General features: G+C 36.5%; 80 protein-coding genes, 3 pseudogenes and 2 riboswitches. Of the genes and pseudogenes, 16 read left to right on the forward strand and 67 right to left on the reverse strand.

Going from position 1 to position 108562, the window contains the following annotated elements; all coding sequences use genetic code 11:
• Positions 1 to 502 precede the first annotated feature (502 nt).
• The 3 genes from A5844_RS01750 to A5844_RS01765 all read right to left on the reverse strand — a co-directional run bounded on the left by A5844_RS01750 (position 503) and on the right by A5844_RS01765 (position 2527).
• The gene (locus A5844_RS01750; protein ID WP_179190514.1) at positions 503 to 649 is read right to left on the reverse strand and encodes an LPXTG cell wall anchor domain-containing protein; all 147 of its coding nucleotides are present in this window, start codon (positions 647 to 649) and stop codon (positions 503 to 505) included.
• An 832-nt stretch (positions 650 to 1481) separates the two neighbouring features.
• Entirely contained in the window at positions 1482 to 1832 is a 351-nt protein-coding gene (locus A5844_RS01760) for a hypothetical protein (RefSeq protein ID WP_086283371.1), read from the reverse strand.
• A gap of 68 nt (positions 1833 to 1900) precedes the next feature.
• Positions 1901 to 2527: a helix-turn-helix domain-containing protein gene (locus A5844_RS01765; protein ID WP_086283373.1), complete on the reverse strand. Its 627-nt coding sequence runs from the start codon at positions 2525 to 2527 to the stop codon at positions 1901 to 1903.
• Positions 2528 to 2734: 207 nt separating this feature from the next.
• On the opposite strand from A5844_RS01765, the gene A5844_RS01770 reads away from it, so the two are divergent.
• Positions 2735 to 3202 carry a hypothetical protein gene (locus A5844_RS01770; RefSeq protein ID WP_086283375.1) on the forward strand — a complete coding sequence of 156 codons (468 nt, stop codon included), beginning with the start codon at positions 2735 to 2737 and terminating at the stop codon, positions 3200 to 3202.
• Between the two features lie 97 nt (positions 3203 to 3299).
• Positions 3300 to 3698, forward strand: a complete 399-nt coding sequence (locus A5844_RS01775) for a VOC family protein (RefSeq protein ID WP_086283377.1) — start codon at positions 3300 to 3302, stop codon at positions 3696 to 3698.
• A gap of 221 nt (positions 3699 to 3919) precedes the next feature.
• Here the strand turns inward: A5844_RS01775 and lepB are convergent, their stop codons facing one another.
• The 24 genes from lepB to A5844_RS01895 form a co-directional block, all read right to left on the reverse strand.
• Positions 3920 to 4471 (reverse strand): signal peptidase I, encoded by a 552-nt coding sequence (gene lepB / locus A5844_RS01780; RefSeq protein ID WP_086283379.1) that lies wholly within the window; start codon positions 4469 to 4471, stop codon positions 3920 to 3922.
• Positions 4472 to 4697: 226 nt separating this feature from the next.
• The gene (locus A5844_RS01785) at positions 4698 to 4913 is read right to left on the reverse strand and encodes a YozE family protein (RefSeq protein ID WP_086283381.1); all 216 of its coding nucleotides are present in this window, start codon (positions 4911 to 4913) and stop codon (positions 4698 to 4700) included.
• Positions 4913 to 5428: a peptide-methionine (S)-S-oxide reductase MsrA gene (gene msrA / locus A5844_RS01790; protein ID WP_086283384.1), complete on the reverse strand. Its 516-nt coding sequence runs from the start codon at positions 5426 to 5428 to the stop codon at positions 4913 to 4915. The genes A5844_RS01785 and msrA overlap by 1 nt, the downstream gene beginning before the upstream one ends.
• Positions 5429 to 5462: 34 nt before the next feature.
• On the reverse strand, positions 5463 to 6131 hold the full coding sequence (locus A5844_RS01795; RefSeq protein ID WP_086283386.1) for a YpmS family protein: 669 nt from the start codon (positions 6129 to 6131) through the stop codon (positions 5463 to 5465).
• Positions 6132 to 6133: 2 nt separating this feature from the next.
• Complete coding sequence (locus tag A5844_RS01800; protein WP_086284061.1) at positions 6134 to 7021, reverse strand: SGNH/GDSL hydrolase family protein; 888 nt, start codon at positions 7019 to 7021, stop codon at positions 6134 to 6136.
• A 236-nt stretch (positions 7022 to 7257) separates the two neighbouring features.
• Positions 7258 to 8100: a DegV family protein gene (locus tag A5844_RS01805; protein WP_086283388.1), complete on the reverse strand. Its 843-nt coding sequence runs from the start codon at positions 8098 to 8100 to the stop codon at positions 7258 to 7260.
• A gap of 724 nt (positions 8101 to 8824) precedes the next feature.
• Positions 8825 to 9331 carry a dihydrofolate reductase gene (locus A5844_RS01810; RefSeq protein WP_086283390.1) on the reverse strand — a complete coding sequence of 169 codons (507 nt, stop codon included), beginning with the start codon at positions 9329 to 9331 and terminating at the stop codon, positions 8825 to 8827.
• Positions 9332 to 9347: 16 nt separating this feature from the next.
• A complete protein-coding gene (locus tag A5844_RS01815) occupies positions 9348 to 10295 on the reverse strand; it encodes a thymidylate synthase (RefSeq protein ID WP_086283392.1) in 948 nt (315 codons plus the stop codon).
• Between the two features lie 10 nt (positions 10296 to 10305).
• Positions 10306 to 12192, reverse strand: a complete 1887-nt coding sequence (locus tag A5844_RS01820) for an ABC-F family ATP-binding cassette domain-containing protein (protein WP_086283394.1) — start codon at positions 12190 to 12192, stop codon at positions 10306 to 10308.
• Positions 12193 to 12475: 283 nt separating this feature from the next.
• Positions 12476 to 14551, reverse strand: coding sequence for a cation:proton antiporter (locus A5844_RS01825; protein WP_086283396.1), 2076 nt, complete (start codon positions 14549 to 14551; stop codon positions 12476 to 12478).
• A 12-nt stretch (positions 14552 to 14563) separates the two neighbouring features.
• Complete coding sequence (locus tag A5844_RS01830; protein WP_086283398.1) at positions 14564 to 14839, reverse strand: hypothetical protein; 276 nt, start codon at positions 14837 to 14839, stop codon at positions 14564 to 14566.
• A gap of 405 nt (positions 14840 to 15244) precedes the next feature.
• Positions 15245 to 15700 carry a hypothetical protein gene (locus tag A5844_RS01835; RefSeq protein WP_086283400.1) on the reverse strand — a complete coding sequence of 152 codons (456 nt, stop codon included), beginning with the start codon at positions 15698 to 15700 and terminating at the stop codon, positions 15245 to 15247.
• A 158-nt stretch (positions 15701 to 15858) separates the two neighbouring features.
• Entirely contained in the window at positions 15859 to 17064 is a 1206-nt protein-coding gene (locus A5844_RS01840; RefSeq protein WP_086283402.1) for a CCA tRNA nucleotidyltransferase, read from the reverse strand.
• Positions 17051 to 17419: a nucleotide pyrophosphohydrolase gene (locus A5844_RS01845; protein ID WP_086283404.1), complete on the reverse strand. Its 369-nt coding sequence runs from the start codon at positions 17417 to 17419 to the stop codon at positions 17051 to 17053. Before A5844_RS01845 ends, A5844_RS01840 begins: the two co-directional genes overlap by 14 nt.
• 435 nt (positions 17420 to 17854) lie before the next feature.
• Positions 17855 to 18418: a ReoY family proteolytic degradation factor gene (locus A5844_RS01850; RefSeq protein ID WP_086284062.1), complete on the reverse strand. Its 564-nt coding sequence runs from the start codon at positions 18416 to 18418 to the stop codon at positions 17855 to 17857.
• 5 nt (positions 18419 to 18423) lie between these two features.
• On the reverse strand, positions 18424 to 19683 hold the full coding sequence (locus tag A5844_RS01855; RefSeq protein WP_086283406.1) for a tetratricopeptide repeat protein: 1260 nt from the start codon (positions 19681 to 19683) through the stop codon (positions 18424 to 18426).
• Positions 19684 to 20730 (reverse strand): hypothetical protein, encoded by a 1047-nt coding sequence (locus A5844_RS01860; protein WP_086283408.1) that lies wholly within the window; start codon positions 20728 to 20730, stop codon positions 19684 to 19686. It abuts the gene before it with no gap.
• Between the two features lie 108 nt (positions 20731 to 20838).
• Positions 20839 to 21114, reverse strand: coding sequence for a non-specific DNA-binding protein Hbs (gene hbs / locus A5844_RS01865; RefSeq protein ID WP_002290178.1), 276 nt, complete (start codon positions 21112 to 21114; stop codon positions 20839 to 20841).
• A gap of 244 nt (positions 21115 to 21358) precedes the next feature.
• A complete protein-coding gene (gene der, locus A5844_RS01870) occupies positions 21359 to 22669 on the reverse strand; it encodes a ribosome biogenesis GTPase Der (protein WP_086283410.1) in 1311 nt (436 codons plus the stop codon).
• A 404-nt stretch (positions 22670 to 23073) separates the two neighbouring features.
• Positions 23074 to 24306, reverse strand: coding sequence for a 30S ribosomal protein S1 (rpsA, locus tag A5844_RS01875; protein ID WP_086283412.1), 1233 nt, complete (start codon positions 24304 to 24306; stop codon positions 23074 to 23076).
• Between the two features lie 136 nt (positions 24307 to 24442).
• Positions 24443 to 25120, reverse strand: a complete 678-nt coding sequence (cmk, locus tag A5844_RS01880) for a (d)CMP kinase (protein WP_086283414.1) — start codon at positions 25118 to 25120, stop codon at positions 24443 to 24445.
• 343 nt (positions 25121 to 25463) lie between these two features.
• Positions 25464 to 26099, reverse strand: coding sequence for an SAG1386/EF1546 family surface-associated protein (locus tag A5844_RS01885; RefSeq protein ID WP_086283416.1), 636 nt, complete (start codon positions 26097 to 26099; stop codon positions 25464 to 25466).
• Positions 26100 to 26183: 84 nt separating this feature from the next.
• Positions 26184 to 27578 (reverse strand): RecQ family ATP-dependent DNA helicase, encoded by a 1395-nt coding sequence (locus A5844_RS01890; RefSeq protein WP_086283417.1) that lies wholly within the window; start codon positions 27576 to 27578, stop codon positions 26184 to 26186.
• Positions 27565 to 28590: a helix-turn-helix domain-containing protein gene (locus A5844_RS01895; protein WP_086283418.1), complete on the reverse strand. Its 1026-nt coding sequence runs from the start codon at positions 28588 to 28590 to the stop codon at positions 27565 to 27567. The genes A5844_RS01890 and A5844_RS01895 overlap by 14 nt, the downstream gene beginning before the upstream one ends.
• A gap of 29 nt (positions 28591 to 28619) precedes the next feature.
• Here A5844_RS01895 and A5844_RS01900 point away from each other — a divergent pair, with 29 nt between their 5' ends.
• On the forward strand, positions 28620 to 28841 hold the full coding sequence (locus tag A5844_RS01900; protein WP_086283420.1) for a ferredoxin: 222 nt from the start codon (positions 28620 to 28622) through the stop codon (positions 28839 to 28841).
• Positions 28842 to 28955: 114 nt separating this feature from the next.
• Here A5844_RS01900 and A5844_RS01905 read toward each other — a convergent pair whose 3' ends face one another.
• The 17 genes from A5844_RS01905 to A5844_RS01985 all read right to left on the reverse strand — a co-directional run bounded on the left by A5844_RS01905 (position 28956) and on the right by A5844_RS01985 (position 49749).
• Complete coding sequence (locus tag A5844_RS01905; protein ID WP_179190515.1) at positions 28956 to 29690, reverse strand: alpha/beta family hydrolase; 735 nt, start codon at positions 29688 to 29690, stop codon at positions 28956 to 28958.
• 396 nt (positions 29691 to 30086) lie between these two features.
• Positions 30087 to 31427 carry a M20 family metallopeptidase gene (locus A5844_RS01910; RefSeq protein ID WP_086283423.1) on the reverse strand — a complete coding sequence of 447 codons (1341 nt, stop codon included), beginning with the start codon at positions 31425 to 31427 and terminating at the stop codon, positions 30087 to 30089.
• Positions 31428 to 31884: 457 nt separating this feature from the next.
• Positions 31885 to 33408 (reverse strand): YfcC family protein, encoded by a 1524-nt coding sequence (locus A5844_RS01915; protein ID WP_086283425.1) that lies wholly within the window; start codon positions 33406 to 33408, stop codon positions 31885 to 31887.
• Positions 33409 to 33872: 464 nt separating this feature from the next.
• A complete protein-coding gene (locus tag A5844_RS01920) occupies positions 33873 to 34487 on the reverse strand; it encodes an ECF transporter S component (protein WP_086283428.1) in 615 nt (204 codons plus the stop codon).
• A 122-nt stretch (positions 34488 to 34609) separates the two neighbouring features.
• A riboswitch (FMN riboswitch) is annotated at positions 34610 to 34732 on the reverse strand.
• Between the two features lie 78 nt (positions 34733 to 34810).
• Positions 34811 to 35530, reverse strand: a complete 720-nt coding sequence (locus A5844_RS01925; RefSeq protein WP_086283430.1) for a pseudouridine synthase — start codon at positions 35528 to 35530, stop codon at positions 34811 to 34813.
• Complete coding sequence (gene scpB, locus A5844_RS01930) at positions 35530 to 36105, reverse strand: SMC-Scp complex subunit ScpB (RefSeq protein WP_086283432.1); 576 nt, start codon at positions 36103 to 36105, stop codon at positions 35530 to 35532. Before scpB ends, A5844_RS01925 begins: the two co-directional genes overlap by 1 nt.
• Positions 36089 to 36850 (reverse strand): segregation/condensation protein A, encoded by a 762-nt coding sequence (locus A5844_RS01935; protein WP_086283434.1) that lies wholly within the window; start codon positions 36848 to 36850, stop codon positions 36089 to 36091. The genes scpB and A5844_RS01935 overlap by 17 nt, the downstream gene beginning before the upstream one ends.
• Before the next feature lie 5 nt (positions 36851 to 36855).
• Positions 36856 to 37224 (reverse strand): GNAT family N-acetyltransferase, encoded by a 369-nt coding sequence (locus A5844_RS01940; protein WP_086283436.1) that lies wholly within the window; start codon positions 37222 to 37224, stop codon positions 36856 to 36858.
• Positions 37225 to 37242: 18 nt separating this feature from the next.
• On the reverse strand, positions 37243 to 38130 hold the full coding sequence (gene xerD, locus A5844_RS01945; RefSeq protein ID WP_086283438.1) for a site-specific tyrosine recombinase XerD: 888 nt from the start codon (positions 38128 to 38130) through the stop codon (positions 37243 to 37245).
• A 94-nt stretch (positions 38131 to 38224) separates the two neighbouring features.
• Entirely contained in the window at positions 38225 to 38698 is a 474-nt protein-coding gene (fur, locus tag A5844_RS01950) for a ferric iron uptake transcriptional regulator (RefSeq protein ID WP_086283440.1), read from the reverse strand.
• A gap of 104 nt (positions 38699 to 38802) precedes the next feature.
• On the reverse strand, positions 38803 to 39666 hold the full coding sequence (locus A5844_RS01955) for a CvfB family protein (RefSeq protein WP_086283442.1): 864 nt from the start codon (positions 39664 to 39666) through the stop codon (positions 38803 to 38805).
• Positions 39667 to 39962: 296 nt separating this feature from the next.
• Positions 39963 to 41996 (reverse strand): cell division site-positioning protein MapZ family protein, encoded by a 2034-nt coding sequence (locus A5844_RS01960; protein WP_086284063.1) that lies wholly within the window; start codon positions 41994 to 41996, stop codon positions 39963 to 39965.
• Positions 41997 to 42385: 389 nt separating this feature from the next.
• Positions 42386 to 43495: an RNA polymerase sigma factor RpoD gene (gene rpoD / locus A5844_RS01965; RefSeq protein WP_086283444.1), complete on the reverse strand. Its 1110-nt coding sequence runs from the start codon at positions 43493 to 43495 to the stop codon at positions 42386 to 42388.
• A 23-nt stretch (positions 43496 to 43518) separates the two neighbouring features.
• A complete protein-coding gene (gene dnaG / locus A5844_RS01970; RefSeq protein ID WP_086283446.1) occupies positions 43519 to 45360 on the reverse strand; it encodes a DNA primase in 1842 nt (613 codons plus the stop codon).
• Between the two features lie 175 nt (positions 45361 to 45535).
• Positions 45536 to 47893 carry a cation-translocating P-type ATPase gene (locus A5844_RS01975; protein WP_086283447.1) on the reverse strand — a complete coding sequence of 786 codons (2358 nt, stop codon included), beginning with the start codon at positions 47891 to 47893 and terminating at the stop codon, positions 45536 to 45538.
• Positions 47894 to 48201: 308 nt separating this feature from the next.
• On the reverse strand, positions 48202 to 48984 hold the full coding sequence (locus A5844_RS01980) for a DUF368 domain-containing protein (RefSeq protein WP_244610774.1): 783 nt from the start codon (positions 48982 to 48984) through the stop codon (positions 48202 to 48204).
• 138 nt (positions 48985 to 49122) lie between these two features.
• Entirely contained in the window at positions 49123 to 49749 is a 627-nt protein-coding gene (locus A5844_RS01985) for a lysozyme family protein (RefSeq protein ID WP_086283452.1), read from the reverse strand.
• A gap of 210 nt (positions 49750 to 49959) precedes the next feature.
• Here A5844_RS01985 and A5844_RS01990 point away from each other — a divergent pair, with 210 nt between their 5' ends.
• Positions 49960 to 50676 carry an alpha/beta fold hydrolase gene (locus A5844_RS01990; protein WP_086283454.1) on the forward strand — a complete coding sequence of 239 codons (717 nt, stop codon included), beginning with the start codon at positions 49960 to 49962 and terminating at the stop codon, positions 50674 to 50676.
• Positions 50677 to 50695: 19 nt separating this feature from the next.
• Positions 50696 to 53281: a bifunctional lysylphosphatidylglycerol flippase/synthetase MprF gene (gene mprF, locus A5844_RS01995; protein ID WP_086284064.1), complete on the forward strand. Its 2586-nt coding sequence runs from the start codon at positions 50696 to 50698 to the stop codon at positions 53279 to 53281.
• A gap of 135 nt (positions 53282 to 53416) precedes the next feature.
• On the opposite strand, the gene tuf is transcribed toward mprF, so the two are convergent.
• From tuf to A5844_RS02010, 3 genes are all read right to left on the reverse strand, one after another.
• Entirely contained in the window at positions 53417 to 54604 is a 1188-nt protein-coding gene (gene tuf, locus A5844_RS02000; protein ID WP_086283455.1) for an elongation factor Tu, read from the reverse strand.
• 219 nt (positions 54605 to 54823) lie between these two features.
• Complete coding sequence (locus A5844_RS02005) at positions 54824 to 55774, reverse strand: tocopherol cyclase family protein (protein WP_086284065.1); 951 nt, start codon at positions 55772 to 55774, stop codon at positions 54824 to 54826.
• Between the two features lie 942 nt (positions 55775 to 56716).
• Positions 56717 to 64918, reverse strand: coding sequence for a QWxxN domain (locus tag A5844_RS02010; protein WP_086283457.1), 8202 nt, complete (start codon positions 64916 to 64918; stop codon positions 56717 to 56719).
• A 545-nt stretch (positions 64919 to 65463) separates the two neighbouring features.
• On the opposite strand from A5844_RS02010, the gene A5844_RS02015 reads away from it, so the two are divergent.
• Positions 65464 to 65820, forward strand: coding sequence for a YxeA family protein (locus A5844_RS02015; RefSeq protein ID WP_086283460.1), 357 nt, complete (start codon positions 65464 to 65466; stop codon positions 65818 to 65820).
• A gap of 198 nt (positions 65821 to 66018) precedes the next feature.
• Here A5844_RS02015 and A5844_RS02020 read toward each other — a convergent pair whose 3' ends face one another.
• Positions 66019 to 67023, reverse strand: a complete 1005-nt coding sequence (locus A5844_RS02020; RefSeq protein ID WP_086283462.1) for a nucleoid-associated protein — start codon at positions 67021 to 67023, stop codon at positions 66019 to 66021.
• A 159-nt stretch (positions 67024 to 67182) separates the two neighbouring features.
• Between A5844_RS02020 and A5844_RS02025 the strand changes: the two genes are divergently transcribed.
• The 4 genes and pseudogenes from A5844_RS02025 to A5844_RS14745 all read left to right on the forward strand — a co-directional run.
• Positions 67183 to 68034, forward strand: coding sequence for an aldo/keto reductase (locus tag A5844_RS02025; protein ID WP_086283464.1), 852 nt, complete (start codon positions 67183 to 67185; stop codon positions 68032 to 68034).
• A gap of 20 nt (positions 68035 to 68054) precedes the next feature.
• The gene (locus tag A5844_RS02030; RefSeq protein ID WP_086283466.1) at positions 68055 to 68300 is read left to right on the forward strand and encodes a hypothetical protein; all 246 of its coding nucleotides are present in this window, start codon (positions 68055 to 68057) and stop codon (positions 68298 to 68300) included.
• 370 nt (positions 68301 to 68670) lie between these two features.
• Positions 68671 to 69045: pseudogene (locus A5844_RS14740) on the forward strand (hypothetical protein); the annotation flags it as partial.
• Positions 69046 to 69150: 105 nt separating this feature from the next.
• Positions 69151 to 69387, forward strand: a pseudogene (locus A5844_RS14745) (hypothetical protein); the annotation flags it as partial.
• Between the two features lie 139 nt (positions 69388 to 69526).
• Here the strand turns inward: A5844_RS14745 and A5844_RS02040 are convergent.
• The 4 genes from A5844_RS02040 to A5844_RS02055 all read right to left on the reverse strand — a co-directional run bounded on the left by A5844_RS02040 (position 69527) and on the right by A5844_RS02055 (position 76828).
• Positions 69527 to 71128, reverse strand: coding sequence for a phosphatase PAP2/LCP family protein (locus A5844_RS02040; protein ID WP_086284066.1), 1602 nt, complete (start codon positions 71126 to 71128; stop codon positions 69527 to 69529).
• A gap of 24 nt (positions 71129 to 71152) precedes the next feature.
• Complete coding sequence (locus tag A5844_RS02045; RefSeq protein ID WP_086283470.1) at positions 71153 to 72289, reverse strand: FtsW/RodA/SpoVE family cell cycle protein; 1137 nt, start codon at positions 72287 to 72289, stop codon at positions 71153 to 71155.
• Positions 72279 to 73424, reverse strand: a complete 1146-nt coding sequence (locus tag A5844_RS02050) for an FtsW/RodA/SpoVE family cell cycle protein (protein WP_086283472.1) — start codon at positions 73422 to 73424, stop codon at positions 72279 to 72281. Before A5844_RS02050 ends, A5844_RS02045 begins: the two co-directional genes overlap by 11 nt.
• Before the next feature lie 85 nt (positions 73425 to 73509).
• A riboswitch (M-box (ykoK) riboswitch) is annotated at positions 73510 to 73677 on the reverse strand.
• A gap of 709 nt (positions 73678 to 74386) precedes the next feature.
• The gene (locus A5844_RS02055) at positions 74387 to 76828 is read right to left on the reverse strand and encodes a hydroxymethylglutaryl-CoA reductase, degradative (protein WP_086283474.1); all 2442 of its coding nucleotides are present in this window, start codon (positions 76826 to 76828) and stop codon (positions 74387 to 74389) included.
• A 207-nt stretch (positions 76829 to 77035) separates the two neighbouring features.
• On the opposite strand from A5844_RS02055, the gene A5844_RS02060 reads away from it, so the two are divergent.
• On the forward strand, positions 77036 to 78193 hold the full coding sequence (locus A5844_RS02060; RefSeq protein ID WP_086283476.1) for a hydroxymethylglutaryl-CoA synthase: 1158 nt from the start codon (positions 77036 to 77038) through the stop codon (positions 78191 to 78193).
• 74 nt (positions 78194 to 78267) lie between these two features.
• On the opposite strand, the gene A5844_RS02065 is transcribed toward A5844_RS02060, so the two are convergent.
• Both A5844_RS02065 and A5844_RS02070 read right to left on the reverse strand, forming a co-directional pair.
• On the reverse strand, positions 78268 to 78990 hold the full coding sequence (locus A5844_RS02065) for a class I SAM-dependent methyltransferase (RefSeq protein ID WP_086283478.1): 723 nt from the start codon (positions 78988 to 78990) through the stop codon (positions 78268 to 78270).
• A 375-nt stretch (positions 78991 to 79365) separates the two neighbouring features.
• Entirely contained in the window at positions 79366 to 82032 is a 2667-nt protein-coding gene (locus A5844_RS02070) for a cation-translocating P-type ATPase (protein ID WP_086283480.1), read from the reverse strand.
• A gap of 341 nt (positions 82033 to 82373) precedes the next feature.
• On the opposite strand from A5844_RS02070, the gene cls reads away from it, so the two are divergent.
• Positions 82374 to 83825 carry a cardiolipin synthase gene (gene cls / locus A5844_RS02075; RefSeq protein WP_086283482.1) on the forward strand — a complete coding sequence of 484 codons (1452 nt, stop codon included), beginning with the start codon at positions 82374 to 82376 and terminating at the stop codon, positions 83823 to 83825.
• A 444-nt stretch (positions 83826 to 84269) separates the two neighbouring features.
• Here cls and A5844_RS02080 read toward each other — a convergent pair whose 3' ends face one another.
• From A5844_RS02080 to gmuD, 5 genes are all read right to left on the reverse strand, one after another.
• On the reverse strand, positions 84270 to 85715 hold the full coding sequence (locus tag A5844_RS02080; protein WP_086283484.1) for an AcpB/EbpR/MafR family transcriptional regulator: 1446 nt from the start codon (positions 85713 to 85715) through the stop codon (positions 84270 to 84272).
• Between the two features lie 143 nt (positions 85716 to 85858).
• On the reverse strand, positions 85859 to 90994 hold the full coding sequence (locus A5844_RS02085; RefSeq protein WP_086283486.1) for an LPXTG cell wall anchor domain-containing protein: 5136 nt from the start codon (positions 90992 to 90994) through the stop codon (positions 85859 to 85861).
• A 661-nt stretch (positions 90995 to 91655) separates the two neighbouring features.
• Positions 91656 to 92474 carry a bifunctional hydroxymethylpyrimidine kinase/phosphomethylpyrimidine kinase gene (thiD, locus tag A5844_RS02090; protein ID WP_086283488.1) on the reverse strand — a complete coding sequence of 273 codons (819 nt, stop codon included), beginning with the start codon at positions 92472 to 92474 and terminating at the stop codon, positions 91656 to 91658.
• Positions 92475 to 92712: 238 nt separating this feature from the next.
• Entirely contained in the window at positions 92713 to 93153 is a 441-nt protein-coding gene (locus A5844_RS02095; RefSeq protein WP_086283490.1) for a universal stress protein, read from the reverse strand.
• 219 nt (positions 93154 to 93372) lie between these two features.
• Complete coding sequence (gmuD, locus tag A5844_RS02100) at positions 93373 to 94770, reverse strand: 6-phospho-beta-glucosidase GmuD (RefSeq protein ID WP_086283492.1); 1398 nt, start codon at positions 94768 to 94770, stop codon at positions 93373 to 93375.
• Between the two features lie 152 nt (positions 94771 to 94922).
• On the opposite strand from gmuD, the gene celB reads away from it, so the two are divergent.
• Positions 94923 to 96194 (forward strand): PTS cellobiose transporter subunit IIC, encoded by a 1272-nt coding sequence (gene celB / locus A5844_RS02105; protein ID WP_086283494.1) that lies wholly within the window; start codon positions 94923 to 94925, stop codon positions 96192 to 96194.
• Between the two features lie 398 nt (positions 96195 to 96592).
• Positions 96593 to 97312 (forward strand): GntR family transcriptional regulator, encoded by a 720-nt coding sequence (locus A5844_RS02110; protein WP_136382888.1) that lies wholly within the window; start codon positions 96593 to 96595, stop codon positions 97310 to 97312.
• A gap of 486 nt (positions 97313 to 97798) precedes the next feature.
• Here the strand turns inward: A5844_RS02110 and A5844_RS02115 are convergent, their stop codons facing one another.
• From A5844_RS02115 to A5844_RS02145, 7 genes are all read right to left on the reverse strand, one after another.
• Positions 97799 to 98485 (reverse strand): DUF624 domain-containing protein, encoded by a 687-nt coding sequence (locus tag A5844_RS02115; RefSeq protein WP_086283499.1) that lies wholly within the window; start codon positions 98483 to 98485, stop codon positions 97799 to 97801.
• Between the two features lie 6 nt (positions 98486 to 98491).
• Positions 98492 to 99232 (reverse strand): carbohydrate ABC transporter permease, encoded by a 741-nt coding sequence (locus tag A5844_RS02120; protein ID WP_373419205.1) that lies wholly within the window; start codon positions 99230 to 99232, stop codon positions 98492 to 98494.
• A gap of 120 nt (positions 99233 to 99352) precedes the next feature.
• Entirely contained in the window at positions 99353 to 100249 is an 897-nt protein-coding gene (locus A5844_RS02125; protein ID WP_086283503.1) for a carbohydrate ABC transporter permease, read from the reverse strand.
• A 105-nt stretch (positions 100250 to 100354) separates the two neighbouring features.
• Entirely contained in the window at positions 100355 to 101620 is a 1266-nt protein-coding gene (locus A5844_RS02130; protein WP_086283505.1) for an ABC transporter substrate-binding protein, read from the reverse strand.
• A 37-nt stretch (positions 101621 to 101657) separates the two neighbouring features.
• Entirely contained in the window at positions 101658 to 102791 is a 1134-nt protein-coding gene (locus A5844_RS02135; RefSeq protein ID WP_086283507.1) for a glycoside hydrolase family 88 protein, read from the reverse strand.
• Positions 102792 to 102793: 2 nt separating this feature from the next.
• Entirely contained in the window at positions 102794 to 104590 is a 1797-nt protein-coding gene (locus A5844_RS02140) for a DUF2264 domain-containing protein (protein WP_086283509.1), read from the reverse strand.
• Positions 104571 to 104963, reverse strand: coding sequence for a hypothetical protein (locus A5844_RS02145; protein WP_086283511.1), 393 nt, complete (start codon positions 104961 to 104963; stop codon positions 104571 to 104573). The genes A5844_RS02140 and A5844_RS02145 overlap by 20 nt, the downstream gene beginning before the upstream one ends.
• Positions 104964 to 105145: 182 nt before the next feature.
• Here A5844_RS02145 and A5844_RS02150 point away from each other — a divergent pair, with 182 nt between their 5' ends.
• Complete coding sequence (locus A5844_RS02150; RefSeq protein ID WP_086283513.1) at positions 105146 to 106192, forward strand: LacI family DNA-binding transcriptional regulator; 1047 nt, start codon at positions 105146 to 105148, stop codon at positions 106190 to 106192.
• Positions 106193 to 106702: 510 nt separating this feature from the next.
• Here the strand turns inward: A5844_RS02150 and A5844_RS02155 are convergent.
• Positions 106703 to 107545 (reverse strand): hypothetical protein, encoded by an 843-nt coding sequence (locus tag A5844_RS02155; protein WP_086283515.1) that lies wholly within the window; start codon positions 107543 to 107545, stop codon positions 106703 to 106705.
• Positions 107546 to 108072: 527 nt separating this feature from the next.
• On the opposite strand from A5844_RS02155, the pseudogene A5844_RS02160 reads away from it, so the two are divergent.
• A pseudogene (locus A5844_RS02160) lies at positions 108073 to 108562 on the forward strand (transposase family protein); the annotation flags it as partial.

Below are 108562 nucleotides of genomic sequence, written 5' to 3' on the forward strand. Positions count from 1 at the left end.
GTATTTTATTTGTGTGACAGTATTTCACTTACTTTCTTATTTATACCTTTTTCTCACATATATTTCCCTCCAAATAGGACTTTCGGTAATCATATTTTCCGTTTTCGTTGAAAGATTAATCCTTTCCATATAAATAGAATCAATAAATTCCTGCGTTTTATTTATATAAGAACTTAATCTTCTCACTAGCTTCTCAACCTGAATCGTCATCACGGACAATTTTTACGTTTCTACTGACGATTTGAAGAATAAGATTCCTAGAGTTTAAGGCTATGGAAACTTATATTGAGATACTGTAGCCACCCACCAAATATATGTAAGTAATCTTTTTAAAATGTAAGAGAATAGGCCTGTATCTGTCTCTTATACACATCTAGATGTGTATAAGAGACAGTTTTTGTAGTTGTGGACCCATTAGAGATTATTGTGTGACTATACTTTGCGAATATTGTTTGAACAAAAAAACAAAAAGCCTGCTAGAGAACAGATGGTTCGCTGTCTTCTAGCGGGCAATTGGCTTATTTAAAAGTTCTTCACTTTGTTTTTTGAATTTCTTTCTCGATACCAAAGCAACTAAAGTGATTAATTCCACACCAAGCAAAATCAGCAAGCTATTTTGTTTGGTTCCTGTTTGTGGTAATTTTTTCACTATTGGATCTATCCAATCTTTCATCTTCGTTACTTTGTTCTTTTTCATCTAAAATACTAAAGGGATCAAACCTTGATATTGCTATTTTTAGGGATGTAAAACTTTTTTCTTAAAGATATCTATTCCTAACTTAAGTTTCTTTAAGAGAAACTGTTTTTTTATTTCTTCGCTTTTATAAAGTTTTATTTAGTTTATCAGCCACGTCAGAAAGAAAGCCTTCAACAGTTTCAAAAAAATCTCCCTTGCAAGAATTGAGTGAGGATACGAAGAAGCAAATTAGATTAATCATTATTGTAGGTAGGCATTCATTGCCGATTTTTTATAAGGATATAAAAAATATCTCGTTACACTCTACTAATAGCTCCAAAGAATACTTCTTGTTTCACTTCTATTTTTGACGAAAAGTTAGAAACAAGTATTGAAAAATCCACTGAATTTGTCTAAATAAAAGAACCTATTACTGGCCTAATAGATTCTTTTTTTCAAATCACTTTGGAACTCACTGCAGTAGAAATGCTAGCCACTATTATTCCTATACTAAATAAAACGAACAAAATTACTCCTTGTATATCCATAAAATTTGCTCCTATAAGCAAAAGAAATAAACCAAATAAAAGGATATAAAATATTAGATAAATTAAAAACTTCTTGATATGACTCAAATTTTTCATTGGAACCACAACACCTATGAAGACTGGTAATTGCATCAATGAAAAGATGAATAAAATCGTGACTAGGCTTATGAATTCTCTATCATTCCAATAGGATCCAATCGAAACGAACAAAAGTCCCATAAAATAGCTGGCATACCAACATTTAAATCTCTGAGAAATCAACATATCTGTAAAGCTTCTTGTTTTGCATAATAACAGACAATTTCTTTATTTGCTACTTCTTTTTGTCCACTAATCCTTTTACTTTCATCAAAATTTATTCCTTGTAAAGCTGATTCAGCAAATTGAGCTTTTAGATTATTGTTTTCATTTATTACACTTATATGTTTCAAGTTTGTTGATTGTTTTAACACATAGGAATCAATAGCTAGAGTGATTAGTTCATCTTCTGATAAAGTTTTTTGTTCTTGCACCATGGCAATGGATGAACGTAAAGGAACAATCAAACTAGTAAGAGTAATTGTTGTAGTAAAGCTTTTTAATAATTTTTCTTTTGATTTCTGTAGCATAAGTCCTCCTTCTTTTTTATAGTATAGAGTATTTTATTTGTGTGACAGTATTTCACTTACTTTCTTATTTATACCTTTTTCTCACATATATTTCTGTCTCTTATACACATCTCATCTACTTCGATCGCTCCATAAAGGCCTATTCTTTGTTCATGGTTTTGATTCGCCTTAAACTTATACAATTGAAGCGTGATCTCATCTGATTTTTTTCCGCCATCTAAATAATAACCGGCATAATTATCTACGTCTTCTAAATCAAAAATCACCATCACTTTTTTGTTTCGCAAAGAAATTTCTTTGAACTCCTCTTTGTTGAATAGTACGATATTATTATCATTTATATTTTCTGTTTTAACAAAAGCTATATCCAGCTGCTTCGATGTAAATACAAAAAACAATGTGTAAAGCATGATCACTAGCAGAAAAGCCAAAATAAAAATCGTATTTTTCAATCGCCTTTTTTTAGATTTATCTGACTGTACTGCCTCTTCGATGACTTTTGTTTCTGAAAGCAAGTCATCTAATGATACATGTAAAATATTTGCTAATTCGATCAGAGTATGGATATCAGGGTAGTTTCTTCCGATCTCCCAATTAGAGATTGCTGAGCGACTCACATTTAATTCTTTTGCTAATGCTTCTTGTGTAATTCCTAATGCCGTTCTTCTTTCCTTTAATATTTTACCAAAATCCATTTTTTCACCTCCTTCTTTTATTTCATTAAACCATTTAATAGAATAACTTGGTAGTCAGTTTCACAAACAAAAAAATAGAACTAACGAAATTCTCGTCACAATTTGTGACATCCACGAAAATAAGCAATTTAACGTTGGAAAAAGGGGTATAAATAAAGTAAACTTTACAAGTAAACGTTTACTAAAAAATAACAAGAAGGTGTTCTCATGAAAAAATTATTTTTAAGTTGTCTTTCTCTATTATTTTTCTTCTCATTGCTTCCGTTTTCTAGTGTCTACGCCAATGAACAATCGATTGATTCTTTTCCTACTGATAATTATTTGCAAAATGTGACCCCTGCTAGTTCCAAAGGCGTCAATCGTCCAACTGATAATTGGAATGTCGCTACATTAGGAAAATGTTCGATGTCTGGTAATTACGGTAGCGGTGCTTATCTTTATTCTAATTATAATTTTTTAGGAAAAAAAACGTACAATTATTTCTTTCAAAATCAAGAATCAGGGACTTTAGAGGTTAACATGAGACATTCAGTTACTCATACCATCTTAAAATCACATCGTATTCCTACTGATGGAATGATTGCAAGTTCTCTAACAATGACAGATACTGGTTCAAGATTTTACTATGAATTTCATGGCACTTCAGACTTCAAGTTCACAGGATATGTTCAGTAAAGAATAAGCTGATTCATTAAAAATCTTGGCAAACAAATACTTTGACAGCGTTTACTTATTGAGGCATGATAAAGGAAATTGAAAGGAGATGTAACAAATGAACACTATGGTTTTTGTTAATTTTCCTGTTGCTGATATAAGTAAATCTGTTGAATTTTATAGTGCATTAGGTTTTAAAAAAAATGAAGAATTTTCAAATGAATCGGCGAGTTCTATGGTGTGGGACGATACTTTTTGGATCATGCTATTGTCTCATGAATTCTATAAAAAATTTTTAAAGGATAAAGAAATCGCGGATACCCATAAAACAAGTGGAGCCTTGATTTCCATGAGTCTAGCTAGTGCCGAAGAAGTGAAACGATTTGCTGAAACTGCAAAAGAAAACGGTGGCAGCTATCATGAAGTAGATCTAGGTATCCCTGAAGAAGAGATGTTTTCTCTCGAAGTACAAGATCTTGATGGAAACACACTAGAGCCTGTTTGGATGAAAATGTAATTTAAAAGAAAATAAAACCGAGGAAAAGTATCAGCTGTTAAAAGCTCATATTCTTCTTCGGTTTTATGATATTGGAATGCCTGAGTCGCTATTTAATTTTCAGAAATGACTAAATCGTCAAGTAGTCTGCAAAACAATTAAAAAGCTAGTGACAAATAGGATCGATGTTCAATCATGGAAAATCACTGATTTTCTTCTCAATAAGCTATCAGCTATAGTCGTTAACTTATCCATTTGATTTGGTCAAATGGATAGTAAACAAATCTTGCTTTTCCTAAGATAGCATCCCTTGGAATGGTACCAAATGAACGGCTATCTTTTGAGATACGCCGATTATCACCTAGGACAAAATAACTATCTGCTGGCAATTTTGAATCACCAGTTAATTCCTCTAATGTAAAATCTGTCGTATATGGCGCACTTTTATGATCTGAACGAATATTCCTTTTTAAATAGGGCTCCATGACCTGTTTTCCATCAACTGTTAATTGATCATTTTCATAACTGACTGCCTCTCCCGGTAACCCAATCACTCGCTTGATGTAAATAGTTCCATCTGTTAATTGAAAAACGACTACATCAAAACGCTTGATTGTAGAAAACTTCTCCATCACTACCATGTCACCTTGACTCAACACATTCTCCATGGAATTACCTTCAACTGGCACGGGAATAAGTAAAAATCCTCTTAAAATGAATGCAATAACAATTGAACAAATTAAAAATTTAATCATCAACCAGAAACGGTCAATATAACGTTGTTTTTTCATCAAGGCCCATCAATCCATCCCTCATAAAATCATCATCTTTATTTCCATTATAGAGAAAAATAAGAAAAAAAGCGAATAGAGAAGAACAAAGAATGAACACCATTTTTTCTTCCATAAATAAAATTAGACATCTACGTATTATTTACGAACTCTGGCGAAATGCTTGCTAATCGTCCAACAAACTATCTATCTTATCAAATCTATAAATGTGATTGCTGGTTTATCCACTTCATTGATTATTCTCTAAATACTGCTCCCAAGCATTGTCAAAAATATCCATAGAAGGCAGGTAATCGACATTCATTTCTAAATAATCTGAAATTTCTTCATAGCTAGTACTATGTTTAGGGAACTGAATATCTTTCCCTGCTTCTGTGGCAAAGGATGAAACAGAATCGGATCCTCCACGAAGTGTCATCAAATAGTGATAAAAACTACGGTACATCACTTCGCCTCCCAATTATCAGCAATAAAAACCGCTCTTCGTGCATGATTCCGATCGAAATTCTCAGGATTTTTTTTGTAATATTCTTGATGTTCCTCTTCTGCGAGATAAAACGTTTTGGCTGGCTCGATCGTTGTTACGATTGGTTGAGTAAATCGACCACTCTCTGCTAAGCGTCGTTTACTCTTTTCCGCTAACACACGTTGATTTTCTGTTGTATAGAAGATTACAGGGCGGTAGTTATCCCCTCGATCTTCAAATTGTCCAAATGCATCTGTAGGATCCGTTTGTTGCCAATAAAGTTCTAGTAACTCTTCATATGAGATTAGACTAGGATCATAGATGATCTCCACTGCTTCTGTATGTCCTGTTGTCTTTGTTTTAACTTGTTCATAGGTTGGATGAGCCACATGGCCTCCTGTATAGCCAGACATGATCGTGTGGATCCCTGGTAATGTATCAAAAGGCTGAATCATACACCAAAAACAGCCTCCAGCAAAAATTGCACGTTCCATAAATATTCCTCCTTGCAATGTTCATTAATACCGTTTAAGTGGTTCCCGAATCCTTCGTAGTTTTGTTCGTTGAATCAGTGGTAGAGGAATCTTGTGGTAAGTAGATACTAAAACGAATATCATCATTGACTAAATCAATTTTATTCGCTTTGATGTACATGCCATTTTGCATGCGGAATTGATCCAAACGTAACATGATCGTCAAGTCATCTGTATTGATCTCGATCCAATCTGGTAATTTGTAATTTCGTTTAATCATATTCATCACATCTTTGATAGGCAAACTCAATGTGCCAATCGATAAGCTTTTTGCTTTTAATTGGACATTTCCATTTTCCATCACATAAGGATCAAAATATAAATAAAAATCAATAGGAAATCCTAAAACTTCAAATGTCCCATTTAACATCGCTTCATTTTCTAAGTAGAACTTATATTTGATGTCTTGGTCTTTTTGTAAATCAGTTAAAAAGAAACTGATCATTTGATTGACTTTTTCTTTATTCGTATTGATGGTCAAAACCGGTTCCCCTTGTCTTTCAGTAATCGGCGGCACCTCTGGAAGATTTGGTTCTCGGTTGGCGAATATCCGACTACCTAAAAACACGGAAACACCTACCATAAGACCTAGAAGGATCAAAAAAGCATACTTCCAAAAATTTATTTTTTTTCGTGTATTATCCTTTGAGCTACGCTGCTCCATCTTTAATTCTCCTCCTTAATTAACCATTTTTCTTGGGTTTCGATCAGTTGATCACGAACTGCATTGGCCATCAGTTGATACCCGAGATTATTCGGGTGAAAATGGTCTTCTTCATATAAAACATTATTTTTTGTTCCACTAGAAGAACTACTAGTATTCGTTTGATCTGTACCAGCGGTTATCCCTACTTCTTGGTTCAGTCCTTGATATAATAAATCGTTGATTGGGATAAAGTAGCAGTTATCTTCTCTGTCGACAACTGTTTGTGTTCCTTCATTCCAATTATCAACGATGGTTTGCATATCGGTAATTTCTGGAAAGTTCAAATAAAAAGGATTATAAATACCTAAAATATAGATAGGTACATGCTGATTCAGAGAACGAATTTCTTCGATAAGTGAAGTTACATTTTTTTGATAATTTTTGATTGGTTTATCAAATGAACGAATACTGATTCCAAACAAATTATTTTGAATCACTTTCATCAAATCATTTCCACCCACTGTCAATGTTATAACATCAGCAGATGCAATATTTTTTTTGATTTCTTCATTTTTTTTCACTCGTTTTAAAATTTGATCGCTTCGTTCACCATTTACACCATAGTTTTCGATTTCAACAGCTGTCAAATCATATCTGTCTTTCAGATCATTGGCGACTAACGGCACAAAACCACCTTGTTTTGTCTGGTCTCCAACCCCTTCTGTCAAGGAGTCACCAATCGCCACATAATGTAACTTTTCTTTTTGATTTGTCTCTTTTTGGGTAGATACCGTTGGTTTTAATAATGGTTCTGCTTTAGGGATCATGAAAGTTAGCCCTCCATAAACCAAAATCGCTATTACTAATGGGAACAAAACGAGATACCACTGTCGCTTTGCTAATTTCATTGTTTCACCTCGTGTCATTGATTGTTTCTTATCTTAACAAAATTTTGTTCAAAAAAATAGCCTTTTCTAAAAAAAGAAAGAGACTAAAAATTGTACTATTTATCTTTTTATTTCACTGGATATAAAAAATCCATCTTCAAAAAAGTTCTTTAGCCTTAAGGGAATAACAAATAAATTCATCTCATTTATCCATATTCACCTTAAGACACATGAACTCACTTCTTCCAACATGTAAATCAATCAACGTAATACATGATTGCAAATGCATTTTCCCCAGTATGTGTCGCAATAACAGGATTCGTGTGTAAGACGGGGATCGTCATATCTGGAAATATTTCTTGTAACCCATCTTTGAATTCTTGCGCTAATTCATGGGCAGCTGCATGAGATATGCCTATTTGGCGTACGTTTGGTAATTCTTTTAATTCTTTTTTCAAACTGTCAAACCATTTATCAAAAGTTTTTTTGCCTCGACCTTTTGTTACAGGAATCAATTCCGAATTCGTGAAATTCATCACAACCCGGATATTGAGCATACTGGACAATAACCCTGTTGCACGGCTAATACGCCCACCTTTGACTAAATTATCCAATGTGGAGATTCCAATATATAGTTTAGTATTATCTTGCACTTTTTGGATCTCTTCAAGAATTTCTTCAACAGTTTTCCCTTCTTTCGCAAGTTCTGCCGCACGGATTACTTGGAAAGATAACCCTTGATCAGTGGTATCACTGTCAATGACCGTCACTTTTGTTTTGGTTAAGTTACTCGCTTGTCTTGCTGCTTCAACCGTTCCACTCAATCCTTTAGTCATATGGATTGAAATGACTTCACTTCCGTCTTCACCTAATTCATCATAAGTTGAAATAAATTCACCTATTGGCGGTTGACTAGTTTTTGGCAAAGTCTTTGATTTCGCCATCATGTCCATGAATCTTTCACCATCTAATTGGTCATTGTCGCTATAAACAACTCCATCAATCATGATTGATAACGGCATGACACGAATACCCAATTGGTCTCGTACCGTTTTTTCCATCGTACAAGAAGAATCTGTTACAATTTTTACATTTGTCATTATTTCACACTCTTTCTTTCACAAGATGCCTCTCTTATTTTAGGCAGGTTCCATTTTAGTATACCAAATATTAGTCGTTTTATCATTAAATACAATTACAAAGTATTTATATCAAACAGTCAGGAAAAATGGACTCTCCTTCAGCTAGATCTAGTACAATTTTGGCCTAGTATCAATTGTATTAAAAGGATTACTGATGAAAATATCCAATAAAAAAGAAAAAGAAAGACAAAATCAACTAGAGAAACAAACTAAAAAACGTTAGAAACGAAGAATTCTTTCTTACAATTCTCAACACAAATAAATACTCAAGTTTCTTAGCTACCATCAACTAAGTCATACAAGCCAACATACCTAAATTTTGCGAGAATTAGAGTCTAAGATCGTGGTAAAAACGTTTCTCTTAGAAACGTATATGTGAAATTGTCTTTGTTGTTCTTGATACTAAAAAAATCCTAAAAATTATAGAATAGTATTTTCTGGCTTTTTCCGCTTTATTCTACTATTTCTGAAACAATTTTAACCCACATTCTAGAGTAATTTCCTTAAAAAATAAATCGAAGTATCTCGAAAATAGGATAAGCTATTTTCAGATTCCTCGACTTATTCTTCAGAGCTAGTTGCTTAATCAAAACTTTTCACCTGTTTAACTTCCAATGAAAGTTTGAGAAAACAATATTTTTATTATACTACCATACTTTGAGTACTTTTATATGCCAGTTCATCAATCCTCAGTTTGTTCTTCTTTACGTTGATACGTCTCAAATTGATGTGGATACCTATTTTTTTCATCGACTTCTCCAGGACTAATATTGATTAACGACCATTCGTTCCAATCAATAGGAGGAAAATAAGTATCCCCTTCAAAGCTATGATGAATGACTGTTCGATAAAGAACTGTACAGTAGGGTAAAAATTCTTCATAGATGGTTGAACCACCTGCAATAAATAGAATACCTTCTGCTTCTTTTTCATAAGCCAAAACTTCATCTACATGATGCATCACTTGTATGCCTTCTGCTGAAAAATTAGGGTCTCGTGTCAAAACAATCGTTTGACGATTTGGCAATGGTCTTCCTCCCATGCCCATAAAGGTTTTACGTCCCATTACAAGTATGTTAGATTCTGTCATCTGCTTAAAAAATTTCAAATCATTTGGTAGATGCCACGGAAGCTGATCCTCTTTCCCTATCAAGCCGTTTTCATCTTGTGCCCAGATTGCAGCGAACATCTTCTCATATCCTTTCTTATACAGCGATCGGTGCTTTGATTGTGGGATGTGGGTCATACCCTTCTACTAGAATATCTTCCATTTCAAAATCAAACACTGATTTTTTTTCTTTATTTAAAATTAATTTAGGGAAAGAACGAATCTCACGACTCAATTGTTCTTGCATTTGCTCAATATGGTTTGAATACAAATGAGCATCCCCTAACGTATGGATAAATTCACCAACTTCTAAGCCAGTTTCATGAGCAATCAAATGGGTCAATAATGCATAGCTAGCAATATTAAAAGGCACTCCTAAAAAGACATCCCCACTTCTTTGGTAAAGCTGACAACTTAATTTATTCTCGTGAACATAGAATTGGAACATCGTGTGACATGGTGGCAAAGCCATGCTTGGTACATCTTCAGGATTCCATGCAGAGACGATCAATCTTCTTGAATCAGGAGTCGATTTGATGGCTTCAATGACTTCTTTGATCTGGTCAATAAAACCACCTTGTTTTGTTTCCCAGTGACGCCATTGATAGCCATAAATATGACCAAGATCTCCATGTTTCAATGCAAATCCTTCATCATTTAAGATTTTTTCACAAAACCGTTTACTTTCTTCTTGATAAATTAGGTTGAATTCAGGATCAATCAAGCTACGATGCCCAAAATCCGTCATATCCGGTCCATGGTAATCTTCGCTTTTAACATATCGGTCAAATGCCCACTCATCCCAAATGTGATTATTATTTTGTAAAAGATAACGAATATTCGTATCTCCTTTTAAAAACCACAGCAATTCACTTTTGATCAATCCAAAAGGAACACGCTTCGTTGTTAATAGTGGAAATCCTTTTTGAAGATCAAATCGCATTTGATAACCAAATAAGCTTAATGTACCAGTACCAGTACGATCACCCTTCTCATGTCCTTCTGCTAGTAATTTTCTCCCCAGTTCAAGATATGCTTGCTCCATCTTTTCCCTCCTAATCTTCTGCCCACTCACTTAAGTATTCCCAACGCATCATTTTTGCTTCTAAAGTTGCTTCTGTTTCAGAAACTTCTTTTTGCAACTCTTGTAATCGGGTAAAATTATCTCCATGGTGGTTCATTTCCTCTTGTAGAACATCGATACGACTCTCTAGTTCAGCAATCTCATCTTCAATCGTCGCCCATTCTTTTTGTTCCATATAAGAGAGTTTTTTCTTTGTATTATTTTTTTTCGTCTCGATTTTTGGTTTGACTTTTTCCGTTTGGAGTTGTTGATTTTCTTTTTGTTTTACTAAGTAATTTGACATCGTACCATAGTAAAGTTCTTGTTTTCCATTCCCATGAAAAATCAATAGCTTATCAACGACCTTATCTAAAAAATAGCGATCATGAGAGACAGTGATGACTGCTCCTGGAAAGCTTCGGAAATAATCTTCTAAAATCGTTAACGTAGCAATATCCAAGTCATTGGTCGGCTCATCCAATAATAAAACATTAGGCTGTTGGATCAATAACTTCAATAAAAATAATCGGCGCTTTTCTCCACCTGATAGTTTCCGAATCAAAGTACCATGCATGAATCTCGGAAAAAGAAAACGTTCGAGTAACTCCGCTACACCAATTTGAGTTCCATCAGCTGTTTGTACCTCTTCAGCAGCTTCTTGTAAATATGCGATCATCCGTTTTTCTGGATTCATTTCTTCATTTTCTTGGGTATAATAAGCCAATCGAACGGTTTCTCCTATCGAAAATAAACCCTGTTCCAATGGGACTTTTCCAGCCAAAATATTCAACAATGTTGATTTACCTGCACCGTTTTCTCCAGTAATACCTAATCGCTCTCTTGACTGGATCAATAGATCTAAATGATCAATCAAACGCTTGCCATCTATCGAATAACAGCCATCCTTGATTTCTAATACTTTTTTCCCTAAACGCTGCGTGGCCATATTTAACTCGATTTCTGATTCCTGATTCACTTGATACAAGTTATCTTTTAAATCTTCAAATCGGTTGATACGTGCTTGTTGCTTTGTACCCCGACCTTGTACACCAGCTCTCATCCAAGAAAGCTCTTGTTTGTATAAACGTTTCCGTTTCTCTTCTTGCTCGACTTCTACACGGTCTCGCTCTGCTTTTTCCAAAAGGTAAGCTTCATAGTTCCCTTTATATTCGAATAATTTTCCAAAAGACAATTCAAAAATGCGGTTGGTTACACGATCTAAAAAATAGCGATCATGGGTCACCATCAACAGCGCCCCTCGATATTGTTTCAGATAGGATTCAAGCCATTCAATTGCAGCATAGTCTAAATGGTTGGTCGGTTCATCCAGTAAAAGCAAATCTGGTTCATCGATCAATACTTGAGCTAAACTCACACGTTTTTTCTGTCCCCCTGAAAGCTCGCCAATTTTTTTATCTAATTGATTGATCCCTAATTTTTGCAAAATGATTTTTGCATTCGTGTCTGTAGACCATGCATCTTCTTTATTCATTTGTTCTTCTGCTTGAGCATAGCGCTTTTGACTTGTTTCATCTCCACCATGTTCAGTTAGTTCGATCAATGCTTCTTCATATGCACGGACGGCTCTAATTAAAGGACTCTTTCCTTGGAAGACTGCTTGAAGTACGGTGTCTTCGTCTGAAAATTCATCCGTTTGCGAAAGGTAGCCGATACGATATTCATTGGGATAAAACACTGTTTGTTGATCACCATCACCACTGTCTATGCCTGCTATAATATTCAATAGGCTTGTTTTCCCAGTTCCGTTTGTTCCGATCAAACCGATTCGATCATGTTCATGGATCAAAAAAGAAATATGATCAAATAAAACTTTTTCGCCATACGTTTTTGTGAGGTCAGTTATTTTTAATTCTTTCAATGGTCGCCCTCCTTATCCTCGTTATTGTATCATAAATCAGTACCAGAAAAGTTAAATTTTTTCAGAATCTTTCGCACTACATAATACAGCGCTTGATCATAGACAGACTAAAGGAGCGTGGAACAAAAGTATTATTTACTTTTGTTTCACGCTCTGAATACGTATGAATAGCGGAAGTAGAAGCAATTTTTTCGAAAATGAGCCGAGATTCACGAAAATTGCTTTTCAGATTTTTGTGAGTCTCAGCTTATTTCTCGGAGTTAAACACTTGTTCCATCCTTTTTTATTTCAGTGGATACTTTTTTGATTTTGTTCGAAATGCAAATCGGAAAGAGAAATTATCTGTTGATTTATTCATCGTGTAAGATTCAAGTAGATTAATATTTCTTCGATAGCCATTCGCTGAAAAAGTCGTGATCTTCTCAGCCACTTCATATTCATCCACTACTTTTCTTTCCAAATAATACCCTCTAAGCATTTTTTTTGTGAACAACCGATCTTGCTGGATCATCCAAGTTGAGATCAAACTGCCAGACATCATTTTGATTCCTTGTGCTTTACGTTGTTCGATAAAAAAACCAATCATTGTTTCATCATACACATCTGTTAAATTTTCTAAACTTTCAATGATCAATTGCGTATTTTTTTGATAAGTAGCTCTTATTCCTTCAATATCATTATCAGAAAGCAATGTTTCTCGATCCATTTGGCGTCTTTGCCAAAACATTTTTGGATGAAGGATGATGCGCATCACACGTCTTACAACGATAAACCAAAATCCAATAAAGGAGAGGATTTGACTTGTGATCGAATGCTCAAAATTTGTTAAAAAATGAGAATAAAAACGATAACCATTTGAGGAAATTTTTCCAGAACGGTAACTTCCATCTAGTCCATCTCTTTCAATAGACAGCATAAGCGCTTGGATTTCTTGAACTTCTTGCTTTTCATCACCCGTAAGGTCAGATAAATACAACTCACTGAGTCTTTCCCGATAAGTTTCGATGACCGCTTCTATTGCTAAATAATCCTTTGAGTCTTTTTCTACATTTTGTTTTTCTAATTTTAATGTTTCAATGACCTCCTCTAAAATCATCAAAGCATTTAAATCTGTTTTTGAGACTTCTTCAGTTTCTGTCAACATTGGAAGTACTAAAATCCCTACAATCAAGGTTACCAGGATTACTCCTGCTGTTAAGAACAATAATAGTGACCGTTGATAAAATATCATATTATTGATTGAAAAGGGCAAGATGAAAATCGTTGCTAAACTGACCGTTCCTTTTACCCCACCAAATGTCAAAATCAACACTTCATTTAGCTGAGCTTTGAATTTTTTATGTCCTTCTTTAAACACATAAAACAGGCTAATCGACACGAAACGAATCACAAATAAAATGATGGAGATTAAGACGATCGTTAACAATAATAACCCATTAGGATAAATCCCATCTCCCCAAACTGGAGAGAAAACTTGGGTCAATTCGATTCCTAAAAATATAAATACTAGCGCATTTAAGGTAAATGCAATCGTTGTCCATGTACTATTTGACAAACTGGAGAGTTCAGCATCAAATACTGAAATTTTTCTAAATCCTGAAGCTTGTAACACCCCTGCAACTACCGCAGCGATAATCCCTGAAACATCGATGACTTCCGCCAATACATAAGCTAAAAACGGCAACAATAACTCAATCAATAAATATCCTGTCACATCACGAGCTGAAGCTTTTTCAATTAGATTAATGACTTTCCTTTTTAACCATACTAGTAAAAAACCGACAAGTGCCCCGCCAATGCTGGAAAAAATCAAACTAATCCCAGCATTGAGAGCAGAAAAAGATCCTGTGATCAATGCTGCTAAAGCAAACTGAAAGGCTGTTACGCCAGAGGCATCATTGAGTAATCCTTCTCCTTCCAAGATATGCATCGCTTTATTCGGGATATTCACTCGATTAGACAGCGATCCGACAGCAACGGCATCTGTTGGGCCTAATGCAGCACCAAACGCAAAACAAGCAGCTAAAGGGACACTTGGCAATAGAAATGACAAGGTCATACCAACACCAAATAGTGTTAATATGACACCTCCAAAAGCTAAAAATAAGATCGTATCAAAATTTTTTAGTATCGAAGCAATATCTGCTTTCTCACCTTCTCTAAAAAGAAGGGGGGCAATAATCATCACCAAGAACAACTCAGGTTCGAAATTAATGGATTGTCCCCATTTCGTTAATCCTAAAACAATCCCAAGAAAGATTTGAATCAATGGTGCTGGGATTATTGGCAAAATGCGGCTAGCTATATTGGATAGTGTAATTGTTACAGCAAAAACAATAACTAACTCTGCAAATTCCATGTTCCATCCCCTTTATTTTTTATTATGAGCAAGTGCTTTTAAATATTGTTCTTTCTTTTTTAAAATCTTGCTTTCTACAACTTCTGCTTGAGCAGATTTTCCGTCTAATTCACACTGGACTCTTCTCGATTCCAAGCGTAATAAATCATGTTTTAAACGTTCTAACTGACGGTACAAGAGAATGTTCCTTTTACGCAATTTACAAAGGATTTGGCGTCGATCTTCTACCGTGAACGTTCCATAGCGATCATATAACAATTTTTTTTGTGTTTCAAAACTCTCTCTCATTTTCAAGATCTCCTATATACAGACTTCACCAAATATAGCAAAATGCAAGGCGTTGACAATACATTGCATTAAGCCACTTTAAACGTGTATTCGTTTGATTGAATTTCAGAAGCCCATTCTATTCCAAATAACAAAGAATATCAAGAGTTATTTATTCATCGTGTAAATTTTAAATTTTTTAAATCCTAAAACGACTTCTTCACAATTTTTAATCAAGGATATTCAAAAGCTCATTCCTTAAAAAATAAGCCTAAGAATCTCGAAAATAGGAAAGCTATTTTCGGATTCCTTGGCTTACTGCGCTTGAAGTCATACTTTTATTACTGAACTTTCTCTCCTAGATGAAGAAAAGATAATCAACCTCACAAGCTCTCATCATCTTTTCGTTTATCCCTCGATACTCAGTTATTCAAAAAACTCGCCATATACATCTTCAACACGTTGTTCTGGGTTGATAACGATATATAAATTGCCTGTTTTTTCACTGATTTTAGTAGATTGATATTGATTGTCCAATCCTTCTGTTCCTTTATCTAGATAAGGGAAATAAACTAAATCAGGTTTCCCATTTCGATAAAGGATTTCCATTCGTTCAATATCTTCATATTTCAATGCTCGATTAAACATCCCCATCTCTAATCCACCTAAATTGATGTCATGGGTAGCCACAGAATCTCCTTCATGGAAAATTTCGATTTTGAAACCTGCACATGGATGGATCTCAATAAACTCGCTGCCATTGATACGACCAAAACTAGTAGTGATTTGTTTAATCCAAAGATCACCGATGTGACGACGATTAATTGTCCAAGTCTCACCGTTACGGAAATAAAATTTTAACGCTGTCATTTCATTACTCATTAAAAAATCTCCTTTGTAGGTCATTTATTCTGTTTCATAACTAGTTTAGCACAAATCTAAGCATGGAGGCACGTCTAATGATTGAAAACCAAATAAATAATAAAGCGTTAGCAAACGTCCTAAATGCTCTCCACATTCATGGTGATTCTCTTTGTACGTTACAGATACTCTGTTGAAAGATAAGCCAATAGCTGTTCTCGTTCATTAGCCACTTTCTCTTGGATCACAGCCTTTTCAGCTGATTCTAAAGCTTCACTGAGCCATTTCCCTGGAGTTTTCCCACTAGTCATTAATAAAACTTTACCGTCAATTGCCAGTTCCCTCATTGATTTGATTGGGAGTGATTCATATATTTCTTCTACGGTTTCCAATTGAGGAATTTCATGAAAATAAGCTATTAATTCCTCCACATCTTGAGCTTTCTCTTTTCCCAAGTAATAAATATCTAAAGGTTCCAGTGGATGTTCTAGTCGCAAAGAAAGACCATATACGAGTTTTTGGACATTTTTAATCATTTGATTGGAACATTTCCAAGCCTTCAAGAATGGTGCTACATCTTTCTCAGATAATCCCATTTGATTGATCAAAAGTGCCCAAGCTTGACTTTCGTTTGACAAAGGAATTGCTGGCAAATCAGAAAAACGCAAAAGTGCTTCTCCTGCTTCTCTCAATCCTGGACAATAAATATAACATTGCGTTTCTACAAAAGCTTTGAGCCCTGCCGAACGATAATTTCCTAAAAGCATTTTAGTAAATTCAACATTCATTCGTTCAACAGAAATTTTTTCAAGTAACGCATGGTTTTCTTGAATAGCTTTAGCTGTTTCTGCTTCAAGCTGAAAACCTAACTGACTCACAAATCGGATGCCTCGCATCATACGTAAGGCATCTTCATGGAAACGTTCATAAGGTTGTCCCACAGCTCTTAAAATCCGATTCTCCAAATCTGCGAGTCCATCGAACAAATCAATGATCTCACCATCTTCTTTTAGCGCAAAAGCGTTAATGGTAAAATCACGACGCTTCAAGTCCTCCGCTAGAGTGCGAACAAAAGAGACACTGTCCGGTCGACGATAATCTTGATAGGTGGATTCTGTACGGAACGTAGTGATCTCATATTGTTCTCCTTCATGCAAAACAAGGACCGTTCCATGTTCGATCCCAATATCAATCGTTTTTGGGAAAAGTTGCTTGATTTCTTGGGGAAAGGCACTCGTCGCAATATCTACATCGTGGATTTTTTGACCAAGTAATGTATCCCGCACACTTCCCCCTACAAAATAAGCATCAAAACCTGCACATTCTAATTTTTTTAAAACAGGGATCGCTTCTTGGTACTCGATTGGTAATTTAGTTAATTTCATCGTTTTCTCCTTCCTCATCTTGAGGCTTATCGTGACGTTCAAAACGATGATGATCTCTTTGATTAAATTTAGTCATATTTTTTTCAAACACTTCTGTCAAATCAATTTGTAGCGAATTGGCCATGATCATTGTCACAAATAGGATATCGCCTAATTCTTCAGCTACAGAATGGATAGGCTCCGAGTCCTTTTTCTTTTTTTCTCCATACGCATGGTTGACTTCTCTAGCCAATTCTCCCACTTCTTCGGTCATACGAGCCATTTGTGCAAGTGGTGAAAAATAGCCTACTTTAAATTGTTTGATATAATCATCTACTTCTTGTTGCATACTTTTTAATGAGCGTTCTTCGGTCATATCCTTTCCCTCCAAAACTGTCTATTCAATCAAACTTTACAGCAAAATCCAAAGAAGTGCAATTGCCAGTCATGAAAGCTCATATAGATGAAAAGAGTATTCCTTCACATCCACTACACAGTTTAACCAATCATTGAATCTTTGATCTTTAAACCGCTTTTCAAAAAAAGCTAAACTCATGTATGAGATAAAGTTAGAGAGAAATATCCCCTCTTTTTTCAATCTGCTTTCCTACTAAAATTCAGTTCCTATCATACCTTTATCTTCGTTAGAACGTAACTAATTAACTCTCTCATGAAAATAAGGACATGCTAAAAAAGCTAGAATATCTCGAAAATAGAAAGTACTATTTTCGGATACTCCAGCTTTTTATAAGGAAAAACCAATAGCTATCCTCTTTATTTTCATACTGCGAAAGAAGTAATATTTATGACTTTACGATTGTCTACTTTTCTCTAAAGAATCAAAATTCATTCGATTCACTTCATCTGACAACTCTAGAAAAGCATTTTTATCGCCCTTTTCCAAAGCTTGGTCAATTTGCTCATACAATTTTTTCAGCTTTGCCTCTTGTGCTTTTTCATAAAAATATTGTTCGATTAGCTCCGTATCTTCTTCACTGATCGTATCTTCCCATGAAGCAAGAGGGTTATCTTCCAAAATAGCTAAATATTCTCTCGTTTGCCAAGCATTTTCAAACAAGCATTCCACATAAAGAGGACTCTTCCAATTCATGCGGATCTCGTGGAAAATTTGATCCGTATCTGTAAATTCTTTGCCATCTAGAAATAATTTCATCGGCTCTCCACCATACGAAAGATCGGTGATTTGTAACCCACGCTTCGTTAAATTTGCCCTTTCAACAAAGCGGACATTATGCAAGATTGCTTCATGATTTGCAAGATAATTCAATATCCAAAAGACTTCTCTACGACTGAAAGATACATGATTAACCATCCAAGTTAAGAAATTTTTCTTTTCTCTGACATCGATTAACATTTTCATCACCTCTCTGTTAGATCATCTATAACTGACAAAGCCTCCATATCTCCTGGTTCATACGTTAAATATTGTTCAAGTAGTTCACGGGTTTTAGCCAATTGTCCTTCTTCACGTAGGAAGAAAGCATATTCTTTAAGAAAATCAGGTTCATGGTTTAATTCATGATAGGCTTGTTCATAATGAACAGCCGCCACATCAAAATCTTCTAGTTGATTGTAGGCATGAGCTAAATTCCATTCTGCATATGGATTGGCAGTTTCATCCATTTGATTAATCATTTGGATCACTTCTTCATAACGTTCTTGATCCAAGTAAAGATTACTCAACGTCAACAAGGTTTCATCTTGTTTTTCACCGACTGCTAAGGCATCTAAGAGTAATTGTTCTGCTTTTTCTACATCATGTAATCTAAAAGCATTTTCAGAGGCCAAATGATAAAGTTCTACCTGATAAGGATTTTCTTTAATCCCTTCTTGCAATACTCGTTGTGCTTCTTCAATCAACTCTTCTTCTTGTAGCACTTGACCTAAATAAAGATATAGTGATTGATAGTGAGGATTCACTTCTCTTAATTCTTGTAAATAATTGATTGCTTGTTCGTTTTCCTTTAACTGTAAATTGGTGAATGCTAGTTGGAACAAGCGATCATCTGTACGTTCTTCAGCCAGTGCTGTCTCTAATGGTTGAATCGCTGCTTCAAATTCCCCTTGCATACTTAATGATTGTCCTAAGCGTTCTTGAAGCGATATACCCGATATTTCATTGATTCCATTAGCAAGTAATCTTTCATAAATAACCGAGGATTCTTTGAAACGATCCACAGAAAAGTATAATTCAGCTAAAGCAAATTGGATCAATGGTTCCTCTGGCAAAAGTAAAGCCGCTTCTTTGAGCTTCGCTTCACTTACTTCTGGAATACCAATTACTTGATATAAATCTGCAATTGCCAGAAGTGCTTGCGGATAGTATTCACTCTCTTTAGTGATTTTTTCTAAATAATCAAAAGCTTCATCAATCTGATTATCTTCGATTGCAATCTCAGCTAAAGGAATCGCTAATTCTTCCCATTCAGGAAACTTTGTTAGCAATTGTTCAAAAATTTCTTTCGCTTCTTCTAAAAAACCAATTGCTAACAATTCATCGCCTAACTCAGTTAAAACATCAGCTGGGTCTTCTTTCAATGCCTTTGCTAAGAATTCTTTTGCTTGTGTTAAGTTTTCCTCTGCTAAAGCTTGTAACATCTTTTCGCTATTTGTATTCATTTAAACCCCTCTAATCTCATGAACGATCCTTTCAAAGGATGCCATTGTTTTCAATAGTTCTTTCTCGTCTGGCAACTGATATCCACCTATTATACCAATTTTTTTCAAAACGAGAATCTTTTTGCTCTTTTCTGCTAAATACAGTACATTTTCCAAGTAGCCCATTTTAGGGATTTCTTTTGGCCAGTCAATAGGATAACCAAGATATTGGAGCCAAATAAAGAAATTCTTTAATTGGAAGGATAATGGTGCAATCTCTGAATTCCATACTAGTTGCATCACCATGCCCAAAAATTTTTTCATACTTGAAGAAAGTAAATGACCGTTTTCAGTACGATAAAAAGCTTGCTCAAATAGTTTACCATAATTTGATAAATTGTCAGCCTGATCCTCATAAAAATAGATCATTTCTTCTACCATTCCTGCAAACGGGCGACTGAATAAATTCGATTGATTGGGGTAATTGACATAGAGATTTTGAAGAAATGGATAGTCGCAGATCAAACCGCAACAAATAAAAATCAAAAAATCAATTTGCTTTCCTTCGATTTGTTTGTCACTTATGGTTTGGTCATAAATGATCCGTTCCGGAAGATTATTTGTTTGAAGAATTACTTGATTCGGTAAGTTTAACAAAACTCGTTTGGCGGTCAACGCCCTGGCCATAGAACGTATGGAGACTGGGATAAGCCATAATTTGGATGGAAGGTAGGTGTGTTTTTGAAAAAAACCAGCAAGTTCCATCACACCTTCATTACCAAAACCAATGATTAAAAGGGGCTGATTTTCAGGATAGCGTTTCGCAAATGATAAAAGACTACTCAATTCAGATAAATGATTGCAGTGAGTATTCCCACAAACATACCAGTCAATATCTGACTTATTAGGAAATAGTTGATTCAATTTCTCTGCATATAAATCGTAGTATCGCTGATTTGCTAAAAATAAAACAGGCTGTTGAATCCTCAAGTCTTTCAACTGACTCACTAACGTTTCTCCATAAAAGATTTTAGCTGATTCTTCTTGGACCTTATAAGACAATTCCATATCTATCCCCCCCCCTCTATCTTTATTTTACCATTAGGATGTAAAATAAAAAAAAGAAAAGAAAAAAACACTTGTAGCTTGTCACTACAAGTGTTTTTTAGGGCTGTCTTATTTAACAGCGTCTTTTAATGCTTTACCTGGTTTGAATGCAGGTACTTTGCTAGCTGGGATTTCGATTTCTTCACCAGTTTGTGGATTACGTCCTTTACGAGCTGCACGTTCGCGAACTTCAAAGTTACCAAAACCGATTAATTGAACTTTTTCGCCGTTAGCTAAAGCATCTTGAATAGTTGAAAATACAGCATCTACTGCTGCAGTTGCATCTTTTTTAGTTAGATCAGTAGCTGAAGCAACTTTTTCGATTAATTCTGCTTTGTTTGCCATGGATAGATTCACCTCCTCCACAAGAGATATGATGTATAAACATCAATTTAGTTAAAAACATTCTGAGTGGTCCAGAAGTTTAAAGAAATATTGATCAAGTTCAATATTCTGTTATCACGATATCATATGAACCGCTTAATAGCAAGGTTTTTAGCAGGATTTAACCGCTTTTTTTAGTCATAAAAACGTAATGATAAAATCTACTTATTTCTTTTGAAAAAAATGGGTCAGTGTGGTACAATGCTTATTTTCTTCGACGAGGTATGATACGGATGGAAGTTCCTTCAAAAGTAAATGCTTTTCGGATTTGATTTTCTAAGAATCGTTCATAAGAAAAATGCATCAATTCTTCTTCATTCACAAAAACAACAAAAGTCGGAGGCTTCACTGCAACTTGTGTCGCATAGAAGATCTTCAATCGTTTCCCTTTATCTGTCGGTGTTGGATTGATGGCTACCGCATCCATGATGACATCATTTAAGACAGCGGAGGAAACACGAAGCGTTTGATTCATACTTACCTCTTCAATCATTTCAGGTAAACGATCTAACCGTTGTTTGGTCATAGCAGAAACAAATAATATTGGTGCATAATCTAGATAACGGAACTCTTCGCGTATTTCTTTTTCAAAATCTCTCATTGTATTCGTTTCTTTTTTTACGAGATCCCATTTGTTTACAACGATGATCACACCACGTCCTGCTTCATGAGCATAACCGGCAACGCGTTTGTCTTGTTCCCGAATACCTTCTTCCGCGTTCAAGACCATTAAAACAATATCTGAGCGATCAATCGCGCGCATCGCACGCATCACGCTATATTTTTCGGTGTTTTCATAAACTTTCCCACGTTTTCTCATTCCTGCTGTATCGATCATCAAGAATTTTTGTCCATCTTCAGAAACAAAATGCGTATCGATCGCATCACGAGTTGTTCCTTCAATATCAGAAACAATAACACGCTCTTCACCTAAAATGGCATTGATTAACGAAGACTTACCTACATTAGGTCGTCCAATCAAGCTAAATTTGATGGTGTCATCCTCTTCCTCTTCACCCTCTTCAGTAAAGAATTTTACAGCTTCATCTAAGATATCACCGATACCTAACCCATGACTTCCAGATACTGGATAAGGATCGCCAAGTCCTAATGAATAAAATTCATAGATATCATTTCTCATTTCAGGATTATCTACTTTGTTCACTGCTAAGATAACGGGCTTGTTACTGCGATATAAGATTCTCGCCACAACTTCATCTGCATCAGTGATACCCTCACGCCCACTTACAACACAGATAATCACATCTGCTTCATCAATGGCGATTTCCGCTTGATGCTTAATTTGTTCCATAAACGGTTCATCACCTAAATCAATTCCGCCGGTGTCAATAATACTGAACTCCCGACCCAACCATTCACCTTTAGCATAAATACGATCACGAGTTACTCCTGGAGTATCTTCGACAATCGAAATACGCTCACCAGCAATGCGGTTAAAAATCGTAGATTTACCAACGTTCGGGCGACCAACGATTGCAATTGTTGGATTTGCCATATTTTTTCCTCCTCACATGTTTCCAATCTCACTTAGTGTACCGAATACTTCATGAACTTTCAAGCCTTGATCCATGAACATGACAAGTATTTTTTTATCATTAAATAGTTGAGTTTCCCATACAAATCCGCTTCTTCTATTATCTACCCGTTTTCAAGGCAAAGAAAAAAGGGGATGAGACACAACTCACCCCCCTTACTTCTAAGAACGAATAAACAATGTTTCAGTAAAAAAAACTTGATACTTTGCCAAAAATCCCATAGATAAAGAAAACGGTTTTTCGATTTCTTTCAAAACGAGATAAACTTCTGTTCATACTCTTAGAAAGCGATATTCAAAAGCAGATTCCCTCTAATCATTGGAGATCAATTGCTTGTTCAGATTCTCAATTATTCAAAGAATTTTTAGCTTTCAGAATCTTCAGAAGTTGTTTCTTCCACTTCTTCTTTTAATGCTTCACCTAAGATATCACCCATTGTAAATCCAGTATTTTCTTCAGGTAATTCATAAGATTCTACTTCTTTTGGTTCTTCTTCAGAAGCTGGTTTTTCTTCTAACGCTTTGATACTCAAGGCGATACGGTGTTCCTCGGGATTGACTTCTAGCACTTTGACTTTTACATCATCCCCTTCATGAAGGACTTCATGTGGTGTGGCAATATGCTTGTGAGAGATTTGAGAAATATGGACAAGACCTTCCACACCATCAAAAACCTCAACAAACGCACCAAAACTAGTTAAACGTTTGATTTTACCTTCTAACACAGCACCAACTGGCGCTTTTGTTTCGATTTCTGTCCAAGGTCCAGGCAATGTATCTTTGATTGAAAGAGAAACTCGTTCTTGTTCAGGATTGATTGAAAGGACTTTCACTTTCACTTCATCACCAACAGATAGTACATCCCCAGGTTTTGCCACATGGCTGTGTGAAATTTCAGAGACATGAACTAACCCATCGATGCCACCTAAGTCAACAAAGGCACCAAAGTCTGTGATACGAGCTACACGTCCTTCAATCTCGTCCCCTTCTTGAATCGTAGATAATAATTCTTTTTTCTGAGCTTCCTTCTCTGTTTCAACGACTGCTTTATGAGAAAGGATCAATCGGTTTTCTGATGGTTCAATCTCAACGATTTTAAATGTCAATGTTTTTCCTTTATAGTCAGAAAAATCAGCAACAAAATGATCTTCTACCATTGAGGCTGGAACAAATCCACGGACACCGACATCCACAACAAGCCCACCTTTAACAACATTTGTTATAGGTGCTTCAATGACGTTACCTTCTTGGAAATCTTTTTCGATATCTTCCCAAACTTTTTTAGCATCTAAACGACGTTTGGACAACAAATAGCTTCCGTTTTCTTTATCTTTACCAATCGTGCTGATCACGACTAGATCCAATGTATCCCCAATTTTAACTACTTCATTGATATCTTCTACAGGTAAAGTAGATAATTCTTTTGCCGGAACAACACCTTCAACACCGGCACCTTCGATACCGACAATGACTTGCTTGTCTTCAATGACTAAGACTTCCCCTTTGACTACATCTCCAACGTTCACTTCTTGAACGCTGTTTATTGCCTCTTCCATTGATTGACTATTCTCTGCCTGATTTTGTTCAATTTCTGTCATAACACTTGTCCTCCTAACCAACATTCTGCCGTTAAAACGGTACTACTTCTAGTTTAATTGATAAGTTAAAAAAAATAAAGCGATTTCGTTCGCTTTATCTGAAAAAACGCTTTATTTTCAATGATTTTTTCTTAATTTAAAGAGAATAACCTTTTTCCCTGATGACTTCTTTGATTGCTTCCACCACTTCTGGAATCGAACGACCAGTAGTATCAATTCGAATCGCATCTGACGCTTGGCGCAATGGAGAAATTTTTCTTGTGGAATCATAGCGATCACGTTCTTGGATCTCTTTCGTCAATGTGACCAAATCAGTTGGAATATTTTTTTCTAAGTTTTCTTTATAGCGTCTTTCCGCACGCTCTGTCACACTAGCTACTAAAAATATTTTCACTTCTGCCTTTGGTAAGACCGATGTTCCGATGTCTCTACCATCCATTACAACTCCACCATTTTCACCAATTTTCCGTTGGATCGCTACAAGCGCTTCTCGGACTCTTGAATGAGCAGCAACCTCAGAAACGGCTTTCGTAACGTTGGGTTGTCGAATTTCTGAAGTGACATCTTTTTTTGCAACAAAAACATGTTGCCCATCCGCTTGTTGCATAAACGAAATAGGGTATTGATTGATTAAATCAACTAATCCCGCTTCATCAGCAAACGAAATCTGATGTTCAATTGCTAAATACGTAACAGCGCGATACATCGCTCCTGTATCGGTATATATATAATTTAATTCATTGGCAATGATTTTTGCAACTGTACTTTTCCCCGAAGATGCGGGCCCATCAATTGCGATACTAATTCGTGTCATTCACATAACTCTCCCTTTTCTCAAAAAAAGGGGCAGGGACATAAGTCATTCCCATACCCCAAAATCGAATAACTGATGTTGGATCAGCAAACCATAAAAATAAATCAAAGTATCCGAGCAAATGATACTTTTCATTTTATTTTTTGTGCTGATCCTACATTACGATTTCTCATCTATGGTGATAAGCTATGATTTGGTTATAAATCAAAAGAAGAAAAAGAGTCCTCTTTCTTATTCTTCTGTCTGATTCCTTCAAGCAACAGCTTCTGTGGTCACCATTATTTAAATTTTATCTGTCCCTTCAAATTCAGAGGGAATACCTCATTCATCCACTGGCTACTTTTTATTTGATTCTAAGTTCTTGTCCAGGATAAAGCATGTAGTTATCTGGATCAATACCATTCAATTGGAAAAGTTGATCCACACTTATACCTGCACGTTCAGCCACTTGTCTTGGGCCTTCGCCAGCTTGAACGGTAGTAGTAGAGCCAGCTACTGTTGCATCTGCTGAAGAAGTAGGTGTTGTTTCTTGCGCCACCGTACTTGATGGCGTAGTTGGATCTTGATATTCACTCGTTGAAGATGGAATTGTTTCTTCTTGTGTCACACTAGTTGTCGGAGTTGTCTCAACGACTGGTTGTGTTTCAGTTGTTGGTTCTTCTACTGTACTTGATGTTTCCGTTGATTTTTCTGTTGATTCTACGGTCGAACTTTCAACAACAGAAGAAGTAGTAGATGTTGTATCTCCTGTTGCATTATTACTTGAACCATTTCTGATCCAGAAATAAGCACCAGCAGGGATTGCGATACATAACACTAGCAATACTAAAAATAATGACAAGAAGAGTGTATTCCCCTTCTTTTGCTGTCTTTGGGTACTTCTTGAAGATACTTCATCTTCTGTATCATAAATTGGTTGTTCCCATGGTTCTTGTGTTTCGTTATTTTCTGTTGATTGATGTCTATCTTTTCTGCTCACCTTACTGACCTCCTAATTTCTATCGTGGATATTATACCATAGGATAAACTTGATTGTCCTAAAAAATTATACATCATCGTTTTTTTAAAATAAATTTAGTAAAATATCTGGCCATTCCTCTAACTTTGTTGTGGGTAGTTGAATCTTATTTTCGTTTTGAGATAACACTGCACCGTCGTTATCACAACAGCTTTCTGGTTTTTCAGTCAATACCTCACCAAAATATGCCAACATCTGCTCTCTTCGACAATCAGTTGTATTGATATAGCGAAGCATCTGTTGTAGACGATCGATCTTTGCTTTTTCTTGCTGTTTCAATCGCCCAAGCCATTTTTCTGGTGCTTGCGTTTTTTGGATCACTTCTAACCACTTTTGTTGAATCTCATCAAAGAATGATGTATCTACTACCTCTTCATTCTTTAAATAGGTTTCAAATATTTGTCGTTGTTCTTTTGCAAGCTGGTTAAAAAAATAATGAATCTGTTCATCGCCCTTTTGATAAAGTAAAATAGCTGAACTATTTTGCTGATCTCTGCCTGCTCGACCAATTTCTTGCATATAATTTTCTAAACTATCTGGTAAATCATAATGAACAACATAACGAATATCTGCTTTGTCGATTCCCATGCCAAATGCATTCGTCGCAATTAGAAATTGTAATTGATTTTGACTGAATTGTTGCTGAAGCTGTCTTCTTTGTGAGGCATCCAATCCTCCATGATAATAACCTACCGCATATTTCGGTCGAAATAGTTGATAGAGACGCTCCACTTCTTTTTTTGTGGCGCAATAAATGATCATGGCTCCATTTGCCTGCTCCATCAATTCCTGTAATTCATGATCTTTCTCTTCTGTATGTTTTACAAATAAAGCAATATTGGTACGATTGACTGAATGTTTGATCCGTAAAGGCGTTTCTTGGAACAATACTGTTTCAATGTCTGCTTGAACTATTGAGGTGGCAGTAGCCGTCAATGCTAAAGTTGTCGGAGATCCTAATTGCCTGTTGATATCGCCTAAATACTGATATTCCGGACGAAAATCAATGCCCCACTGTGAGACACAGTGGGCTTCATCGATCACGTATAAGGCAATTTTTTGCTGTTTCAATCGATCAAGTAATTCAAGCTGATTCAACATTTCTGGACTGACAAATAAAAATTTATATTCTGCTAGATGTGCCAACACATACTGTCTTTCTGATTTAGATAATAAGCTATTATAGGCAACTACTCTTTTTTCTCCTCGTTTTTGCAATTGAATCACTTGGTCTTCCATCAGTGAAAGCAATGGTGACACTACCACTACCATCCCCTCCTGTAAATAACCGGTTAATTGATAACAGAGACTTTTGCCATTTCCTGTAGGTAAGATAGCTAAAACATCTTGGTTGTTTAATAATCCTTGGATGATTTCTTCTTGTCCTGGACGAAAAGCAGAAAAACCAAAGTAAGCATGCAGATGATCAGTTAAGTTCATTAGTTATTTCTCCTTTCAATTGCTCAATTTGATATAATCGAAACTCTCCGTAATCCAAATCACCGATGTTGACATCTCTATAATTCAAAGTAATAATCGGCTGAGATACATGTGATAGAATATTTCGTGTTTTTTTAGAGACGATCTGTTCATAGGGAAAATCATCAAAAAAAATGGCCCATTCAATCAAATGATCATTGATAGTTCCCCGTTTCAATCTACGCCTTGCCATAATCTGTTCTACTGAAAGACCTTCTTGAACCATTTGCCGTGTCACAAGCATACTTTGATTATGATTTTGATAAAGCAAAGGTTGAATCAACAGTTTCAACAAGAAAGGTTTGTGTTTTGAAATAGCTGCCAACAATAGATGGACACATTGATCTTGAAAAAATTTGAGTTTAGTATCATCTTTTGTCTTGATTAATTGATAATCAAGTAAGCCGATGCGACTGTTTCCAGAAAATTGATTCGCTAAAAAATCGGCTTTATCTCTAGGCATCAGCAAAAATATTTCTGTCAACTCTTGGTATAATCCCTCTGCAAGTTCTCTTCGTGAATAGTTAGCCTCTTTCAACCATCTTTTGATCTGATAACTATAAAATGGACTTGTTTCCACAGGCAAATATTTCTGTTCATCAGCCGCTAATTGTGATACAACTTGAACGGCAAATTTAATTAGACGCCAACATTCATTATCCGTTCGTCCATATTTATCATACTGTAGTCCTGTAAGATCAACACTTTGCTCTTCTAGCTGTTTTTTTCCTAAAGGTGTCAACTTTACATCCTTACCTTCTACATACAGCAAATTTTCTTTGGTCATTTCCTCAATCATGGTAAAAAATTCCGATTGTTTCAGTGTTGGAAAACTGCCGTGTATAAATAAAAGGCCATGGAAAAATCCATAGAGCAACACAGAGCTTGTACGCTTTCCACTAAGTAAGTGGAACAACGTGCTGACACGAAGCTTGTCTCTTGATGAAAATAAAGATAGAATAAACTCAGTCATAGTAATCCCCTTATGTTAGGATGGTAAAAATGTCATTATTATGTAAATTAGTTCCAGAACGCTGTATTGCTTGCGGTCTATGTCAAATCGAGGCACCGGATATTTTTGATTATGATGAAGAAGGCATTGTTTTATTTGCTCAAGAACCAGAAGCTCGTCAACAATTTGTCACTCCTTCGGAAGAAATCAACGTGCTAAAAGCATATCAAAAGTGCCCTGTAAGAGCGATTTTACTTGAAAAAAACGAATAATTCTTTAAAATCAGCAGAAATACCGCCCAACTAATTCTTTACTAGTTGCGATATTTCTGCTATTTACGTTAGCCTTGTGATCATGGAATGATTCACATCGATTGAATGGCATCTTTAGATATTTTTTAGCCAGTTAGTCATGCTATTAACGATGGCTGTTTGTTGGTCTTGATTGCTGATAGTTGCTTTGCCATCCCCTTTTTGCTCTCCATAGCTACCAAATCCTCCATGGTTTCCACCAGTGATCGATACATACTCTGTTTGTTCTGGCAAATAATCTTTTGCCTCCGTATATGCTTCTTGATTCATGACTTGATCTTCGGTACCAGTCAGACTTAAAATAGGAAGGTCCGAATTTTTTAATGTTCCTTTTTTATCGGGATAACTTGCCATGAAATAGACACCTTTCAAATGTTTATCTGATAGATTCGTATTCGCATAACGACTCGCCATCACCCCACCTAATGAATGTCCACCGATCACATAATCTTTATTTGGAAAATCTTCTAAGATTTTATCTGCCTTTTTTCCACTTAGAATGGCTAATTCAAAAGGCATTTTTGCTATGGCTACAGAGTAACCATTTTCTGCAAGCTGTTCTGCCCAGATACTATAACTTTCTGGTTCAACGAAGGCACCTGGATAAAAAACAATGAGAGGATTTTCTTTATCATCCGTTTGTTTTGCTTCAAATAATAAATAATCATCATTCTCTTTTCCTTGATCCAAGGAATGCTTAGCTTGTATAGAAGGTTCATACACACTTTGTTGCCAATAATAATACCCACCAGCTGCCCCTAATCCAAGAACAATCACTAATCCTATGACGATTCGTTTCAATATTTTCAAAAAAACACCTTCCATCACTCAATATTCAACTTATTCTCTTCTTACACACTAAAGAAAATACGAAAAAAAAGCAAATGGTTTTTTATCATTTAATTCGATTGCCAGAAAATCTGAATAAGCATAACGATATCTATCATGAGCCATTTGTCATCGGATTCACCAATAATCAACAACATTGGATGATTTGACTGCGTGCGTATCAAAAGACTTGTTCCTCAAAAAAACCTAGGATTATCATCATAACTGCTATTACGTTTTTAAAAATTGAAAGATACAAAAATATTAAAAATAGTTTCTTCAAAAAAAGCCAAAGAATCTCGAAAAATAAACTTTCGGACCCTTCGGCTTTTTTATTGAAGATTGAATATATCGTTACAACCTATTTAATAAGATTCTTTATTTTCCACACAAGCGATAAACAGCTTCCGCATAGATTTCCATCGCTTTATACATACTGCTTAATTCCCAACGTTCATTCGCTTGATGCATAAAGTCAGGTGTATCTGGGAACATGGCACCAAACGCCACACATTGATTCATTGTCCGAGCAAATGTAGCCCCTCCAGAAACAAATGGTTCTGTCATATCTCCTGTGATATCACGATACGTACCTAAAAGGTTTTTGACCAACTCACTATCTAATGGAACATACAGAGAATCTAAGAAATCAAATTCCTCATAAGATAAGTCATAAGCTTTAATTGTCTCTGTTAGTTTTGCTACCAAGTCCTCTTTTTCAAATGTCACAGGAATACGCATGTCGACACCAATTTTAGTATATTCAGGTGTCACTTCTAAGCTTGCAAAGTTCATTGTCAATTCACCGGACTGTTCGTCAGCGGTCTTTCCAACGACTTTTTCTCCAGTAGCATTTTCTTGCACTAATTGACCTAAGAAGTTGATTGGCGCAAAATCAAATACATCAGACAATGCCACAGCTAAACGAGTAATCGCATTGACACCTTCTGCCGCATCCTTCGCATGAATACTTTTTCCTAGGACAGTGATTGAGTCCCCATGATCTTCAAAATCAAAGTGATGATTATCCAACGCTGCTTTTACTTCTTCTAATTTTTCACCAGAATAAGGTGCGGCATCTGGAACAACATTTAATGCGCCACCCGCTTGTACTGAAAATTCTTTTGTTCCTGGACCAGTTAAGTAGGCTTGAAGCAATCCTTTTTCAGCATAGATCAACGGGAATTCTGCATCTGGTGCAAAACCTTGGGTGATCCCTTCTTCTTTTTCGTTATATTTTTCTAAGCAACGCCATAAATTTTCTTCATCTGTCCCAAAGATAAAGCGAATTCGTGTATTGAATTCCACGCCAGCATCCATCAATGCTTTTACAGCATACATTGCCGCAATCGATGGACCTTTATCGTCTTGTGAGCCTCGACCGATCAACCAGCCATCTTTGACAGTTGGTTCAAATGGTTTTGAATCCCAATTTTTTTCATCTCCTGCTGGAACCACATCCATATGGCATAAAATACCAAATAAATCTTCTCCAGATCCTACTTCCGCATATCCATAATAGCCTTCTGGATCTTTAAATGTTTGAAAACCTAAATTTCCACTGATTTCTAGCACTTTGTCCAATGCTTTAATCACTTTTTCCCCAAAAGGATGTCCTTTTCCAGAATCTGCTTCATCCAATACTGAAGGGATTCTAATTAACTCACTTAATGACTCTAACGCTTGTTCATGATGTTGTTCTGTCACAAATTGTTTCATGTTTTTAGCCTCCTAATCATTCTGAAAAAATATGGAAAGATTGTACAAAAACAGGACTTTCACATACCATTTATTCGCTTTAGTAAGTAACTAATGATGGTACTTTTGCTTTTGTAGCAACTTACTACTTATTTTCAACGAATAAATCATATGTCAAAGTCCCTCTTTCTTGCTGCCTCTTACTAAACCAAGATCGAAAAATCAAATACCAATCTCTTAAAGTCGATCTTCATCAATAAGCAAAAAAATCGAAAAATATGAGAACCTATCTTTCGTTTTCCTGGCTTCCCCCTTGGATCAAAGCTACTATCACAACAGCAGATCCAAATCAAATGATCTGGATCTACTGTTGAGCAGCAACTATCTATCGATTTCTCTAATATTCCTTGGAATCAAGTATAAAATGAGAACAAGCTTCCTATTTAATGATAGTTCTTTGTACCTAGTTTGTCTAGGATTACAGCATTGCTGCGACACCTAAGATGACACAAATCGCTACAAATAAAATCGCAATCAATTTACTCATGAATTTCCACCAAACAGAAATATCAAAACGAGCAATAGCAACTGCACCCATTACGATAGCTGAAGTTGGTGTAATCAAGTTCACTAAACCTGATGCTGATTGATAGGCAGTAATGACAAGGTCTTTACCAACACCAGCAAATTCGCCCATAGGTCCCATGATACCCATTGTAGCCGCAGCTAGACCTGAAGTAGATGGGATCAAGAATGACATTGGGATATAGAAAATAAATGTAAGGATAAGGAATACACTTGAAGATAGTGAGCTTAATCCTTGTTCCCCCCAATGTAAAATTGTATCAGTGATTAACCCGTTATTCATAACCACCTGAATACCACGAGCAACAGCTACAACGATCGCAACGCCGATCAAGTCTGAAGCTCCTGCTAAAAATTCTGAGATGAAAACTGATTCTTTCATACCGTAAGTGATTGCTACCACAATAGACATCACTAAGAATAACATAGTGATTTCAGGGAAGTACCAGTCACCTAGTGGAAGCATGTTTTTACCTAGAACAGTACCGATTACTGGTAATCCAGTTAACCAATTCGTCAATGATTCAAAAATTGTGAAGTTTTTATTTAAAGTTGTCCAAGGAATCAAACTAATAATCATGATTCCAAATGTAATAAAGAATAATACATTGACATGTTTTTGTTTTTTAGTGATTGTTTCTTGACGACTGATTGATTCGATATCGAAATGTTTGATATCTTCATCGCGTTGTTTATAAACTAATGACTTAGTTGGGTCTTTTTCTACTTTCGAAGCATAGCGATAAACGTAAACGATTGAGATTGCTAAAAGAATGATGAACATCAAGAAACGAAGTCCAATCCCTTCTCCCATTGAAATTCCAACAGCTTGTGAAGCAACCCCTGTTGCAAATGGGTTAACTGTTGAAGCAAGACATCCGACTTGTGAGCCGACAAGTACAATCGCTACAGCTGTGACTGTATCAAAGCCAACCGCCATCATTACAGGGATCAATAGAGCATAAAATGGGATAGTTTCTTCAGCCATACCATAAGTTGATCCGCCTAATGCAAATAAAAACATTAACACTGGGATCAACATTTTTTCTTTTCCTTTAAACCGCTTAACTACAGAAGCAATTCCGGCATCTAATGCGCCAGTTTTATTAATGATTCCTAAAAATCCACCGACGACTAAAATAAAGAAAGAAATAGGAATCGCAGCTGGTGTTTCTTTCGTTAATTCTCCTGCTGGCACCCCTAACATCCCATTAATCGGTGCCATGAAAATATCCCAAAGTCCTTGAGGATTTTGTGAGACTCTTTCATAAGAACCAGCAATGATGTTGCCTGCATCATCTACACTATAGTGCCCTGCTGGTATAAACCATGTTAATACAGCGATGATGGCAATAATAATAAATAAGACCGAATACGCTGAAGGCATTTGAAATTTTTTCTTTGTTGTCTGTTCCATATCTTTCTTCCTTTCTCATTTTGTTAAAATCTTAACTTATTGACCCATTGTTATTTTATCAAAAATATAGCAAGAACAAAAATAATAACACATGATTTTCTTAAATTTTATTCAAAACGTTCGTTTTATAACCTCCTTTATTTATTTTGTATAAATCCTTTATTCATAATAATTGTAGCGGTTTTCCACATTTTTGCACCATGTTTATTTAACAAACAAAAAGAGAAAACGCTCACACTTTTTATTGTTGAATTCATTTTTATTCAAAAAAAATGAAAATACTCACCCAACATTAATAAAACGCTTACAGTTAGAAGCTTATTGAATTTTTTTTCATAAAAAGAGATCAAGAAAAATCTTGATCTCTAGTTCTAATTAAGAAAATGTCTTGTTTTTTGTCTTCTGCTCAAAAAAGTCACCATTTGCTTCATTTTATATACTTTTGGCAAAACCTCTATTAATTCTTATTTATTGATGACACTGTGCCGTTTTTCTAATTGATGTTGTTTGCGACTCAACCAAGGCAATAACTTGGCATGTAATACTAAAAAGACTGCACTCACAATAAATCCTTTGATCAAGTTAAACGGGACAATTCCGATCAGTACGTAATTAGCCAATGGCATTCCTAACATCTGATCGGCACTTAAACCAAAAAATGCGAGATAAAGTGGTGTGATAACAAAATAATTCGCTACACTCATGAAAAGAGTTAATGCAAGTGTACCAGAAATGACACCAAGCAACTGGTTTCTCCCTTTATGTTGTTTACTTCTTTGGAAAAAGTAATAGATTGGTAATGTAAATAATGTTGTTGCGATGAAGCTTGCTACATCTCCAATTAGATTATCTGGTGAAAAACCAGTCGTCACTAGATGTAAGATTGAACGTAACAAGGCTGTCATCACGCCAGCGACAGGCCCAAATAAAAACATGCCGATCAATACTGGAATATCACTAAAATCAATCTTTAAAAAACTAAAAGCTGGCATGATCGGGAATGCAAAATATTGCAAAACCAATCCGATTGCAGCAAACATCGCTACTACAACCATTTTCTGTACACGGGTGTTCTTCATTTGAAATCCTCCTGTTAGGACTCCTCTTCAGCGAACCATCTAGCAAACGTTCACAAACAAAAAACTCTATTTTCCAGGGAAAATAGAGTTAGAGTCATTTGCACATACGTATGCCAAATAAGCTCTATCTTCTTTATCCAGACTATACTGTCGGTATCGGAATTTCACCGATTCAGCTACTTAAAAAAGTAGGTCGTGGACTATAACCACCGGTCGGGAATTTCACCCTGCCCCTGAAGACGAACCATATATAATTTTTGTTTACCTTTTCATTATACATATATAATAAAAAAATGCAATGTTTCCAGCTTACGAAAAGTAAGTTAGTTTTTTGATTGATTCATCAGTTGACTGATTTCTTTTTTGTTCAATTCGCGATAATCCCCAGGTCGTAATCCTTGTAAAGTCAAATCTCCATATCTTTCACGTTTTAATTTTTGTACCGGTAGACCTACTGCTTGGAACATATTTTTAACTTGATGGTTACGCCCTTCATGGATCGTCAATTCAACGATACTATGATTCGTTTTTTGGTCGACCGATAAGATCGTATATTTGGCTGGTGCAGTCCGTTTGCCTTCGAGTTTTACCCCTTTTGTCAAGGGTGAAAGGACTGATTTTGTGGCAATCCCTTTCACTTTTGCCACATAGACTTTATCGACTTCATGTTTTGGATGTGTCAATCGTTGGGCAAAATCACCATCATTCGTTAATAGGAGAATACCTGATGTATCATAATCCAACCGACCGACAGGATAGATTCGCTCTTTAACCATCGGTAGTAAGTCAGTGACTACTTTTCTTCCTTTATCGTCTGCTACGGCAGAAATAACGCCTTTTGGCTTGTATAATAAGTAATATTTGTTTTCTTCTTGATAAATTGGTACTTGGTCTACTTCTACAAGATCATGCTTGCCGACTTTTATACCTAACTCTTTCACTACTTGACCATTTACTTTCACACGACCAGCCAAAATGTATTCCTCTGCTTTACGACGAGAGGTAATACCAGCATGTGCAATTACTTTTTGTAGTCTTTCCATTATGATTCTTCTCCTTCACGTACCCCATCAAAGAACAAATCTAAAGGTGTATCTTCTTCAAACGAGATTTCCATTTCTTGTATATCAGGTAATTCTTTTAATGATTTCAAACCAAAATAATCAAGAAAATAATCCGTTGTTCCATAGAGGATTGGGCGACCTGGTCCATCCACTCGCCCTTTTTCTTCAATCAATCGGTAAACAGCTAAGCGCTGAATCGCACCAGAAACTTGTACACCACGAATCTGTTCGATTTCGCTTCTTGTGATTGGCTGTTTATACGCAATAATGGCTAATGTTTCTACAGCTGCTTGGGATAACGTATTGGATACTCCTTGTGCATACCTTTGTACGATCGAGGCTAACTCTTTTTTTGTTGTTAGCATCACACGTTTTTCAGTCTCAAAAAGATGCAACGCTGTATTTTCATTAGTTGAATAGCTCAATGCTAATTCAGCAATCAGTGCTTCGATTTCTTCTCGTTGACATTTAAGAAGGCCGGCTATTTCATCCAATTCAATTCCTTCTTCTCCTACAATAAATAAGAGTGCTTCAAGTTCACTTAATTTCGTCATTTTGTGTATCTCCTACTACTGGATAAAGCATAATTGGTTCATAATTATTTTCTTGTTGCGCTAGAATTTGACCGTTTTTCATCAATTCCAATAGCGCTATAAATGTTGTTACTACTTCATTTTTTGATGGTGTTTCAAAAAACGAATCGAAGGAACACCCTTCACCATGATGTTTTAATTTTTTTCTGATAAAGCTCATACGATCTTCAATCGTTGCTTCATCAGGGGTGATCGTCTTTTCTTCCTTCTTAGCAAATTTTTTTCGCTCTAGAATTTTCTGCATGGCTTGGAATAAGTCGATTTTCTTCACTTGACCACGTTTTAAAGGTTTTTCTTTTCCTAATATATCATCGATTGCTGAAGGTTCTTTCGTATAATACAGACTACGTTCCTCTGCTTTTTCAGATAATTTTTCTGCTGCATATTTAAATTTCCGATATTCTAATAATTGGTTCACTAACTCTTCACGAGGATCCTCTTCCCAGAATTCATCTTCTTCAATAAATGTTTCTTGGACTGGTAGAAGTGTTTTGCTTTTGATTGCCATTAGAGTTGCAGCCATCACTAAGTATTCACCAGCCACCGAAAGTTCAAGTGTCTTCATTGTATGGATATAATTCATGTATTGTTCAGTAATAGTCGCAATTGGAATATCATAAATATCGATCTCCATTTGCTGGATCAAGTGAAGGAGCAAGTCTAAAGGTCCTTCAAATATGTCTAATTTGATTTCAATCTCTGCCACATTGCTCACTCTTTCCTCGTTTCATTGATCCATTTCGATAGGTAAGCCTCTGTGATTTCAGTAGGATGAATCAAGATGTCTGGATACTTTTCCTGTAGTTCATTCAACATTTGAAATCCTATTTTTTCTCCTCGATACGAAGGATTCAATGCAATATCATGAACTGTCATCTGATCCTTTTCAGTCCAGTGGACACCAATAATCCCTTGGATGTTGGTTGATCCTTCCGGTGTAAAGAAAAAAAGCTCGTAATCATTTTCGGTTTCATACGTATCGATTTCTTTTAATAAGCTTTTTTCCGCGTTCAGCTTTTTATGGAAACTTAATAGCCCCATTGCAATTTTTCGGTTTTCTTTTCGATAATGTGTTAACATTTTCTCACCATCCTATGATTAAGCCCTTGGAAAATGCTGCTTGTAAACATCTGTCATTCGTTTTTTCGTAATATGGGTATAAATTTGTGTCGTAGAAATATCTGCATGTCCCAGTAATTCTTGAACCGTCCGCAAATCTGCTCCGTTTTCCAGTAAATGTGTGGCAAAACTGTGTCGCAAAGTATGAGGAGTAACCTCTTTATAAATTCCTGCTTCACGGACAAGCTGTTTTAAATTTTTCCAAATCCCTTGTCTTGAAAGACCAGTGCCATGATGATTCAAAAAGACATGTATTTCTGATGTATTCTTGACAAGTAATGGCCTTACCTCATCCAAATACCGCTCTAGCCACTGGATCGCGTAATCTCCTAAAGGAATGATCCGTTCTTTATCCCCTTTACCTAGTGTCTGTACTAACCCCAGAGATAAATGAAGATCTCCTAATTTCAAACCAACTAATTCGCTAACTCGCATCCCTGTGGCATACATCACTTCCAAAATAGCCCGATCTCTGATTCCTAAGCTTTTTGAGGTATCTGGTGTTTCGATCAATCGCTCCACTTCTTGCAAAGAAAGTGTATGAGGAAGTTTCTGCGCTTTTTTAGGCGTATCAATATGTTGCATTGGATCTTGTTCTGTATAACGTTCTTGTCGCAAGAATTGATGGAATTTTCTTAAACTTGTGATCATACGTGTAATCGTAGCAGGTGCCTTGTTCTCACCATGAAGTTTTTCCAAATATTGAATGACGACAAAACGATCCACTTGTTGCCAAGAGGTCACATTCTTCTCTTGTAGATACGCTAGATACTGGTTCAAATCCCGTTCATAACTTTTTCTTGTATTGAATGACAATCCACGCTCAATATTCAAATAGCGAAGATATTCATTGATTTCTTCTTCCATCATTCTCCACCTCATGCTTCTTTATCATATCAGATAGGCTAGATTTTCGATAGTCTATTTTAACATGACTTCAAAGAAAAAGCCGTCTACTGATTCAGACGGTTTTTTCTCCTTTTTCTTTATTATAGCACTCTTGACAAATTCCATGAAAGGTCAAGCGATGATCTTTCACAAAAAAGTGATAGCGTTGTTCAATTACTTTTTCGACTTCGCCTAATAGATCCTCTTCCACTTCTTCGATCGTTCCACAATTCAAACACAGTAAGTGATGATGGAAATGTTTGGCCCCTTCTTTTCTAAGATCATATCGTGCGACTCCGTCATTAAAGCTGACTTTATCAATGATCTTTATTTCAGTCAGAATTTCTAGTGTCCGATAAACAGTCGCTAAGCCAATTTCTGAGTTCTTTTTTTTCACTAAAAAGAAAACTTCTTCTGCTGATAAGTGTTCTTTCTCATTTTCTAAAAGGACGAGTAATGTAGCTTCTCTTTGCGGGGTTAGTTTAAACCCAGATTCATGTAGTTGCTGTTTCGTTTTTTTCATCAATGACATCGTATTCATGTCCATTTTCTCAACCCCAACAATTTATAATAATTCTAATTAAAATATTCGATTTACTATTCTAGATTAAAATAATTATAAGCTAGTTAAGAAAAACATGCAAGATATTCTCAATTAGATTTTTCGATTAACTTAGTAACTCCATCTTCTTGTTTAATCAATCGTTGTTTCAACAAATTCCCGATCGCACGTTTGAATGCTCCTTTGCTAATACCAAATGCACTCATGATTTCTTCAGGTTCTGACTTATCTGTAAGTGCAATTTGATGATCAGCAGATCGTTCTAAAATCGTCAAGATCATCTGTGCATCATCTGAGATTGCTTCATGTGCCCTTGGTTTTAAGGAGATATTTAATACACCATCTGGGCGTGTTCCTACCACTCGTCCCTCTAAATGTTCTCCTAAACGAGGTTCTCTATAACGTTCAGACGGATGAATAAATCCTAGATAATAATCATCTGTTAAGAGATATGTTCCAGTAAGCTTCAATCGATATGCCGTTCCAGAAATATTTTTATTTTTTAGTTCATCTGTTCCAAGTTTACTTAATGATTTAAATATTTTTTCATCGGCAAGACTACCCCAAATACGATCTTTAGCATCTACTTTTAGAGCAATCATCAAATGATCGCCTTTTTTAGGCCATAATTCAGTCATGGTTGGCAATTCATCTAAAGAAACAACAAAATCTTTATCTGGCAGACCCACATCCACAAAAACGCCTAGGTCTCTTCTGGACGAAGTAACTGTACCAAATGCATAATGCCCGATTCTACTTTTTGGGATCTGTGTGGTAAAACGATTCTCTTGTTTTTGATTTTGATAGGCAAAGCCTTCAACTGCTTCGCCAATCGTATGCTCTCCTTCTTCTTTACTTAAACGGAATGTTTGACCGTTTTTTTGTACAAAATAATTTTTTTCATTTTCATCAATTACCATTGCGGTAAAGACATTTGCTAATAATTCGTTCATCTTTTTCTCCCTCTTTATAAAAGGCTTTGTTTTCCAACTTTTCTTTGTTATCATAACATACCGTTTTATTTATGGATAGCTGAAACGCTAAGATTCCCCTTTAAAAAAGTGGACAACACAGTTTTCAATCTCAAGAAATAAGCCCAAGAATCCTGATAATAGTATGGCCTATTTTCAAGATTTCCAGGCTTATTTCTACATGAATTCTTCTGAATAACTGTACATTTGATTTTAATGGAATAAGATTCTATCCACTACAAGATGTCATTTGCTCTATTTATCGAACATCGATCTATTTAATTGCTACCATTTCCGCCAAACCATCCTGTTTTACAGTTGATCGTTACGATATAAAATGGCAAAGCACTTTCTCCGATTCCGTTCATCAGTGGCGATTTAGTCGAAGTGGCATAAAGATTGTAATAGCCTTCGCCATTTTCTATACGCGCTTTTTCTAGTCTATAGCCACCTTCAACGATATATCCTCGTTTTATACATGTGGCAATCACACTATCTTTGACCCCAGGTGCCCAATTCCACGCAGCATTTGTCTCATCCGCCACATCACTGGCTCTTGTGGACATGATTGGCTGATTGGCTGGGTTAGTTTCACTTGAAGAAGTTTGCGCCTGTTGTGCAGCGGCTTGTGCTTCTGCTGCGGCTTTTTCTGCCGCTTCTTGTTGTGCTTTTAGCGCTTCAGCTGCCTGTTTTTCTGCTTCGGCTTTTTTGGCTTCCTCAGCTTTTTTGGCTTCTTCTTTTTTCATTAATGATTTATTGACTTGATCTAACTCTGTGATAAGTTGCTTCGTTAATTCAGGATTTTTCACCTTGGCAACTTCCGATTTAGCCACTTCATATTGTTCTTTTGTCGCTGAATCCTTGACTTTACCGTCTTGATAGACGACTGCAGTTTTTTCTTTTGCTGTTTGTAATTGGTCATATTGTTTTTGTGCTTCTGTTTGCGCTTGAGCAATCAATTGACCGAATGCCGTATCATCTGTTTCGATCGTTCGAATTGCTTTATCTTCTTTGATTTTTACTTCTTCAACTAGGTGATCATCCGCAATGACTGGATTTGTAAACCATTCATTGACCGATTGGATCTGTTTTATTTTATTTTGGATATCCCCATACATTTTTTCTAATCCTGGATACTCTTTTTCCTCTTTTACTTCGTTTAATGATACTTTTAATTTTGATAAGTCTTGATTGATCTTATCTGTTCGAATAAACTCTCGAGCATCATCAACGTAAAAATCAGTTAAATTGTTTTTTAACTGGTCGACCTTTTCTTGCTGACGTTGTTCTTGTGCAGCAATCTCTGCTTGTACTTTTTGGTGATGATCGTAATACATCCATCCACCCGCACCGAATAATAAAATCGCAGCTGCTGCCAAATAAGGGATTTTTCTTGATTTTTTTTGTTCTGGTTTCTTAGGAGATTCTATTTTATCGGAAGATTGACTTGTCGTATCTTGATCCTCCTTGCTAGTTGATTCAAAATGAGCGTTTTTCTCACTTTCTGTGTATGTTTCTTCTAACTTAGAATCATCTTGCAAGTCTTCTTCAACAACTACTTGCTCATCACTTTTGTCATTTGTTGATTCATCCTCATTTTTTGACTCTTCATTCAGCAAAATCTCTTCCTCTGTCAGGTCCTGAGGTTCCTGAGATTCTTGTAGCGTCACCATGTCGACATCTCTTTCTTTAATCGTATCCTCATTCACATCTATTTCATTTCCATCTAGCCTTTTTTCTGGATTGTCTTCAACATTGTTAGCTGTTTTGGCAGCCACTTGCTCACTAATCATTCTTAGGAGTTCTTGGGCGTGCTCTTCTTTTGTATCTTCTCGATGTGCTTTGATATAAGCAGCCAGTATAGAGTTTTCTTCTTCATTATTGACCGCTTCTTTCAACTCTGCCACACGTTGTTTTTGTTTTTCTTTCAATGCTTGATCTGTAGACGTAAGACTGTCTGTATGTTTATGAGCTTCATCTTTTTCATCAAATGATTTCTTCTCAACTTGGTCATTATTTTCAGCAATATCTTTTTCAGATTTGTCTTTTTCTTGGATTGTTTCATTTGTCTCATCACTTGATTCAAATAGTTCCATGACAGACTCTAAAGGTAGGTCTTTTAATTCTGACCACTCAATGGGATCATTTAGTTCCGTTTCCGGATATATTTCATTATCTTTATCTGAAACAGAGGATGACTGATTCAGATCTTCTGTTAGCTTTGGGTCATCTATTTGTGGTTCGAAGCCACAATCTGGACATTTCAATTGATTTTTTATTTTTTTTGATCCACATTTTGGACATTTTTTCATCACTTAGCGATCGGCTCCTTTACTAGGTTTGCGCTATCATTAAATCTACCATATTCTTAACCACACGCCAATAGGTTATTTAAAGGATTTTAACAAAAAACAATGAATTACTAATAAATAGACTTGGACAGAAATGTTTAACTACAAGATATAAGAGGGTAAAATTCAAAAAGCAAATTTCGTAAATTTCAGCTTATTTCCGAAGGATTTGCTTTTGCATCCACCGTTTATATGTATTTAGAGCGTGGAACTAAAGGAGATAACCCTTTTGTTCCACGCTCTTTAGGATAATTTCACTTTTCTTCCACTTAATTATAAAAGAAAATATGAATATTTAGTTGATATACTGGTTTTATACCAATTTCGATCTCAGTATTTTTTACGAGGATTTATTCTAGAAAATCTTTTAATTGTTTTGAACGTGATGGATGGCGTAATTTTCTTAATGCTTTAGCTTCGATTTGACGAATTCTCTCACGAGTAACACCAAACACTTTACCAACCTCTTCTAGTGTTCGAGTACGCCCATCATCCAAACCAAAACGCAAACGCAAGACATTTTCTTCACGATCCGTCAATGTATCTAACACATCTTCTAATTGCTCTTTCAATAATTCATACGCCGCATGTTCTGCCGGACTTGTTGCTTCTTGATCTTCAATGAAATCACCAAGGTGTGAATCGTCTTCTTCACCAATTGGTGTTTCTAAAGAAACAGGTTCTTGCGCAATTTTTAAGATTTCGCGTACTTTTTCAGTAGGAAGATCCATTTCTGCTCCGATTTCTTCAGGCGTAGGTTCTCTTCCTAAGTCTTGAAGCAATTGTCGCTGAATCCGAATCAATTTATTGATCGTTTCCACCATATGAACAGGGATACGAATGGTACGAGCTTGGTCAGCGATTGCCCGTGTAATCGCTTGGCGGATCCACCATGTCGCATAAGTAGAAAATTTGAATCCTTTACGATAATCAAATTTTTCTACTGCTTTCATCAAACCCATATTTCCTTCTTGAATCAGATCCAAAAATTGCATCCCACGTCCTACGTATCTTTTAGCGATACTTACAACTAAACGTAGATTGGCTTCCGCCAAACGTTGTTTAGCTTCTTGGTCACCTTCTTCAATCTTCAGTGCTAGTGCTACTTCTTCTTCCGCAGTTAAAAGGGAGACACGGCCAATTTCTTTTAGATACATACGAACTGGATCATTGATTTTTACACCTGTGGGAGCAGAAAGATCTTCTGTTTTAGCTTGTTCTGCTTTTTTCTCAGCACTTTTCAGACTATGGACAGATGGTTCACCATTTTCATCAACGACGCTGATTCCAGCATCTTCCACTTTCTGGATCAATTTATCCATTTCATCTGCATTTAAAGTAAATGGTGTAGCTAATTGATTTGACAAGTCATCGTAAACCACTTGTCCTTTTGGTTTATTTTCCTTTATGAACGCTGCCACTGCCGCTTCATATTTTTTCTCATTCGTTCCATTTGCCATAAATGAAGGCCCCCTTTAAGTAGCTATTCGGCTTGTTTTAACTGTTTCGTTAAATTAATGATTTCGATTGTCAATTCCAATTCCAACTGTTTGTTGCCAGTTCGTCGGGCTTCATGCTGCTTTTGTTTTTTTATTGTGATTTCTTCAGCTAAGCCAGACTTACTCATCACGCGCAACAGGTCTTGGATTTCTCGTGGCGTACTTTCTTCAGCCATTCGTAAGTATTCAATCTCCACCACTAATCGCCTTAAATTTTCATCTTGCAAAAAGTCTAAAAACTCTGCAAGTTTGAATTCCCCATGTTGTGACACAAACGCATCAAATAAAAAATAGATTTCTGCGTACGTATCATGAATAAACTGTACATCCTGTTCTTTTAACAGACTTCTAACCCCACGTTCCTTAAACGCTCGATAAAGCAACATTTGTTCTGCTTTTTCCACCTGAGTCAATGGCCTTTTCTGTTGAACCATTGATTGTTTCGGTAAAGATAGGTCATTCGAGACCGTTGATTGTTCTTGACGGGTAGGCTGATTTTGCCTGCGAAGATCACGAATCTGCTTTTGCATTGTTTCCCGACTTAATTGAAACTCACTAGATAACTGCGTGAGATACATATCTTGTTCAATCGGTGAAACTACTTTGCTCAGTTCATTCAATACTTCTTCAAGATATTCGATCTTATCTTTTTCATTTTCCAGATTCTTTTCTTGTTTCAAGTAGCTCATTTTGAAGGTAAAAACTGTTTCTCGCCCATGTTTCACTAATTCTTGAAACGCTGATTCACCGTACTTACGTAAGTACTCATCTGGATCCAATTTTTCTGGAAGGGCGACAATCGATAGCTGCAGGCGACTATTTTGACGTAGCAGCTCGATCCCACGATTAGTGGCTTCTACACCTGCTCGGTCACCGTCATAACAAAATACTAACGATTTCGTCAACTTCTCGATTTGTTGGATTTGTTCTGTGGTTAAACTTGTTCCCATAGAGGCTAAACCTGTTTTGACTCCTGCTTGCCAAGCTGCTATAACATCCATAAATCCTTCAAATAATAAAACTTCACCGGTCTTACGAATGTCGCTACGAGCTTTGTCCAAATTAAACAGGACTTGCCTTTTGTTAAACAATTCGGTTTCAGGGCTATTTAAATATTTAGGTTGATCTTTCTGTTCATCACCATCAGGAAGGTACCGCCCAGAAAAACCGATCGTTCGTCCCTGAGCATTACGTATAGGAAACATGATCCTTTGATAAAACCGATCAGATAGTCGCCCATCATCATGTGATACAAATAAGCCAGACTCTTTCAATATTTCCTCTGAATAAGATTCATTTTTGACTACTTGTTGCAAAAAAGAACGTTCATTTGGTGCAAAACCAATATTGAAAGTTTCAATCACTTCAATCGTTAACCCACGTTTGAGCAGATAATCTAATGCAGGTTCACCCACTTTGGTATGCAATAACATGTGATGATAAACTTCTGCTGCTTTCTCATGGACAGCAATCAGTTTACCAATTGCTGAGTCACCATGTTGCATTGGTGATGCTTGTTGGCGCCATTGATCTTCAATCTGGATTTGTTCAAAATCAGCAACCTTGATCACCGCTTCTGGAAAAGACAATCCTTCCAGTTCCTGAAGAAACGTAAACACATTTCCTCCTTTTCCACAGCCAAAACAATGGAAAATTTGTTTATCTTCTGCAACGGAAAATGAGGGTGTTCGCTCTTCATGAAATGGGCACAACCCAAGATAATTCTTGCCAGATTTTTTTAATTGGACATATTGCCCAATTACTTCAACGATATTCGTTTGGCTACGAATCGTTTCTATGGTCTCTTGAGGAATCCTTTGAGCCATGTTTTCACCCCCTGCAATTGTTAATACTTCAATGATGAAGTATTTCAGGAGAATAACCGGTAAAAAATCGCACTAACAAAAATCAGTGCGATCTTAAAGGACACAATTATACATGTTTCATTGTAACATAATTCTATACTTTTTCAAGTGAGAGATTTCAAAAATAACAAACAATTTATTTTGCTGTCACCTGAACCGTTGCTTGTGGATTTACTTTCTTTAAAAGCTGCGCTTGGATATCGATTTTCCAATAGATCAAACGTAAAATAATATTCAGGATCATAAATCCAATGAAGTATGGCCAAGTAGCTCCCAGTCCAAGTTGTACTTCCAACAGACCATGGAATAGCATCGCAGCTACATATATCCCTACTACCGTAGTCACAGCTAAGAAAATGCGTAGTGGATTAAATGGCAGACAAGCTTTGATTACTGCCATACAGCTGATCCCAATCAGTAAATAATACATTAATGTCGTCGTTGTTTCTGTTGACCATGCTTGGTTTTTACCAATCACATAAATAGCTACTACATTGAGGAAAACAAGTAGCGCATTTGGCAATGCATTGACTAATGCAGTAGGTAGATAACGATAATCGACTTTGCGTTTGTCATTTTCAAAAGATAAGAAGAAGGATGGATATCCTTCAATCGCCAAATCAATCAATGTGATTTGGATTGGGATGAAGGGGAACCCAATTGCTGTGACCGCACATAAAATAGACAAGATAAAGGAATAAATCGTCTTGATAAAGAAAATCCCTGAAACTTTCGTCACATTATTTACGACACGGCGTCCTTCAAAGAGTACTTCGGGTAACGTGGTGAAATCTGAATCAAGCAACACTAGGTTAGCAATCTGGCGAGTGGCACTATCTCCTTCAGCCATTGCAATACTACAATCTGCTTCTCGTAAAGCTAAGACATCATTCACCCCATCGCCAGTCATCGCCACCGTTCGACCTTGTTCTTTTAATTCATTTACTAAGATCTTCTTTTGTTGCGGACTGACACGACCGAAGACCGTATACGTACGCACGGCTTCCCTTACTTCTTGTTCTTCCGTCAAGTTTGATAAATCAATATACGCTTCATAATTCGGTAAACCTGCCCGTCTTGCAATATTGGAAACAGTTACCGGATTGTCTCCAGAGATCACTTTTAGGTCAACTCCTTCTTCATGAAGATAAGCAAGAGTTTCCTGCGCATTTTTACGAATTGGATCATCGATCTCAAACAAGGCAATTGGTTCAACAAGTTGAGGAGCATCCTCTGTCAATGTATGAGTAGGAGCAATTCCCAGCATCAATACACGATAACCATTCGCCTGAGCTTCAATCAAACTTTTTGGTAACCGACTATTTTCTACCAATCGCTCTGGTGCACCGATATAGACAGTTCCCAATTCAGGAAACACCATGGCTCCCCATTTTCGGTCTGAAGAAAAAGCTAATTTATCAGTAACTTCATAACGGTTGGAGATAGCAAAATAATCTCTCAAGGCATGCATCGTTAAGTTATTATCACTACTTTCTGCCAAATACGTTCCCATAATTTGAGGAATCGCTTCTTCATACGTAGGTTGCAATGTTTCTACACGTTGAATACTCATTTTTCCTTCAGTGATCGTACCTGTTTTATCCAGACACAAGGTATCTACATGAGCCAGCGTTTCAATTGAATACATATCTTGTACAAGAATTCGCTTCTTCGCAAGTTTCGTGACTGCGGTTGTCAATGCGATACTGATCAACAACACTAGTCCTTTGGGCAACATTCCTAATAAGGCAGCTGCTGAAACTACTACAGACACTTGAAGAGAGGATTCTCTTATAAATAATGCTTCTAGAAAAAGCACAACACCTAAAGGAATGATCACAAAACTGGTGAATTTTGAGACCTTACGAATCGAATCGACTAACTCAGAACGGATTTTTTTATGCGTTTTGGCTTCGTTCGTCAATCGAACAGCATAATTATCGGCGCCAACACGTATAACCGTTGCATAAACAGAACCACTTGTTAAGTAACTTCCTGAAAGCAATTCAGCTCCTTCTTCTTTGATAATCAAATCAGATTCACCAGTTAATAACGCTTCGTTCGCTTCTGCTCGTCCTGACAAGACTTGCATATCTGAGGGAATTTGTTCACCTGCTCCGATCTTTACAAGATCACCTAGAACTAATTCTTTCGTGGAAATCAATTGCTCTTTTCCCTCACGAATGACCGTCACTTCCGCTTGAGAAATAATGGACAGTTTTCGTACAAGATTTCTAGCATTGATTTCTTGATAAATCCCCATCGTGATATTTACAAAAATAATTGCTAAATAAGCCATATTGGAGTAGGCGCCTACCAATAGCAGACATATTCCTATACCGAAATTCAAAAAATTAAACAAAGTCAAAATGTTGTCTTTAAAAATTTCTTTGGTGCTTTTTGAGGCATCCTCTTGATAATCATTTTGCTGACCAGAGGCAATCTTTTGGCTTACTTCTTTTTCTGTAAGTCCTGCTAATTCTTTCATTTCCATTTTCCGCCAACTTTCAAAAAATAATTACATCATTAAGTCTATCTTTTTCCTTTAATAAAAACAACTTGTTTTTATTCATTTCAGCTTAAACTATCAAAGAAGTTTAATGTCCTTATTCACTATCTAGTCTATAGGATTGTTATGAGATTCGTTTCTCTACTCACCCTATAAATCCATTTTTTTATCCCTAATTCATCGATATTCAATAACCCATTCCTGTGATATTAAGTGAAAGGATGAGAAAATAGGTAGCACGATTTTCTCACCCTCTCACTTAGTACTCGGAACTATACAGCTTTTGAACACTCTTATTTATATTGTTCTTCTAATCGACTCATCCACCAACCTAATGCTCCACCAGCTATAAACAAAACTGGACATGCAAGAATTCCTGCAATTCCTAATCCTGAGTAATCTGTGGGAATGATCATGATCGTTGATGCAAAAACGATTCCTAAAATGAAATGGAATAGCTTGCTATAAGCCTTTGAAAAGATGAAATCCATGACTTTGGATAAACCAAGAACACAAACGATTCCTCCGATAGCAATCGGGATAATCACTTCTAAGCGAACTTCTTTGAAGCCATCTGCCATTGCTTTATACAGTCCCATATAAACCAAAAAATTGGAGGGACTTAATCCTGGAACAATCATCCCTAAGCCAATCAAGGCTCCCGCCAAAAGCCATGTATACAAATTTTGTTCCACTTGGCCGTCGAATAACTGAGCACCATAAAGTAAGAAAAGATAGCCAACCACAAAAGTTGCAACCATAATGATTAGGTCTGTTTTATCTCGTCCTTTTTTTCCTGATTCCTTCCATAAAGCAGGCACAGTTCCTGCAATACAACCAACAAAAAACCACAGAATAGTTGTCTCATAAGCCCCTAATAAAAAGCTGACTAAAAAAGATAATAGGAACACACCAGTAATGCCTCCTAAGCCTACAGGTAAAAAGAATAAAACATTTTCTTTGAAATTTCTGGTAAGATGCGCAAGAAAAGAAATCAAACGTTCATACATGCCAAAAACTGCTGCTAATGCACCACCGCTTACTCCAGGCAATATAAAACCTGAACCAATAAACATTCCTTTAAAAAAACGCAATCCCCAATCTTTCGTTGTGTTCTTTGATACTTCTCTCACTTCTGGATTTTTTTCCACTTGTTTTAGCACTCCTTCTTTCTAACCATTTTTTATTTTCATTTATCTTTTCTTCATGCTTTTTTAAATTTTTTTATACCATTCAATGATTTTCTCATTCATTTGAACGAGATCAACGTAAAACATATTACCGCCATTACTATAGAGATATCCGCCATTATACAATAAAGATTGGATTCGCCAATAACGATACGTTTTCTTTTCCTCGTTTCCTAGTAGTGGGCTTAGCACATTTTTTGAATACTCTTCCGCAATGGACAACGAATTTTTGCCCCCTCTATTCTTCACATAAACAATGTAATCTTTTCCAAAATTATATGCTTGGATCGCTGTTGCTAAATCGCAACCTTGCTTTTGTGCCTCATCTATCATTTCTGCAAGATAACTCACCCCTTGATCGATGCTCTCTTTTTGTGACGTGATTGCTCCAATTTGACCATGGGCACTTTCAGAACTCTGCATCAGATCGACACCTTTTCCTTTTGACTCTGTCAAAATAATCGCTTTGACTAGATTTTCATAATCTTGCATCTGATATTTTTCTACAGCTGTTGTTATTTCTGCTTGATATTGATCCACACGTTTGAGCGATTGATAGGTCCTACCCAATAGAAAAAGAAGTATGACCAAAATCGCTAGACTTAATATACTTCCGATCATTCGAAAGAGTGATTTTCTTTTTTTTCTCATTAAAACCCACCTAGTTATTTTGACATCTTTTTTTATCTTACTATTTCTTTGACTTCTTGGCTATTTCTAATCTGTTTTTATTCTGTCAATTTAATAAAAAATGAATTTTTCATCTTTTAATTAATCTTACGAAATTGATCGTTTTTTTTATTGGATATTGATTTTAAAAAAAGGAAAAAGCCGTTATACTGGAAAACAGTAGGTGATTGTATGGAAAAAGAAAGAAAATATGCGAAAATGTCCGATGGTACTGAAATCTATTATGAGAAAAGTGGTCATGGCTTCCCACTATTTTTGCTGCATGGTAATGATGGGAGTGGACGATTTTTTTCTGAACAAGTTCCGCTTCTAGAACAACACTTTACGGTTTACCTTGTAGACAGTCGAGGACATGGGCATTCCACGAATGAAGCAGGAACCTTAAACTTTCGTTTGATGGCTGAAGACCTGTCAACGCTTATGTTTCTAGAAGGTATTACGAAAGCTGATTTTCTGGGATTCAGTGACGGAGCGAATCTAGCCCTTGTATTTTCGAGCCACTATCCGGAAAAAGTCCATCGTTTGATTTTAAATTCGGGAAATACTTTATTAAGTGGTGTTCTTTGGTCAGCTAGGCTATTGACTGCTCTTCATTACTTATTGATATGGGTATGCGCACTTGTTCATCCTAGATTTCGACAAAATCTATTAGTCATTAATCTTTTGCTTCATGATATCGGGATCAGCACCGAAGACTTAGAAAATATCAAGAGTCCAACGATGATCATCGTCGGAAAAAAAGATGTAATCAAATTGAAACACTCGCTTTATTTAGCTAAAACAATTCCTAATGCCTCATTTGTCATCGTCAAAGGGCAAGGTCATCAATTAGCTAGAAAAGATCCAAAACGTTTCAATCAGGAAGTGCTGAACTTTCTTACAGAATAAATAAATGGTAGGTGATTTTTTGTTTAAAAAGACGATCCAATGGTTTAAGAACCACTTAAGACTTATAAAAACCGTATTCTTAATCTCTGTCCTTGTCATTATTATTGGAGAGTTAATGAAGATCGGTACCACATTATCTGCTGCACAACTGGCTGAAGTATTTTCAACCATCCCGATTTGGAAAATAGGAATCATGTTGATTATTGGCTTACTTTCTGTTCTGCCGATGATTGGCTATGACCTGATTTTGAATCAATTACTGAATCAAAAACAAAAACCTTTATACTTATTAGAAACAAGTTGGATGATCAATACGATTAATAATATCGCTGGATTCGGTGGCTTTATCAGTATCGGGTTGCGTTCTGAAGTTTACGGAAAAAGAAAAAGCAGCCGACAAGTCATGCAAGCTTTATCTAAAATTTTCTTGTTTCTGATGGCAGGATTGTCCATCTATAGTCTGATTTCCTTTTTAATGGTATTCTTCACTTCGGTTTCGCCTTTTTTAAAACAATACTGGATTTGGCTAATCGGTGGAGGCTTGTATTTTCCACTTGTCTTTTTGATTACCACCCTAAAAAAAGAAGGATATGTTGGCGGGTTGACTTTTAGAGCCCAAACACAATTAATCCTGGTTTCCCTTTTAGAATGGACAGGTGTTTTGACGAGTTTTCTAGCCGTTGGTTACTTAATGGAAGTCCCCATTGACTTATGGCAAACGATTCCACTATTTATAGCCGCTTCTGTGATTGGGATCGTCTCCATGATCCCTGGAGAAATTGGAAGTTTCGATGTCATGATGATCTTAGGACTTTCAGCTCTTGGCATTCCAAAAGAAACTGTCGTTGCATGGATTCTGCTTTATCGTCTTTTCTATTACTTCATTCCGTTTTTCATTGGTCTAGTTTTCTTTTTTAAAAATGTTGGAACTTCCATCAATCAACGCTACTCAGGCATTCCTAAACAACTGAGTACGGAATTAGCCCACAAGATTCTTGTGGTTTTGATGTATTTTTCAGGTATCTTGCTTGTTTTATCTGCTACTGTTCCTCAAGCATTCGCAGAATTTCATTGGTTACATCATATCAATCCATTAAGGTTAAGCTTTATTATTCAATTTCCGAGTATCTTACTAGGTTTCTTATTCGTGATCATGGGAAGAGGAATCGCTGCACGTGTCAAGCGTGCTTACCAACCTACGATAGTATTGATTGTACTAGCTCTCTTATATGTTGGCATCAATGATTTGAGTATAACGGCGATTATTTTCTTACTGATTCTATTGCTCATAGTCATTGCTTCAAGAAATGAGCTTTTTCGCGAACAACTGATTTATTCTTGGGAATGGTTGACAATAGACGGGCTGATTATTGGTACACTGACTGTTTTATATATCATTATTGGTGTGTATAACATGCCAGTTTTCCCACATCGTCAACATCATTTTATTTCATTTTTCTTGTTTCCTTCAGAAAAGATCTGGTTTTCCGGTTTACTAGCCATTGTCGCGGTTAGTTTCATGATCATTCTTCTCGTCCATTTTCTTCAAGGAGAAAAAAAACAAGTAGGAGAAATCGTCAATGAGCAAAAAGCATTAGAAATCTTGCAAAAGTTTGGCGGTAATTCCGACAGCCAATTGATTTTCTTAAAGGATAAACGGATGTTTGTCTATGAGAAAAATGGAGAAGCAACTGTTTTGCTACAATTTGCTTGTTACAATAACAAATGTATTGTCATGGGCGATCCTTCTGGTAAAAAAGAAGATTTCCCCGAAGCAATCGAATCTTTTATTGCAGAGACCGATCGCTTGTGTTTCCTACCGGTGTTTTATGAAACCAGTGAAGAACTGGTAATGATTTTGCATGAATTTGGTTATGATTTTATCAAAATGGGAGAAGAAGCTCATGTTCAATTAGCCTCATTTACGACATCTGGTAAAAAAATGAAAGGAACACGCGCCATTTTAAATCGAATCGATCGTGAAGGATTTACGTTTGATATCCTTTACCCACCTTTTTCTCAGTCACAGATGCAAGAATTGAAACAAATATCGGATAACTGGTTAGGAAGTCGCAAAGAAAAAGGTTTTTCATTAGGTTTCTTTTCTGAAGAATATTTACAGCGTGGGCCAATTGCCGTAATAAAAACCCCTCAAAACGAGCTAGTTGCTTTTGCTTCGATTATGCCAACTTATACCAATAACCAAGTAGGAACGATTGACCTGATGCGCTACGATCCAGAACGCGCGCCTTCAGGCAGTATGGACTTTTTATTCATCCATTTGTTTGAACACATGAAAGAAGATAACGTCCAGTGGTTTAATTTGGGGATGGCTCCATTAGCCAATGTAGGAACATCAAGAAAAAGTTTTATCCAAGAACGTATTTCCTATCTTGTCTATGAATTTGGTTCTCATTTCTACTCTTTCCAAGGATTGAGAGAATATAAAGATAAATACGCAACTAATTGGACATCTCGCTATACTCTTTATTCTCGTGATAGTTGGGTTGCTTATGTAATGATCGCTCTATTGATTATTGACAATGCACCAGTTGATCACATAAAAAATCAGCCTCGTGGTGTAAGAAAATGGTTTAAAAAATAAACAGTTACATCAAAATTAACGACCAATAAAAGGCGAAGAATCTGGAAAATAGAAAAACTATTTTCGGATTCTTCGCCTTTTTCCTGAAATCACAAGTTGTTGCATCTTTTTAATTAATAAACAATCAGAGATCGTCTACGCTTCAATTTCAGTCACAATCCCAGAGCCAACTGTTCGACCACCTTCACGGATCGAAAATGTCGTACCTTTTTCAATGGCAACTGGATGGATTAAGTCCACATTGATCGTTACATTGTCACCAGGCATTACCATTTCTGTTCCTTCTGGCAAAACAATCGTTCCTGTTACATCTGTCGTACGGAAGTAAAATTGTGGACGATAATTATTAAAGAATGGCGTATGTCGTCCACCTTCCTCTTTAGTTAACACATACACTTCTGCTTTGAATTTCGTATGTGGTGTAATGGATCCTGGTTTTGCAATCACTTGGCCCCGTTCAATGTCTTCACGTTGGATCCCTCGCAGTAATATCCCCACATTATCACCTGCTTCTCCGTAATCCAATGTTTTACGAAACATTTCTACACCCGTAACAATCGCTTTTTGAGTTGTTGGTTTAATTCCGACGATTTCAATTTCATCCCCTACACGGACTGAACCACGATCGATTCTTCCAGATGCAACTGTTCCGCGACCAGTAATAGAAAAAACATCTTCCACTGGCAATAGCAGTGGTTTATCTGTGTCACGTTCTGGTGTTGGGATAGATCGATCTACCGTATCCATCAGCTCGGTAATTGCTGCTTGAGCTTCTTCATCCCCTTGCAAAGCTTTTAAAGCAGACCCTTTGATAACTGGTATATCATCACCAGGAAAGCCATATTCACTTAGCAATTCACGTACTTCCATTTCAACAAGATCAATCAACTCTTCGTCATCGACCAAATCAACTTTGTTCAAGAAAACAATTAAATGTTTCACTCCTACTTGTCTAGACAATAAAATGTGTTCTCGCGTTTGTGGCATTGGACCATCCGTCGCAGAGACGACTAAAATTGCACCGTCCATTTGCGCTGCCCCTGTAATCATATTTTTGACATAATCAGCATGTCCTGGTGCGTCAATATGAGCATAGTGCCGTTTTTCTGTTTCATACTCGACATGGGCCGTATTGATCGTTATCCCACGTTCTCGTTCTTCTGGAGCTGCATCGATACTTGCGTAGTCCTGAGGATTTGCTAAGCCTTTTTTCCCTAAAACGGTGGTAATCGCAGCAGTCAATGTTGTCTTTCCGTGGTCAACATGTCCAATGGTCCCAATATTTACATGTGGTTTACTTCTATCGTAATGTTCTTTTGCCATAATTAACAAACCTCCTATAGTTTCTACGCACTGAATATTTCAGTCCTTTTTTGTCCACTTTCATTCGACGTCTTTTTGAATGATTCAAAGAAAAAACATCTACCTTACTTTTTGTAAGTAATGAACAATCCCTATTATACGTCAAAGTTAGTCAAAGTCAATCATGTTGCATCGACCATCTCCCAATTCAGCAATCCATGTACCATTTCTACAAAGATTTCAATTATTTTCAGTTGATCCACGTAGTTTACCAACCTCTTCAAATCCTGCTCCAGTACCTCTCTGATGAAAAATTTGCTTTTTATTTTTGATTAATGTCACGATGATCTCTGTACTGGCTTTTTCGCGAATGACGCGATTCATCAGACCATTTTCTGGTGCCATTAGAAGATGTCCCACCTTTTGTAATACTTCAATTTTCAATTCAAGTTTGCTTTGCCTGATCCTAATAACTAAATAATCGCCCTCTTGATAGATGTTTCGAATCTTTGCACCGTAATAAGTAGCCAACCGATATTCTTCATCCTCGATTTGTAATACTGAAATAATTCCCAAAAAATGGAATCCAAGAAATGGAATCTCTGCTGCTGAAAAGAAAAAGCGCGCTGTTGGTGTATCAAATTGATTACACTGTGCCCATAAGTAGGCAGAAGGAAAAGAACTTCCCCAGTCTTTCTCCAAATAGCCATTGCCATGGGTAAAATCAATTGTTTTTCCGTTCCAAATCAAATTCCCCTTCAAGGAATGGTTCATGCTTAGTATGCCATGGTAACATTCCATAAAAGAAATATAAGAAAACGGCCCCATGATACTAGGTGTATAACGGCCTCTTTGTAATGAAGAAAAATCACCATAATGAATGGTTCCCTTGACGGTTAGACGAGGACTAGATAAAGAAAGAGACATCCCCTCTTCACTAAATTCATTCTCTCCGATTTTTATAAGCAATTGCTCCTCACATACCATAAGTTGCTCATGGTCAAAAAAGAAACACTCTGAATAATCATGGCTGATTACTTGAATAAATGGATACGTCTCATCATTTTCTGCTATTGAATACCCTGGGATAAAAGAATAGACTTCATCTCCAATTTGATGTTTAAAATACCAGCCTTCAAAAAAAGGCGTTTTTTTCTTGTATCCTTGAAAAAATTTATCTGTTGGAATCATCATATTCTACCCCCAAGTTCAAATATATCTATTTTATCATGCTTCGTTGTATGTTCTTTTTAATACGCTCATACCTATCTTTTTTACTGTTTTCAATGAAATAGTTTTTTTTGTAAAATAAATCCTCCTAAAAAGGTAGAATAATAACTGTCTTTTGAAATTGGAAGGCTTGAAGATTTTTCCTTTTTTGTCTGAATGAACTTTTATTTACTATTTTCTATAACCTCTGAATGAAAGAGGCTGGTACAGAAGTGTTTAGCTCTGACAAATAAGAAGAGATTCACGAAAATTGCTTTTCAAATTTTTGTGAATTTCGGCTTATTTTCGAAGGAGCTGTTTCTGATTCCGCCGTTTATACGTATTTAGAGCGTGAAACAGAGTAAATAATACTTTTGTTACACGTTCGATAATGAATTCCTAAGTATCACATGACTAAGTATAATTATCACTCTAGCATTTCATCAAAAAAAATTAGGAGATGATAAAAAAACTTAAGACGATCAAAAAATCGAAAAAGATCGTGCTAAATCAAAACACCTATCGATTTTCTATTTTATCTTACAATTTTTTTTGTGATATAATCGTTCGTAAACTTAAATAAAGCCACCCACTTAACTATTTTGGAGTGATTGGGTAGCTTTATTTAAAACTACTAAAAAATAAAATATTCAGTATATCGCTATGTAGTTGATACTAGTATCTTCATTCATTATCTCAAGCATTTAGTCGATTTTCTGTAGGTTGTATTGCAGATCAACTACTACTTTTATAAAAACACAGGTAATAGATAATTTACTTTCGAACTTTAGTTAGATGGAAAGAAGATTCCCGAAATTTGATGATTCATCTGAAATCCAAAGGGACGTTTAATTCTTCAAGTAAACGACCAAGCCACTATTCATGAAGCTTTCTATCTACGTACATGACTGATAAAAGCATACACTACTTGATTAACATGGTGAAACTTTGCAGGTTTTTGCTTGATTGCTGGTTGCGCCTACTCTCATTTAACACCTCACATATTTTTTTACCTTGGTCCACAAGATTGAAAAAACTTTTCTGTGTTATGTTATTGGTCAGTTCTATACTCTGCGAATCACCGAAGTTAGTTGATCTCTCAACTACTTCCCTTTTTTCTCTTCCCTCACTCGACTGAGTCGTACTACCGTTAGATATTACACTTGTCTGATCAAGAATGTCGGCTGTCTGTTCTTGTGTCTGCTCCAATTGAATACTCTCAAAAGAGTCCAACTTGGTTATATAATGCAGTGTGCTTAATACAGCTATTAATCCATCTCCTAGCTTCACATCATTAAGACTTCTAGCTACACGAAGTTTCCCTTCGAAATCTCTTTCTTCGGCAAAATCCCTGATGATCGTCATCAACATTTCCGCATCAATGATCTGCAAGTTCACCCGTAACAGATCATTTCGAGCAATTTCTTCTCTTACAGTTCTTTTAGATAATTCTACCTTATTTTGATGCCAAGCTAATTGATCCACAAATGCTTGAAACCCGGTTGATTCAAAAATTGTTCCATATTTTTTATCATAATCTTCCAACATCTCTTGCCCACTCTTTATCTTAAATAACATAGCCCTCTTATAGGTCATGAGGTCTTGTGTATCAGAAACAATATGACTTGTTTCATGAAGGAGCACTTCACTTTTAGGTGTCTTTAATTCTCGACCTGGATCATAATTTGGCTTTAAGTAAAAAGCATCAACGAAAAAGTTTATCCGACATTCTGGATCATAATCTGTTACTATTGCCAAAGCATGGATGCCGCTATCATACTTTGAACGATATTTCTGCGGGCCACTTTCCTGAATTAAATCAGTGGAAGTCATCAAAATATTTTCATAATCCCAGTCCGCAGTTTTTTGAAGGAATTGTTTCCCTTTTTTGGAAGAATCTAACAATCGGTTAACAGCCTCCTTCAAGATAACTTCTTGGTTGGGTGCATTATCCAATCTAAACATTTTGATCAAATATTGACCTTGTGGGCTATCTGCGATTTTTTCTTTCGTTAACAGCTCTTGACACAACTCTAGTGTCTTTTGAAAATGACTCTGTGCTTTTGGAAATTCTTTTAACAGATCTTTTCGAAATAAGTCGATATATTCTGGTACATTTTCTGACTTTATTCCACCATACACTCGGAAAACAGGATCCGGCTTTTTGGGTAAAGTACGAAAAATCACTTTCAAAATAGCCTCTTTAGCCCATTTTGGATCATTAAAAACAACAGGTTTTGCTATTGGAAGAAAGGCAGTTATTGGATCCAAAGACACACTGTCATCTTCAACTCTTTTGATTACACTTTTATCCTCAGCACTACCAAAATTAATAGCCTGTCTAAATTCATTCCATTCCTCACCTCTTCCAGGTGCCTCTGGAACGGTATTATAAGGTGGAAGATCCAATTTCTCATTTCCCTGTATAGTGGCTCCCTGCGAAGTGGCACCTTGCGAGCTTTCCGGTTCTCCTTCTTTTGATGTTGCTTCCTCGCTAACAGAAGCTTCTTTCCATCTCTCTTTTTCTAAAGCCGTTTCAAAACGGAATTGTTCATTTTCAGAATCAAAGATCAAAACTGTTATCGGCTGAAGAGCATCTTTTTTCACTAAATGATACCGATCTCCATTCTTATGTAACAAAATCAACGGAATATAGTGATTATTGATCTTGATGTAGGATCTCCCTGAAGCATTCCACATTAACCCTTTCTCTCGGGATCCAGAAAGAACACTTGGATCTTTCGTGGATTCAAACTTATCTATCATTTTATTGATTTCCTCTTCTAGCACTTTTGATACATAGGGAGAAGTAGCTGGTTCAAAAAACCATTCTTTTCCATTGTAGCTCACTGGAAAAACGTTCTCCCCTTCACACACATCATAACGTACACCTTGTTCATCAATCGCCGTGATTCGAACTGGAATAGTATGATCTTTCATTTTAATATAATACTTTGCTTCTTCTCCTTCTTTCTTTACAGTGATAATTTCCCCCTCGCCATAAGCTGCCGGATTCACATTTGGTTCAATGACAGTCACTTGAGACTCGTCTAGTTTAACCGATAATCGATCAATCAGAGCCACCTGTTCTTCCGTAAATGAAGCAGGTTCGACAAAACGTTCTAAGCGCTTACTTTTCAACATAAAAGGAACACCATAGACCGTTCCAGTCGCCAGATTCGTCACATGTCTATACAAATGGTCCGGCATTTTTTTCACTGCAATTTCCGGTCCATCTCCTGGTAATTTTGCTAACACTACATCTTTAGGCAAAGAAGGTGTTTCCTTTACAAAGTCCGCCAATTTCTGCAAAGTTTGTCTCACCTCTCTTCTTACCCAAAATTCATTTCTCAAGTAGATTAATTCCTTGACCACAAATTTCCCTCCACTGCTCGCCAATTCAATTCCCGGATCGAGATAGCGTAGGATACTTTTTAAAACTGCCTTCACTTCTACGACCTTTGGTGTGAAGCGTGCTCCTTGATAGATTGCATTTTTTACTCCTCCTGTGGCAATGGCTCTTGCCAGCCCAAGGGCAAAACGTGTATTGAGGGCTGTGATTTGCCCAATGATTGGGATTAAAAGAACGGCATCGATGACACAAGAAGGAACCGCCTGACTAGCATCTTGGTTGGCGATTCCCGTAATACAATCATAAAATGGGATCAGATGTTTGATGAAATCCCATGCTTGTTCACTATAAGATTTGTCATTACCTGATTTATAAAGCTCATCATACAAGGCATCACTGTGTTTTTGGCTGAATAAATCAATCAGCTCTTGCATCTCCATTCCCTGAGAGTTCTTCATGCTCTGTTGCTGATGAGTGGAAAAATTAAAGTAACGATCGTCTATTTGAATCCCATTGCCAACTTTTTTGTACCCTTGTCCCCAAATCTCCGGATGGTCCAGTAGTCCATATTTGAGGTATAACAGTGGATTTTTATCTACTCGGTAGAAAACATACCCCCCATCTTCCTCTAGTTTTTTTAGTGCGTACCAACGTTCTTCATTTCCTTTGACCGCCACAAATAAATCAGTATTAGTCAGCTTAAGCCTCGTACGAAAGGCGGCAGGAACGTAGCCTTTCACTGAGGTACTTGGAGCTGTATATACGGTATGTTCCAACTCGGCATTGGCTTTATAAAGTTGAGTTCTTGAAGAAAAAATAAACTGCAGTTCTTTGGGATCAAATGCCTTCAGCGCAAGCTCAATCAACTTTTGATCAAACGCATAATACTTATCTGATACGGCTTTAGTCAATTTTTTGTACTTATCGTCTAAAATAGGCGCTGTATAGCGCGTGGGGCAAGGTTGTGAGCCACTAAGATATAATTCTTCGAGGGCGAAATTGAGTGAGGGGGCTCCAAGTGCAATACACTTTTCTACCTCTTCTGATGCTAAGGCTCCTTTACGACGCCAGTTAAGGACCTCTTCTTGATAAAGATTGTACAAATCATTGAGGGTTACTTGGTCTTCCATCAGCTTGAAGTATCCATTTTGCCAATATCCGATAAAAGTCTGAAGGGCTACTTCTTTATAATTCCCTTTCTCTAAGGATTCCCGTAAGACATCTGGTGCGAGCTGTGCCGTGGCAAGTAAAGCAGGGGTAAGCAAGTAAGACAATGCTTCCGGACTCTTCACACTATTTTTACTGACTGTCTCCAAAAAAAATGTGCCAATCATCCGAATCTCTGTTTGTTCAAAGTGTGTCCGAACTCCTTCATCCTCTAGTAACTTTGTCCCCATCAGTTGCATCAATAGACCATAGTCAGAAATCAACAATTCATCTGTCAAAGCACCTTTCTCAAGAAAATAATTCGGCAATACCTCTTTAAGTAACAGCCCCCATAGGTTATTAATAATGGCATCTCCTTCTTTAGCAATATTAATAGAACGTGAAGTAAGGAGACCTGATTTTCTCAACTTATCAGCTTCAAATAACTTTCTAAGACTACCAATAGTAAATTGAGAAGGTTCGGGAGAATCAAGGATCTGCTTAACCATAAAGACTTCCACCGAACTCCCCAACACATTTTCAAACACCCATTTCATGAGAGTTAATTTTGCATCCTTATCGGAGATCTTTTCACCTTCTTCTCCTCCGTAGAGTTTCAATTCTTTTAGGATCACTTTCGTTAATGGTTGAAGCTTTTCAGATTGCAACACCATTTCACTATTATCTTTGGTGAACCATTTCCCCATCGCAGTTAATATTTTCTCTTTGTTTGAGGTTCCCGTTAGTAATCCTTCTTGAAGAAAAAATTGGGCTACTTTGTCCAATATATTAGGGTCACGCCAATTAGGCGCATGATACTTAAACTCCGATCTCTCACTAATGACCGAAGGTGAGGTACTCGTTGTTTCTGTTTGTTCATCTATCGTTGGTTCAGTGGTAGTTAAAGTAGGCGTCTCAATTTCAATCGTATCATAAAGCCATTTCATAAAGGTTTCTTTTGCTTCTTCCTCCGAAATATTCGCATCTTCTTTTTTTCCTAAAATGAGATTCGCTAATTTTTTTACTTTCATGAAATCGACGAACACTTTGCCTTTTACTTGCATTGTCGCCCAGTACGCTGCTTTCTCCACGAGTTCGTTGGGCTTGGAAGCATCCACATTAATTCCCTTTGTCAATAAGAAAGCAATGATTTTTTTTAATGTTTCCTCTTTTTGTTCTCCTGGTGACTTAGTTGGTTCTACATCGCTTGCTCCCTCCTTTAAAAGACTCTCACTACTTCTACTTGCACTATTGCTAAGTAGAAATATCTCAACTTTTTCTTTCCTATCCTCATTCATCACAATTTCACTTTTCTTAATTATTCCCATATCACTAACTTCCTTATAGGTATAATCAGCTTGCGCATTATTATTTTCCCATTGAAGCAAGAGATGTCGTGCTTTTATAACTGTCACATCTTTCACTTCAAGTCCATACTCCTTTTGAAGTAATTCTGCCACTTGCTTTTCTCTTGCCTCAATAATCGCATAGGTTTCTCCTCCAAGGATCCATTGTTGCATACCACGAACAATTTCTCTTGGGGATTCTTCTTTAAAAGGAACTTTGTGATCGATGAGAAATTTTTTTATTGCTTGATTCACCACGGGAGTTTTCTTCCGATTTTCAAAAAGGAGCAGATTATAATAGATCAGGCCGATTGGTTTAGACTGAGGAATGGACGGCTTGCGACCATTGATAAAGTCGGCAAAGATTTGCTTGTGTTCATTTTTATAGCGATTATAATAAATATCTTCAGCCCCTTCTGATTTAGAGAGCTGATGATAAACCGTCTGGAGAGTGATTTGTTTGTAGGTATAGCCTTCTAAAAAGGTATTGATTTTCCATTGCATCAGGATGGCTTGTATTTTTCTTGAGGATAACGTCTCTCCTAATCGGACATTTTCCACCCCGTAAGCATTTAATATGAAATATACCAAGTATTCCTTTCTAGCTAATTTGTCATAAGTTCCATTATTCCCCATTTCGAGCCATTGTTGCTTTGCTTTTTCTAGTTTCACTCCTGTAGTTTTATTGACTTTAATTCCTTCCTTAGTAAAAAAGCCTTTCATCTTTTTATTGACTTCAAGAGTTTCATTCCGCTTTAGATAAAGGACTAGATCATAATAGAAGTTGGGGAGAGGTTCTGGATAACGTGTCGAAGGAACAAAATTATTCGTAATATCTTTATCGATTTTTTCTACTTGTGCTATTTCGGGTTCATTAAAGGTGAAATTTTTGAATGCATTGTTGTTTATCCATTGATATACCCCAGCTTCTGCAAGATAATTGGAAAGTCCTTCCGTATCATAGCCAATTTCCTGAAGAATGATATGTGCAATTTTTTCCCTTCTGTTTAGTACTTCAGCTTCTTCCTTCCCTTGCTTGATCCACTCTTGTACGGAAAGGACCGTTTCAAGATCGGACAATTCCTTTTTTGTAATCTTTTGTTTCTTTAAGAATTCCCTGATTTTCTTGTTGATTTTCTCGGTTTCACTCCGATATTCATAGACCTCAAAATCATACCACATAGGCATCAGTCGTTCCAACGTTGGTACAGGACAAGGAAGCCCGTTCAGAAAAGCCATCATAATATTGTTTGCTTTTGTTAAATCTGCTTTAGTGATTTTTCCATAGTAGGATTCCCATTCAAAATCACTAGGTGGAGCAAGTGGATGTAGAGGCGGTGTAATTAGAAGCGGGCTGCTTACTGTGGTTGTTTCATTCGTCGTCACTGCCACTTGTACTTGTGTGATTTCTTTGAATTTGTAGTCTTTGAAGATATTGTTGTTCCGCCATTGATGTAAAATGGCAGTTGTTCTCATAAGTGATAACTTAGGAACACGAAGGTTTGATTTCTGAAGAATTAGTTTAGCAAGTTCCTCTCTTCTCTTTATCCTAACCATTATTCCTGTTTCTTGTTCCCATTTTTCTACAGCAAGAATTAATGAAGGGCCTGACAAATTTTCTTGTAAAACTTTACGTTTACGTAAAAACTGATTGATTGCTTCATTCACTTTTTCTGTATTACTACGCTTTTTAAACACCTCTAAATCGAACCAAAAAGGCGGGAATAGTTCAGAAGTTAAAGCAGTAGAATTCTTTCCCTCTAAATAATCTGTCATCGTGTTATTTATTTTTATCATCGTAGCGTTAGCTAAAGATACATCAGATTCCAATTTGGGATCGTTAGGGACTGTAATATTCAGGCGTGGGAAGGCCACTGGTAATACTACGGGAAACGTTATTAAGCTTGCTCCAATGGGCCTTGCCTCGGTTCCTAAAATTTTGAGGCCATCCCATTGTTGAAGAAACCCATCTACCATTTCAGAAAAGCTCCCTGCTAGATGCCAAAATTGTGAAAAAAAACTCTCTTCTTCAACAGGCAACACTGATACAACCTCTGGAATTATATCTAGACCGGGATTCTCTTGCTTTTCATTTCTAGATTTTTTTTGTAAAGGCTTGGTTGGGAGCGAATGGTTTGTTTGCTGAATCCTCACTGGAACTTTTAGGTTCTTTTCTAATTGGGGATTAGTGGGAAATTGGTCTCCATAATTTACTGAAAAGGTACTGAGTAACCAATCAACAAAATATGACATCACCGAACCATTACTTGCACCATTTTGCTCTTGAGTAGAAGAGGCCTGTTCGTGTTGGTAAAAGAACTGGTAAAACCGCTTAGTCAAGTCATTCCAAAATGTTTCTGACACTTTATTATGTACATTATTTGAATCGTTCCCTGTGGCATTTTGCTTGCTTTCATAAGCAGATTGAAAGGATTTACTTAGTTTTTGCGCTGCTATTTTCGCAGAAAAAGGATAGGTTCCTTGAATCGTCGTATTAGTCAGGGCTTGAGGAGAAGGATGAGAAAATACACTTTCTTGCTTCATTTCTTGATTGTTCTGTCTCTTTGCTTGACCGACCGCATCTTGACAAATAGTTTTAAAACTTGTTTGTTCCACACTTTCTCCCGCAACAATATAGGTGTTCACCTGATCCGTCCTTCTCGTGGTGGTACAATTTACCAGTTTGTAGAGGTCATGAACTTTCTGGTGAACAAAAACACTTAATTCATGTGCTCTCTTCGCTATGTCAATGTCCTGTTTAGTGGACGTTGATGTCTGATTGTGTAATGTCTGATTGCCAAAAAGTGGGCTAGTACTGGCAAACGGTAGTGCAATTGATGAGGATGAATGAGACCTGATATGGGGCGTACTCCAAAATAATGGAGACTGGATTCGGTCATGATTGAGGGTCGATGTTGAAACAAAGGAATGGATCCTTGTCTGATTTCCCTCTCTTCTCACGTCAATCCGTGTATTCACTTCAAAAGCTGGTGGAGTTCTTTTTAAGACCATCTGTTGGTCGGGAAAATCTAATGGTGGAGCCATCGCCAGCAAGGTTCCCCACGTATGAAGCCAGCCCACTGGGCGCTTTATTCCTTTGGATGTTATGGTATGTCCCAATGTGTTGGAGACATTGTTTAAAACTCTTTGGTCATCTCCTGACTTCTTCTTGTCATTCATTTCGTTGTAGTGCCGACCACTTGTTTTTCTAGAAACATCTTGTGGTAGCCTTAGCTTCTTCGTCATCTTCGGTTTCAGTTGTATCCTTGCATTTTGTGGCATCTTGTTCACTCCTTCGTTAAAATTAATTATAGGACTATTATGTTGTATAAGTATTCATTTAAATAACATCTAAAAGTCTATGATTTTACACAGCCAATCAAATTTCTATGACTGGCTCCAACAACTCTGCATCATTTTCTCCAAAGTGACAGTTCTTGCATACAAAAAGCAACCGTTCATCAAAACTAGAAAAACAAAGAATAGATAAAAGCATCTTTAATTGATCAAACAACCCTAGAACTAGTTCCTCCTTTCTGTAAAGATTTTGAAAACTCCTTTTTAGAAACCGTTTTCATTTAAATTATAAAACAAACGATCTTAAACATCATTCTAGAATTTGTGACATTATCCATTTGAATTGACGACTTTATCTCACTGAATTAAGTCTGTTCAATAACAAAGGAACTTTCTGTGCTCCCTTAAAGATATTCCTCCATAAGATTGGACAGATAAACGAGAAACTTTAGGAAATTTTTTAATTTTTATTGGATTTAATAGACGGAAAGAGGATTTTATTGAATAATAGAACATGAGGTGAACTTATAATGAAAAAATTGATGGGTGTATTCGTCGTAGTTGCTATTTTTCTAGGCGGTAGTATCTTTGCTTACAATTATTTTTATGGTGGAGAAACGTATTACACAAAAATTACTACAGATGGTGAAAAAGAAGTAGAATCAACCGATAAAGGAATGAACTTAAGCATCTATGTCTACAACCAACCTGCCTATAATCAAAAAGGTGAGAAACAAGAAGTTACTTTGAGAGAAGCCAGAGATCGTCCTTTGAAGAAAAATGCCTATTTGAAATTAACCGTCAATCCCAGAAAGGGTGTACTAAGCTGGGAAGAAGTAAATGCGTCAGAAGTTCCTGAAAAAGCAATGGAAAAGTTCGATCAATAATACTAGAACACTTATTATTTCTAAACAAAATAATGAGGGAATGGCTCTCTCATTTATTTCAATAAAACATCCGCTGAATTCGAAAATCATTGTTCCTATTTTCGAGATTCAGCGGATGTCTTTTCGAAAAAAACTAAAAGCCTTATTTCATCTTCTACAGCATATAATTATGTGACTATTCCCATTCTTCTTATAAATCTATAGACGATTTAGTACCTCATCAACATTTTTGATCATCACTGAAATCGTGCCATCTGGATTATTGACAAATTCAATCAGATCGGGGTTACGATAAACATCGACAGGAACGATCAATTCGATACCATTGGATAGTTTGAATTTTTGTTTACCATATTTTTTCTCTGAAATTTCCTGTACTGCTTTAACCGTTGGTGCTTCAGGAACAAATCCTTGCTCTTGGATCTCTTCTTGAAAAGCTAATTTTGCCGTAATATTTTCTTTGAATACTTTTTCAGCAATCTGCTCATGATCCAATCGCCCTGTTTCTTCAATCGTATCATAGACAGCTTCCTTAAGATCCGCCATGATATCGAACTCTTCAGCTTCAAATTTCTTCCCTAGCTGTTTGGCTACTTTTTTGATTACCTTAACATTTTCTTCTAACGATGGTGCTGGAACACTTTCAATTACTTTTTCAGAAAAGTACCATTCTTTTTTACCAGAAAATTCATATTTTTTATCAATCAGTTCATAGGTTAAATCCGTTAAATTTACTGCTAATGCTTCGTCCGCTTTTTGCGACTTCGATCCTAAGATCGCACGGTTCAAGATCAGGCGATTATCGATCCCTGCTTCATCCGCTTCAACAAAATGAGTATAAGCATCACGATAATTTACTTTTAATAAAGCCAGGTACATCACCGTATCCATTTCATATAGCACTACAAAAATATCCGCACTTGGTGCTTCTTCACTTTCTTGGTACACATCAAACCAACGCTGTACCAACCGTTCACTTTCTTCTTCAAAATGTTCCTGACACAATTTCAAGCTTTGTGAAAATGGATTTTCTTCAGCAAGTTGACCTGTTTTTGTCTGTGCAGAAGAAATTTTTTGGATTTTTTTCTGAAGAAAGTCTCGTACAAAATCTTTTGTCAAGTCTAATTCTTTTTGTGAAAAAACTGGAGAACCAGCCTCTCGATCAATAATATGCAAAATTGCTCTTTTTAAATAAATGTCCATCATTTCATTCCTTTCCGTTTTAGTTTACGGAAAAATAGCAAAAAATACTAGAAGTAAAAATGATTTTTCAAAAAAAATAAGATAACAAACAAAATAGATTTCTTTTTTCCGAAAATAAGCTACACTTAAAAGTGAAGTAAAATTAAAGGAGCTGAAAGTATGAATTCATTAACAAGTACGTATCGTTTAGCAAACGGGGTAGAAATTCCCGTCGTTGGTTTTGGTACATGGCAAACCCCTGATGGAGATGTCGCAGTTTCTTCAGTGAAAGAAGCCTTAGCTGCTGGTTATCGTCATATTGATACAGCACAAGGGTATAAAAATGAGGAAAGTGTTGGCCAAGCAATTAAAGAAAGTGGCATTCCTAGAGAAGAAATCTTTCTTACTACAAAACTTTGGAACGAAAATCATAGCTATGATTTAGTAATGTCCTCTTTTGAAGCATCTTTAAAAAAATTACAAACTGATTATCTTGATCTTTTCTTGATCCACTGGCCAAATCCCATCACTTTTCGTGATCATTGGGAAGAAGCAAATGCGCAAACTTGGCGTGCCTTTGAAGAATTATACGAAGCTGGAAAAATCAAAGCAATTGGTGTCAGCAATTTCTTACCACACCATTTGGACGCTTTAGCAAAAACAGCTAAAATCATGCCGATGGTCAATCAGATCTTTCTTGCTCCAGGTGAACTACAACCACCAGTTGTGGAATATGCTAAAAAACATGATATGATCCTTGAAGCTTACAGCCCACTTGGTACTGGTAAAATCTTTGATGTTCCAGAGATGAAAGAAATTGCCGAAGCGCATGATAAAAGTATCGCACAAATCGCTTTACGTTGGTCCTTGCAACATGAATTTTTACCGTTACCAAAATCTGTGACTCCTAGCAGAATCAAGGAAAACACAGAACTCTTCGATTTTGAATTATCTGAAGAAGAAATGAAAACTATCGATCAATTAGATGGTGTTGTTGGAAAAGCAAAAGATCCAGATACGACACAATTTTAATCATAAAGGATGGCGAGTCTATGAAGCCGATCGAACGATTGAACAATCTTTCAACCGAGGTAACGCGTACATTTCATCCTGATTTTGTTTTTCTTGTCTATACAGATAAGATCCAACATTTTCCTGCACGAAATTGGTCTCGCGAACAAATCTTAGAAGAAATCAAAAAACGTTTGGATCATTCCTTGATGACTACTAACTGGCATGGACATGAAGTTATTTATTCTCCGGATCTTGAAGTGTTTGCTTTGATTCCAAAAAAATAAGATTTATGGGGAAAAACGAGACAGGAAGAAACGCAAATACATCTTCTTGTGAATCAACTCTATTCCTTTAATCATTCCTCGATATTCTATAAAAACAAGCCGATAGATTCGAAAATAGCTTCCTAAATTTTCGTGATCCTTCGGCTTGCTTGTAGTGCTTTTTACACGAAACACCATACTTTTAGTCAATAAATCGTAAAAAAATAAAACATATACCCAATTTATATAATGTAAAATAACTACTTTATTCTGTGAATCCTCTTAGTTTTACAATGATTCTGTTAGGTTATTCAAGTTTTTTTGGTTTAATGCTTTTCATTTTGCTGATTTTTTCTTATAATCGATAGGGTATGAGTGAAGGAGAGAACATATGAAGAAAAAACAAAAACAAAAATTATTAAACCAATTCCGTCCATCAATCGATGGTATCCGGAATCGACTATTTCGTTCTTTGGAGGAAGAAAGCTTACGTCGCTATGGGCTACCTTTACAGGTCATGCTTGATCCAACCAACCGCCAAGTCTTAGTGATTGGTTTAGCTGGTCAAACAAATGAAGATTCACGTATCAATGTGCCAATTGATGATAACTTTACGGCTGTCTTAAAAAGAATCCGCTCAGGTGAAGAAACTATTTTCGAACGTTTTCGTGACAATCTATTGATTGAAATCGTTTCTTATTGGAACGACCAACGAATGAAAAATGACGAACCAACAGCTCATCCAGTTTCTACACCAGTAGCAGAAACACCTGTAAAGGAATCTAAAACAGTGGAAGAAACAAGTACGAAAGAGTCACAAACTGTTGCCACAGAATCAGAAACAAAATCTGCAGATTCTAGTACCTTGACATTTGAGGAATTCTCAAAAGAAGTTACAGAGTATCCTAAATTTTATGCAGAAAAAACAGCAGAAAACGTCATGATTTATGAAAAAGTCAAAGAAGAAGATCGTCAATTGGCTCAAATTTCGATGACATCAGAAAATGATTTCACCATCGAAAAAGCTTTGGAAAGAAAGTACAAAGTTAAATTGACCTTGATTCCATTGATCGAACAATTTGCTGCAACACCTATTAAAGACCGCTAAAAAACATTTTCTACTAATGAAAAGCCAGAAGAATAAAAAATGGGAACCTCCACCTTTTATTCTTCTGACTTTTCCTACGCTTATTTCAGCAACTATGACCAAATGTTTCTATTTATATTTATGTTTAAAAATAACTTTTTCAGTCATTTGAAAGATTGCTATTTTTTATTTCTAATTGTTCATGGAGTAAATCTATGATTCGCTCCCTTTCTTCTTCAGGAATTTTTTCATAGTAGATACCCGCTTCTCCAAGGATACCATCCCCAATATATTGTTCCCCTTTTAACTGGTGATTCGTTATATTTCCTAAAGCCAAATGGTAATCATTCATCATACCGATCATTTCATCTAAAGACAGATCCGTCGTACCATTCTCTCCTACAACATCTAAAAGATTACGATAATTGAACAAACTACGTACAGATAGAAATTCTTGGACTAAAACATTCACGACTTCTCTTTGTCTCTTTTGCCTCCCATAATCGTTTTCAGGATCTTCTGCACGCATTCTTGCATATTGCAAGCCTTCCCATCCATTTAATTCTAAGACACCTTCTGGATAATGAATCCCTTCTGCATCAAATTCAAAGGCATTATTCACGGTGATTCCTCCCACTGCATCAATCAAGTCTTCTAATCCATCCATGTTTAATGTCACATAATGATGAATTGGAATCTGAAGATACTGTTCCACTGTATCGACCATCATATCGATGCCACCATAGGAATGAGCATGGTTGATCTTATCAATTAATCCATCTTGGTTTGCTATCTCTACAAAAGAATCACGAGGGATACTTGTGATCGTTGTTGTTTTCTTCTGGTTATTGAGGGTCACTAACATGATCGTATTTGCACGATAATCACTCTTTCTTTTTGAATCATTGGCAATCCCTAATACAAGAATACTGACCGGTGTATCTTTTTCACGAACGACTGTTTCTCTTTGCAAAGGCTGTTGCATTCCCCCAACTGTATTTTTAGCATCAATATAAAAGCGTACACTATAAACCACACCAGTTAAAATCAGACAGAGCAGGAGGAACATGAAAGCCAATCCTCCTTTTTGTTTTCTCGTAAATAACTGCCTTTTTTTCCTTGTATTAGTCACCGTTTGTTGGCTAATATATGAGGAAAACACACAATAAGAAAATCCTACCACCGCAAGACTCAAGAGAAAACCAGCGAGGATATCACTTGGATAATGAACGCGCAAATAAAGTCTTGAAAAAGCAATCCCTAACGGATATAAAATACCTAACCAGTAAAATTTACGTATTTTTTGATGATCATAAATCACATACAGCGACACTAAACATAGTAAAAACAAGCCCATTGACAAGATGGAATGTCCACTAGGAAAAGAGTAGGATGAACGAGGAATGAGCTGTTCGACATCAGGACGTGGACGATGCACCCCTTGTTTCCATATGAACCCTAAAAAACTGATAGATAAAATCGTCACAATATTCCATAATGCTAGATTACGGTAATTTTTCTTCCAACTAAATATTGCTATAATAAAAGTGAGCAAGATCGTTGGAAACAGCGTGGCTAATTTAGCGATATAACCGATCATTTGAGTCAATAACGGATCATCTATCGGTTTATAGTAGGTATATATTGCTGAATCAATTTCATAAAAATAAGCATTTTTTGTAACAACTAGTAGTGTTAAGCCACCTAATAAGCACGTCGATACTATCGATAGCCACAATATTTTCTTTGGTATTTGTCTCATAATCATATCCTCTCCGCTCTCCATCTATACTTTTTTGAACCCTAAAATGATTCCTAATCCACAGCCAACAATCAGAAGTGATGTCCCTCCCTGACTTAAAAATGGTAAAGGAATACCAGTTAAAGGTAGTAATCCGATTGTTGCCCCAATATTTTCAAATACTTGAAATAATAAGCCAAAAACAAACACGATCGCAATGTAAACATTTCCTTTATTATTTGTTTCAATTGCACTGTAGATGATTTGATAGAAAAGATAAAAATATAAAAACAAGACCGATACACTTCCTAAAAAACCAAATGTTTCTGCAATAACTGTAAAAACCATATCTGATTCCCTTACAGGCACATAAATTGGCTGGATTGTAGCTGATCTACCACTAAAACCTCCAGCACCGATAGACAACAGACTTTGTGACTGCTGATAGCCGATGGATTGACTATAAGCAAATGGATCCACCCAAGCACGAACACGATCCAATTGATACGTTTTAAAATTCAAATGATAAAGAACTTGATTGCCAGTTTCTGTAAATACTAAAACGAGCAAGAGAATTCCAACTATAGCAAGCACACTTGTCAGAACCACCATGATCTTCCAATGCACGCCCGCAATGATAAATAATGCGCCTAGACACATGATGAAGACCAAGCTTGTTCCAAAATCTTTTTGCATGTACATTAACAGAAAAGTCGGTAAACTAACGAGTAAAATAGTTCCGATATAAGCTAGATCAGTTTGAACCGTTCGCTCTTTTACCCTTTGTTCATACCTAAGGGTCAGATAAACTATCATTAAAATGAAGGTCAGTTTCACTAATTCTGATGGCTGGAAAGAAAAGCTACCTAATCTCAGCCATCTTTTAGTTCCTGTAAGTTGAAACATGACGGGATCGTAAAAACGATACAATAACGACATGATGATTAATGAGAGCATGTAATAATAAGGTGAAAAACGTAATAAGACAGCTGTTTTTATTCTTTGTGTCAGGAGTAACAGAGCTAAAGATAAAAGGCAAAAGATAATTTGTTTGACTACGATACTTCTAACAGGAGCCCCATCATAAACAGCTGCACCGTACTGGACCCCGATACTTAAGAGATACAATAAAAAAATGGGGAGAAACAATGCGTAATTAAAAGTTGAAGTTTTAGTTTTCATAAACAGAACCTCGCGAAGACAATTTCAAACAAATCCCTAACAGCATGGATAAAATCAGATAACTGGATCCCCCATAACTAATAAAAGGTAAAGGCATACCAGTCATTGGGATAATCCCACTGATGCTGGCAATATTGATACTCGTTTGTATAAGCAAAAGTGTACCTGTTCCTAGATAGATCAACCCAATCTGTTGATTTGGTTCATTCATACTCAAAACAAATAGTCGTAAGATGATTAAGAAAAGTAGAGCTAACAAAAACAATCCCACGATCAATCCAAGTTCTTCCAATATGATTGAAAAGATAAAATCTGTTTCCGCCACAGGTAAGTAGCCTTTTTTTGTAATACTATTCCCTAAACCTAACCCAAATAATCCACCATTATAGATAGCGTAATAGGATTGACTCATTTGAAATCCCTTCCCATAAGGGTCTAGAAAAGGGTTGCTGGCAATATTCAGTCGATCAAATGTGTGAGAGAAGATCCTTGGTAACCAGCCATTTTTACCTAAAACATAAATGACTCCCCCAGTGATCAACAATAGCCCGATCAACCCTAAAAAGAATACAATCATATTTCTTACCGGTAATTGGATGGATGTGATCATTACAGTAGCTAGCAAAAGTAACAGGATCGCCCCAGCAACTTTTGGTTGAAAAAGAATTAACAAAAAGCAAACTGATGTGATCAGTATCGGTTTTTTTAATTCACTGCTGACCGATCGATATTTCCTGAAATAATAAGCAAAATAAAGGATCAGACCGACATTGACAATCTCCGCTGGTTGGAATTGAAAACCCAGCAATGATACCCAGCGCTGTGCGCCACTGACATTGACGCCAATCCCTGGAATACGTGTCATCATCAGACTTCCTATGCCAATACTCAAGATTATTTTAACTAATGTAGGATGTAACAGTAGACTCGATCTGATTTTAAAAATCAAACAGATTCCGCCCCAACTAACCAATACAAAAATGAACTGACGAACCAATAGATAGGTTGTCTGTTGGTTAAATGTCATCAATCGAAAAGTACTCGCACTATAAACCATTAATAAACCGATGACACTAACTACTACATATGGCACAATCAAAAATAAGTCCAGTTTTTTTCTTTTATCTACCCGCATACTTTTCTTTCCTTTCAAGTTACGGCGAAGATACGTCATATACCCAGATCAAATAAAAAAAGCCAAACGAAAAAAAACGTTTGGCTTTTAAGTCTCATCGTGTGAGTTTTGACACTAAACAACGTAAAGATTTCTCTTAGCTATCTTATGAAGAGCCTTAATCCGACAATTCCTGTTTTACACATTGGCGTCTTTCGACGTTTCTGCGCAATAGCCTATGTTTGTTTAGGAGTCTCGCCTAACAAGTTATTCTATTTAAAAAAAGTATAGCTGTTCATTCATCCTCTCACAAGGAAAGCTTGATTCAGTTTTTTAATCTTTACTATTTTTTAAACTTCTGTACTTGTTAGAAAACAATGTCCCCCCTTCCTTACTGTTTATGATGATCCATCAAATAACTCGACTCATGAATCCTCTAAAGTAAGAGGATTCTAGTTAGATTATTATCCAGCTATACCTCGAGCTTCACTTTTCTTCACAGGAAAAACTGATAACTAGTTTTCAAAACGTATCTAAATACTTGAAAGCTGTGTCAATTTTTTCAGCGTACAATCAATGATATTTTTCATAGCACCATTTGCAGTACGCAAAAAATATCAAGCGTAGGACAAAAGTATTATTTAATTTATTTCACTCTCTAAATACGTATAAACAGTGGAATCAGAAGCAACTTCTTCGAAAATAAGCTGAAATTCAAAAAAGCTGAAAAGCAATTGTCGTGAATCCCTTCTTATTTTTCTGAGTTAACCACTTGTCTCAGCCTCTACTCTTCTAGTCAATATACTACTGGCCTAGGCTAACTAGGATTACAAAATCCAATCCCTGTGTCATCAAGAGGAAAAGAATACTAAAAAATTCGTTCAATCTTGATTTTTACAATCGAAAATTGAACGAATTTTTCTTAACTTTATCCATCTCTTCAAAATAGAAAAAAGATTACTCAGATCATTCTTTTTATAAAACTACTTTTTGATTTGTGAACGAATATCTGCCAAAGCATCTCTGGCGCTTTGTTGATTGATGTTACCTGTTTGTCTTAATATTTTAGCCACTAGGTCGATTTCTTCTGCTTGTGCCCCTACAGTCATAGCTAACGCTCGTGCTTGCAAAGACATATGTCCTTTTTGGATACCATCTGTTACAAGAGCTCTCAAGGCTGCCAAATTTTGTGCCAAGCCAACAGAAGCAATCAACTGCGCCAGTTCCTTTGCAGAATCCACCGCCATTAAATCAAGAGAAGCTTTTGCTTTTGGTAAGACACTTGATGCCCCTCCCACTGTTGCAACTGCTAGAGGAACCGTCAATGTTCCTACCAAACGATCCTCTTTTAATTGCCATTTTGTCAAGCCTTGGTATTGACCCTCTCTTGAGGCATAAGCATGGATCGAAGCAGACACGGCTCGTGTGTCATTACCCGTAGCTAAAATCACCGCCTCGATCCCATTCATGATTCCTTTGTTATGTGTAGCTGCTCGGTAAGGATCTAACTGTGCATATTCTGCTGCTTGGCAAATCTTTTCAGCCACGATCTGTCCCATCGCTTGATCTTTTGCTAGCTTTTCAAATGGGATCTCGCAAGAAGCAGTTGCCAAAGACTCAGTAGCTAGATTACTTAAAATACTAAATAGGATGTCTTCATCTGGAAACCAGCTTCTGAGCAAAGTAGCCACACCTTCCAGTATCGAATTGATGATATTGGCCCCCATAGCATCTTTCACGTCAACTAGGAAATCAACTGAAAGGTAGACTTGATCCTTACTTCCTGTAAATACACGAGTAGCAATCTCACGGACTCCACCTCCTCGTTTGACGATCGAAGGATAGCTGTCATTGGCACAGGCTACTAATTCTTCTTTTCGTGCCTCAATCGCTTGGATGACTGCTTGATACTCACTACGTCCTGTCAAAACGATTTGACCACGCATCAAACGCTTAGGTGTTTGTGCCGTGATATTGCCACAAATTTTTGCGCCATTACTTGCTGCCGCAATCACAGAAGGTTCTTCCGTAGCCATCGGTATCCATCTTTTTTTTCCATTAATTTGGAAGTTTGTTGCTACTCCTAATGGTATTTCAACTTGACTGATTTGATTTTCAATCAAGTGATTCGCTACATCTTCCGAAAGCATAGGCTCATTAAAAAGGTGTGCATCTTCTTGACTTAGTATGCCCTCTTCTACAAGTTTTTCTCTTCTTTGCTCAGGCGTCAGCTGATAAAATTTTTTTTTTTGATCATCGGTTATCTTTCCTTGGTTTGCTTCAAGTAAGACAGCTAATCCAAGACCGCCACCGATACAAAGTGAAGCCACACCGTAACGTTTCTTTTCTTTTTGCAAAGCATAACTTAATGTCGTTAAAACTCTCGCCCCACTAGCTCCTATAGGATGTCCCAATGCGATGGCGCCACCATAAATATTTACTTTTTGACTGTCGATTGCTAGTTCGCGGTTCACTACAATCGATGATGCAGCAAAAGCCTCATTGACTTCAAATAAATCTATGTCTTCGATAGAAAAACCTGTTTTATCGAGTAATGTATTGATTGCTGTGATAGGTGCGATTCCCATAATACTTGGATCGATCCCTACCTCTGAGACCCCTTTGATCGTTGCTAGATATGGTAGATCATGGGCGATTGCATATTCTTTCGATGCTAAAATCAAAACTGAACCACCATCATTCAATGGGGATGCATTTCCAGCAGTGACTGTTCCTTCTTCTGAAAATACTGTTCGTAACGTACTTAATTTTTCCAACGTGCTATTTCCACGAATGGACTCATCGGTTACAAGTGTTTCTTGCTCTGTGATGGCAATGGGTACGATTTCTTCGTGGAAGATTCCAGCTTTGCTTGCTTTTGCCGCTTTTAATTGTGACTCTAAAGCATACATATCTTGTTCTTCTCGTGTCACTGAAAATTGTTGTGCAACCTTTTCAGCTGTTAATCCCATATGAGTATCTGAAAAAGCATCGGTCAAACCATCATTGACCATGCTTGATATTTCTTCTTTTTGAAGCTCTGTCTCATATTTGAGCATTGGCGTTCTTGACATACTTTCCACACCACCAGCTACAACTAACTCTGCTTCTCCTAGTTGGATCTGCTGACGTGCTAAAATCACTGCTTTCATGCCTGATCCACAAACTTCATTGATGGTCATTGCTGGTACAGTGACAGGCAACCCACTGTTGATTGCGATTTGTCTTGCCACATTTTGACCATTCCCTGCTTGAAGGACATTTCCAAATATAACTTGATTGACTTCTTCTTTTTTGATTTTTGTTTTTTCAAGTAGTTCTTTCGTAATAATTGTTCCCAACTCAACCGCCGTAAAACCACTTAAACGGCCACGATACTTGCCGATTGGTGTTCTTGCGGCATCGATTATAACAACTTCTTTCAAGTAAGCCACCTCCACAAAAAATATACCATTGTTCCCTCTAAAAACAAATAGCTCATGTTCTCGAAAAAAAATATTCTTTACAAATTTTAACATTCCTTAAATATTCATTTTTTTATACACTTATTCTTTATTTTTTTATACTCCTATCCCTTATTTTGTGATACTTTAATAAGGTAAGTTTTTTATCATGAGTAAAGAGGTGTTAAAATGAAAATTGGGATCGATCGTCTTTCTTTTTTTGTTCCAAATTTATTTTTAGATATGACTGAGTTAGCACAAAGACGTGGAGATGATCCAGCAAAATATCACATTGGCATCGGTCAAGATCAAATGGCTGTCAGCCGAGTTTCAGAAGACATCGTTACACTTGGTGCAAATGCAGCTAGTAAAATCGTTACAGAGGAAGACAAAGAACTCATTGATATGGTCATCGTAGGAACTGAATCTGGTATTGACCAATCTAAAGCAAGCGCAGTGATCATCCATCATCTATTAAAAGTTCAGCCTTTTGCTCGTTCTTTCGAAGTGAAAGAAGCATGCTATGGTGGCACTGCCGCTTTACAAATGGCTAAAGAATATATAAAAAACCATCCTGAACGTAAAGTCCTAGTGATCGCTAGTGACATCGCACGATATGGCCTTGCCAGTGGTGGTGAAGTCACTCAAGGTGTTGGTGCTGTGGCAATGATGATCACTAAAGATCCCAGAATCCTTTCTCTTGAAGACACTAGTGTCTTTTTAACAGAAGATATCTATGATTTCTGGAGACCAGTATATAACCAATTCCCTGAAGTGGATGGTCCTTTATCTAATTCAACCTATATCGAATCTTTCCAAAAAGTTTGGAATCAATATAAAGCAGTAACAGGACGTTCCCTTGCAGATTATGATGCTTTGAGCTTCCATATCCCTTATACGAAAATGGGTAAAAAAGCCTTGCAAAGCGTCATCGATGAAGCAGATGGAGTCACACAAGAGCGTTTGCTTGCTCGTTATGAAGAAGCGATTGTTTATAGCCGTCGTATCGGAAATCTCTACACTGGTTCTCTCTATCTCGGTCTGATTTCCCTTTTAGAGAATTCTGAAATATTAAAAGCTGGTGATCGTATCGGCTTATTCAGTTATGGATCTGGTGCTGTCAGTGAATTCTTTACTGGCTATCTAGAAGAAAATTATCAAGAATTCTTATTTAAAGAAGATCATCAAGAAATGCTTGATTCCCGAAAAGAGCTTACTGTGGATGAATACGAGGAAGTCTTTAATGAAAAACTTCCAGAACATGGTGCAAGCGCAGAATACACTTCTGATGTTCCTTTTTCAATTTATAAAGTAGCGGACAATATCCGTTACTATAAAGAAAATTAATCTTATATCAGAACCTGCAACCATAAAAAATGAAAGATACATTTATAAATAAAAACTGACCTATCGATAGTTGCTTAAAAAACAACTAACAATCGATAGGTCAGTTTTTTTGTGCTTATTACTTGTTTATTTTCTTTGAATATATTTTTTACGGCAACTGAAAATGTTGGTTCAGCTGCAAATTCATCGTAATATTCTTCCAAAAAATCACGCGTAATCGTTTCTTGAGACGTATACGTAAAGTCTTTTATTTTATATGGAATTTTTTGTTTCATCAAATAAGATTCGAACTGTTCCATGGTGAGTGGCGAAGTATGGATGTTCATTGTTTCTAATCCAAGGGATACTTCAAGAGGGTCAAATACATCATCAGAAGACTCGATGACTCTCATGACAAGACAAGCTTTTTTAGCTTTACTACGTAACCTCTCCAATTGTTCATTTTTAGTTAAAACTGGATTAGCTACCGACAAAACAAGTGCGTATCGTTGATTACTCTCCAAAAAATCACTAAAGGTTTTTTTTAGAAAATGACAATCGCTTAAGTTCATTTCTTTTGCCTCTTGTTCAGCAAATGCTAACATTTCTCCAGAAAAATCAATGAGTTCATAATGCATTGTATCTTTCGCTAAAGTAAGATACCGACCAGCCCCACCAGCTACATCAACCAACTCTTTTGCTGGTAGTAGTTTCTGTTCTTTCAGATACCTTCTCAGATCCCTTGCAATGGGAAACTCTGATTCTTTTTGAACCATATAATATTCTTCAGCAAACTCATCCCATTCTTGTTCATTCATGATGGTTCTCCTCATAGGTTATTTTGGGTATAGCTTTTCGGAATAAATATACCATAAAAAATAGATAGTCAAACGAAAGGAAACTGGTTGAAATGAATTACCAGTTTTCTAAATCTCATCATCTTATTCGTGTGCGAGAAACAATCCGTCATTCATAATCAAAATAGACAGCAAATAGGACAAACTATTTTTTATTCCACCATACCAGATATTTTTTTAGACTTGTGATTCACACTATGATAAAACAACATTTTGATAAAAAAAGCCAGATTCATCTTGAAAATCTAAAAGCAATTTCCATGATGATCTGACCTATTTATCAAAGCTTAGTGACTTAGTACCGCTTCTATAATAGAAATTTTATAGTTTTCTTTCTTATTTATTACCTTGTACTCGAATCAAAATCAGTTTGGTGATTTCCATCAAGATGATCGTTACAAGAGCAATTCCCATAGATGTAAAGACTTCAGTCAACCCAAAAGCAGCAGGGATAGAGAACACTTCTTTCAATCCAGGGATCATCGTTAAGCAATAAAGGGCACTACATACCACGACCGCTAACAATACACTACGATTTGAGAAGAAACCTGCTTGGATCGCTGTTTGTGTATTAGAACGCGCTGGGAATGTTTGCAATGTACGACACCAGATCAATGTTGAAAATGACATAGCCACTCCAAATTCTGGTGAATGTTGCATGCCTAACCATTGTGCGAAAATCACCGCAATCCCGATCAATACACCACGATACGTCACAGAGATCAATGTTTTATCCGTAAAGATACCAGATTTAGGATCTCTCGGTGGACGGTTCATTGTTGCTGGTTCTGCTTTTTCAGTTCCTAAAGCAATCGCTGGTAAAGAGTCATTGACTAAGTTGATAAACAATAGTTGTAATGCTGTAAATGGATTTGCCCAGTTAGCGATCAATGCGAAAATGATCGCAATGATGGCACCTAGATTTCCTGAGAACAAGTAAGCAATCGCCTTTTTGATATTATCAAAGACATTTCGACCTACTTCTACGGCACTGACGATGGAAGCAAAATTATCATCAGTTAGGACCATAGCAGCAGCATCTTTAGCTACATCTGTTCCAGTTCCCATAGCAATCCCGATATCGGCTTGTTTCAAGGCTGGTGCATCATTGACCCCGTCTCCTGTCATTGCAGAGATATGGCCTTTGTTCTGCCAAGCACGGACAATCCGAATTTTATTTTCTGGTGAAACACGTGCATAAACTGTGACTTTTTCTAGAATTTCATTTAATTGATCTTCTGTTAAATCATCTAATTCCGTACCAGTTAAGGCTTGATCTCCTTCAGTAAAAATACCGATTTCTTTGGCGATCGCTACTGCTGTCGTCTTATGATCACCTGTGATCATTACTGTTTTGATCCCGGCACTTCTCGCTTCTTTCACCGCTTGTGTTGCTTCTTTTCTTGGCGGATCAATCATCGCCAACAAACCAACAAGGATCAAGTCATCTTCATCTTCAAAAGAGAGGTCTAAATTATTGATTGGACGATAAGCAAAAGCTAATACACGCAATGCTCGATGAGAAAATGCTTCATTTTGTTCTTGGAATTTTTTCATCAATTCATCCGTCATTGGTACAACTTCACCATTTACCAATGCTTTTTTACTTCTTCCAAAAACGATATCCGGACCACCTTTAACAAATAAATAATGGTCATTGTCCATTTCGTGTGCGGTAGACATCAACTTTCTGTCAGAATCAAAAGGTAATTCTGCTTTTCTTGGATAAGACTGACGAAGATCACGATAAGGTTGATTTAATTTCTCACTAAAGTCAATAAACGCTACTTCTGTTGGATCTCCTAATTTAGAACCATCTTCACTGATTGAAGCATCATTGGCCAGCACACTGATCTCGATCAAACGACGTTCATCTTCGGTCCATTTTTCGGGATCATTCGTGAAATCTCCTGTTGCACCATTTGCTAAATAATAATCCACAACTGTCATCTTATTTTGCGTCAAAGTACCTGTTTTATCTGTACAAATGATACTTGTGGAGCCTAACGTTTCAACCGCAGGCAACTTACGAATGATTGCATGGCGTTTCGCCATCTTATTTGTTCCAAGAGATAAAACAATCGTCACGATTGATTGCAATGCCTCAGGAATAGCAGCAACTGCTACTGCTACAGCGAACATCACCGCACTAACGATGTCAGCAGTTAGATCACCAGTTCCATCTCCCATATAAATACGGAACAACTGGATCCCTAAAATGACAAGAGATAATCCTAAAATGGCTAAACTTAATTTCTTACTGAATTTATCCAATCCTCGTTGTAATGGTGTGACTTGTTCAGTCGTTGATTCTAGTAATCCAGCGACTTCCCCGATTTCTGTATTATTTCCTGTGGCTGTTACTAAGAATTTCCCACGGCCATAAGTGATGATTGTGCCACTGAATACCATATTTGCTCGATCTCCGATAGGAACCGTTTGGGTAATCTCTACTACTTCTTTTTCTGATGCAGTCGATTCACCTGTCAACATTCCTTCATCCACCTGTAGTGAACCAGCTTCTAATAATCGTCCATCAGCAGGAACATAATCGCCAGCATCTAACAAAACAATATCTCCAGCTACTAATTCATTAGCAGGAATCGTTTTTTCTTTTCCATCACGGATTACTTTTGCATCAGGTGCAGAAAGATTTTTCAAGGCTTCTAAAGAACCTTCTGCTTTCTTAGTTTGGATAACACTGATCACCGAGTTCAACATCAACACCGCAAAAATAACGAAAAATTCAATGTAATCGCCCATCACCATCTGGATCAATGCAACAATCAGCAATACAATGACCATGGCATCTTTGAACGTTTCTAAAAACAACTTCCAAGTTGGTTTCTTAGGTGCCTCCTTCAGCTGATTCAGACCATCTCTTTCTAGTTTTTCTTTTGCTTGTACGCTACTCAATCCATCTGTTGAGCTTTGTGTCTGCTGCATCAACGATTCGATTGATTCTTTATAAACCGTCGAATGCGCATGTTCCTTGTTTTCCAATTTTCATCCCCCATTTTGATTATTGGTTCTAAATATCGTCTGAAAAAAAAGAGACCTAAGACAAATGCAGATTTGTCTTAGGTCTCACCATTTCATACAATACCAGAAAACCATTTGGTTAACTTACTGTTGATATTATCACAACAAACGTTGTCGGTTACTCCCCTAAGGAGATATTCAACTGTACTTTTATCCTACCTGATTCGCTTTTAAAATGCAACTACTTTTGTTTAACTACATTGGTATTTTCAAAAAATTTCCAACAATATTTTCCTTGTTTATAGGCTTCCTAGACATCTCATGCTATACTGTTGCTATCATAACTTAAGGAGGATTTACTCGTGGTTACTAGTATTATTTACTTTCTTTATTTAATCAACGCTATTATTGCTTTAATCACTATTTTAATCAAACCCCGCGATGTTGCCGCAATCTGGGCATGGTTACTTGTCCTATTTGCCTTACCAGGATTTGGCTTTATTCTCTATCTGTTTTTTGGACGTGGACTCACGGACAAAAAGATGTTTTATCTTCGTCAAAGTGACTTGAAAGAACTTGAGAATTTCCAAGACTTTAAAGGTGAGACGACTGAGCATTACGACCCAATTATCGATAATGAAGAACATCAACGTTTCGTTGACTTTTTTTCTTCACTCAATCAAATGCCGTTAACACGTAAAAATGAAGTCACCCTTTTCACAGACGGGCAAGACAAGTTAACCTCTCTTTTAAAAGACATCGAAGCAGCCACTCATTCGATCCACCTCGAGTATTATGCTTTTGTCACTGATAATATTGGAGAGCAAATTTTGAAGCTACTAGAAAAAAAAGCCGCAGAAGGCGTAGAAGTCCGGTTACTCTATGATGCATTCGGTTCTCATGGAACCAAGGCAAAAGACTTCAATCGATTGATCAAAAACGGAGGTCATGTCCATACCTTTATTACTTCCCAAAGAGCCTTGCTTCGTTTTCGCTTAAACTACCATGACCATCGGAAAATTGTCGTGATCGATGGCAAAATCGGTTATACCGGTGGTTTTAACATCGCCAATCAGTATGTTAATCCTACGAAAAAATTTGGGTATTGGCGTGACACACATATACGGATACAAGGTGCAGCCGCTTCCTTGCTCCAACTTCGTTTTTTGATGGACTGGAATGTTTCTGTTCCTGCTCAGAAAAAGGTTGGCTATCATTTAGATTACTTCTTCAAAGCTTCACCAGAAGATCAAGATCAATTGTTCCAAACAGCTATCCAACTTGTCTCAAGTGGCCCCAATAATGAACGTGAACAGATCAAGCTTTCTTTTATCAAGCTGATCAGTTCTGCAAAAAAAAGAGTATGGATCCAAACACCTTATTTAGTTCCCGATGAAAGCGTCGTTGCTGCGTTAAAGATTGCTGCAGCTTCAGGTGTGGAAGTTAAAATCATGATCCCAAATAAACCTGACCATCCTTTCATTTATCGTGCAACTCAATATTATGCACGACAACTGATTAAAGAAAATGTTCAGATCCTTGTTTATGAAAATGGTTTTTTACATGCAAAAACTTTGATTATGGATGATGAGATCTGTATGGTCGGCTCTGCGAACCAAGACATTCGTAGCTACCGTTTAAATTTCGAAAGCAGTGCGATCATTTACGATGCAGCCTTTATCCAACAACTATCTGATCAGTTTTTGATCGATGAACAAGTTTGCACCCCAATGACTACAGAAACTATCAAAGAAATGTCTAGCTGGTTATTATTCAAGCAACAAATATCAAGACTATTTTCACCTATATTATAAAGTTATTCAAAAGGCAATTTCCTTGTTTCTATTAGTAGGGGAATTGCCTTTTGAATATCAAGAATCAGGTTTATAGAAAGCAATCTTATAATTTATAAAAATTATGGGAATAGGAGAAAAAATGGTTTTTTTCATTTTTTCTCCTATTCCCTTCCCTAAATGTTGCTTCTAGGCTGTCTCTTATACACATCTAGATGTGTATAAGAGACAGCCCTAAATGTTGCTTCTAGGTGTCCATGCATTATCTTTCACAGTAGATTCCAATTTATCTTCAAAAATCACTTTCCTTATTCATAAGAAAAAGAAGGAATCTAGCGAAAAAAAAATAATTAGGCAATTTTTACTAAACATCAACAAAAGTATTCTAAAGAAAAAAACATGCAGAAGCTTTTTTAGAAATTTTTTAAAGCTGAACAACTTATATGAATGGCCTCGCTCTTCTAACTATGTACGTAGTAATTGTTGATGAAAATGAATAAGATTATGTATTTCTCTTGTATTCGGAAAAATCGAAATACCAAAGATTGGCACGCTAAAACGTGGATTAAGTGTAAGATTGGAGATGATACAATCGATATTTTCTCTCTGAATAAGATGTTGTGACAATGGTCCCGTCCGTTTGATAATAAACTCATAGCGATTTCCCAATTGATGCTCTAATTTTTTAATTAAATAACTATTATATTTGCTAGGAGAATTGGTGACAACAAGTGCACGTACTTGTTTATTCTTTTCTATTTCCCTCAATAACTCCGGCCAATACAAAAGAATATCCTCAACAATATTTTTCGTAAAATGATCAATAAATTGTTTTTTTATCAACTGCGCACGTTTATTCTTATTTATCCTATATTTTAGTTTCAAACGAAGTTTTTCGATTTCTGGTTGGATATTTTTAAAGATTGATTGGTTTTTTTCATATAGAATCGTAAATGGTAGAATCCGTTGTTGTATCGTCATGTTGATTTTCCGTAATATTCTTTTCTTTTCCTCACAAACCATCTGATATTCATTTTCTAACTCATCAATAAATTCCGCTACTGATTGGATAGTCAAATCTTTTTTCTTCAATGATGCTGATTCCAATTCAAATAGCCAAATTAAAAAAGGTTGTTCAAATATATTTTTCAGCATTTTTTCTGTCAGAATTTTATTTGAAATAGGCAAAGTAGCTCCAATTTCTACAACCTTTTTAAAAGTTAAAGAGTAATCCTTATTAATTTCTCGATTCCATTCGATCCCATTTTCAATTTGTACGATCTTGCTAGCAACCATAAAAAACAAGGTTTGTTCTTCTTTTGGATCTAAATCTGCTGCCCTTTCTTCTAAGTTATTTTCAAAAATAAATGTTTGTATCAAATAGTATGTAAGCTGACAAACGCTGGGTGAAAAAGCATTTTCAAAATGTTGATATTTTTCCATTAAAAATTGTACGGTTAATGCAGTAATTGTTTGATCATCACCCGTCATTTTTACCAACCGTTGGATCTCTAAACCATATTTTTGGATAGCCCCATTGATTTTTTCTGCCATCCGTCGCAGAGTGCTTTCTGAGACGAATAAATAATCTGCTAATTCTAAATAATCACTATAATTATTCAGTAAAATCACTTCTAAATAACGGTATTCGATTGATTCATTCATGATGATCTGATAGATATAGTCTTCTGTTACGTGAGGCAAAATAGTGACAGAAATCCCGTCTTTTCGATCCATCTTGACATTTATGCCATTCGCATAGGATTGGATGTCCAACAAGTCATTTTTTATTGTTTTGGAAGAACAATTGAGTATTTTTTCTAAATCAGCAAAACGATAACTTCCTCCCTCAAATAATCGTTCAAGTAATTTCAATTGTCTTTTTAGCTTTTTCGATAACATATTCAACATTTTTTCTCACCTAATTTCTATGTTTAAGATAAAAAAACACTCAACTTTGGGCATCCCAACAGTTGAGTGTTCCCTTATTCTATTTTAGTTGCCATTTTTGCGATAGTTGAACTTTTTTTTCTCCAACGAATAAAAATGTACTACTAATCGTCTGATTTATCTTTACCTCTTCTCTTTTTCCAGAAAAACAGACTTCCGATTCCTCCAACAAGAACTGCACCGATGGCTGACATTGCAGCATTCTTCACGCTATTCGTTTGTGGTAGCTTACTTGCAATATTTGTGACATTTTCAAGACCATTCGAACTATCACCTGTCCCATTCCCCGTCGTATTATTCGCATCACTTCCACCATCATTTGACTCATTGCCCGCATTTTCTGGCCCTTGAGCGCCTTCCGTTCCTTCTTCCACCACTTCATAGGTCGTTTGAGTCTGAGTAGTAAACCCTCCAAAGGTTGGATCTACAGTCACATCGATTGGAATACTATTTTCTCCTAATTTGCTCGTATCGATTTCTTCGACTTCTTCCGACAAAGTAACGTTATAAAAATTGCTTGGCACATTTTTACCGTTGACTTTGACTTCTTTCACTAGTGATTTTAAGTCGACTTTTTTTGCACCTTGCACGATTTTTACTGTATGAGGCGTAACTGTCAGCTCTCCAGAAGGTTCAAATCCATATTCCGTCACTTTATAGATCGCGTATTTCCCACCATAAGTAAAGTTTCGTTCTCTTTCCTCCGACATCAATAGGTTATTATTGGAATCACTATGGAAGACTCGGATCACATCGCCTTCGTTAACAATCAATCCTTTGCCACTGTTGAATCTTGAAATGGCTTGTTCGATCGTCTGTGTCCCTCTGACCTCATATTTATACTTGCTGACATTCGCACTCGTTAACACTTCGATCCCATAGTAAACGTTCATATCATCTAATTCTGTCACACGATTTTTCAGAACAGTCTGATCCGAACCTTGCATCGATTGGATCTCGATTTGTTTTTGTTTCTCATTTTTTAATAGACCAAAAGAACCAACGGTTTCGCCTTTGCGATTTTTCAAGTGGATCGTACTGCCCCACTTCACTTCATAAGGAACTTCGATATCGGTCGAAGATACTCCATCCGCCGTGGTCACTTTCAAATTAACCGTTTTCTGACCAGTGGTATGTGTATCGAACGCTTCAGTCTGTTCCACTTTATAAAGAGTGTTGGCTAATTTTTGACCATTGAAGGAGACGTTTTCCAAGAGAGTGGCAGCATCCAACTTCGAAGCATCTTCTCCTAGTATCAATTCTTGGCTACTTACTTCTGCTTCTAGCATCGTGATTGGTTCAAACTCATCATTTTTCACTTGATAATAGGCATAATTCAAGCCAGCGGTGTAATCTTTGACTAGGTCATCTCGCATCAATAAGTTTCGATTTTCAGTTTCTGCATGATAGATTTTGAAGATATCCCCTTCTTCTACAACCAAAGGTTGCCCGTTATTGAATCCTTGAATCGCTTGTCGAACCGTCCGATTCCCCGCAACTTCATAACTATATTTGATATTATCTGGGAAGAGTTGTTTCTTTTTCGGATCAGCTGAAACTTCGATCTTATAATATGTATCGCGGCCAAAAGTGTAATTGACTGGGGCATCCATATCCGTTGTAGTTTCCCCTTTTGAGGCATAGATTGCTAACGTCTCATTTTGTTTCAAGATACTAAACGCACCTACAGTGGCTTCTTCTAAACCTTTCAGCACAAAGGTGCTGCCCCATTTGACTTCATAGGGAATCTCTGTTTCCACCACAGAAAGGCCATCATTCATCCGCACTTTCATTTTGACTGTTTTCTTCCCAATAGTGGTAGTATCTAAAGCCGATAAACGCTCAATGGTATAGGCATCTTCCGGCACTGTTTCCCCATTGATAGTGACTTTTTCTAATAACTGACTGTCTTCGATCTGACTGATGTCTTCTCCTAACACGAACACTTGATTGGCGGTATGCGCCTCCATCACTGACATCGGTTCAAAGCCATAAGCTGTCACTTGATAGTAAGCATAAGGCGAACCATAGGTAAAGTCTTCTTCTTTTTCATCTACCATCAAGACTGAACTACCTTCTGAATTCTGAGGATGATACACCTTGACCACATCACCTAACTGGATGGAAACGACCTGATCCGTTCCAAAAGCCGTCATGATCTGTTGCAATGTCGCATGCCCTGGCATATCTTGGGCATAGACCTCACGATCGTCTCTTAATACAGTCAACGAGTAATAAAGTCCTGGGGCTTGCCCCAGTTTCTCGTCTAAAGGAGAGTCAAACCCTTGATGGATCTTCAGTCTTCTAGAGGTATTGCTCGATCCTGGTTGTAATGAATAGACTCCTGCTGAGCCACCTGTGCTTGATTTCATTACGATCGAATTCCCCCATTTGACTTCATAAGGGACACCAATTTCTTTTGAAATATTCCCATCTTTAGTTTCGATCTGGATCCGCAACTCTTTATCCCCGACTGTTTGCGTATCAAAATCAGCCAATTGTTTGACGGTATAAAGATTGGCTGGGACTTCTGTTCCATTGATCGTCAAATGATTGATCAACTGTGTTCCGTCCACTTTACTTGTATCTTCGCCTAATTGGAATTCTTGCGGTTTCGTATCTGTATCTATGGCAAGAATCGGTTCTAAGCCATGATCCGTCACTTCATAGTAAGCATAATCAGAGCCAATGGTAAAATCTTTCACTAACTCATCGACCATTAGTAGATTCTTTCCAGAGGATTCCGCATGATACACTTTGATGACATTGCCTTTTTCCACGTTTAATGGTTGTCCATTATTAAAGCCCTCGATCGCCTCTTTGATCGAGATATTGCCTGGTACCTCGTATTGGTGTTTCGTTGTGACATTCTCGATCACTTCAATCCCATAATACGTGTTTCGTCCAAAGTAATTATTCACCGGCTTGCTTAGATCAGCGTCACTGATTCCTGGGCTGGCATGTAAGGCCCATTGATTATTTTCTTTTAATAGACTAAAAGCACCGACTGTTGCATTATCTAGGCCTTTCAGCACAAAAGTGCTGCCCCATTTCACTTGATAGTCAATATCAAAGTCTTTTGAGGCTAATCCGTCTTTCATTTTGATCCGTAAGCGCATCTTGCGTGTGCCAACCGCACTAGTATCAAAATCAATCAATGATTCCACCGTATACAAACTACTATCGATTTTCTGCCCATTGATCGTGACATTACTAATCAAGGAAGACGGATCGATGTTTGCGGTATTTTCGCCTAAGACAAAACTCTTTTGTGCGCCTTCTGCTTCCATCACTGGCACGGGATCAAAACCATAAGCTGTCACTTTATAATAGGCATATTCTGAATCGTAGGTGAAATCATGTTCCTGTTCATTCATCATCAAGACCGAACTATTCGGTGTACGCTCTGGATGATGGATCTTGATCACATCATTGATCCGCACATCGATGGCATTTTCTGGCCCACCAAAAGCACCCATAATCTGTTCTAAAGTCGCTCGGTTAGTAACATCTTGCTTATAGATCACTTGTTCATTTCGCAAGACTTCAAAAGAATAATAAAGGGAAAAAGGTGCGCCAGATGGTCCAACTGAAATTTCTGGGGAAGTCTTCAAGCCACTTGAGAGTTTCAATGGAATATTCGAGCTATTGGAACCATTTAGCAATAAAGAAAATGCCCCCGCTGATTCACCATTGATGGACTTCATCAAGATTGTCTCTCCCCACTTGACGTTGAGCGTTGTTTCTGCCGACCCTTTAATGGTCGCCCCACTATTAGGATGCTTAGTTTGGACTGTTAATTTGACTGTTTGTACTCCTGCGACACTAGAATCAGGTTCTATACTTTCCTCGGGTACCACTTCAAGATCCTTCATATCGACAGCTACCCCATGCATCGTCACCGAATCAATGTACTCTTTGAAGTTGGTAGCAAAGCTTGGGTATGAATAACCCAACTTACGTTCTTCGATGGGTTTTAATTTGATCACTAAACCTTCATGTGGTTTGACTTCCATCGGAATGGACGCCGTTGCTTCTCGACCATCTGAAGTAGTTACTTTTGCACTCCAAGTTTGAGTGCCTGCTGTATTTGTATTGGCATTATTGATCCATTCGACCGTATGTGTACCATGAAGATTCGTTACATTAAAGTAATCTGCTGCTTTAGGCATCTGATCATATTGATAAATCTCAAATGGTCCAGGTTTTGGTTGGATTTGAACAGGTAATGGAGTAATCGTAATTGGGATTGTTACTTCCGTTTTTCTACCTGTTTCATCAGACACACTTGCTTTAGCATTTTGTAACCCTACTTTAGAAGTATCCGGTGCAGTGATCCATTGGTAAGTTACTTGACCACGTGTATTATTCACATTCAAATAGGTAGATGCACTAGGAATCGTTGATGCATTTTGCATTAATGTATGTGTACCATCTTTTACATTTGCATTAATTGCTCCAATTACATCTTCGGCTTTTGGTAACTTCGCAGTAAATGTCATTCCTTCTAACCGATAAAAACCTCCTATTAGTGCATAAAATGGAAGTAACGGAAACTTAAATGTTTCGGACCCACTAATTGAGCCATATTTTAATCGTTCAAATGTAATATTTAAATACCCTACAGATTCTTTAGCCTGAGGATAAATGCGCATTTTCCAATTACCACTATCTGATTCCACTGAAGCCCACAAAAGTTCATAACGACTTACCATCATCCCAAAGGTTCCGGTACCGCTCCCCCAATAAACTGGTAAAAAATCAGGTATTTCAATTTTTTCACCTAATTCATGATTCAAATTAGATAAATCAAAATTTGCTTCATTAATTTTAGTCTGAATCGCCTTTATACGATCCTTAGCTTCCGTTAGAAGCGTTTGATTAGTTGTAGTCGGAAACTCCGCTTCAGGTATATTACTCTGAGGATTATTGCTCTTTAATGTAAACTTACTACTTACTACTTCAGTCTCCTTTGACGCTAAAGACTGCTTACTTGTTTTTGTTTTCTCTTTAGCTTTAGTTGTTTTTTCCGTCTTTTTCGTTTCACTTTTAGTTTTTTTTTTGGTTGTTGACTCCGATTCTTTGGTGGTTTCAGTTGCTTTAGTTATTTTTGTTTCACTTTTTGCTTCATTTTTAATGGTACTTAACGCCGATACTGCCTGAACGACTGTGCCATTGAGATTTCCTAAAGTCACCCCTAGGACCAATGCACTATGTAACAGTTTTTTTCCTGGTTTCAATAGTGGTTCCTCCTTTTGATTGATCTGCAAGTAGAACGAATGGAAGAACTTGATTTTCTTTTTTGTGATTTAGTCATTTTATGTACTCCATTTCGTATATTTAACCAATATAAAAAAATTGTTCATTTTTCTATTTATTACTTACTGTTATACTGATGGTTATAATGTTATGTTTTTTCTTCTCCTACCTTTTATTTGATAGACTTTCCGCCTAATTATCCATTTGAAAAAACATGGAAAAGCTATACTTCTTTTAGTTTACAGGCAAAAGCAACTTTTTGGAACGTCATTTTTTTCATGTTGATGCGTATAAAATGACAGAAACCGAGTGTAATGAAAGAGAATCTCTCTAAATGAACATCAACAAAAAAAGAATAGCTGTTAAAGCTCATTAGTACGCTTTAATGGCTATTCTTTTCTTTACTTACCTAATTATTTACATATTTATAAAAAAACGGATCATAATGAAGATAATAAATAGGGGCTGCCTATTTTACAAATATAATAGTTCCACGTGCTTCATGCTTAATTCGTTTGAAACCTAGCTAAATGAACCCCTTTGAGGAGTACTTATCAATAAAGATATCTACTGATTAATTTCATATAAATTTGAGCGATAAAGATAGCATAATTCCATGTTCTTTCAGTCATTCTACTTTTCTTATTCGATTTCTCCAATTGTTGCCCAATGATTGATTGGCCCATACTTATGCCCGACGATGATCTCTTTTTGGATTGCTCGGTTCACATACTTTTTAGCGATTCGAATCGCTTCTTCCACCGATGTTCCTTTCGCTAATTCTGCTGCTATACAAGCAGAAAGAGAATCTCCTGTGCCATTGATTCGTTCCGTTTTATAAAATGGCGCTTCTAACCAAAATGAGTGACCTGATTCAAGCAGAACGTAATCTTTTATTGTCTCTTGCGTGGAGCCAGTTGTGTGTTCGCCTTTGATCAAAATATTTTTTGCCCCCATTGCTTGTAAATCTTGCGCAGCTAATACGTAATCTGCTTCGGTATTCAGCTGGCGATTGGTTAACTTTTCTGCCTCATAAAAATTTGGTGTCAATACGGTAGCTAAGGGGAGCAATTTTGTTTTGAGACTTTCCAATGCTTCTTCTTCTAGTAAAAGATTTCCATGTTTAGTCACAATGACAGGATCCACGACTAAAGGACCAAAATCATATAATTGATATTTTTTGGCGACTGTTTCGATCAACGTTGCATCTGCCAACATACCGGTCTTTGCTGCCCGCACTTGATAATCTTTTGCGATCAACTCAAATTCTTTATCGATAAAGTCCGTTGGCAAAGTCACTCGGGCACCAATCTCATAAGAATTCCCTGCGACACAAGCAGTTAATACGGAAACACCATAAACTCCTCTAGTAAAAAAAGTATGCATATCCGCTTGCATCCCTGCACTTCCATCACTGTCTGAACCTGCAATAGTCATTACTTGTAGATATTGTCTGCTCACTTCAATTCCCTCCGAACTTCTTTTTTATGTTTTATTTTAATGTAATTGTGACATTTGTACAAAAAATGTGAAAAACTCAGTCATTCCCTTTTTCATTTTCCTTCAAACAGGACACAAAAATCCTGTACTAACGAGGTATACTGAAGAAAATTTCCCCTTTAATATCTCTGTTAGTACAGGAGTTGTTCAGCCTTTTCACAAACGATTTCCACATTCGATAAAAATTTAAGCACTTAATTCATTTCACCACTAACACATTACAGCGGGCATGATTGACAACATAAGAAGTCGTTGAGCCAACTAAAGCTCGTTCAACTGCATTCAGGCCTGTGGATCCCATGACGATTAGGTCGATTGGTTCTTTGGATTCGTTGAAATTAGCAATCAAGGTTTTAGGATAGCCATACAAGATATACGTTTCGATATCTGTTAGTCCTTTTTCAATCGCTAAATTTCGATGTTCTTTCATCTGATTATCGGCTACCTCATCTAACTCTTCTTGTAAAGTTGTCGTTACAAAAGCAAAGTCACCAAAATAATTCCCTGAAACCTCATTGACATACAAAATATGCAAAGTCGCATGATTTCGTTTCGCTGTACCGACTGCTTCTAAAAAAGCCTTTTCTGATTTTTCTGAACCGTCAATCGCTACTAGAATATTTTTATACGTGTCTACCATTGTTACCGCCTCCTTCTTTATTTTAGTGTAGCACGAATGTGAATTATGGACAATCAAGATGGGAAATCAAGACAAAAAACGAGTGAAGATTTGTATCTCCAACTCGTTTTTTACAATGAAGTATCATCTAATTTTTTTTACTACTATTAGAAAATTTTCTTCTGTGAACCTTTGTTCTTCTTACTCACTCTTCTCGCAAATGACTTATTAGTTAGACTGTTATGCTTCAAAGCCATTTTGAGCCGCAACATCTTTGAACCAGTGACCTGATTTTTTGATCGTTCGTTTGCCATCTTGATCTAAGTCCACTGCGATAAATCCATAACGATTTTTATAAGCATTTGTCCATGACCAGTTATCCATGCATGTCCACATATGATAACCAACACAATTTGTTCCTTCTTGAATGGCTTGATGCACATATTTTAAATGATCGGTTACAAATTCGATTCGATAATCATCTTCAATCATGCCTTGTTCATTGACATATCGTTCTTCTCCTTCGACGCCCATTCCATTTTCAGAAATATAGCATTTGATATTTCCATAATTTTCTCTTGTATTTGTCAAAATATCATAAATACCTTTTTCATAGATCTCCCAACCACGATACGGGTTCATTTTTTTATTAGGCATATCATAATTATCAAAATAATCATCAGGAAGTGGTGCAGCTTTTTCTTCAATCGGTGTTTCTTTTGCTTTGATTCGACGTGGTTGATAGTAGTTGATTCCTAAAAGATCTACTTTATTTTTGCGGATGATATCCAAATCTCCTTCTACTATTTCAGGCATGATCTCTAAGTCTTTCACTATTTCGATCAATTCTTGTGGAAATTCTCCTTTGACTGCTGGGTCAAGAAAAGAACGATTGAAGAAAGCATCTGCAATCGCCGCTGCCTTCACATCTTCTGGATTATTTTCATCTCTAGGATAGCTTGGGGTCAAGTTCAGAATGATACCGATCTCACCATCTTGTCCTGTTTCATGGTAAATTTGAATGGCTTTTGCACTTGCCAGATTTTCATGGAACCCAACTTGAACCGCTTCTTTAAAGCTAATATGATTTGGATAATGGAATTGGTACAAATAACCACCTTCTACAGGTACGATTGGTTCATTATGCGTAAACCATTTTTTTACTAAATCTCCAAACAATTCAAAACATGTTTTTGCATATTCTGCATAGGCATCTACTGTTTCTCTTGCTAACCAACCACCCTTTTCCTGTAGAGGCATAGGCATATCAAAATGGAATAGATTCACAAATGGTTCAATACCATTGTTTAGTAACTCTTCAAAATAAGACCGGTAAAATGCTACAGCCTTTTCATTGACTTCTCCTGTACCATTTGGTATCAAGCGACTCCATTGGATGGATGTCCGAAACGTATTATGGCCGGTTGCTTTCATCAAAGCAACGTCTTCTTTATATTTCGTATAAACTTGTGAAGTTTTAGCTGGTCCTACTTCATTAAAAAACTTTTCTGGTTCTAAGTCATACCAATAATCCCAGATATTTTCTCCTTTATCATCTCCTGCAACTCGACCTTCTGTTTGTGGACCACTTGCCGCAGAGCCCCACCAAAAATTTTCTGGAAATACATATTTTGTCATATCATGTTCCTCGCTTCATTATTTGATAACGTAATCATAACTAATACAAAAAAATAAATCAATACTTTTCAATTAAATGACTAGACATTTAATTGAAATGCGAGTATACTCATTTTTGTAATCGATTGCAAATTAAAATAGAGGTGAAAATAATGAACGGTTTTATGGATAAACTTGCTCAGAAAATCATGCCTTTAGCAAATCTTCTAGGGCAAAATCGTTACTTAACAGTGTTACGGGATGCATTTATGCTATCATTTCCTCTGACAATGTTTGGATCTATCGTGGTCGTTATCAATAATCTGCCTTTCTTCAGTGATGCCACTAAAGGAACGCTCTCCACATTATTTGGAAATGGTCAAAATGCAACAATGAGTATCATGTCTGTCTTTGTTACTTTCGGTATCGGCTATTATTTATCTAAATCCTATGATGTTGAAGGAATTTTTGGCGGAGCAGTTTCTTTTGCCAGTTTCTTGATTCTTACGCCTTTTGCAATGACCACTGCAGGCGGTGAAGAAGTAACTGGAGTTCTTAGTCTAGATCGCCTTGGAGCTAAAGGGATGTTCATTGGTATGATCGCTGCTTTTCTAGCTGCTGAAATCTATTGTCGGATCACGAAACGTGGTTGGCAGATCAAAATGCCTGATGGTGTTCCACCAGCAGTCACAAAATCTTTTGCAGCATTGATCCCAGCTGTTGTTACTTTAACTATTTTCTTGATCATCAATGCAATCATGACTGGTGTATTCCATGCAAATCTACATGATGTCGTATATGAAGTGATCCAAAAACCATTGACAGGTTTAGGAAGCAGTTTACCAGCAACCTTGATTGCCTTGTTCTTTGTTCAATTTTTATGGTTCTTTGGTTTACATGGACAAATCATTGTGAACTCTGTGATGGACCCAATTTGGAATACATTGATGCTAGATAATCTAGAAGCCTACCAACATGGAAAAGAATTACCACATATCATCACAAAACCATTTATGGAAACATTTACTGTTGGTATCGGTGGTTCAGGAATGACCTTAGCTGTAGTTCTTTTAATGGCTTTTGTTTTGAAGAAAAAACAATATCGTGATGTCGGTCGTTTAGCACTTGCACCAGGAATCTTCAATGTAAATGAACCCGCCATTTTCGGTCTTCCAATCGTTTTAAATGCTACGATCCTCATTCCTTGGGTAGTTGCTCCGCTGATCGTTACTACATTTAATTACTTAGTGATGGCTGCTGGAATCGTTCCTCCACCAACTGGGGTTTCTGTGCCTTGGACCGTTCCGATCATAGCAAGCGGTGTTTTAGCAACCAACTCATGGCTTGGCGGACTATTACAAGTATTTGACTTTTTCATCGTCGCATTGATTTGGTACCCATTCTTGATGATCTTAGACAAACAACCAGATTTAGATGTGGTCTGATCCAATATAAGAATGATTTTGACAACTATCACTTAAAGTTGTGACTTATGTGTTCAACTTTTGAGAAATAAGTCGGAGTGTTTCGAAAATAGCTTTTCCTATTTTCGCGATTCTTTGGCTTATTTTTTTTAGAATTGTTTATCGCTTGTCATTTAAAATATAAGAACTTTGTAAAATCGTCTAACCTGAAATTACTAGTTATCTAAAAACACAGAACTTTATGTATTCGGTGTGATTCTGATTTTTCTTAAATAGGTATTGATCAAGTTTAGTGTAGTCGTATAACCTATCATTTTTTATAAAAAAACACTTCTTTCTTATTTACTGATGTAAGATTTATGACTTTATTGGTTGTCGGAGAGTTCAACATTCGTTATACTCAATGGGAGGTGAATAACGTGCCAAAATATGAAGAAATCGCAAATATCTTAAGAGACCGGATCCGTTCGAAAGAATATCCTCCTAACAGTTTTTTACCTAATCAGGTCGATCTAGTGGAGGAATTCCATGCAAGTCGAATGACCATCAAAAAAGCAATCAATATCTTAGCAATGGAAGGACTTGTATATTCGCAAAGAGGGTCTGGTACTAAAATTCTCAGTCATCCATTTTTAAATAAAGATACATCCCCAGCTAATGAATACGAAGGACTAAGTCTACAAATGAAACGCCGACAACGTTCTCTGACAAGTCAGATCATCCAATTCGACGTCGAATTTCCAAATGAATTCATTCAAGAACGATTGATGATCGATGCAGAACAGCCAGTTTATAACATTCATCGTTTAAGAATTTTAGATAATGAACCTTATATTTTGGAACATACTTTCATGCCGGTCAATCTTGTTCCAGGCTTAAAAAAAGAACATCTTCTTTCATCTATTTATGACTATCTACACAAAGAACTGAACGTTCATTTTGCCGGTGCTTATCGTGCGATTTCGGCCGACAAAAGTTCTTTATTTGACCAAAAATATTTAAACTGTGCTGAGACCGACCCTGTCCTCGAAGTCCAACAAGTCGTCTATTTAAAAGACGGTCAACCGATCGAGTACTCTTCCAGCCGTAACCGATTTGATGTTCGTAATTATTCATTATTAGATGTTCGTTCAAATTAACGAAGGAATTAAGCTCTTCATATAAACACCTAGTTCAAAAAGAGCGTGAAACAAAAGTATGATTTACTATTGTTTCATGCTCTAAATACGTATAAACGGAGGAATCTGAAGCAACTCCTTCTCATTTCTCGGAATTAACCACTTCTGTTCCAATCTCTCTTTGAGGCAATATTGAAATTTAAAGACTGCAACAACTGCCTTCTGATCTGAGCAGTAAGAAAGAATCTCAGAAAACAGCTGCTCATATTTTTGTGATTATGAGTTAGTGCCAAAGATCATCTCTTCGAATACCGCTTATCAAAAAGGTGTTAAAAAACCGGTTGACTCCTAGTAATGAACCTTGAGGATAGAAGTTTTTCATATTTTTTTAAATTTTGACTTATTGTCAAAAGAGCTGGCTTTTGAATATCTTTGTCAAAATCATGACAACTATGGGTTGACCTGAGCATTCAGTCAAAGAACCGTAAAAAATACCTACTTTTTCTCTTAATCCTTTTCCTCGTTCTTTCCACTAATCTTGCCTCTGTATATTTGTGTGCAATTCAAGTAAATCAGCCCATACAAAAAGATAGGAGTAATCAAGAAGCCAAATTGTGGTTTTAAGAGCATCACAATTGGGATCAAGCAGAATAAGAAGATGTTCAATAAACCCACATACCATTTTTTCACTGTGAAATAAAAAGAAGCTTTATATATTTCTCGCTTGCTAACTGTTGGATTTTTTACTCGAAAATAAAAATTATTGATCATTATACTTATGGCAATCAAGAACAATAAGAAAAAGAAAGGGATTAGCCATTTGCCTAATGGAAATTGTAACATGAAAATACTATCTGCCAACGAAAGAATTATCACTCCTCCGCTAATCCCACCTAACTGTAAACTTTCTTTCCATCGTAATTTGTACAAATAAAAGAATGTTTTCATCGGTTCCATTCCATCCTCATGACGCCAACGATCGATCCAAGTAATAACTGTGTAAGAAGAGGGAATAAAAAAGAACATACTACTAAGAAAGAATAAACTATTTCTTGAATCAATCGCTGTAGTGATCACAACTAAAAAGAAAGGTAGATTTACAATTAAAAGACACAAGTTTATGGCTAAAAGAAGGTAAGCTAAACGGAACAACTTCATATAAATATTCGTCTCAAATTTTTGTTTTTTTATCATGCTTTCCTACCCTTTAACACCTGAAGATGCAATCCCTTCAACAAAATATTTTTGCATAGTCAGAAATACGATGGCCACTGGCAATACCGATAAAACAGCTGCTGCCATAATCAAGGCATATTCCGTATCATATAAACCGACAAACATTTTCAATCCTAATTGAATCGTTTTGTTTTCAGTAGATGTTAAATAAATAAATGGCCCCATATAATCATTCCAAGTATTCACAAACGTAATAATCGTCAAACTAGCTAACGCTGGTTTCGTTAATGGTAAAATGATTTTCCGATATATCCCCCATTCGGTCAAACCATCGATTCTTGCACTTTCACAGAGAGAATCTGGAATACTACTATAGTATTGTTTAAGCAAAAATACACCAAATGCGCTAAATGCTTGTAACAAGATTAAAGATAATAATGTATCTGTTAATCCGAACTGTCTCATCAAGATGAATTGTGGGATCATATAGGACTGCCAAGGAACAGCAATCGTACCGATATAAGCTAAGTAAAGCAAGTTTTTGCCTTTAAAATGCATTTTTGAGAAACCATACGCTGCAAAACTCGAAGTAAATAACTGGATCAAAGTGATGATGATGCTTAATATCGCAGTATTCTTAAAAAAAGTCAATAATGGAATACGTGTCCAAATCACTGAATAATTATCTGGATGCCAATCTTTAGGAATCCATTGAATAGGAACCGAAAAAACATCATTGTTTGTTTTAAAAGAAGCTGAAATCATCCAGATGAATGGAATCAAAGTAAGGGATGAAAAAATAATCAACAGGATAAAAACAATCACTTTATTCCATCTTGTTTTTCTCCCTTTAATTGAAGTAGTTGTCATCTTATTTCCTCCCTTCTAGACTCTCTCTTGATATTGATTCCATTTGAATTGCACAACAGTAATGGTTAACACGATCACAAATAAGACCATTGCGATGGCTGAAGCATAACCAAAGTTGAATTTAACAAATGCTTCATTGTATACATGATATACCAATACATTCGTTGCTCGGCCCGGACCACCATCGGTCATTACTTGGACAAGGTCAAATATTTTAAAGCAGTTGATCACTAACATGACAGTGACAAAAAACGTTGTTGATCTAAGAGAGGGAACAGTGATATGTATAAATTGCTTCCATTTATTAGCCCCATCCATTGCAGCAGCTTCATACATTTCTTTTGAGATCGTTTGTAATCCCGCTAAGTAAAGAATCATATAATAACCCATTCCTCGCCAAACACTGACAATAATAATCGCTGATAGTGCCCAGTCAGAACTCGAAATCCACCCAGGAGGATTCTCCATAAACCACTTCAAAAATCGATTCACAGGTCCCATCGTTGGGTGAAACAGCATACTCCAAACAACAGCGATTGCTACTAAAGAAGTGACATAAGGAAAGAAAAAAGCCGTTCGAAAAAATTTCATCCCTTTGATTTTTTGATTCAATAAAACTGCTAGCCCTAATGAACAGATCAAGGTTAGCGGAACAACACCTGCTGCATATAAAAATGTGTTTTTCAATGAAATCCAAAATGTATCGTCAGACAGCATTTTTGAAAAGTTTTGTAACCCGACATACTCGGGTGTATTAAATGAATCCCATTTCATAAAGGCTAGTATAAAAGAAAAGATCACAGGCACTAATGTAAAAATCAAAAAACCGAGAAAGTTTGGTGCAATAAATGACCAAGCTATCATCGTATGTTTTCGTCGTAACTTACGAGATGTTCTTTTGGATACTTCCATAATTGATTGTCAAAAAAAACACTTGGTTCTTTCGACCCATCCCCCTTCCATTAAAAAATTGTTCTATAAAAATCTAAAATAAATCTTATCCTCCATCCTCATTTTCTATTCTCTCTCTTGCTTCACACGTTTTCCCATATTAGCAATCGCTTCTTTGATCGTTTCATCTCCAACTAAAATCAGTTCATGCTCTTCTTGCAGGATTTGATCAATTGCAGGCCCATCCTTATCGACTGGAAATTCTATAGCGATTTGTTCTGGTTTAAACGCTTTCTGTGATACTGCATCATTTGGCATGCCTTGTCGATTAAAATACAAGTCATTGATGGTTTCCGTTCGATAGGAAGAAACTACTCCTATTTCTGCAAGGACTTTCGCTCCTTTTTCACCTGAACAAAAATCAAGAAATTTTTGAGCAAGTTCTTGATTTTTCGAATTTTTATTGATTGCAAATGCTGTAGGGGAACCAAAAGTTTGGATCTCTTTGCCTTTTTCTTTTTGAGGAAGTTCTGCGATCCCCCATTCCACATCGGTGTTTCCTGCATCAATATTGGTTAATAATGTGCCCATATACCAAGATCCCATATACATCATTGCCGCTTTTGAATTTTCAAATTGCGATTGATAGGTGACATTGGTAGACTTAGCTGTTCCAAAATCTAATTGAGCTTTTTCCTCTTGCATTCGCAATACACGTTCATAGTCTTCTTCTAAATAACTATAATCTGGGTCAATTAAATTCTTCCTGTTTTGAGCCGCAGAGCTAGCTTGGATTGTCGAACGCCATGTATGTTGATACGCACCATAGACTTGTTCTTCAGGCTTTGCGAGTTTTTTTGCTAATTCTTCATATTCGTTCCACGTTAAATTACTCGGATAGGCTAAACCAGCAGCATCAAACATTTTTTTATTGTAATAAAGCACCCAAAAATCTGTTCGGTACGGTTGGGCATATGTTTGTCCATCAATATCATACATTAAGTAGCTTTCTAGAGCTGGTTCAATTTCTATTTCTTTGATATGTAATGTTAGATCCATCAATTGATTTCGCAGTGCATAATTAGAATAAGACATAAGATTTTTCATCGCTAAGACATCAGTAGTATCCCCGCTAGAAAGCATCGTTGTCAATTTTGTATCATAATCTTCAGAAGCAATATCTACCGCCTTGACTTTCACATCTGGATTTTCTTTTTCAAATGCCTGAAATAACTTTTCAAATTCTGGTATCGTATCATAATTCCACGTACTAACTGTCAAAACCGTTTTTCCATTTTCATCTTTTGCCTGATCTTTACTCCCACAAGCACTTAATCCGATCCCACTACTAACTAACAATAATGTAACTAAACATTTTTTCAACAACGTCATTTTTTTTCCTCCATTTCACTGATTCTAAAAGTCTCTTTTACCAAATACTGTACCAAGGTTTTGCTAATCTAGTTAAAGCTTCTAAATAATAATAATCCCCCCAGATCATACATTCTTTTACTCCTTTGTTTGATTTTTTATCATAAACTCCTTCAAGTAATAACCCATTTGACTTTGCTATATTCACACTTGTACATTTTATGGATAGCGTTTTCATTATTGAGATTGCGATTGTTTTATAAATTTGTTTTTTAGGATCACTATGTGGTAGCTGTTTTTCAAGTTCTAACAATCCACAAGCAGCAATTGCTGCTGCAGAGGTATCTCTTTCTTCTTCACTTCCTTGCCTAAAAATCAAATCCCAATAACAAACTTTATCCTCGGGCAAGCACTCGATAAAATAGTCAGCAAGATGTTTCGCAGTCTCAAGAAACGTATAATCTCCAGTATGATTGTAGCTTAATGTAAATCCATATATTCCCCAAGCTTGTCCCCTTGCCCAACAGGAATCATCAGAAAAACCTTGTTGGGTTTTACCACCGATAGCTTTACCTGTTTTCGGATCAAAATAATACGTATGATAAGTTGTATTATTTTCACGAACAATGAAACGTTGTGTTTGTTTGGCATGAGCATAAGCCACATCCTTATAAATAGCATCACCAGTTTTAGCTGCCGCAAAATATAGGAGTGGGAGATTCATCAAACAATCAATGATCATCCTTCCTCTTTGATGTTCATCCTCTAAGTCTCCCCAAGCCTGGATGATTTGTGTATTTTCATCATATCGCTCTAACAATAAATCAGCTGCATTAATTGCTAGCTCTTTGGAATCTTCATGCTCATTGATCTGATAATCAGCTATTGCCGATAGAGTGTAAAGAAAACCAATATCATGAGTCTCTAAAGCTACTTTATTTTTCAGCCGTTGTTCAAAAACAGCCAGTTGTTTAGCGATTGTCTGATCAAAATCAGTACTTTCAGTCAACTCCTTTGCTAAAAATAGCATACCTATCCAAAAACCAGCTGTCCAATCTTTATTTTCTTCAGGCATATAAACTAAGTTTGTACTTGATGCTGGTGGTACTAATTCCTGAAAGATTGGCATATTCTTCTTGACTTTTCTGACAACAAAGTCAATCTCTTTTTCTAACCATTCAAATTGTTCCATTCCTACCTCCAAAATGATGTCGTAAGCTCAATTGTTTTATTGTTTTGCTTGATAACAATTTGTTCTTCTTGCTTTTTTATCATTGGACGAACCAGTGTCTCATCCGATAAAATTCCTGATACTAAAGAAATCAACACATGTTTACCAGCTTTTAAATCTGTACGAACATAAGGAAGTATCGTCCGTTGAAAGAAAACATTCGTATTGGGTTCAGGTCTCAATGCCTGTGCTTCTTGATAACCATGAATACCTTCAATACTGGTCGTTCCCATCTCTGATTTCACTTCGATCCGTAACCCTTCTGATTGTGGGATTTTTTGCTCAAATGGTACACAAAAACCGCCATCAAAGGCTGTCAAAGGTTCTTTTGTTTCGACTTCATGGACTCTCACATGACAATTTTCTAATGGGATGATCGTTGAACGAATCGAAACATCTTCCCAAGGCATCCATTCATGGATCACTCGATCGCCTAAAATCGAAAACGCACGATCCAACCCTTTAGCCCGAAAATAATGGTCCTCTTTGGATAATGCCAATGTACTATCATAAGCACCTTCGTAATACCAATAATCAGACTTTGGAACACTAAAGCCAAATTTTGTTGAGTAGACAAATTTACTATATTTCGCATGGGGAAAACTTTGCTGATTGACAAATTGTCCAGCTGGGAATGCTTGAAGATGAGTCAGTTTTTCATTGTACTGATAAAAATTTTTGCTTTCTGGAACAGCTAACATTCGCTGCTCGATTTTAAGAGGAGTGACTTCCGCTTGCCAGTATGGATGTTCATCTGGAACAGCTAATAACAAGAAGCTCTTCATAGCCCAATAAGGAGAACCAGGACCATTATACCCTTCACTCATTACAAGATTTTCATAATGATAACCAACTGTTAATAATCCATCTGTTGAAAAGATTTCTTTAGACATCCAATTTTTCAAATGACGACTAATCAGCCCCTTGATTTCCCCCCAAGGTAATGCTTCAACGTCCGCAAAGACCAACGCACTGAAAAAACTGACTTGAGCAAAACGATACGTTAAACTTCGGCCAAATGGTAATCCTTCCCCATCTGTATCAAACCAATACTTAAAAGTCTGTGCAAAAGCAATTGCACGCTCTTTGATGATTTTTGTACGTTCTGGATCTTCCTCTGCCATAAAGTGAGAATAAATCAAACTGTAGTAATGGATTGCAAAGGAGATATAATAATCAAACTGAGTATCAGCCCCATCAAAATACCAACCATTCTCACAATAAAAACCTTCTATTACTTCAAAATCTGAATCAATTTGTTCCTGTGAATAAGGTTTTCCGCACTTCATCAAGGCAACATTCACTAAAATACGGAAAAAATACCAATTGTTTTTAGGAATCTTACAATCATTGACTTTAATCAACCAGTTGGCTAAATTAATTTGAATTTCTTTAGGTAAACGATCCCAAACTTTTTCTTTGTTCAAAAGTAAGCATGTACTTAGAGAAGCCATTTCTACGATCAGTTGATCGTAATTTGTCACATCCCCCCAATAATCCTCATTTCTAGGATCTGTTCCAACAGTAATTCCTTTTAGATACTCATTTAGTAATGCTTCATCTTCCCCACCAATCAGATAAGGACCAAATCCCCATAATGGTCGTAGAAAAGCTTCTACTTCTCTTGTTGACTCTGAATAGACTGTTCCATGAGTACCTAGTTTTAATTTCCCTGGTATTTCTACATAAAACGGTTTTAATGGACACATCATCATTTCAAAATTTTCTTGCCAATCCTTTTTAGTGATAAACTCTTTCATTCGTTTCCTTCCTTTCAATAACGACTCCTTTGATAAACCCATAATATTCTCCGTACACTGTTACAGAATCGCCAATTTTCAATATTTCTTCTTGGTCATTGAAAATCTGATACCTACTCGAGCCACTCTTTAATATAAAACGATCTCCTTTCACTATCTCTTTGCTTTGATCAGATTGAATGATTTCTCCTGATAGCTGTACCCACGCATGTATAGGAACATTTGCTGTCTGAAATTCCTCTTCTGTATAGATATATGCTTTTTCTTTGATCCGATTTTTTGCTTGCTGTTCAAAGTTTTGTATATCTAGTTGATTTGCTAATCTCTTCCCATGACACCCTGATAATCCATATACTAGGACAATAATCAACATGATCCATGAATAGCTCCTGATTTTCTCACCCCTTTCATTTAAAGCGTTTTCTTTTACTGGATTTTACCTTTTATCAGTAAAAATATCAATACTTATCGGTAAAATTTTTCGGTTTTTTACTTGTATTTTTACTGAAATACCCTATACTAAATTTAATAAGTCTTTTTATATGGAGGTATCAAATGGCGACAATTACTGATATCGCAAGGGAAGCAGGTGTTTCCATCACTACAGTTTCTCGTGTTCTGAATTACGACACGACTCTTTCAGCAACAGAAGAAACAAAACGAAGGGTGTTCGAAGCAGCAGAAAAATTAAATTACACCAAATATAAAGAAAAAGTCCAACGAACCAAATCGGTCACTCCTTCAGACCGTCCATCCGAAAAAACTGGAGTTATCGGTCTGATCACTTGGCGCTCTAGTGATGAAGAACTAGAAGACATTTATTATATGTCTATTCGTTTAGCTGCTGAAAAGCGTGCAGTTGAGTTAGGCTATCATATAACAAATTTTGCTCAAATAGAACAAAGTGGCATCGAAGAAGTAGATGGTATCCTAGCAATTGGTAAATTCACTTCAGAAAAAATTGAAGCCTTAAACGCCTCTGCTACGAATCTCTGTGTGGTGGGATCAAATTTCCCCTTCCATGAATATGATTGTGTGAATACAGATTTTGTTCAAGCGACAGAAATTGCTCTTCAACATTTGCTCGATTTAGGGCATAAAAGAATTGCCTATATTGGTGCGGAAGAAACAGAAAACCTTTACGGCTATCGTAGATACAAAACGCCAACAACTAATACTTACTTGGACATGATGACAAGTTACAATCTGTTTGATGAGGATTACTTTATAGTCAAAGAAAATTGTTCTTTAGATGTCAAAACAAGTGAAGCTTTAACTGAGTATGCCTTAAATCAATGGCAAGGAAAATTACCAACGGCTATTTTAGCTGCCAATGATGCTTTTGCTATTGGAATCATCCATACATTAAATGCGCATGACATTTCTGTTCCCGAACAAATCAGTGTGATGGGAATCAATGACTTATCGATTTCTCGTTATATCACCCCTCCTTTATCCACCGTTCGGGCCTATACAGAAGAAATGGGAGAAACTGGGATTGATCTATTGCACAAAAGAATCCAAACGCCTAGTATCGCAAAGAGGGTCCTTTTAAGCACTGAACTAGTAGTGAGAGGCTCTACGACAAAACCTATCATTTAAATAGTACTTTATGAGTTGTCAGAGAAAATACCCACAAGTATTTTTTTCTTTTTACTTGTAGACAATCAATTAACTAGCAAAGCTGATCTAAAATCCAACCGTTTCAATTATCCAAAAAAGCCGAAGCATCTCGAAAATAGTTAAATTTATTTTCGGATACTCCGGTTTATTTTAGGATTTTTTTTCGTTCAAATTTGCGAAAAAAAGCAATTGTCAGTAACAAAGTAATTTACGAGAACACATTTTTCTTGTTTTCCAAAAATAGGCCTGCCTCAAATGATTAGTGAGAAAACAAGAACCATTCTTTTTTCTCTTATCTTTTATTGAATATTCTCTAGTAAGATCTCTTTTGAGATTAGATCCTCTAAGATATGGATCTTATTTATCTATTTTAATCTAAATAACTTACTATTTACTCATTTCCTTAACGAATGAATAGGGAGAAAATAGGCATTCGCTCTTTTATAGTAAAGTAGGCAAACGTAAAAATGATTGTCCAACTGCCAATATTCAGCTAGGCTCGTTATTCTTTCCCCAGAGTTCGATCTGTGTTAATGCTGGAAAAGGAGAAGGATCTGATCCTTGTATCAAATCACCGAATACAACTCGTCTCGTTTTTATTGGAGCAAATGAAAAACTCTGTGGAGCTGCTGTTTTTTTGGTAGAAAATGTTGATGCCGTGCCATCTTCAAAGTACAAGGTCACCTTCTCCCAATAACTATCATGAGGAAAATCTGCTCGCCACGTAAATACCACTTTATCTAATAAAACTTCTCGTCCAAAATCGATCGTCATTGTAGCATCAGCTTGCTGATTGATTCCCCAAGATTGAAAAGGATAAGAACCATGGGAATGATTAGCGTAGATTCCGTCAATGGCATTGCAGGCAAAAAATGTAGCATCATTTCGAGTCTCAACATTCGCAAAAGCATGTGGATAAGCTCCGGTATCTTCTTTTTGATCATGTGGATTTAAGGCAAGATTGCGATATGTTCCCACCTCTTCTTTTGAAGCCACACGTACACTTAGATAATGACGTTTTCCAGCAAAACGAGTTTCTGGTCTGGCTTTCATGCGCTTAGGACTGTAAGAAATTTCATAGATCCATTTCATTCCAGGTAAATAAATCAACGAAGTATCCAATGTTTCATCGAGCTTTACCATTAAATAACTACCTGGTTGATCTGTTTCAATTACTACTTGATCTCCCTCTTCGTAGCTAAACTTTCTCATAGCCAAATGTACTAGATCTTTGCCGATAACCATTAAATCTTTTTCGTTTTCTTCTTCTCCTTGAAGATGTTTTTTTAGCCTGCCTTCTTTGTTATATATTGCCAGTTTCAATTCCGTCATTATTCATCCTCCTAAAGTACTTTCCATTTATTATAACGTGAAAGCAGCGAAAAGAAAACGGTTTATTTTACTAAATATTTACTAATAGATTTCTAGAAAATATATACTAAAAGCAATCTCATCAAATAAATCGACTAGCTATTTTCTTTACAATACAATCTATTTATTGATAGACTTTTTCCTTCCTCACTAAGCTTAAGTAACACCATCATTTCATGAATATCCGCTTATCTACAGTAAGGTCTGTACAGAATTTGAAATGTACATGATAGACTACAGAATTCTGCTTTTTTATATTTCATACAATGTCATCATTCCATTTTTTCGTATTATATGTATTAAATTTATTTACATCATTTTAATCGATTCACTCTTAGTTTTCACTTCCATCACTAGCAAGTGGCTCTATACTTTTTGATGTTGGTGGATTCCACTGACATCTTTTTTATTGAGAAAAAAAGATAGAAAAGACACCTTGAAATCCTTTAGAATTGATTTGGCATAACCATTCATAAGGAGGACTCAAGATGTCTCATACTCAGCTTATCAAATATACTCTAAATATTCTAGACCTAATATCCATTTTGAGGAAAATTGCTTAACGAAAGAAAAGTACAAAGGCCAAATTTGCATGATCTATCGTGGGAGGCTTCGCTATTCACCTGAAAAATGTGTTCATTGCCACTGTGTCGTCCCCTCTCAGCTTATCCGTTGGGGGACGACAACCGTTCGGTTGTTACTCAATGATGTTTCTGAATACCGAACTTATTTAGAATTGAAGAAACAACGCTTTAAATGTAAGTCTTGTCATAAAACCTTTGTTGCCGATACTTCGGTTGCTGAAAAGCACTGTTTTATTAGTCAAAAGGTCCGTTGGTCTGTCGTCACTCGTTTAAAGAAGAACACTTCAATGACCGAAATTGCCTACCAAAAAAATATTTCTGTCTCTTCCGTTTATCGAATCATGAAAAAATTTTATCGTCCATTGAATCCCTTGAAACAAAGCTTACCAAAAAC

The organism is Candidatus Enterococcus wittei (genome assembly GCF_002140175.1).
GTDB classification, from domain to species: Bacteria; Bacillota; Bacilli; order Lactobacillales; family Enterococcaceae; genus Enterococcus_B; species Enterococcus_B wittei.

Coding starts and splice junctions, on each gene's coding strand:
- A5844_RS01760 (WP_086283371.1), bottom strand. CDS start 1,832: ATGCTACAGAAATCAAAAGAAAAATTATTAAAAAGCTTTACTACAACA.
- A5844_RS01765 (WP_086283373.1), bottom strand. CDS start 2,527: ATGGATTTTGGTAAAATATTAAAGGAAAGAAGAACGGCATTAGGAATT.
- A5844_RS01770 (WP_086283375.1), top strand. CDS start 2,735: ATGAAAAAATTATTTTTAAGTTGTCTTTCTCTATTATTTTTCTTCTCA.
- A5844_RS01775 (WP_086283377.1), top strand. CDS start 3,300: ATGAACACTATGGTTTTTGTTAATTTTCCTGTTGCTGATATAAGTAAA.
- A5844_RS01785 (WP_086283381.1), bottom strand. CDS start 4,913: ATGTACCGTAGTTTTTATCACTATTTGATGACACTTCGTGGAGGATCC.
- msrA (WP_086283384.1), bottom strand. CDS start 5,428: ATGGAACGTGCAATTTTTGCTGGAGGCTGTTTTTGGTGTATGATTCAG.
- A5844_RS01795 (WP_086283386.1), bottom strand. CDS start 6,131: ATGGAGCAGCGTAGCTCAAAGGATAATACACGAAAAAAAATAAATTTT.
- A5844_RS01800 (WP_086284061.1), bottom strand. CDS start 7,021: ATGAAATTAGCAAAGCGACAGTGGTATCTCGTTTTGTTCCCATTAGTA.
- A5844_RS01805 (WP_086283388.1), bottom strand. CDS start 8,100: ATGACAAATGTAAAAATTGTAACAGATTCTTCTTGTACGATGGAAAAA.
- A5844_RS01810 (WP_086283390.1), bottom strand. CDS start 9,331: ATGTTCGCTGCAATCTGGGCACAAGATGAAAACGGCTTGATAGGGAAA.
- A5844_RS01815 (WP_086283392.1), bottom strand. CDS start 10,295: ATGGAGCAAGCATATCTTGAACTGGGGAGAAAATTACTAGCAGAAGGA.
- A5844_RS01825 (WP_086283396.1), bottom strand. CDS start 14,551: ATGGAATTTGCAGAGTTAGTTATTGTTTTTGCTGTAACAATTACACTA.
- A5844_RS01830 (WP_086283398.1), bottom strand. CDS start 14,839: ATGAGAGAGAGTTTTGAAACACAAAAAAAATTGTTATATGATCGCTAT.
- A5844_RS01835 (WP_086283400.1), bottom strand. CDS start 15,700: ATGAGTAATGAAATGACAGCGTTAAAATTTTATTTCCGTAACGGTGAG.
- A5844_RS01840 (WP_086283402.1), bottom strand. CDS start 17,064: ATGAAATTAACTAAATTACCAATCGAGTACCAAGAAGCGATCCCTGTT.
- A5844_RS01845 (WP_086283404.1), bottom strand. CDS start 17,419: ATGACCGAAGAACGCTCATTAAAAAGTATGCAACAAGAAGTAGATGAT.
- A5844_RS01850 (WP_086284062.1), bottom strand. CDS start 18,418: ATGTTAATCGATGTCAGAGAAAAGAAAAATTTCTTAACTTGGATGGTT.
- A5844_RS01855 (WP_086283406.1), bottom strand. CDS start 19,683: ATGAATACAAATAGCGAAAAGATGTTACAAGCTTTAGCAGAGGAAAAC.
- A5844_RS01860 (WP_086283408.1), bottom strand. CDS start 20,730: ATGGAATTGTCTTATAAGGTCCAAGAAGAATCAGCTAAAATCTTTTAT.
- hbs (WP_002290178.1), bottom strand. CDS start 21,114: ATGGCAAACAAAGCAGAATTAATCGAAAAAGTTGCTTCAGCTACTGAT.
- der (WP_086283410.1), bottom strand. CDS start 22,669: ATGGCAAATCCAACAATTGCAATCGTTGGTCGCCCGAACGTTGGTAAA.
- rpsA (WP_086283412.1), bottom strand. CDS start 24,306: ATGACAGAAATTGAACAAAATCAGGCAGAGAATAGTCAATCAATGGAA.
- cmk (WP_086283414.1), bottom strand. CDS start 25,120: ATGACACGAATTAGTATCGCAATTGATGGGCCCGCATCTTCGGGGAAA.
- A5844_RS01890 (WP_086283417.1), bottom strand. CDS start 27,578: ATGAACTTAACTGATCATCTGCATGCTTACTTTGGTTTTTCTGCTTTT.
- A5844_RS01895 (WP_086283418.1), bottom strand. CDS start 28,590: ATGACTGAGTTTATTCTATCTTTATTTTCATCAAGAGACAAGCTTCGT.
- A5844_RS01900 (WP_086283420.1), top strand. CDS start 28,620: ATGTCATTATTATGTAAATTAGTTCCAGAACGCTGTATTGCTTGCGGT.
- A5844_RS01910 (WP_086283423.1), bottom strand. CDS start 31,427: ATGAAACAATTTGTGACAGAACAACATCATGAACAAGCGTTAGAGTCA.
- A5844_RS01915 (WP_086283425.1), bottom strand. CDS start 33,408: ATGGAACAGACAACAAAGAAAAAATTTCAAATGCCTTCAGCGTATTCG.
- A5844_RS01920 (WP_086283428.1), bottom strand. CDS start 34,487: ATGAAGAACACCCGTGTACAGAAAATGGTTGTAGTAGCGATGTTTGCT.
- A5844_RS01925 (WP_086283430.1), bottom strand. CDS start 35,530: ATGGAAAGACTACAAAAAGTAATTGCACATGCTGGTATTACCTCTCGT.
- scpB (WP_086283432.1), bottom strand. CDS start 36,105: ATGACGAAATTAAGTGAACTTGAAGCACTCTTATTTATTGTAGGAGAA.
- A5844_RS01940 (WP_086283436.1), bottom strand. CDS start 37,224: ATGTTAACACATTATCGAAAAGAAAACCGAAAAATTGCAATGGGGCTA.
- xerD (WP_086283438.1), bottom strand. CDS start 38,130: ATGGAAGAAGAAATCAATGAATATCTTCGCTATTTGAATATTGAGCGT.
- fur (WP_086283440.1), bottom strand. CDS start 38,698: ATGGACATGAATACGATGTCATTGATGAAAAAAACGAAACAGCAACTA.
- A5844_RS01955 (WP_086283442.1), bottom strand. CDS start 39,666: ATGAACGAATTATTAGCAAATGTCTTTACCGCAATGGTAATTGATGAA.
- A5844_RS01960 (WP_086284063.1), bottom strand. CDS start 41,996: ATGAAAAAATGTCCAAAATGTGGATCAAAAAAAATAAAAAATCAATTG.
- rpoD (WP_086283444.1), bottom strand. CDS start 43,495: ATGGCAAATGGAACGAATGAGAAAAAATATGAAGCGGCAGTGGCAGCG.
- dnaG (WP_086283446.1), bottom strand. CDS start 45,360: ATGGCTCAAAGGATTCCTCAAGAGACCATAGAAACGATTCGTAGCCAA.
- A5844_RS01975 (WP_086283447.1), bottom strand. CDS start 47,893: ATGGAAATGAAAGAATTAGCAGGACTTACAGAAAAAGAAGTAAGCCAA.
- A5844_RS01980 (WP_244610774.1), bottom strand. CDS start 48,984: ATGTTTATTGGTTCAGGTTTTATATTGCCTGGAGTAAGCGGTGGTGCA.
- A5844_RS01985 (WP_086283452.1), bottom strand. CDS start 49,749: ATGAGAAAAAAAAGAAAATCACTCTTTCGAATGATCGGAAGTATATTA.
- A5844_RS01990 (WP_086283454.1), top strand. CDS start 49,960: ATGGAAAAAGAAAGAAAATATGCGAAAATGTCCGATGGTACTGAAATC.
- tuf (WP_086283455.1), bottom strand. CDS start 54,604: ATGGCAAAAGAACATTACGATAGAAGTAAACCACATGTAAATATTGGG.
- A5844_RS02005 (WP_086284065.1), bottom strand. CDS start 55,774: ATGATTCCAACAGATAAATTTTTTCAAGGATACAAGAAAAAAACGCCT.
- A5844_RS02010 (WP_086283457.1), bottom strand. CDS start 64,918: ATGCCACAAAATGCAAGGATACAACTGAAACCGAAGATGACGAAGAAG.
- A5844_RS02015 (WP_086283460.1), top strand. CDS start 65,464: ATGAAAAAATTGATGGGTGTATTCGTCGTAGTTGCTATTTTTCTAGGC.
- A5844_RS02020 (WP_086283462.1), bottom strand. CDS start 67,023: ATGGACATTTATTTAAAAAGAGCAATTTTGCATATTATTGATCGAGAG.
- A5844_RS02025 (WP_086283464.1), top strand. CDS start 67,183: ATGAATTCATTAACAAGTACGTATCGTTTAGCAAACGGGGTAGAAATT.
- A5844_RS02030 (WP_086283466.1), top strand. CDS start 68,055: ATGAAGCCGATCGAACGATTGAACAATCTTTCAACCGAGGTAACGCGT.
- A5844_RS02040 (WP_086284066.1), bottom strand. CDS start 71,128: ATGAGACAAATACCAAAGAAAATATTGTGGCTATCGATAGTATCGACG.
- A5844_RS02045 (WP_086283470.1), bottom strand. CDS start 72,289: ATGAAAACTAAAACTTCAACTTTTAATTACGCATTGTTTCTCCCCATT.
- A5844_RS02050 (WP_086283472.1), bottom strand. CDS start 73,424: ATGCGGGTAGATAAAAGAAAAAAACTGGACTTATTTTTGATTGTGCCA.
- A5844_RS02060 (WP_086283476.1), top strand. CDS start 77,036: ATGAAAATTGGGATCGATCGTCTTTCTTTTTTTGTTCCAAATTTATTT.
- A5844_RS02065 (WP_086283478.1), bottom strand. CDS start 78,990: ATGAATGAACAAGAATGGGATGAGTTTGCTGAAGAATATTATATGGTT.
- A5844_RS02080 (WP_086283484.1), bottom strand. CDS start 85,715: ATGTTGAATATGTTATCGAAAAAGCTAAAAAGACAATTGAAATTACTT.
- A5844_RS02095 (WP_086283490.1), bottom strand. CDS start 93,153: ATGGTAGACACGTATAAAAATATTCTAGTAGCGATTGACGGTTCAGAA.
- gmuD (WP_086283492.1), bottom strand. CDS start 94,770: ATGACAAAATATGTATTTCCAGAAAATTTTTGGTGGGGCTCTGCGGCA.
- celB (WP_086283494.1), top strand. CDS start 94,923: ATGAACGGTTTTATGGATAAACTTGCTCAGAAAATCATGCCTTTAGCA.
- A5844_RS02115 (WP_086283499.1), bottom strand. CDS start 98,485: ATGATAAAAAAACAAAAATTTGAGACGAATATTTATATGAAGTTGTTC.
- A5844_RS02120 (WP_373419205.1), bottom strand. CDS start 99,232: ATGATTTCAGCTTCTTTTAAAACAAACAATGATGTTTTTTCGGTTCCT.
- A5844_RS02125 (WP_086283503.1), bottom strand. CDS start 100,249: ATGGAAGTATCCAAAAGAACATCTCGTAAGTTACGACGAAAACATACG.
- A5844_RS02130 (WP_086283505.1), bottom strand. CDS start 101,620: ATGACGTTGTTGAAAAAATGTTTAGTTACATTATTGTTAGTTAGTAGT.
- A5844_RS02135 (WP_086283507.1), bottom strand. CDS start 102,791: ATGGAACAATTTGAATGGTTAGAAAAAGAGATTGACTTTGTTGTCAGA.
- A5844_RS02140 (WP_086283509.1), bottom strand. CDS start 104,590: ATGAAAGAGTTTATCACTAAAAAGGATTGGCAAGAAAATTTTGAAATG.
- A5844_RS02145 (WP_086283511.1), bottom strand. CDS start 104,963: ATGTTGATTATTGTCCTAGTATATGGATTATCAGGGTGTCATGGGAAG.
- A5844_RS02150 (WP_086283513.1), top strand. CDS start 105,146: ATGGCGACAATTACTGATATCGCAAGGGAAGCAGGTGTTTCCATCACT.
- A5844_RS02155 (WP_086283515.1), bottom strand. CDS start 107,545: ATGACGGAATTGAAACTGGCAATATATAACAAAGAAGGCAGGCTAAAA.